Consider the following 115,343-nt stretch of genomic DNA (forward strand, 5'->3'; position numbering starts at 1 on the left):
CGAAGAAGTCCCCGGAGAGCTGGCCCCGAGCAGTGCCGGCCGCGGCGATCGTGAAGCCGGGAAGCTGCGGCAGCTCCCGGGGACGCATCGCCCGCTGAACCACCGCGGCGTGATCCAGTTCCTGGTCCTTGGCCAGTTCCGTCTGCACCCAGAACGCCAGGTCCTTGAGCAGCGCCGCCTGGCCGTCGGAGAACGGATGCGGCTGCGTGTCGACGATGCAGAGCGTCCCGACCGGCTCGCCTCCCGGGGCGTACAGCGGGTGCGCGGCGTAGAACCGCAGGTGCGGGTCGCCGACGACGAACGGGTTGGCAGCGAACTCCGGCAGGGCGGTGGCGTCTTCGATCACCACCGCGCGGTTCTCGCGCACGGTGTAGTCGCAGAACGAGTCGGCCCGCGGCGCCTCCGGCCCGTCGAGCCCGATCTGGGATTTGCGCCACTGTCGATCCCGATCCAGCAGCGAGACGCTCACCATCGGAACGCCGAACATCTCCTTCGCCAGCCGCGCTACCCGATCCACCCGCTCATCCGGTGGCGTGTCGAGGATCCCCATCGCGTCCAGCGCCGCCTGTCGTCGCCCCTCATCGATCATGGCGTCCGCCTCGGCAGGCGGGCACCCGTGCACGGGCGAAACCTCTCGTCAGTCACGGAGTCCTCCTCGATGGATCGCTTCGGAGCAGTCAGGAGGATCCTATGCGCTGATGTGCATGAGGCACACCCGCATAACGCGCGGCGCGTCATCCCGCGGCGAAGCCGCTGTCCGGCGCGACGGGAGCACAAGCCGCGCCGAACAGCGGTGCGTGATGCGGAGTCAGAGGTCCTCGACGCGACCCCGCCACGCGCCAGTGGCCTTCCCGCGCTCCTCCATGAACTCCTTGAAGCGCTCCAGGTCCTTCTCCGCCGCGAACTTGTCCAGCTTCAGCATCGCACCCGTGGACTCCACGAATCCCTCCGGCATCCACTCCATCGCCAGCGAGACCTTGGTGCCCTCGCCGGTGGCCATGAAGGTGACCTCACCGTTGTGCATCTTGTCGCCCTCGCTCTCCCACCGGATGAGGCGATCGGGTTCCTGCTGCGTGATCGTCGCGTAGAACGAGCGCTCCACGCCCCCGACCTCCACATCCCAGTGGGTGCGGACGTCGTCGATCTGCTCCACTCTCTTCACCGCGGACATGAATCGAGGAAAATCCTCGAACTGCGTCCACTGGTCGTACACCTCATTGATCGGCACGTCCACGACAGTCGACGCCGACACCTGAGTTGTCATGATGATTCCTCTCGTCGTTCTTCGGACTTCGACGATAGGCAGCGCTCACGGATCCGCGTCTGGGGGTTTCCGACACTCGAAGCAGAAGCTATCCTCGGTTGTCTGTCTCTCGATCCCGGTGATGTGGCAGCGCTCCACGATCGAACACCCGGCTATACAGTGCATCGGCCTCTTCCAGGAGCGGGTCCGCGATCCGTGCAAGCGGCACGACGTCGACCACGAGGGGTTCGCAGTCCGGGCCCCGACCCACCTCACGCCCCGTCAGCACCCACCCGAACGCGCCGTCCCGCTCCCCGAGATGTTGGTACTGCATGAGTTGGCGCGCGAGCCAGTGCGCCAACGGCCGCGACCACCACGCTTCCGGCGTGAGCGGATTGACCGAGAGACCGGGCAGCTCCAGTCCGCTCTCGCCATCGACACTCAGTTCATCCGCGTCATGCCGGGGTCCCGCGCTGTAGCGGACATAAACGCCCGGGTACGCGCGCACAAGAGCCTCGAGGTCATCGAGCGTGCGACAGAGAGTGAGCGCCTCCATGAGTGCACCCTGCCGCAGAGAGCGCGCCGCAGGAACCGGGTTGACAAAGACTGCCGCTCAACACGCAAACCACCGCGCGAACCTCAACCGTCTCGGCGAGCACATCCCGGGAATCAGTCGGCGTGCGCGCCCTCCTGCGCCCACGCCTCGTCACGCAGCGTGATCTCCTCCGTCATGTCGCGGAGGAAGCGGATAACCACCTCACGCTCGGCCGGAGTCAGTCGCGCGGCCGCGTAGAAGCGCTTGGACTGCTGCCGGCCGACGGTCTCCATGGCGGCACGGTGCGTTTCGGGCGTAATGGAGATGGTCAGTGCTCGTCGGTCGGTGGGATGGGGCGACCGCACGATGTGCCCACCTCGCTCGAGGCGATCCAGCAGCTTTGTGGTGGACGCGGACGAGATGCGCAGGTGGTGCGCGATTGCGCCCGGGGTGGCGAACGTGTTGGTGTTCGAGCACACGATCAGGTAGTGCAGCGCCCGCATGTCGGTCTCGTTCAGCTGCATGTAGCGGCGTGACACCTGGGACAGGTGCTGCTCCGCCTCCCGAAGAGAACCCAGCGCCTTCATCAGCTCGGTGATCTGCTGAATGTCCTCCGCGGACACGCCGGATCGATCGACCAGCGTCTGGCGCGGATCGCTCGACTCGATGTTGTAGATGCCGCCGTCATCGGGACGTTCGGCTGCAGCAGTCGATGGCCGTCCCGCCGAGGACGCCCCGAAATCATCCAGGCTCCCGCCCGGCTCTGTGACCATACGGTTATTTTACACAGAAGATGTTTCACACGAGCTTTATTTCTTACCTAGCTAGCAATATGCTTTGTTGAATGACAGCCGGGACGGAGATTCGATGGAACTTGTGACACTCCTCAGCGAGGACGGCACCGAGCTCGGCTCGGCCCGGAAGGAAGACGTGCACACGACCAGCACGCCGCTTCACCTCGCGTTCTCCTGCTATCTGCTCAACGATCATGGCGAACTCCTGCTGACTCGTCGCGCCCTGAGCAAGCGCACCTGGCCGGGCGTCTGGACCAACAGCTTCTGCGGTCACCCGGCCCCCGGCGAGGACATGGCTGATGCCATCCGGCGCCGCGCCGAACAAGAGCTGGGAACGCGGGTCACCGATCTACGGGTCGTTCTGCCGGACTATCGCTACCGCGCGGTCGACGCCAGCGGCATCGTCGAGAACGAGATCTGCCCGGTCTACGTGGCTCGCATCGATGCGAGCCTCCAACCCGAACCCGCCGAGGTCTCCGAGCATGCCTGGATCGACGTCGACGGCGCGACACGGGCGGTGCGTTCCGCCCCCTTCGCCTTCAGCCCCTGGCTCCAGGAGCAACTCCCCCTGCTCGTCCAAGCGAACGGATTCCCACCATGCCCGTCCTGACCGTCGACGAGGATCTTCGCGCCCGCATCGAGGCCCGACTCCGGGAGCAGTTCGCCGCGCGCACCGCCGCAGCCGAGCGCTACGGCGTGGAGTTCGCCGGGCTTTGGCGCACCGCCTCACTGCACGTGCTCGGCGGCAAGCTGCTGCGCCCCCGACTCCTCGTCGCCCTCTACGATTCCCTCACCGACACGTCGGCGGAGTCGGCCTCCACCGCGACCGTGCTCGACCTCGCGGCCGCGATCGAGACGCTGCACTACGCCTTCCTCCTGCACGACGACGTCATCGACGGCGACGTGCAGCGTCGCCACCGACCGAATCTCATCGCCTCATTGCGCGACGAGCACCCGCACCCGTTGTTGGCCCCGCGCGAGGCACTGCACTGGGGACAGACCGGTGCGATCCTGCTCGGCGACCTGTTGCTCTCGGGGGTTCACCAGAGCTTCGCGCGGGCGGATCTGCCGCACGCGCAACGGCTCCGGGCTCTCGATCTGCTGGAGCACACCATCACCGAAACCGTGGCCGGCGAGCAGGCGGACGTCGCGCTCACCGACCAGGTGGTGCCGGCCGATCTCGCCACCATCCTCGCGATGTCGGCCGACAAGACCGCCACCTACACGTTCGAACTCCCCCTGCGGCTGGCCGCGATCCTCGCCGGCTGCTCGCCGAGCATCGAAAGTCACCTGTCGGTGATCGCCCGCCACCTCGGGCTGGCCTTCCAGCTGCAGGACGATCTGCTGTCCGTGTTCGGCGACGCAGCGCGTCATGGCAAGGACCCCCACTCGGACCTTCGCGAGGGCAAGCGCACGGCCCTCATCGCCTATGCCCGCATGACGAGCGCCTGGCGTCGGATCGAGCCGCGCCTCGGGCGATCGGATCTCACGGAGAGCGACGCGCTTCTCATTCGCGCGCTGCTGGAGGAATGCGGGGCACGCACCTTCGTGTCCAACCTCGTGGACGAGCACATCCACGCGGCTCGCAGCCTGATCAACGGCGTCGACAGCGGTGGGCTCCTGCCTGGGGCGGCTCAGCGAGTCCTGTTGGCGATCCCGGAGCGGCTGGAAGGACGAGAGTCATGAGCGGCACCCGCGTCAGTCCCTCCGAGCGCGCCGCCCTGGAGCGGTTCACCGCCACTGCGGAGAGCGCCGCCTCCGGTGTGATCCGCAGCTACTCCACGTCCTTCGGACTGGCCTCGCGCCTGCTTGGTCGGCGGCACCGCCAGCATGTGCGCAACGTCTACGCGATGGTCCGCATCGCGGACGAGATCGTCGACGGCGTCGCCGCGGAAGCGGGGCTCACCCTCCTCGACCAGCAGGCGGCTCTCGCCGAGTACGCGGAGCAGACGCACCGCGCGATGCGCACCGGCTACAGCAGCAACATCGTGCTGCATGCGTTCGCCCGAACCGCGCGGGAGAGCGGCATCGGCACGGATCTCACGGAGCCGTTCTTCTCCTCGATGCGGGACGACCTGGGCTCGGCGGACACGTCGCCGGCGCAGCTGCGCACCCACGACGCCGATTCGCACGCCCGCTACGTCTACGGTTCAGCCGAAGTCGTGGGTCTGATGTGCCTGCGCATCTTCGTGCGGAACTCCCGTGTCTCCCAAGCCGATGACGCGACCCTTCTGCATGGAGCGAAGCAACTCGGCGCCGCCTTCCAGAACGTCAACTTCCTTCGCGATCTCGCCGACGACACCGACCGACTGCGCCGCGGTTACCTCTCCAGCGACGGACGCCTGACACCGGCACAGCGGGACGAATGGGTGCTCACCATCCGCCAGCAACTCGATGACGCCGACCAGAGCATCCCGCTCCTCCCCCGTGATTGCCGGGCGGCGGTGCGCAGCGCTCACGGGTTGTTCGCCGCCCTCACCGATCGCGTCGCTCGCACCCCGATCGAGGTGCTGTACCAGCAGCGAGTTCGCGTTCCCGACGCGCAGAAGGCCGCCATCGCGGCTCGTGCCCTCATCACCACCAGCCTGGAGCGATCATGAACCGTCACGAACACGATCTCCGTCGATGCGTCACGACGCCCCCTCAGGACGGAGCCGCGCGATGAGCCGCATCACGATCATCGGAGCCGGAGTCGCGGGACTCGCGACCGCGGGGCTGCTCGCGCGCGAGGGACACGACGTCACCGTCCTCGAGAAGAATGCGGTGCTCGGCGGCCGTGCCGGCTCCCTCGAGCGCGACGGATTCCGTTTCGACACCGGGCCCTCGTGGTACCTGATGCCGGGGGTCTTCGACCATTTCTTCGAGCTGATGGGCACGTCCACCGCGGAGCAGCTCGAGCTGGAGCAACTGCGTCCGGCCTACCGCGTGTTCCGTGAGCCCTCCTCGCCCGATGCCCGCGCGGAAGAGATCACCGTCCCCGCGGACAGTGCGGGCATCGCCGCGCTCTTCGACGGCCTCGAACCGGGATCCGCCGCACGTCTGGAGGAGTACCTGGCATCGGCCCGGCACGCCAACGACATGGCCGTGCGCCACTTTCTCTACAACCCGTTCACCTCGGTGCGCTCGCTGCTGAAGCCGGAGATCCTGCGGGCGCTCCCGCGGCTCGCGAGCCTCCTGCTGGGTCGGCTCGACAGTTTCGCGGCCCGCCGCTTCCGTGACCCTGCGCTGCGTCAGATCCTCGGCTACCCCGCGGTCTTCCTCGGGACCGATCCGCGGCAAGCCCCCGCGATGTATCACCTGATGAGCGCACTCGACCTCGATGAGGGAGTGCGATACCCGCAGGGCGGATTCGCCCACCTCGTGGACCGTATCGCCCAGCTCGCGGCATCGGCCGGGGCGGGGATCATCACCGGTGCGTCGGTGGAGCGGATCCTCACGGACGCGGGCGGGAGCACGAAGGCGCATCGAGCGCACGTCACCGGCGTGCGCTGGGTCGACGACGCCGGGATCACGCACGAGCACGACGCCGACATCGTCGTGTCGGCGGCAGACCTGCATCACACGGAGACGCGCCTCCTGCCCGAGGCACTGCGCACCTACCCGGAGACCTGGTGGCGCAAGCGCACGAGCGGCCCGGGAGCGGTCCTGGTCATGCTCGGCGTTCGTGGTCAGCTGCCGCAGCTGCCCCATCACTCGCTGTTCTTCACCGAGGACTGGGACGCCAATTTCGACGCCGTTTTCGGTCAGCGCGGATCGCTGCCGGATCCGGCCTCGCTCTACGTCTGCCGTCCGTCCGCGACCGACGCGAGCGTGGCACCGGAGGGTCATGAGAACCTCTTCGTGCTCGTGCCGGTGCCTGCCGACGTGCGACTCGGCCACGGCGGTCCCGACGGTGCCGGTGATGAGCGCATCGAGGCGATCGCCGACATGGCCATCGACGTCGTCGCCCGATGGGCCGATGCGCCCGATCTCCGCGAGCGCATCGTGGTGCGTGAGACGACCGGTCCTGCCGACTTCGCCGACGATTTCCACTCCTGGCGCGGCGGCATGCTGGGCCCCGCGCACATCCTCTCGCAGAGCGCGATGTTCCGCGCACAGAACGCGTCTCGCCGCGTCGACGGTCTGTACTACGCGGGCGGCACGGTGGCTCCGGGTGTCGGGGTGCCGATGTGTCTGATCAGCGCGGAGATCGTCCTGAAGCGCATCCGCGGAGATCACTCCGGCGGCCCGCTGCCCACCAACGCGCGCGCACATGTCGCGGAGGCTGTCCGATGATCGGCCGCACGGGAGCGGAGGGGTGATGGGGCTGATCTACCTGGCAGCTCTGCTCGTGTCGCTCGGCTGCATGCTGCTCCTGGACTGGCGGTTCCGGCTCTTCTTCTGGCACGCCCCGCTGTCGGCGGCGATCGTCACGGTGGTCGGCACACTGTTCTTCCTGTTGTGGGATGTCGCCGGGATCGCCTCGGGGATCTTCCTGCGCGGCGACAGTGGCTTCGCGTCGGGGATCGTGCTGGCTCCGGAGCTGCCGCTCGAAGAACCGGTCTTCCTGGTGTTCCTCGTGGTGTGCACGATGGTGGTCTACACCGCAGCGGCGCGGCTGGTCCGCCACTGGGCGGGGCGGCGCGCACCGGCGGAGCAGATCCGATGACGTACGCCGCACTGGCGGGGCTGTTTCTGCTCGCCGCCGTCCTGGTCGCCCTCGTGCTCCGCGTCGCGGCTCGCCGGACGATCGTGCCGCTGGCCGTCGTCGTGACGATCGCCGTACTGACCATCCTCACCGCGGTCTTCGACTCGGTGATGATCGCGGCCGGCTTCTTCCACTACGAGCCGAGCCAGCTTCTCGGTGTCGTGATCGGTCTGGCCCCTCTCGAGGACTTCGCCTACCCGCTCGCCGGGGCGATTCTGCTTCCCGCGCTGTGGGTGCTGCTGGTGTCGCGGCGAGGGCGGACCGAGCGCACCGCACCGGACACCTCAGGAGATATCCGATGACTCGCACTCCCACCGTGTTGAGCCAGATCCTGGTGGCGTCGCGCCCCATCAGCTGGATCAACACCGCCTTCCCGTTCGCGGCCGCCTATCTGCTCACCACGCGAGAGATCGACGTCACCCTTGTGGTCGGAACGCTCTACTTCCTGATCCCGTACAACGTGGCGATGTACGGCATCAATGATGTGTTCGACTACGCCTCCGACCTCGCGAACCCGCGCAAGGGCGGGATCGAAGGCGCGCTGCTGCAGCCGCGTTTCCATCGCCGGGTGCTGTGGGCGGCCGCGCTATCGAACGTGCCGTTCCTGGTCTTCCTGGTCGTCGTGGGGACACCGGTGTCGTGGCTGTGGCTCGCTGTCAGCGTCTTCGCGGTGATTGCCTACTCCGCCCCGGGTCTGCGGTTCAAGGAGAAGCCGTTCCTGGATTCGATCACGTCCAGCACCCACTTCGTGAGTCCCGCGATCGTCGGGTTCTCCCTCGCCGAGGCCGACATCACTGCCGGGATCATCCTCACGCTGGCGGCGTTCTTCCTCTGGGGTATGGCCGCGCACGCGTTCGGTGCCGTGCAGGATGTCGTTCCCGATCGGGCCGCCGGTATCGGCTCGGTCGCCACGGTGATCGGTGCACGCGCCACGGTGCGCTTCGCGATCGGTCTGTGGGTGATGGCGGGCGCGCTGATGACGTTCACGCCCTGGCCCGGCCCCCTTGCGGCGGTCCTCGCCGTCCCCTACATCGTTAACGCCGCCCCCTGGTGGAACGTCACGGATGAGACCTCGCCCGACACGAATCGCTCGTGGCGTCGATTCATCGCGCTCAACTACCTGGCGGGCTTCCTCGCCACCCTGCTCCTGATCGTCGTCTGGCTGCGCTGAGTCACACGTCTGCCGTCGATCCGCCCCGATCTCCCCAGAAAAGGTCACCATGTCAGAACCCACTTCCGCCCCGCACCGGACGCACGAGCGGCATCGCCGCTCGTGGCTGCGCGTCTTCCTCCCCGTCGTGCTCATCCTCGCGTGGCTCGTTGCCGCCGGCCTCGGCGGACCGCTGTTCGGCAAAGTCTCCGAAGTCTCCTCGAACGACCAGACCACGTATCTTCCGGCCTCCGCCGAAGCCACCGAAGTGCAGGCGCTCCTCGGTGACTTCAACGACAGCGAGGCGATCCCGGCCATCGCCGTGTTCGTCGGCGATGCCGAGCTCACAGACGATCAGAAGACGGCGATCGCCGACGCGGTGACCGCCGCTCCCGACACCGAGGGCGTCAGCGCCGAGGTGTCGCCGGCGCTATTGTCCGAGGACGGCCGCGCGATGCAGGCCTTCATCCCCATCTCCAGCGACGCCGACCTCGGCGACACGGTGGACGCGCTCGGCGAACAGCTGCGTGAGGCGGCTCCCGCAGGCGTGACCGTCTACATCACCGGACCCGCTGGATTCAGCGCCGACCTGGTTGCCGGCTTCGCGGGAATCGACGGCCTGCTCTTGGGCGTCGCGCTGCTGGCGGTGCTCGTGATCCTGGTTCTCGTTTACCGATCCCTGCTCCTGCCGGTGGTGGTGCTCTCCACGAGCCTGTTCGCCCTCTGCGTGGCGCTGCTCACCGTGTGGTGGCTCGCGAAGGCGGGGGTCCTCCTGCTCAGCGGGCAGACCCAGGGCATCCTGTTCATCCTGGTGATCGGTGCGGCGACCGACTACTCGCTGCTGTTCGTCTCGCGCTTCCGCGAGGAGCTGCGGGTCACGCACGACAAGGGCGCCGCGGTGATGACCGCATGGAAGGGCTCGTTCGAGCCGATCGTCGCCTCCGGCGGCACCGTGATCGCGGGTCTGCTGTGCCTCCTGCTCAGCGACCTGAAATCGAACAGCACGCTGGGCCCTGTGGCCTCCATCGGTATCGTGTTCGCGATGCTCGCGGCGCTCACCCTGCTGCCCTCGCTGCTGCTCCTGTTCGGACGGGCGGCGTTCTGGCCGCGACGTCCGAAGTTCGAGCCGGAGGTGGTCGCCGCAGAGGACGGCATGCCCGCGCGCGGCGTGTGGGCGAAGCTGGCTCAGGTCATCCGTCGTCGCCCGCGCCTGATCTGGGTCCTCACCACGGTGGTGCTGCTGGCCGGAACCGTCGGGGTCACCCAGCTGAACGCATCGGGGGTTCCGCAGTCCGACCTCGTGATCGGCACCTCGCAGGCTCGCGACGGCCAGGTGGCGCTGGGCGAGCACTTCCCCGGCGGCTCGGGAAGCCCCGCCTATGTCGTGGTGCCCGAGGGATCGCTGCAGCAGGCGGCGGACGTCCTCCTCGCCAGCGACGGTGTTGAGTCGGTGAGCGTGACCGCCAGCGACTCTCCCAGCGGCTCGGCCCCCGTCACCGCGGATGGCATCCAGGCCGTCGGCGCCCCCGGGACGCCCGCTCCGGAGCCCACCGTCGTGGACGGCGATGTGCTGCTGCAGGCCACCCTCACCGACGCGGCGGACTCCGATGCGGCCGCAGCCACCGTGCGCGACCTGCGGGTGCAGCTCGAGACGGTGGACGGACTCGATGCCCTCGTGGGTGGCGTCACCGCCACGGCGGTGGACACCAACGACGCCTCGATCCACGATCGCAACCTGATCATTCCGCTGATCCTTGTGGTGATCATGCTGATCCTCATGCTGCTGCTGCGTTCCGTGCTGGCGCCGGTGCTCCTCATCGTGACCACGGTGCTCTCCTTCGGCACTGCGCTGGGTGTGTCCGCCCTCGTGTTCAACGGGATCTTCCAGTTCCCCGGAGCCGACCCCGCCGTCCCGCTGTATGGCTTCGTCTTCCTCGTGGCGCTGGGCATCGACTACAACATCTTCCTGATGACGCGTGTGCGCGAGGAGTCGCTCAAGCACGGCACGCGGGACGGGGCGATGCGGGGATTGGCGATCACCGGAGGCGTGATCACGTCGGCCGGTCTCGTCCTGGCCGCGACGTTCGCGGCGCTGTCGGTGATCCCGATCCTGTTCCTGGTACAACTCGCGTTCATCGTCGCGTTCGGTGTGCTGCTGGACACGTTCGTGGTCCGATCGCTGCTGGTGCCCGCGCTCACGTACGACCTCGGTCGCGTCATCTGGTGGCCGTCGAAGCTCTCCCGTCGGAACGAGGAGACGCGGCGCTAGTAACCCCGCGGAGCGGGGATAGGAAAGGTGCGGCGTCAGCCGCCGGCGCAGGTGGCGTTGTCAGCCGTCTGACCGCGCACGTCAGGACCGAGGGTCACGGCGGGATCTGTCGCCGGTGTCGCATCCGTCTCGGGTGCCGTCGTCGTCTCGCCCCCGTCAGCCTCACCCTCACCCCCGTCTGCCGCGTCATCCCCCGGTTCTGGAACCACGGCATCGGAGACGCCCAGCCGCACCGGTTGATCGGCGCGAAGCGCGGCCCACAGGGTCTCCGCCTCGGGCGACGGCTGCACCCGATTGGTGTCTTCCGGATAGTCCTCGGCCGGCATCTGCAACAGCGTCATGTTGCCGAGATCCACTGTCGCGAGCGTGCTCGCGAGCCCGACCAGCGTGCTGGTGTCGCTGAGACCGGAGTCGACCTGGATCGAACGCGTTGCAGCATCGGCGAGGTTGAACAGCGCGACCGGGTTCGCGAGGGTCCCCGCGCTCTTCACCTTGCGAGCGAGCGCAGACAGATAGACCTGCTGGGTGTGGATTCGACCAAGGTCGGAACCGTCACCGATGCCGTAGCGGGTGCGGACGAACGCGAGGGCCTCCGCCCCCTGGATGGTGTGGGGACCGGCCTCGAGGAAGAGCTGGGAGTCGGGATCCGACACGGGCTCGGCCAGACACACGTCCACTCCGCCCACCGCGTTGGTGATGTCGATGAAACCGTCGAAGTTGACGACGACGAAGTGATCCACGTCGATCCCGGTCATCTCTCGCACGGTGTCGAGCGTGCAGAACGGGCCCACATCGAAGGCGCCGTTGATCTGCGCGACGTCCTGGGCATCGGAGGTGGAACCGTCCGGGTACGTGCACTCGGGCCGCGCCGTCATGGTGTCGCGAGGGATGCTTACCAGGGTGGCATCCGTGTGCGCGGCGTTCACATGCAGCAGCATGAGGGTGTCCGATCGCGACCCCTCGACGTCGTCATCGCCGTAGGTGCCGCTGGTGAGATCAGCGCGGGTGTCGGAGCCCATGATGAGCAGATTGACCGGCCCGTTCCAGTCCGGGATCTCGACGGCCGCACCGTCCGGACGCTCCACGATGTTCGCCGCGATGTTGTCGGAGACGCGGGCGAACAGCGTTGCGACATAGATGCCGCCGGCCGCGATCACCAGGACGGCGACCACCGCGAACGCTACTCCGATGCGCCGACGACGGTACTTCCGTCGCCGCGCCGCATCGGCACGTGCGGACGCGCGCGGGCCTTCCGCGTACTCGACCGTGTCGTCCGGTTGTGGGCTGCGTGTCGGGTGCTGCGGACGCCGCATGTTTCCTGCTTCCGTCGGGTCCATCGGGGAACCGTCAGTGTCCGATACGAACCTGCGGCCCGCTGGCCCGCCACGCTCGCTCCCACGAAACCCTCAGCCGATGCCCACGGCTGCGCTGACCGTGACGATGCAGCGTCGTGCTCAGCGCACGCGCAGCGCCGCGGGCTGAACGCGGATCTCCACGCGCGTGGCCTCGCCCACCGTGTCGCCATCGACCTCGAACATGCGGGGCTCGGCCAGATCGACGGTGAGCGTTGTCAGCCGCCCGCGGATGGTGCTGGCGCTCCCGGCGTCATCGGATGCCGCGTCGGGGGCGAACAGCCGCTTGATCCCGTGGTCCCACATCATGTTGCGCATGGTGTCGAGCCAGCCCGCGACGCCGTCCGCCTGCAGCACGAGCAGGTCGAGCGCACCGTCCGAGGGGTCTGCGTCAGGCAGCAGCGCGATCCCGCCCTGCAGCATGCCGCAGTTTCCCACCAACAGCGTGTGCGCCCGGTCCTCCACCGCGTCTTCGCCGTCCACGCTGAGCCGAATGTCGATCACGCCACTCGCGGAGAGGGCGCGGCCCAGTGATTCGACGTAGGCGAGCCACCCCGCACGGTCCTTCAAGTCGTCGTTGGTCTCGGTGATCATGTGAGCGTCGATGCCGAAGCCGGCCATCACCGCGAAGGCTCGGCTTTTCACCTCACCGGACAGGTGAACATCGGCCCAGCCGATGTCGATCGTCGTCGTCTGGTTCTCGAACGCGCGCGAGACGGCTGCGGAGATGTTGTTCAGCGGGACCCCGAGATTCCGCGCCAGCAGGTTGCCCGTTCCCAACGGCACGATCCCGAGATCAGCGGAGGCTCCGGTCTCGGCCAGGTACTCGGCCACGGCGCGGATGGTTCCATCGCCGCCCGCCGCAAGGATGAGTTCGGCTCCCGCGGCCAGCGCGCTCTCCGTCGCGCCGCGACCCGGGTCGTCCTCGGTGGTCTCGAACCAGGAGACCTCAACGTCCTCCGGCAGTGCCGCTTCGAGGGCCTCCCGCGTGGTCTTGGAGGGGTTCCACACGATCGCCGTGTTCTCGCTCATAGCCGTCCCCTTCCTCCGCAGGCGTGATGATCCGCCACCACCCCATCGTGCCGGAACTTCGCCGTGATGGCATCATGCACACGTCGAGGGGGAGCACGCTCTTCGCGTCTCACAGGCGCGCCCCAGCTTGCGACCGGTCTTCTTCCGGTTGACATCTGCACCCTGCATATGAGTGCATGGCGACATGACGGAGCGTGCGGGCTGGCGGCGGATTCGGCGCGGGCGCGGCTTCGAGTATCGGGACGAACACGGACGACGAATCAGCGACGACGTGGTCCTCAGTCGCATTCGCGCACTGGCGATCCCCCCGATGTGGCGCGACGTGTGGATCAGCCCCGATCCCGACTCAGACCTCCAGGTGACGGGTGTGGACGCGGCGGGTCGAACTCAGTACCGGCATCACGAGTCCTGGACTCAGCAGGCGTCGCAAGAGAAGTTCGACCGGGCACTCGACCTCGCCGATGCTCTCCCCGCACTCCGCCGCTCCGTCACGCGGGATCTGCGCGCGCCGGGTCTGGAACGCCCGACCGTGCTGGCCGCCGGAATCCGGATGCTCGACACCGGGTATCTGCGGATCGGGTCGGAGGCTTATGCCCGCGAGCACGGCAGCATCGGCCTCGCCACCCTCCGCTGCCGGCACGTTCAGGTGGCCGACGGCGTCGTCACTCTCGCGTTCCGGGGCAAGAGCGGGATCCCCTGGGAATCGCACATCTCCGACCCCGACCTGGCCACGGTTCTGGAGGAGCTCCTGACACGGGGACCGCGAGCGCGGCTGCTCGCCTGGCGTGCCGGTCGTGGCTATCGTCCCGTGCACGCTCCCGATATCAACGACGATCTCAAAGCTCGCACCGGTGGGGATTTCACGGCGAAGGACTTTCGGACCATTCACGGCACCGTGCTCGCCGCGGCGGCGTTGGCCCGCGCCGGAGTGCAGCCGGATGAGCGGGCCCGAAAGCACGCCGTCGTGGAAGCGGTGCGTGAAACGGCGGCCGCTCTCGGCAACACCCCCGCGGTCGCGCGGTCCAGCTACATCGATCCTCGCCTGCTGGAACTCTTCGATCAGGGACGCGTGGTGCAGCTCACCGGTCGCAGCGTGGAGTCGCAGTTGCGAGACATGTTGCACGATGTCGAGTGGGCTGAAAGCGCCTGAGCTCGCCTAGCGCGCCAGAGTCGCTCCGTCAATCCCGTCCCCAGTGGCGGGGCACCCACATACGGTCACCTGAACGCTGCACCGCAGCCGACAGGAGGACGAAATGGAAGATCAGACGAACCCCGTGTTCCCGGTTGGTGGAGAGGCCGGCGAGACCGACCCGCTGATGGCGGACGCACTGGACGGCGCAACCACGGACGGAAGCGAGGCCGACGACGAGGAATCGGCGGACGGCGGTTCCGGGGACCCCAATGACGACCGCGCGTTCCTGATGGATCAGGCTCCGGCCGGATCCGAACGGCAGGAGGCGGACCGCGCGGACGTTGCTGAGGCGCTCGGGCTCGGCGTCGATGACGGCGACGACCCGCTCGACGACGGCGCCTCACGATGAGCGGAGGGGTGTGCGAGATCTCGCCTCGCACACCCCGACCGGCTCAGAAGTGCGTGCCGCCGTCGATACGCACCTCGGTGCCCGTGATGAACTTTCCGTCGTCGCTTGCGAGCATCGCGACCACGCCGGCCACGGTCTCGGGTCCGGCGAATCCGGTCCCGAGCGCCGGCTGCAGCTTCATGAACAGCATCATGTCGGCGTCGTCCGGCAGGCCCGGCCCCTGGCTCTGCTTGCTCGCACCGGATCCGTCCGTCATGCCCGACGAGATCGAGCCCGGCTGCACGGCGGTGAAGCGGATGCCCTGCTTCGCGTACTCGGCGGCCAGAGCGTGCGTCATCGACTGCACGCCACCCTTGCTCGCGGCGTAAGCAGCCATGTACGGGTGGGCGAACATCGCCGACGTGGAACTGAAGTTGACCACGGCCGCGCCGTTTCCTTCCAGCAGCGCGGGGATCGATTCGCGGATCATCAGGAACGTGCCGACCAGGTTGATGCGCAGCACCTGCTCGAACGACTCCAGGGTGGTCTCGTGCGTGTGGGACGAGCGCAGGATGCCGGCCGCGTTGACGAGCGCGTCGAGGCCACCCAGCCATGCGACAGCATCTGCCACGGCGGCCTGTACCGACCCTTCGTCGGCGATGTTGACGACCACGGTGTGCAGGCGCTCGGCTGCGTCGCCGGCCTTCGCCACCGTGTCGGCGAGTCCCGCCTCGGACACATCGGCCGCGACGACGCGGCCTCCCTCGGACAGCATGCGCAGCACGGTGGCCTGTCCAATGCCGGACCCTCCGCCGGTGACCAGCGCACGACGACCTTCATAGCGGTTCATGTTCAACCTTTCGCTCGGTGAGAGACTGCACGACGTGTCAGCTTGGCAGATCGTGCCACATAGTCCAACCGTGACACTACACTCGTTGTTCCCTCGTAGGCTGAGAACATGGATTCCGCGCCCACGTTGACCGAGAGGCGTCGTCTGGCCACCCAGCTGGAGATCGCCGAGGCTGCTGCTCGCTTGTTCGGCGAGCGAGATGCGAAGACGGTCACCGTGGAGGAGATCGCAGCGGCCGCCGGCGTTTCCCCGCGCACCTACTACCGCTACTTCCCCACGAAAGAGGATGCCGTCGCGCCGCTGTTGAGCGTCGGGGCTGCGGCCTGGCGGGCCGCCATTGAAGACGCTGACGATCCGGACGTCCGAGACTCGATCGCGCGCACCATCGAGAAGGTTCTGACGCCCCTGGCGGATACGAAAGATCCCGCCGTCTCGCTCACTCGCGGACTGCTGCGTTCGACGCTGCAGGATTCCGCGCTGTGGGCGGTGTGGCAACGGGTGAACGCGGACTCCGAGCGGCTCCTCGCATCCGTGATCGCCACGCGGCTCGGCACGTCAGAATCCCCCGCCGGCCACGATCTCACCGCGGCTCGCTTGCTCGCCGCCGCTGCCACGGCCGCGATCCGCCTCAGCCTCGAATCCTGGTCCTCGGACGACGCGGCGGGAACACCACCGGCCCAGCTGGCCGTGACGGCCTTCACGGAACTGACCGCCGGCGTAACCGGACTGCACGGCAACCACTGACCCGCACAGCAGAAGAGCGCCCAGACGCGCGTCACGCCCGCGGAGACACCAGCCACACCCCCAGCCAACGGGCCGTCACCGCCTCCACGGAACTGACCGCCGGCGCAACCGGAGTGCACGGCAACCACCGACCCGCACAGCAGAAGAGCGCCCAGACGCGCGTCACGCCCGCGGAGACACCAGCCACACCCCCAGCCAACGAGCCGTCACCGCCTCCACGGAACCGACCGCCGGCATAACCGGACAGCAGCCACCGCCACCCCACAGGAGACGAGCCACTCGGACCCGAGGAACTCCCGCTGCGTCAGAGACTCATCCGGCAGTACATGTTCTCGCCGCGCTCTCGCGCGGTCCGGGCCAGCATGCGCCACTCGCGAAGCATCTCAAGCAGCTCGGCAGGATCCTCGCCGCCCCAGAACTCCCCAGGCAGCGAGACGATCCAGGCGGATTCATGATCTGGCTCGGTGATCAGTCGCGCCCAGGAGCGGTCGGTGATCGCCTCCTCATAGCTCTGCTCGGTGAGGAGAGCGAAAAGGGTGCCGCCCTGGACGGTCGCCTCCACCGCATCCAGCACGGGCGCGAATGACACGGGTCCTTCATCCACTGCCGCTGCCGCGGTCGCATCGTCGGGGGCGGCGAAGCAGGTGTTGATGGTGCCCATGCGGTGGTCCTTTCGAGAGCTGCGCCACCGCGCCTGCCGTGCGGTGGCTTGGGTCCTCGGCTATGCGAGGGGTGAGGAGATCCGCGCGGATCGGTAACCGTCCCCGCGGGTGGGTGACCATCGACGCCAGTGTTTCGCCGACAGTCGCACTGGTGCGTGTGCCTGGACATGACCCGCTGCCGATGCCAGTCGCTCATCACCCGGAAAGCTGAGCCAGAGCGAGATCGTGGAGGCTGCCGAACCGAACGTCGCGCGAACGCCGGAGGCGCCGAGGACTCTCCCGTAACCGTCCGCGGCGAAGCCGCCGGACGCAGCCGCGTCCACATCGACGTAGGCTTCTCCGGTCGCCGGATCCCGTAGACGCACCGCGGTGCTGCGCGACAGGGCGACGAGCGATCCGCCATGCCGAGTCACGTCTTCCGCGTCCGCGGTCGCCAGTTCCTCAAGGACGGTCACAACGTCGTCCGCACGGACGTTCCATTCGCGATAGCTGGGCTGGGTCCGACGAACGCCACCCAGGACGGCGGTCGCCCATTCCTGCCACCGTGCGGTGCGGTCTGCAGTTCCCCCTGCCCACAGCCGAAACACGAATGACGTGTCGCCCTCTGGCAGCGTGCACTGCGTGACGAACGCGTCCACACGCTCGTAGGCGGCGGCGGGTCGACGCATACGAAGCGCATGTGCCCCGCCGGATGCCGCGGGCAACCCGTCGTACGTGACGAAGTCCGGACGAGTCATGTTTCCGATCAATTCTCAATGGTGGCGAGTCGATTTCGGTCGCCGCTGGGATCGAACGATCCGTCACGGGCGGCGGCGCGGTCGATGAGCTCGGACATGCCGTTGTGCAGGGCCGGGCGAAGCACCGTGCGCGGATCTGGGAATGCCATCACGTCGGTGCTGTTGATGCGGATCTCGCCGGTGGCGAGGTGCTTGGTCACCGAGATGCGCGGTCGCACGAGGCGCGTGGGCTCGTCGACGACCGTGAGGTCGCCGCCGACCGTGACGAAGATGTCGTAGGTGTAGTCCCAACTGAGGGCTCGGAGTTCATGCTGCATTCCCTTCAGCTCCTCGACGAACGCGCCGGGGATTCTTGGACCACCGAACACCGTGCGAAACGACAGCGAGCCGGACGATGTGTCAGTCATGATCCTGGTTCTCAGGTGCGCCGCCAGCAACGAGCCGTCGGTGGGAACAAGACGGGTGGCGGTGGCCGTGCAGAACGTATTGGTCATCGGTGGCAGACTACCCGCCGGCGCCTTGAGAAGCCGGGAGTGGGCGTGGGGCGGAGTGCCGGCGCCCGCAGGGACGGGACGAACGCGACAGCAGTAGCGCGGCCCGCGTGGGTCATCGGCGGCAGACCACTTGCCACTGTCTCAGAACGGGCCGCCGAGCCGAGCTCCCAGTCTCGCGTCCGGCCGCGTCCGTAAGGTGGTCGCTATGACGCCGAGTCCTGCCGTGACGGTCCGCCCGATGGTCGCTTCGGACTGGGACTGGATCCAGCAGTGGTTCCAGGATCCGGTGCTGAACGACGAGCTCGGACCCGTGGATACCGACTGGCGAGACCATGTGTTGGCCGATCGTGGAGGCATCGAGCTCGTCGCGGTGCCCGCCGACGCGCCTGTTGCGCTGATCGGGTGCGTGTGGGATCCGGCCGGCGCGGAACACGGCGTCACCGACGTCGCAATCCATCCCGCTCGGCGGGGCGAGGGATGGGGTCGCAGCGCGCTGGCCGCGGCGCTGCGCTGGCCCGGACACCCCGCAGCACGGCAGTGGGTGGCCTACGTCGATCCCGACAATGCAGCGGCCTTCGGCTTCTTCTCGGCGCTCGGGTGGCGCTTCGAGGGCCGCGACGATCTCATGGAGCGATTCACGCTGCCCTCGCCGAACGGGACGGAACCCGCCTTCTGGGAGGGATTCGCTCTGCGCTAGAAGGGTGGTGAAGTGTCTGGCGGTATGCGCTGGGACCCACCCGTGTCCAGTGCTGGCGAGGGGTCGTCCAGCGTTGTCGGGGTGAAGATCACGCTGTTGCGTGGTGGGGTGTCGATGTACTCGTAGCCAAGGGGGCTGGTCCAGCGCAGGACCCCACCGCCGAGATTCTCCACCGTCCACGCCGAATTGTGCTTCAAAACATGATGACGACGACACAGGTGAGCGAGATTGTCGATACACGTCTCGCCGCCGTCTTCCCACGCCAGCGTGTGATCAAGGTCACACTGGTGCACGGGCCGGCGGCATCCGGGGAAGCGGCAGTGCTCGTCACGTGCGGCGAGGAAACGTCGCATCCCCGCGGACGGGGTGTACCGATCCACCGCCATGAGATCACCGGTGACCGCGTCGGTCATGAGGCGATCCCAGCCGGGCTGGTGCGCGGCAAGGATCCGAACACTCTCTGCATCCACCGGACCGACACCCACGATCATTGCGCCAGTATCGGTGACGCCGGCGAGAGTGGTCACCGGCACGGTCACCTGCACCCGCCCGCGGATCGCGGCGACCGCGTCCGACACCGCCGACGGTGCCGCACCGAGCAGCAGATCACACAGCACATCAACCGCGATCTGCGACAACGTCCGCGCATCCCCACCGCCTCGAGATCCACCGGCCGCGTAGGTCACACCACTCGCCCCGGTCACGTCCGGCGCGTCGATCATGCCGAGCGCGTAGGTCGCGTCGGGCTGACCAGTCATACGGGTCCCGCTGGTCGCCCCGGTCGCGCTGGTCGCCCAGCCCACGCCGGATGGATCGGACCCGCCGGACGGATCGGACCCGCCGGACGGATCGGACCCGCCGGACGGATCAGACCCGCCGGACGGATCAAACCCCCTGGTCGTACTAGTCGCGCTGTGCGCTCCCGCGGGATTCGCGTCGTCCGTGGTGGCGGTGTCGGGTTCGTGCTTGATGGTGCGGGCCATGCTCATGATGCGATCGACAGCACCATGTGCGAGCAGCGTCGGCAAGAACACCGACAGGTTCGACATCCCGTCACCCTCATCCGTCACCGTGATACAGCGTTGTTTGCGTGCCTCACGATGACGCTCATCCATCGACACCGGCATCACCTTCTCGGCGACCGTGTCGAGCATGCCCTTCAACCGCCACGGCGTCGTCGACTGCGCCAGCACGACAGCTTCCGCCTCATACACGCCCCGAGCCGTGTCATCCGTGATCCCGGCGCCTGCGCGCGTGATCACCCGTGCGTGCGCGGCCGTGATCGACCCACCATCCAACGCAGCATGCGTCACCGGGAAACACGTCACTAGCGTGTACGCATCATTGAACTGACGCTGCACCTGCTGATCACTCAAATTCAACGCGGCACCGAACTCCGCCGCCACCGAACGCACCGCCAACTCCACCGACGACGAAGAGGACGGCACCGAAGACCCCGGCACCGAAGACCCCGGCACCGACGTGCCCTCATCCATCGCCCACGCCAACACACGCGACCACAACGACGCCTGCACCCCCGCGAGCATCGCGGTCACCCGCTGCAACCGACGAGCCTGCCCCAACAACCCCGCCAACTCCGCTTCGCGCTCACCAACCTCGTCGGGCACGCCACACACCTCGGACCCGGCCAGCGCACCAGCCCCACCCTCTGCGCCCGGAGTGGAGGTGCCAGCGCCCGCCGCAAACCCCACTCGAGGTACCGACATCTTTGACACCATTCCCGACACATCAACAACCATGAGAGCACCCACGATGTCCTCCCCCGGTCGAGGCAATGCCGCTGAAATGGTCATGCTCCATTGTCTCATTATTCGAATCTATGTTCGACTGATTTGGGTGAGAAACAGATGAGATGTCCGTGAGATCGGGGACGTAGGGGCCGACACACGAACACCCGCGACGTCGATACGTGACGCTCCAGCGAGAAGGTGTCCTCGCTGTCATCCCTGGTGAGGCGTGATCGCGGCCGAGGTAGCCTCAGCTCTGGATTCCCCGACTCAGCGATGGGCGTTGGGCGCTCCTTCACGTTGTCGAGCAGTCGCGAGACATCTCGCTTCGTTGCCTTCTTCGTGACCCGTTCGGCAGCCATGCTGGGCGGCCGCATCCACTCAACGGCCGCCATCTGAGTTCGTCGCCGGCGGATGTCGCCCTCGGTGGACACCACCGGCGGGACCATACCCACGCCGCAACCATCGCGGCCTCCGCAGGGGAAGCACCCGCGGCATTCGCGCGCCAACCGGCAACGGCCGAGCCTCCCAACGTCGAGCCGGCTACGACCGTCCCCCGCTGGTCGCCCCCTCACCGGTCGTAGTCGACGGCCCCCAACGGGATCGGCGTCGGGTTCTGCCGCACCCACGCCACGACGAGTTCGCTGAGTCGCGTCACGCCGTCGCCGTCGTCGTTTCCACCCCGAAGTTCATGAGCCAGCCGACGCGCCTCGTGGATCTCGTCCTCGGACAGCGCCACACCTGACGCGAGACCGACGGGGATCGCCTGCAGCATCTGCCGGAAATCCGGCCCCCAGTTCGGGCTTCCATTGTCCAGGATCTCCCGCGAGAGCTTGCCGCTGATGCGCACGAGTTCTCCCTGCAGCGTCTGCGCTGGTCCGGACGATGGCACCAGGAGCTGCCACAGCGCCTCGTACTGTTCCTGCCAGCGCCCGTCGGGCACGATGATCGGTGAGACGCCGTCATGCATGTTTCGGCGCGGCACCGGCTCGACGTCGAAGAGCTCGTACAGCGTCGTCAGCCCGGCATCGACCTCCGGCAGGAAGTCGCGATTGAACCCCTCGCGGTGGAACTCGAAGCCCTCGCCGATTCGCGTGACCTGTGCCCGTTCCTCGTCGGTGACCGGCACCCCGGCGTCGAGGAGGAGTCGGGCGATTTCCGCCATCGCGCCGATCCCGATGTTCGCCGTACGCCGCAGGCCATGCAAGAGAGGCGTGGCGCCTCGCTCGTTCGTGCGATACGGGTCGGCTCCGTGGCTGAGCAGGACGCGCGTTGCAGCGAGTCGCTGATTGCCCACCGCCGCGTGCAGCGGTGTGTCGCCGTACCGGTCGGGACGATGCACATCCGCCCCCAGAGAGAGCAGCAGCGGAATCTGGGCGTCACGGCCGAGGGCGGCGCGCTCCCACAGCGGCGAGCGATCGTACGAGTCTGCGGCATCGACGTCGAGCCCGTGCTCCACGAGCCAGCGAACCAGGTCATCCGGACAGTCGACGAACCCGATCGCCGTTCCCTTCGCGTATCCGCCGCGGGCATCGATCAGCGTCTTATCGAACACGGCGATGAGCTCGGCGATGGTGGCCGACGAGAGCAGGTCGTCAAAGTCCTTCGGCAGGGTCTTGCGCTTCGCCATCATGCTCCTCACACCGGTCGAACAGGTAGGGGAAGGATACCGAGGGGGTCAGACATCCCGACGCCCGTCAACCGGCGCTCTTGGCACCGAACTTCCCGAGATACGGCAGTCCGTTGAAGAGACGAGCGGCATCGGGGACCACGAAGCTCGGATCGGCGTAGACGAATGCGGCGTTCGCTGTTGTGATGCCTCGTGCTTCGCATGCCGCCACCACCGCGTCAGTTGCAGCACCGGAATCGATCGTGCTTTCGTCGATCGCCGTTCGCACCGGAACGGGATCGTCGAACCAGATCACCTGGAGCAGATCCTCGTCATAGAGGAACTTCATCTCCGTGTCGATGCAGAAGCCGCAGCCGGTGACGTCCTGCTCCGCCGCCTCCACCTCCTCGACCTCGAGATCCCAGTAGCTCTCAGCGTGATCGAAGTAGCGCCAGAACTCGCCTTCGGTCTGCTCGGTTCGTCCGATCCAGAAGTGCAGCGACGAGAACGGCGCCTCCCAGGTGGGACCGAGCTCCTCGACCCAGTCGAACAGTGTGCCGGGCTTGAGGCCCTCGCGCCTCTCCAACTCCGGAAACCCGCCCGTCGGGGTGCGGGTCAGCGCCTCTCGAACGAGCGCGCGACGAAACTCCTCGCTGTACGACCGCTCAGCGTGCATCGGTGAAGATCTCCTCATACAGTGCGCGCAGTTCTTCCGGTGCGGAAGCGATGACACGCTTCCCCCGCTCCTGCTCCGCACGCGCTCCCCAGATGGCATACCGCGCTGCGCGGAAACCGGGGTCGTCTCGAGTGTCGCCGATCAGGTTGGCGCGCAGCGCCAAAATCGACGAGGGCGCCGTTCCCTCACGCGTCGCGCGGAGGTGAAGCAGCGTCTCCAGCGAAACGCGGTCGGCGATCAGTGCGGGGTAGATCTTGCGATGCCGCAGATGCTGGATGTTGCCGGCGACGGCGATCAGGTACGCCAGCGCCTCCGGCGTGAACCCCTGAGCGTCGATGTACGCCTCGATGAAAGGTCCGTGCATCGACTGGTGCTCGCCATCGACGAGGGCGAGATAATCCAGCACGAGGGGCGCGTGCTGGGCCCCAGCGAACGCCAGCGCGAACACGGCGAACGTCCCGGGCATCGCACAGTTCACATCGTCCAGGTTCTGATACCAGCTGTACTCCTGCATCGCCGCACGCGCGTACTGCTCGAGCAGTGGATGCAGCGCGGGGTACGCCACGGCACTTGCGAAAAGCTGGTGCACGCCCTTCTTCGGCAGCCCGGGAATCGGAAGGTACGCCTTCGTGGGGCCGCGAAACTCGATGGCGTAGGTGCTTGGGAAGTCGCTGGTGGCGAGGAGTCGGGTGAGGTAGTCCAGCGCCTGCGCGTACGCCCGCTCAGACTCCTCTCTCACGACGATCCGCACCACCGCGAGCGCGTCGTTCGCCTTGGCCGAGACGCCGTCGCCACGGAACTCGGCGAGCTCCTTCGGCAGCTCTCCTGTTCCGCTTTTTCGCAGCCGCGCGGGCAGGTCCGATCCCAGACTGGTCACCCAGTCGAAGATCCGGTTGGCTGAGACGTGGGCATAGCTCGGCCCGTACTTGAGCTCCCCGATCGCGATGTAGCACGCGAACACGAGAAACTCCGCCGGCACGAGGGTGGGATCCGCATCCGTGCGCAGCACCCAGTTCTGGTCCCACTCGCTGCTCTCATTGACGAAGTAGGGGTCACGCAGTCGGGATTCGGCCCACAGGCGCAGGGTGTAGCTGATCTCATCCCAGCCGAGCAGGCCGCGCATCCGCTCCGTGAAGTCCCGCGCCTCTGCCGCGTCGAACTCGCTGGCCACGCGCCGACGCAGCCCATAGTCCATCAGGGCTGAGCCGAGGATCTTCCGCCCGTCCGCCACGAACCCGCGTGGATACGTGGTGTCGACGTCGCGTGGGGTCAGCTCGCCCGCGTCCACCTGCGCGACGATGCGATCAAACAGCGCGCTCACCCCAGCATCGCGCTGGGCGTCTTCCAGGATCAACCAGTCACGAGCCATAGCGATCCTTCGCATTCGGGTCCGCGTCATCGGGCGACCACGGACGTGGCAACAGCGTAGCGGCGGCCTCCGACGCTGCTACGCCTGTGCTTCCCGCGCCCGCATCTCCAGCTGATCAAGGATGAGGTCGAGCCCCTCCTCGAACTGCGCGGAGAAGGAGTACTCCCCCGCTCCGGTCAGGTGCACGGCGAGTTCGGCGAGGTGCGGGTAGGCGGCAAGCGCCGGCAGCATCTCCGCCGCGAGGTCCACGGCGCCGTCCGTCGAGGTCGGATCGAACGGGAGATTGCGCTCCGTGAGCGCGAAGCCGTAGACGTAGGCGTCGAGCACGGAGAACGCCTGCGCCACGAGGTCGAGGGAGAAACCGCCGCTGAGCAGGCATCCGATCACCGCGTCGTGATGCCGGAGCACGGCGGGCCCCGGTCGGGAACGTGATTCGACGAGCGTCAACGCCCACGAATGCTCGACGAGCACTCTCCGGGCAGAGCGAGCTTGCACACGCATCCCCGTCCGCCACGACATCTCGGGCGTGGGCAGCTCGATCTGCGCGAAGACCCAGTCGACCAGCGCATCGAGCAGGGCCTCCTTGCTCGCGACGTGATGGTAGAGCGACATCGCTTCCACCCCGAGCTCGCGCCCCACGTTGCGCATGCTGATCGCGCCAACCCCGCCTAGATCAGCAACGCGTGCGGCTGCCTCGACGATGCGGTGTTCGCTGAGTGGCTCCCGCACGTTCATCGTTCCCCCTTGTCCAACTTACGCTCGTAAGGTTACTCTGATTCCGCAAACTTACAGGCGTAAGGGGAATCATGAACGGACAGATGCGGGCAGCGATCGTCGACCGATACGGACCACCGGAAACCGTGCGCGTCACGACCGCACCGATACCGACACCTCGGGCGGGCGAGGTGCTGGTGCGTGTCGAGGCAGCCGCCGTCACGTCCGGCGATGCGCGTCTGCGGGCCGGCCGATTCCCGCGCGGGTTCGCGTTCCCCGCGCGCTTGGCGATCGGCGTCCGCGGCCCGCGGCGGAAGGTTCCCGGTGTCGTCTTCGCGGGCGAAGTCGCATCCCGCGGTGACGGCGTCGATGATCTCGCGGTCGGTCAGCGCGTCGCGGGGCTGACCGGGGCTCGGTTGGGTGCGCACGCCGAGTATGTGGCGGTGCGCGCAACCGCTGCCGCGACGATCCCGGAACGGGTGACGACTTCGGACGCCGCGGCCGCTCTGTTCGGCGGCAGCACGGCGCTCAGCTTCCTCGTCCATCGCGCGCGGATCCGGGAAGGTCAGACACTGCTGGTGAACGGCGGATCAGGTTCGGTGGGAACCGCCGCGATTCAGCTCGCCGCGCGCGTCGGGGCCACCGTGACAGCGCTCAGCACGACGCCGAACCATGAACTGCTCAGGCGCCTCGGGGCCGCCGAGACCATCGACTACCGCGAGACGCCCGTCGAGGCACTGCCGCAGCGCTTCGACGTCGTACTCGATGCCGTCGGCAACCTGCGTCGCGCGGATGGCCTCCGACTCGCGGCCCCGACCGGCCCCGTGATCCTCGCGGTCGCCGGGCTGTGGGACACGGCGACCGCTCGCGGGCGCGTCATCGCCGGACCGATCCCCGAACGTCGCGAGGACTTCGCAACGATTCTCGACCTCGTTGCGCAGGGAGAGTTCGATCCCCTGACCGAGGTCGTCGGCGGCCTCGACGCGCTGCCCGAGGCTCACCGGCGCATCGACACCGGGCGCAAGGTCGGCAACCTTGTCGTCACGATGTAGCGAAGGGGTCGCCTCAGCCGGCGGCGATCCACGGACGCGTGAATCCCAGCACCCTGCTGCCGTCGGTATCGGCGAGCGAGGCTCCCACGAACGCCGTGGCACCCTCCGAACTCTGCCACCGGAAGCGATACTCGTCCGCGAGCGCCGCATCGGCGATCGCGGCTCCCGCGGATTCGGGTGTCTGCGCGTTCGCGAAAGCACCAGCGGTTCGGGCGATGTAGGCGTCGAGCAGGTCCGCGTAGGGTCCCGTCCCCTCGGGACGAACGGCGTTGGCGACGAAAGCACTCGCGACGGCGGCCGGCTCCATCACGCTCACCCGAACGCCGAACCGCTCGGCGACCACCGCGAGCGACTGCATGAAACCTTCGACGGCGAACTTCGCGCCGCAGTACGCGTCGGCGAACGGCTGACCCACCGCGCCGCCCACGCTGGTCACCGTGAGGATCCGGCCGCTCCCGCGCTCACGCATTCCGGGCAGCACCAGCTTGGTGAGGTTCACCGGTGCGAGGTAGTTGACGTCGAGCTGGTCCTGAATCTGTTCGATCGTCAGCTGCTCAGCCGTCCCGACGGACCCTGCCCCGCGTTATTCACGAGCACCTCGATGCCGCCGAACTCCGCCTCGATCTCGGCGACGAGGCGGGCCGCGGCCGCGTGGTCGATGACGTCGAGAGCCCGGACATCGACGTCCACTCCCGCGGCAGCTGCGGCATCTTTCAGCGGAGCAGCTCGACTCACATCACGCATCGTGGCGACGACGTGAAGCCCGCGACGAGCGAGTTGCACGGCGGCGTGCAGGCCCATGCCCGAGGAGGTTCCGGTGATCAGTGCGACATCAGTCATGCGTGAACACTATGCCCTGCGGGATCGAAACAGCCGACTACCGCTGAACCTCCGCCCGCTGCGCAATCCCGCGCCGCTCCCCCAGGCCGTAGTAGTGGCGGAAGCTGTAGATCAACGGCCGCCACCGGCTCGGATCGATGTGGGACGTATCAGCGACGGCGAGGGGATCATCGACGTGCACCGCTGTCGATCGCGCGTGGACGACCGCCAGTCCCCCGTGCTCGTCATGGATGTGGGTCGCGCGGGCCTCGATGTGCACGGGTAGCTCGGATACCCGTGCGGCGGCACCGGTGGTCGAGGCGATCGGCTGCCATCCGACCGCATCGAACTTGTCGCGAACATGCGTCACGTTGGCCGGCTTATCAGCGGGTACGGGTGAAGCTCCCGTCGTTCGTCCCAGCATCTCGATCTCCCGCCACTGCGAGTCATCGGGCAGGTTGATCACCAGATCCGGCCGCGCACGCAGGTTCGCCACGGTGTGCCCCGTCGCGCCGAGGCCGAGCACGAGGAGGTCATCGAGCGCCCAGTAGGACGAGATCGGTGCCAGATTCGTCGTTCCGTCCGCATTCACGGTGGAGACCACCGCGACAGGCGTGCCGAAGTAGAGCACCGTTGGCGTGATGGTTCGGTGGTGTCGCATGCCTTCATCGTCGCCCGCGATCTGTTCGGCGGCGACCGAACGATTCTCGCGCGACACTGGTTTCATGACGGATCGGTCCAACGGAGAGGCGCTGGCGAGAGTGGCCGCGGTCATCGCCGACCCGAGTCGCGCGACGATGCTGCTCGGGATGCTGGACGGGCGCGCGTGGACCGCGACCGAACTTGCAGTCGCCGCGGGCATCGCCCGATCGACGGCCACGGAGCACCTTCACCAGCTGGTCGCCGCTGGGCTGGTGGAGGAACGCCACCAGGGCCGGCACCGCTATCTGCGGCTGGCGGATGCGCAGACGGCCGCGCTGATCGAACAGCTCGCGTCCGCCACCCCGATGGCGGCACCGTCGTCTTCGCTGCGGGAGGTTGAGAAGGATCAGCGTCTTCGTGCGGCACGCACCTGCTACGACCACCTCGCCGGAAGCTTGGGCGTCAGCCTCTGCAAGACCTTCGTTGATCGCGGCTATGTCGATGTGACGGCCTCCCCCCGTCTGACAGAGCGCGGGGAGGCAGCGTGCGCGCGGCTGGGCATCGAGTCCGATTCGTGGGCCAAAACTCGACGTCCGCAGGTGCTGTTGTGCCTCGATTGGACGGAGCGCCGTGATCACCTCGCCGGCGTGCTTGGCGCTGTCCTCCTGCGGGCGTTTCGGGAGAACGGCTGGGTCAGCGGCGACGCATCGTCCCGTGCGATCCGCGTCACACCGGCCGGGCGGGACGCACTCGCGGAGCATTTCGATCTGGCTCAGCCCGGTGCCGTCGGTTCCTGAGCCTCCGCGCTCCTCAGTCCTCACCCTCGGCGGCGTCCTCCGCGATGTGAACGCGGGTCCCGTTTCGGTCGAAGAGGCTGAGGATCTCGGCAGCCTCCGGACCGATGCTGCCGAACCAGTGCGGCACCCGCGTGTCGAACTCCGCGACCTCGCCCGCCCCGAGCACGAGGTCCCGCCCGCCCACGATCAGACGCACCCTGCCCGTGAGCACATACATCCACTCCGAGCCGTCGTGGGTGCGCAGAGTCCCTGGTGCGGCCTCAACGGGCAGCACGACTTTCCAGGCTTGAACGCCGCCGGGATTGCGAGTGAGCGGAATGACAACGCGGCCGTTTCGTGTCCGCGGTCGTAGTTGCACGCGCGGGTCTCCGAACTCCGGCGCACCGACGAGCTCGTCCAGGCTGAGCCCATACGCCCGCGCCAGGGGAAACAGCAGCTCCAGGCTTGCTCGTCGCTGCCCACTCTCCAATCGTGAGATGGTGCTCGCCGACGTCCCCGCCATCTCGCCAACCTCAGCGAGTGTCAGCCCTCGCCGGGCACGGATCTGCTGCAGTCGCGGCCCGATGCCCTCCAGCGCTGCGGTCAATTCTTGATTCGCGTCCACGAGGGTGAGTACACCAGTCATTTGCGATTACTGCAAGCATGTTTGCGTTTCTATTTCCGGCCTTGGCATCGTGAGACACATGAAACAAGACCAGTGTGATGTCGTCATCGTCGGCGGCGGTGCCGCCGGACTCAGCGCGGCGCTCATTCTTGGACGATCGCGACGATCAGTCATCGTGCTCGACGCGGGTGCGCCGCGCAACGCTCCGGCAACCCACATGCACGGATTCCTCAGCCGCGACGGATTCTCGCCATCAGAGCTTCTGCTCGCAGGGCGAAAGGAAGCCGCCGCATACGGAGTCGAGTTCTCTGCGCACACCGCCACGCACGCGCGGAGGACCAGCGACGGCCGATTTGTCGTGACCACTGATGCGGGAGATGAGGTCGCAGCGCGCCGGATCATCCTCGCCACGGGCGTTGAGGACAACCTCCCCTCCATCCCCGGCGTCCGCGAGGCGTGGGGAAGAACCCTGCTGCACTGTCCCTACTGCCACGGTTACGAGGTCCGTGATCGCCGACTGGCGATCTTCGGGGGCCTGCCCGGAGCCGTCACCCAGGCCGTCCTCATCCGTCAATGGAGTGCCGATGTCACATATCTCACCAACGGAGTGCCGCTTACGGAGGACGACCGGCGCACGCTCGCGGCCCGGAGGATCGGGATTCGTGAAGGTACGATCACAGCTCTCCTGACCGCGGGCGACCAGCTCGACGGTGTTCAGCTTGACGGCACGCAATCCCTCGACGTCGATGCCGTCTTCATCCGGCCCGTTGCCCGGCCTCGTACGGAGCTCGCCGTCGAGCTGGGTGCCACGCTCGCTGCCGGCGGGTTCGCCCACATCGACTCCAGCGGTCGCACGTCGATTCCGGGGCTCTGGGTGACGGGCAACCTCGTCGATCCGCGCGCCCAGGTCATCACGGCGGCTGGACATGCGAACGCCGTCGCGATGGACGTGAATGCCGAGCTCACGGACGATGACCTTCGCGCAGCCCTCGATTCCTCTCACACCCCACACACCATGACAGGCCGCCCATGACCGTCAACACACCGTCCGCTCCACCACGGCCGCCCACCCAGCACCAGCTGGCCGTCATGATCTGGCTCGCCGTTGCCCCCACCCTGGTGCTCATCAACGTCTTCCTCGGTCCGCTCCTCGCGCCCGTGCACGTGATCCCTCGCACGCTCATCGTTGTCACGATCGCGGTCCCGATCGTGATCTACGGGCTGATGCCCGTTCTCCACAAGATTCGTCGCAGGATCCTTCAGGCGCAGCCGGCGATGCGCCGGCGAGCTGAGTGAGAACAGCCGAGCGGGGCGAGTGGTTCGTGATGTGTGGACCCTCGCCTCGCTCACCGCGACACGGCAGGCGTTCATCGGACAGCGCGACGGACGTCTGCACCTGATGAGTGATGGCCCCGGCCGGCCGTCCTAGATCCGCCGCCCGCTGTCCGCCCAGTACTGATCGCGCACCACGCGCTTCAGCACCTTCCCGGTGCCGCTGCGCGGAAGCTGCGTCACGAAGTCGATCCGCTTCGGCGTGCGCACGCTCCCCAACCGCTCTTTCGCCCATGCCATCAGCTCGTCCGCCGATACCCGCTGCCCCGGCGACAGCTCGACGACGGCGATGACCATCTCACCCCAGTCCTCGTGCGGAACGCCGATCACCGCGCAGTCGCTCACGGCGGGGTGGCTCCAGAGGACCTGCTCCACCTCGCTCGGGTACACGTTGTATCCGCCCGTGATGATCAGATCCTTCTTGCGATCCGTGACGGAAAGGTAGCCTTCGGCGTCGAGGAAGCCGATATCGCCTGTGTGCAGCCAGCCGTCCACGATGGTCTCCGCCGTCTTCTGCGGGTCGTTGTAGTACCCCCGCATGACGACGTCCCCACGCACGCAGATCTCGCCGGTGACGCCAATTCCCACGGGTTGGTCGTGATCATCACGAATCTCGACCGAGATCAGGGGGCTCGGTCGTCCGCAGCTGTTCAGGCGTTCGTCGGGGGCCAGCCGCCCGTTCTGGAACCGATCCTCCGGCATCGCGAACGAGATCGCGGCAAAGGCCTCCGTCTGTCCGTAGCCTCCCATGAGCACCGGCCCGAAGACCTCGATCGCCCGCTTGAGCTTCTCGACCGACATGGGAGCCGCGCCGTGGGCGAGGTAGCGCAGCGAGGAGAAGTCGCGGGTCTGGCCGTCCAGCCAGTCCAACATCCGTGGTGCGGTTTGTGGAAGCTCGGGATGCGCAGCGGTGCGTGGAGTTCCTACGCACGCACATCGAGGCGTCACGGCAGCGGGTGCTGGGCACACTCGCACGCTGGCCTTCCGTGAGCATGTCGGAGATCACCGTCCTGCGGTGATTCGCGCGCCGCCCCTCGAGCCCTGCGTCAGTCGAACGCCCTCCCCGAGCGCTGCACTTCGACCGCTCGCGCGAAGGGCGTGCCATCTTCCACCCATCGGGCAAGGGTCGCGGGATCGAAGGGGTTCTCCGGTTCATTCCACACTGGATCCCCAGTCGGCCTCGAGCCTGCGCGGGCCGGGTCCGTCGGACGCGAGCCGGTCCTCCGGGTTGAGGATGCGACAGGTGTTCAAGGACAAGCAGCCGCACCCGATACACCCCACGAGTTCCTCCTCGAGTCGCTCGAGTTCACGTCGACGCCGTGCCAGCCGTTCGTGCCACCGTTGCGAGATCTTGCGCCAATCACCCTTCCCTGGCATTCGGTTGTCTGGCAGCGCTGCGAAGACCTCCGCGAGCTCTGACAGCGGAATGCCGAAGCGTCGAGCAGCGCTGATCACCCCGATTCGCCGCAGCACATAGCGCGGGTAGCGACGCTGGTTCCCGGATGTACGGATGGATGAGATCAGGCCTTGATCTTCGTAGAAGCGCACGGCGCTGGTGGCAATGCCGGCGCGCCTTGCCACCTCCCCCACCGTGAGCAGGTCGGTTGGAGCGTAGGCCACAGCGCCTCCTTGACTTGAAGTTCACTTTAAGTTTTAAGGTACCACCATGATCTCTCCCCCACCGAACACCGGTCCGGTCACGCCCGCGTCGCCACTCCCTGACAGTCCTGCACCGCAGAGTCCGCCCGATGCCGGCTGGTCGGCTCTCCTCTCGGCGAAGTACCTGTCCGCGCTGATCGTGATGGCCAGCGGCGTCGGCCTCTACGCCATGAACCTCTACTTCACCGCGGCGCTCATGCCGACGGTGATCGGCGAGCTCGGCGGGCAGCAGTATTTCGCGTGGGCTGCCACGGGATACCTCATCACGGCGGTGACCGCGACGATGTGCGTCAGCCGGATGCTCGCCGTTCAGGGCCCGTCCCGTTCGTACATCACCGCTTACCTCCTGTTCGCAGCCGGAACCGCCCTCGGCGCGGCCAGCCCGTCGATGGAGGTCTTCATCGCGGGAAGGGCCGTACAGGGCTTCGGGGCGGGGCTGCTGACGGGGCTCGGCTACGCCGTCATCCGCGGAGTGCTCCCCCCACACCTCTGGACACGCGGCACCGGGCTCGTCTCTGGCATGTTCGGCGTCGGAACCCTGCTCGGGCCGGTGCTCGGCGGACTCTTCGCCGAGGCGCAGGCATGGCGCCCGGCATTCGGTGTGCTTGCCGGGTTGGCCGTCATCCTTGCCCTCGTGACCCTGCGGGCGCTGCCCAAGCGAAAGCCAGAGCCTGGACAGCACCATCGGGCACCGATTCCATCGATCCTCGCGCTCGCGCTGACGGCCGCAGCCCTCAGCCTCAGCTCCACCGTCACCGGAATCGCCGCACCCATCATGATCGGTGCCGGCCTGGTGCTGCTCGTCGCGTTTCTTGTTCTCGATGCGCGCGACGCGAACGGAGTGCTCCCGAGGCTCACCTATCAACGAGGCAACGGGCTGAAGTGGATATATCTGACCGTCGCCGCGCTCTGCGCCGGAGTGATGACCGAGAACTTCATCCCGCTCTTCGGACAACAGCTCGCGCACATGTCTCCCCTTCTGGCGGGACTTCTCGGTGCCGTCCTCTCGTTCGGCTGGGTCGCGTCGCAGTTGTTCAGCGCAAACGCCTCAGCTCGTGGCGCGCGCATCCTCGTCCCGTGTGGCGCGATTCTTCTGACGGCGGGGTTGGCGACATATGGGCTCCTCCTGGCCACCGACGCCTCCCTTCCGATCGTGGTGCTGTGGGCCGCCGCCCTTCTCGTTTCCGGGGTGGGAATCGGGCTCGCGTTCCCCCACCTTTCGGTGGCGGCGATGAGCAGCACCTCCGACGATGCAGAAGGCGCGAAGGCCGCTGCAGCGGTCAGCACCACCCAGCTGATCGCGTTCACTCTCACCTCCGCGCTCGCGGGTAACCTGCTCGCACTGGGTGGTACCAGCGAGGTGGCCTCCGCGCGCTGGCTCACGCTCGGTATCGCCGCCCTCACGCTCATCGGGGTGGTGACGGCGCTCATGGTTGCGGCGCGCAGACGCACCTGAAGCGCTGTACGGCACGATGCCGGCACCAAGCCCTGGAGGCACGGGTGCCGGCATCGCCGCAATGGCGAGCGCCGCGCGCGCCGAGCACCCACTCCCCTGCACGCGTCGCACCGGGCGGTCGTGCGGGCTGATACGATTTCCGCATGGGTTTGATTGAGGTAGACAGAGCCTAGCCACCGAACTGCCGGTGGCTTTCACTCGTGGGCGCTGGGCTCCCGCCAGTGAACGATCGTTTTCCACACATCCGCTTGCGTCCGTCCCGTTCGGGATGTTGACACTCGTGCGGCCCTCACCGGCACGTTCGCATCGCACCGACTTCGGTTCCGAGTGCACGAGCGCGAACGCGCGGTCCCGCCTTTCCATGCGCATCCGTCTTTTTCTCGGCACAGGGCACTGACTCTGCGTCGTCGAAGCCGTCTTGCGCAGCCACCGGCATGACCTCTCGCAGTATCGGCACAGTTCCGTCGTCGGTTGTTCTGCCAGCTCCGCTGGCGTCTGCAACCTGCTGACGAAAGGCACCGCCATGCAACACCGCACGTCCCGTTCCCGTACCCGTCATCGCCGCGCACACGGAAAGATCTCAGCACCGGCGCTGACCACCTGCTCGAATCCCACCTGCCGGAAACCTGTTCCTTCCCACCACGCCTGCCCGAATTGCGGCTTCTATCGCGGCCGTGAAGTCTTGCCCCCGTCTGGCGGCGAGAGATGAGCACCGCACTCACCACGAGAAGCCGATGGATGCGCATCCGGGATCACCTGTCGCATGCCGGCGAGCCGGCCTTCCGCTTCCACCAGCTCATCACGGCATGGCAGGCGTCAACGGCCGAGACGTTCGCCGAGGTCGACGCCCTTCCGAAGCGCCTGCGCGACCAACTCGCGGAGCAGTTCGGCCCGCGACTGCACCCGCTCACGGCGCTGGAAGTCCAACGCGATGAACACGTGGAGAAGGTGCTGTTCTCCTCGGACAGCGGCGCGCGCATCGAGACCGTCGTCTCGCACTACCGGGCCGGCTGGGACTCGATGTGCGTGTCGTCGCAGGCGGGGTGCGGGCTGGGATGCACGTTCTGCGCGACCGGAGCGGTCGGGCTGATCCGCAATCTCAGCGCGGACGAGATCGTCGCGCAGGTGATGCACCCGCGGTGGACCCGCGCCGGACTGGCGCGGCCCGCGAGCGTGGCCTTCATGGGCATGGGCGAGGCGCTCGCCAACCCGCACGTGTTCGATGCGCTGACTCTGCTGACCGACCGAGAGTACGCCGGCATGTCGGCGCGCCGCGTCACGGTGTCCACGGTCGGATTCGCGCCGAGCCTCGAACGCCTCGTGAACCAGCACCCACAGGTGACCATCACGCTTTCGGTGCATTCGCCGTTCTCCACTCAGCGCAGGCAGATCATCCCTCTCGAGGAGCGGTTCCCGCTCGCGCGGAATCTCGACATCCTGGACCGCCACACCGCGGTGAGCCGCCGGAAGGTGTACCTCGCGTACCTGCTCATCGCCGGTGTCAACGACGGCGACGATCACCTCGCGGCGCTAGCCGAGCTGGTCCGCGAACGCTCCCGCCCGGAGCTGTTCCACGTCAGCGTCATCCGATACAACGAAGCAGCTGGAGCCGCTCCCGAGTATCGGGCCCCGTCGTCGAACCGCGTGGACGAGTTCGTGCACGGATTGACCGCGCGCGGCATCCATGCGACAAGGCGGCGCCAACTCGGCTCCGGCATCGACGCGGCCTGCGGTCAACTGCACGCGAAGTACCTCGCGGGACGTGCCCCCGGTGCCGCACCAATCGCCACGCTGATTCCCGTCAGCCCTGCCAGCCGTTGAACGCAGAGCGAGGATAGGAACACGCTGCACGGTCATTCTGTGTGATCTGGCCGCAGCATGGCGAGGGTGCCCTCGTGCTCACCGGCATCGGGGGCACCCTCGCCACGACCACTCAGCCCTTGAGCCCGGAGTGCGCGAGCCCCTCCACGAACTGACGCTGCGCCACGATGAACACGATCAGCATCGGCACCACCGTCATGCTGGCGGCGGCGAGCTGCGTGTTCCACATCTGCCCGCCGTAGGCGTCGGTGAACCGCGTCAGCGACTGGGGCAGCGTGAACAGCTCGGGCGATGTGAGGTACACGGTCGGCTCGAGGTAGAGGTTCCAGGACGCCAGGAATGTCAGGATCGCGACCGCGGACAGCGCGGGCTTGGACAGCGGGATGCAGATGCGCCACCAGATCGCCGGACGACCGAGGCCATCGATGCGCGCGGCCTCCTCCAGCTCCACGGGCAAGGAGAGGAAGAACTGCCGCATGATGAAGGTCGCAAGCACGCACGGGGCCGCGAGCGCGGTCACCAGGATCAGCGGCCAGTGGGTGTTGATCATCCCCCACTGCTTGAACATCTGGAACAGCGGCACGATCGTCACCTCCCCCGGCACCAGCAGCCCGACCAGCACGACCAGGAACAGCAGGTTCGCGCCGCGGAAGCGGATGCGGGCGAACGCATAGCCGGCGAGGCTCGACACGACCATCACGATCACCGTCACGACCACCGCGATGTACACGCTGTTGAAGTACTGCCGCGCGAACGGCTGGAAGGTGAACGCCTCGACGTACGCGGCGATCGTCGGATTCTCCGCTAAGAGCGCGGGTGGCGACCGGAAGATCTCGGCGAGCGGCTTGAACGACGACGTGATCATCCAGATCGTCGGCACGGCGAACGGCACGGCGAGGACCAGCAGCGCGGCGATCAGGATCACCTGACGGATGCCGCGGTTCCTCGGCACGCGCCGGCTCTCAGTCTTCATAGAACACCCACTTCCGGCGCAGCTGCCACTGCAGCAGGGTCAGCAGCATCACGAAGGTCAGCAGCATGAGGGCCAGGGTCGAGCCGTAGCCGATGTCGTTGAACTCGAACGCCTGCTGGAACACGTAGTAGACGAGGACCGTGGTGGACAGCCCGGGCCCGCCGCCCGTGAGCACGGCGACGTTGGCGAACGCCTGCAGCGCGCCGACGATCGTGATGACGGCGGTGAGCATCAGCGTCGGCGAGATCAGCGGCAGCGTGATGCGGAAGAAGATCCGCCCAGACCCCGCACCGTCGATGCGCGCCGCCTCGTACAGCTCAGACGGCACACCCTGCAGCGCGGCGAGGAAGAGCACCATGTTCACGCCGACGCTGCGGATGACCTGCGTCACGATGACGGAGGCCATCGCGGTGTCGCCGGAGAGCAGCCAGTTGGGTCCGTCGATGCCGAAGACACCGAGCAGGGCGTTGATGCCGCCGTTGTCCTGCAGGAGGAATCCCCACACGAGCGTCCACGCGACCACCGACACCACGACCGGCGAGAAGAAAACCGTGCGGAAGAAGGTCACGCCACGGAAGCGCCGGTTCAGAAGCACGGCGAGGCCGAGGCCAAGCGCGAGGTTCAGCACGACGATCCCGAGCGAGAAGATCGCGGTCGCTCCGAGCACGGCCGGGAGCTGCGGGTCGCCGAGGAGGGCGGCGTAGTTGTCGCCTCCGACGAACGTGAGCTCACCGCGGAAGATGTTCCACTCGTTCAGGCTGTACCAGATCCCGAGGCCCACGGGCACGAGCACGAACAGGACCACGCCGATCAGCTGGGGCGCGATGAACAGGTAGCCCGTAAGCTCGTCCCGTCGCCGCATCGTCCAGAACGCGCGACGAGGGACCGGGGGCGCCGGAGCGCCCCCGACCTCGATCGCAGTGTCGACGGCAGTCACTTCGACAGCAGCGGGGTGATGGCGTCGCAGGCCGCGGCGAGCACGGACTTCACGTCGGCATCCGCCGTCCACATCGCATCCAGCGCGGTCTTGCCCGCGGCCTTGATCTCCGCCGGACCCGTGTGGTTCGGAAGGGTGACCGCGTCCGGAAGCTGGTCGACCACCACGGTCTGCAGCTGGTCGGCGGTGAGCTTGGGGTTGTTCTCGGCGAGCTTGTCACCCGTGAGGAGCGACTCGCGGGGCGGCGGGAAGTACTGGGCGAGCTTCTCGGCGTTCTCCGGGTTCGTGAGGAACGCGAGGAAGTCGGTCGCCTCCTGCACGTGCGAGCCGGACGCGAGCACGCCCACTCCGGCCTGCCCGATCACCGAATAGTGTCCCTTCGGGCCCTCCGGAAGCGGGATGACGTCGTACTCGAACGATCCATCGAGCAGCGCGGCCCGCGACACCTGGGCCACGGTGAACGCCGCGTCTCCGGCGAAGAAGTCGGCGGTGGTTCCCGGTCCGGGCATCGACTGATTCACGAAGGCCGCGTCATGCAGGAAGGTGAACGCGTCGACCATCTCGGGACTGTCGAGGGTGCAGGTCTTGCCGTCCTCGCTCCAGGCCGAGGCTCCCCAGCCGGTCCACACCGTGGCGAGCTGGCCCCAGTTGGCGTAGTCGAAGTCGCGGACCACGAAGCCTGCCTTGCCCGTGGTCTGGTGCACGGCGGCGCCGAGTTCGCCGATCTTCTCCCACGTCACGTCGCCGTCGAGCGCGACTCCTGCCTGGGTGAGGAGGTTCTTGTTGACGTAGAGCGCGAACGGGGAGTTGGAGAACGGATACGCATACAGTTCGCCGTCCGCGCTGAACTCGGCCGTGACGCTGTCGAGCAGATCGTCGTAGCCCCAGCCCTTCGTGGCCTGGAGCGGATCCGTGAGCGGGACCAGCGCGTCGGCAGCGATGAGGTCGCGAGACAGATCACCCATCCACGCCAGATCGGGCGCGTTGCCGCCGGCGATCTGAGTGGTGAGCGTGGTGTTGTAGTCGGCGAAGGGCAGGGATTCGTAGGTGATGGTCCCGATCTCCGGGTGGTCGGCCTTGTACGCGTCGGCGATCGCGGTGAACAGCGCGAGCTGGTCCTCGTTCGAGGTCCATACCGACATGCGCAGGTCTACGCTTCCCGGCGCGGCCGTGGTCGCCGCGGGCTCAGGGGCGGATGCTGCGGCGCACCCCGCCAGCGTCAGGCCCAGTGCGGCGACCGCGGCCGCCGCACCCAGCTTCTTTGCTGATGTCATGCTCTATCTCTTCTCTAGTAGCCGATGATCTCGGGCCAGTGGATCTCGATACCCGCCTCGGTGAGACGGGATTGGAATGCGGCGACGAGCTGCTCGTCGCCCGCAACGTCGCGGGGTTCGAGCCCGCGCTCGGCACAGAACGCCGCGAGCTCGCCGGCGGATTCGCCGATGTTCCACTCCACGGGATGCAGCCGGTAGGCGCCGTTCGTGATGTGGGTGGTGCCGATGTTCTTCGCGGCGGGGAGCAGGTTGCGCATCCGCACCGGGATCAGCGCGCCGAGGGGGATCTCGAACGGCGCGCATTCGACGTCGATGTAGTTGTCACCGCCGGTGGAGGGGTGGATGTCGATGCGGTACATGCCGACGCCCACCGTGTCCGCGAACGTGGCGGGTCCGCCGTGTCCGCGCAGGCGCACCGAGATGTCCTGCTCCACGATCGTCCGCCGCGCGACGATGCGGCGGGACTCGCGGATGTACGGCGCCTGGGCGAAGCCGTCCGCCGTCCCCGCGATGTCCGGTCGCAGCCGGAGTCCGGGGAACCCGGTGCCTCCGTCAGGGCGCGGAGCCTCGGTCTGCAGCCAGTACACATAGGACCGGGCGAGCTCCTTCGCTCCGGCGAGGTGCGTTTCTGCGTCGTCGCTGTCGATGATCGACCCGTCGAGGTAGTCGAGCATCGGCCAGTTCGCGATCACGACATCGCTGTCGAGGAAGCCCTCGCGGAAGTTCTCGCGGGCAAGGATGCGACGGAACTCCCACAGGTCGCGGTCCCCCGCGTCCGTGCGCTGATCTGCGGCTTCGTGTCCCTTGAGCGGCGGGTTCACGCGCATGGTGCGGGTCACGGGCTCAAGGGTGCGCGGATCCGGTGCCGTGAACGACAACAGCGGTGCGCCCCAGAACTCCGGCTGCATCGCGCGGAAGTGGTCGTACCCGGCAGGGCGGGCGATCGTGTGGTCGGCGCCCTCCTCGTGGTCAAAGGCGAAGCACCAGGTGATGGCCTGCACGTTCCGCGGGTCGGCGGTCTCGGCGGCGCTCGGCTCGCCGGTGTCGGCACGGGACTCTGCGCCGACCACGTACTCGGTGCCGGTGAGCGGCAGCAGGTCGCCGGTCTCGGTGGCGTCCAGGACGAAGGACGCTGTGATCTCCGTCAGCACCCCGCCGTGGTCGACCGTGACCGAGGTGACGACATCGCCATCGACGGAAGCTGCGACCGGAACGGCCGGCTGCAGCACGATGAGCCGTCCGCTCGCTCGGTGCGGCGCCAGCATGGCGTCGATCACAGCGACCGCGACGCGCGGCTCATGACACAGCCTGCTGACTCGGCCGAGACCGGGGTTGAGCTCGCGGGTCGCGCGGGCTCGATCCGTGAGGGGATAGTTCTCCCGGTAGTAGTCGCGGATGCCGTCGCGCAGTGAGCGGTACGACGCCGTGATCCCGAACTGCTCCACCCAGTACGACTCGTCGGGCGGGACGATCTGCGAGGTCAGCTGTCCGCCGAGCCACGCGTACTGCTCGGTGAGCACGACGCGAATCCCGCGACGCAGAGCGGCAAGCGCCGCGGCCACACCGCCGAGCCCTCCCCCGACGATGAGGACGTCGGTCTCCAGGCGCGTCACCGGCGCACCTCGCGGAGAGTTGCGCCTTCGACGATCTCGCCCGAGAGGAGAACCTGCTTCTGGAGGGCGGCATGCTCGTCCGGCTCGGCGAGCACGATGTCCTGCAACAGAGACAGCGCGCGCGACGCCACGGCCTCGCGGCGCAGGTCGAAGCCGCTGAGCGGTGCGCCGTCGATCGCGTGGCCCGCGACGTCGGCAAGCGCGACGTAGCTGAGGTCGGCATCCGGCGCGGCATCGCGGAGCGCGGCGGCAGCGCCCTCGGCGAGGAACGAGTCCTCCGCGATCACCGCGGTGACGTCGGCGTCGAGCACGCGGCGGGCGATGGCTTCGCGGTCGAGTCCGGTGACGTCGATCGAGGTCACGGCGATGCGCAGACCGGAGGCGGCCTGGGCGATCCCCGATCGACGGTCCGCGGCCGCGGGGGCGATCGTGCCGTGGTGCAGGTAGGCCGCGCGCTCGTGTCCGAGCTCGTCCAGGCGGCGGATGATCCGGCCGGTGAGGGAGAGGTAGTCGATTCCGACGTACGGCACGTCCGGTTCGTCCCGGCGACCGACGGCCACAAACGGGAAGTCCTCGGCGACCAGGCGGGCGAGCTCCGCGCTGTTCATCTGCTGTCCGAGCAGCAGGCATCCGTCGGCGAGCCGGAAGCGGGTGTTCTTGTGGAAGAGGCTGCGCGAGCCGTCGACCAGCGGCGACGCCGTGAAGAACAGCAGGTCGCAGCTCAGGCGCTCGGCGGCGCGCTCGATGCCGTTGAGCAGAGGTCCGTAGAAGTCCATGCTCTCGGCGGACAGTGCCGGCTCGTACGTGAAGATCCCGAGGATCTTGTTGTCGAGTCCGGCAAGGCGACGCGCGGCGGGGTCGGCGACGTACGTGGTCTGCTCGATCGCCCGCAGCACGCGCTGTCGGGTCGCCTCGGGTATGCGGACGTTGGAGTAGTCCTTGTCGTTCAGCACCATCGACACCGTCGCCTGGCTCACTCCGGCGATCTTCGCGATCTCTCGCTGCGTGACTCGCCCGTTCTTGTTCGTCGTCATCGGCCTCTCCTGATAGTTCGGATTATCAGAAATCCGAACACGACCATAACAGACCGGATCGAATGCTTGTCAAGCTCTTGCACCGGAATGGTGAGTCGAGGCATAGTGCTCTGATAATCCCTATCATCATGGAAGGACGATGATGTCCCCTGATCCTCTGCACCTCACCCTGTCCCGTCGTCACTTCCTCGGCGCCGCTCTCGTCGCGGGCGCCCTGGTGGTGCTTCCCCCGAGCGTTGTCACCGCTACTGCCGCCACCGGCGACGTGACGCTCACCGCCGACGGGATCCGCGTGGTCGCGTCCGTCGGCGGGCGCATCGCCGTGTACTCCGGCACGGGCGCCCTGCTGATGGCCGGCTCCCGGTTCCAGACGAAGGACACCGTCTACGGCATCCAGACCTCCACCGGAGGCACGCCGTCGCTTGTCACCTCGAACGGCGAATCCGCGATCCGCATGGACTACACGATGCCCGCAACTGCCGGCGGCGTCGTGGTGAGGGCGCTCATCACTGTCCAGACCGCGCAGGTGCATCTGGAGTGGACCGTTTCGGGATCGAGCACCCTGAACCCCGCCGGCTTCATGTTCAGCCGCGCGGTGAACGCCCCGGTCTCCCCCGACGAGTACATCCCGACGTCGGAGTGGCAGCGCGACGCGACGAACGGCATCCCGTACGAGGTCCCGACCGGGGTCGTGTATCGCTCGTCCTGGGCATCGGGGCACGGGCTCCTGCTGCTCGATTCCTCGCGCAAGGCATGGACGACGGCCACCTGGGTGCATGCTCCCGGCACCCAGGTCGATCCGACGACGGCGGTGACCCGGGCGAGCCTGGTGCTGACCGAAGCTCGCCCGGCTTCGGGCGCCGCCATCGGACGCGGAGACGGCATCGCGGTGGAGCTTTCCACCGCGCGCCCGTACAACGTGTGGGATGCGGCGGGAGATGCCACGGCATCGGTCACCGTCACGAACGCCGGCACCGCCACCGAGACCTACACGGTGAGCTGGTGGGCGCGCAGTGATCAGGGCGCGATGGTCGCCTCGGGGACGACGCCGCTCACGATCCCCGCGCTGTCGACAGCCGACACGACGATCACCGTCCCGCTGGATGCCCAGGGCATGATGCTGGTCGAGGCCACGGCGACGGCGGCTTCCGGAGACGCAGCGTTCGCCCGCACCACGATGGCGGCGCTCGCCCCGCACACGTACACGGCCGGGTCGGCGAGCATGTTTGGGATCGCGAACTACCCGTGGCTTCTGAACGCCGGCGAGCAGGCCACGCTCGATCTCTGGCAGAAGATCGGAATCCAGTGGGTCCGCATCGCGTACGACGGCGGACCGGGGCTGCCCCCGTCGGCCTACGACGCGCGGGGCATGAACCACAACCTGGAACTGCAGCCCGATGTCACAGCGTCCGATGCGGCCTTGGTGTCCTGGGCATCGTCGAGCTGCACCACGGCGACCGCCGCGGGCGCGTCCTGGTTCGAGATCGGCAACGAGCTCAATCGCCCCTTCAACACCGGCGACGCCGCTCCCGGCTACGTGGAGCGGATCCTCAAGCCGGTGCACGCCGCGCGTGCTGCTCAGGGCGGCACGTTCCAGCTCATGAACAACGGGCTCGCCGGCATGGATCGCCCGTGGATCGAGGCTTTCCACGCCGCTGGCGGCTGGGACCTGGTCGACGGTATCGCCTTCCATCCCGGTCGCGGCAACTTCGCGCCCGACTTCATCCCTTCTGGTGACGGCGGCGAGTGGAGCCCCGGCGCGACGGGGACGTACTGGAACTTCCTCGGCGGGCTGCGGCAGCTGAAGGAGCTCATGGCGGAGTACGGGGAGAAGGAAATCTGGCTGACGGAGGCGTACGCGTGCACGCGACCGAACGCCTGGTGGAACGACACGTATCGGCACGCCGCCGAGAACGTGCTGCTCACCCTCGCACTCGCGAAGGCGGAGGGTGTGAGGGCGGTGTGCTGGTACCAGTTCTTCGACTCGTACACGATCAGCCCGATGGGCGCCGACCCCGAAGACGTCGAGTACCACTTCGGTCTCGTGAACCGGGACCTCGGGCCCAAGCCGTCGCTGCTGGCGTATGCGACCGCCGCCCGCGCGCTCGACCAGGCCGTGTTCGACCGCTGGGTGCATCTGCCCGACGGCACGACTCACGGCCTGCTCTTCACCACGCCCGACGGCCCCCTCGCGATCCTGTGGAACCGCGCTGACGGCTACGTGCTGAACACGACCGGCACGAGGACGGACTGGCGCTTCCCCGCGCCGGAGCTCTGGGAGGACCCGTGGCCGACGAAGCCTTCGGTCTCGTTGCCGGCATCGGGCACCGTTACCGAGACCGACTCGTTCGGCCGTACAACGGAGCACGCCGTGAGTGGTGGACAGGTGCAGCTCACGCTCGACGGGGCGCTGCGGCTGTACCGCGGGCTTGTCTTGGACGGGGAGACGCTTGGGCCGGTGCAGACATCCGGGAGCTCGTCGGTGCAGGCGCAGCGTGTGGATGGGCGGGCGGTGCTTGTGGTGAGTGTGCAGGGGGACGCGGAGCGGGAGAGTGACGTCCGGGTCACCACGCCTTTCGGAGTGGAACGGATTGCACGGTTGGGTGCCGGGGAATCGCGGTCGCTGACATTTGCGGCGGAGGGGCTTGCGATCGCGGCGGGCGAGGTCTCGGTCCGGACGCACGCGCGTGGGTCGGGGAAGCCTCAGACCCGGACGATCGCGTATCCCGCTTTCGACGGGGGTCGTATCGGGTGAGCGCTGTTGGCGGCGGCTGTATCAGGACGTGATGCGTCGCCTCGGCAGCAGAGCTCCCGACGAGGGCGAAGAGGCAGGGCCGTGGCCCGGGCGCATGATGATCGTCATTGCAGAGCTTCCCGGTGCTCGGGCGAGGAAACACCGCTTTGCTCTGCTCGGGCGACCAGTGCCGTGATCACTCCGATCATGTCGAGGTCTCCCCGTCCGGCCGCAGCCGCTTCCTCGTACAGCTCTCGGCTGGCGGTGATCAACGGATGTGCTGATCCGGCCGTGTGCGCGGCGTCTTCGGCCAACCGTGCGTTCTTGAGCACGTCCGCGATCGCCGCCTGAGCCGACATGTCGTCGTCGGTCAGTTTCTGCACCTTTCCGCGGGAAACCACCGATGCCATCGGACCGGCCGCCAACACCTCCCGCAGCACGTCAAGATCGACGCCGCTGCGGGAGGCGAAGTGGAAGGTCTCCGCCAACCCTGTGACCATGGTGATGAGGAAAGTGTTCACTGCCAGCTTCATCGACAGTGCGGCGGGGATCTCTCCGCACCGGAAGACCTGCGCGCACATCGCTGCGACCACCGGCTCCGCCTCAGCGACCGCGCTCGCCTCTCCTGCGAGCATTCCCACCAGTTTCGCCTCGACGGCAGGGCCGCGAGACCCGGAGACAGGCGCCTCGACGTACTGCCCTCCGGCAGCGGCCACCTCTGCTGCGAGCGTGCGAGAGAACTCCGTCGTGAACGTCCCCATCTGAATCACCGTGTGATGTGCCACCAGCCGGGAGAAGCGCTCCGTGCCACGTGCCAGCACGGCGTTGACGCCTGCCTCATCGCGCAGCATGAGGACCACGGTCCTCGTGGCATCGAACACGCCCGCGACATCGGCTGCCGCTCGCGCGCCGGTCGCAACCAGTTCGTTCATGGGATCAGCAGAACGCGCCCAGACGACCACATCGAATCCGGCCCGGACGAGGTTAGTCGCCATCGGAACGCCCATGATCCCGAGGCCGATGAAGCCCACCGTTCTGGAGGTCATTTCTCTTCTCCCTTTCCGCATCGTGTGATCCCCGCTGGACCCAGCCGGTTACGCCGCACGGGCGTGAGCCGCGGAAGCGGTTGGGTCGTGGGCCGGTCGAACTCCCGGCCGGCGTTGCCAGTGCCGCTCGCCGAGCAGCAGGCGAACACCGCCTCTGCGCACGCGTGATTATTGTCGCTCCCAAGGCAGCTGGGCGATTGCCGCGACATACCAAGCACAGAGGGACTAGAACCCGTCGCCAGACGCGACAGAGCCCCGATGAAAGGAAGTTTCATCGGGGCTCTGTCGGGCTGACAGGATTTGAACCTGCGACCCCTTGGAAAATCCGTGGTCAGAACGGATTTTTTCGAGAGCCTTCGATCGTTTTGGGTTCCCTTGTATTGGGGAGGAATCGGGTGATTCGCTTTGGTCCGAGTTTAGCCGGTTGGTGGCAGACCACGGCGGGTGACTCTGATGGATTCTTGATGACCTACGAGACGGGAAGTGTGATACGGCCGCAGGCCTCTTGCCCGTGTCGCCAGATCCTGTCTGTGCGATAGACCCGCCCGCCTGCCCTGAGCACGCGATCACAAAGTCGGCACTTGTTCCAACGCCTCATCGAGCGCGTGAAGCGCGCGCAGCACGATCATCGATCCTGTGAAGACCCGGCTTCCGAAGATGGCATCGTCGTTCTGTGGTTCGACCGATCTCGATACAACCCAGGCCGCTGCCGACTCAATTCCGTTGTCGTCGCTGAACATGTGCGCGGCAACCTCGTTACGGATATCGATGAGGTCTTGCATGAAATCCCGATCATCGGAAACTTCTCGAACCGCCTCTTTGTAGGTCTTCTGGGCTGCGGTCAGCGACTCGAGATCGATGAAGTCAGAGAACAAGCCCATCTGCTGACGCGCCGTCCTTTGGAGCTCACCCAGCGCCTTGAACACCCCCGTGATGCTCTCTCGAAGCACCAGCGCGAGTAACTTCTCGTTCGTCACGCGGGCAACGGGCTCCGAGGCCATTGCCCGCATGAGAATCCGCATGTCGAGGTCGATCTGTCCGATGAGAAACTTCATTGCCGCGAATGACCGAACGACCGTCCCTTCGTCGCCGGTCTCAGCCAGACTCACGACGTCTCGAGCCCGGAGCTCGAGCGAGGTCAGCGACAACGGAATCGTGCGATTGAGAGCCGCGACCGAATCTGCATTGGTCGGTGGATGGCTTGGCTGATCACTCATGGCGCCGTGAAACCTATGCCGCTCGACGCCGAAGCTCCGGCGAATGCGGTGCGGGCATCCCACGAACTCCTCTGAAACGATCTTCGTCGCAACCTGGTGGCCGGGAAAGCGGGACAGGCTCCCGGCCCGTAGAAGCTCCATCCTCCCATGAAAGCGTGCTGAACTGGCGTCGGGCATAGTGAAGGGTGGTGTTCGCGTTCGGCTACGGGCCAGGATGGAGTATGCCTGATCCGGAGGAAGTTGCTCACCCGAAGCCAACATTGGCGACGATTCGTGAGCTGTACTCGCATGCGTTCACCTGTGCACAGCCGGAGTGCCCGGAATGGCTCTACCGGCAAGAATCGGGCGTTGCGCGGCCGGTGCTGAACAGTCGGGTCTCGCACATTCATGCGCGGCAGCCGGGCGGACCGCGCTGGAAGCCGGGGATGTCATCGGAAGATAACCGGTCGGTCGAGAACCTGCTCTTGATGTGCATCCCGCACTCGTACGAGATTGATGAGCACGAGGCACGGTTCTCGCCAGAGTTGCTTCAGGAGTGGCGACTTGGCCAGATTCAGGAGTATTTCGACCGCCGTCATGGTTGGCCGATCAACGAGGACGAGGCCGCTGAGGTGTTGGCGGTCTCATTTGACTCTCCGACGATCGCGGCGCCGGTGCTGATGTCGGTCGTCGCGGCTGCAGAGTTATACGCGCTCAGGGCCGTGAGCACCCGACCTGGGCCGGCAGCCGCTGCGGCGGCCTGGCGGAGAACGCGCGCCGACGCGAACGCGATGATGCTCGCGTACGACCACGAGGGTAATCGTGTGTTCGTCGAGCCGTCGAACATGGAGCGGCAGCAGCACGAGCGAGCTGTGATTGCCGCGCTGGATGAGGTGCGGGCGGTGTTGGAGCCGATGTACGAAGACGTCCTGGCGAAGATCGCGACCGCCCGTCACACGTCGGTGCGGTCGGCTCCGTGGTGCGACTGGGTGACACATACTGCCGACGAGCTCCTTGCTGCTGCCTCGACCTGGCCTTGGGAACCGCCGTACGAAGATACTGACCGGCTGGGCGACGCTGCTGCCCAAATGCGTGCCGCGGTCGGCGGGCTCGCCTCATCCCTTCGTGGAGAGAACCCGCCGCCGCCTCCGGCTGCGCCGGAACCGGTTGTCGGCGAGGCGGACGAAGCGCCTGCGGCTCTCGCTGAGGCGATGGCGGCCCACAACGCCCTTCTGGAGCGGGCCCGACCGTGGGCCCGAGTGAAGACAAAGGCATACGACCCCGACCTGCGCTCCGAGCTCGTTGTGGCAGCCGACGAGGTGACGCTGATACCGGAAGTGCTTTCCACCTACGCGTTCGCGTTGAGTGCAGTTGCCAGCCTTGCGGCATCGGTCCCGCGGAACGCCACCGATGAGGAGGTGGCGGCACTCATCGGGGAGGACCGTGCGCGTCGGCCGTTGGTAGTTGCAGCGGCGCTATTGGTGGGGCTCTGGCGAGAGATGAGCGCCGCCGAACGTGGCGACCTGGCCGACCTTGCCCGCGACAGTCTTCTCGAGGAGATCACCGCACAAGACTGGTCGGTCGAGCACGCATGGGTCGGGAACTACGTGCATGGGGCGAAGGTATTCACGCCGTGGTCGCATTGGATGTCAGCTGAGGTGGTGAAGGCTGCGCTTGCGAATGCGCTGGCCGCCGCCCCCGCGCGTCTGGATGATGTCGTGCTCACATGCGCCCCCTGGCTAGAACGTGAGAGCAGGGCCGATGGGTCGCGGCAAGCTGCACGTTCGTACCGTGAACTGCCGCCTTGGTTTCCGACCGAAGCCATCGTCCGTGCCGCTGCGGTCCAGTATCCACACGTGGTCGCCACGACCTCCGACTACGACGACGGCGTTCCCGAAGGAACCCCCGAGGTAGAGCATCACCTGAGCCACATCCTTCGCCTGGCAACCGGACCTACCGCGCAGGCTGGTGACGATAGTTAGGCACGCAGCCCGAGCGACCCGCGCGACCGAGATGAAGGCGCGTCTCCGATGCGTCTCAACGTCAGTTCCGCAATGAGTATGGACATGGCAAGGAGTCCAGTCCGGGCGCTCAGACGCATCGAGACGACAGCGAAAAAGGGTGATAGCGATGGACGGCTGTCTTGACAAGTGGACGGACCCGACACCGCGGGTCGGGCTTCGACGCGAGATCGACGCCATAATCTGGGACATCGACGAGCGTCGCTTCTTGATCCGGGTGAAGGACGGCCGGATGTTTGAAGCTGTCGCGCGTCAGACTTAGTGGCAGGGGTTGTTAGTTGCTGAGGCAACGCCCCTACTGGAAGGTCTAGGAACTATGAGTCGTCCCCCGGTGATCCCGGTGGAGAAGAAGATCCGCATTGTGTTGAGCGTGCTTCAGGGTGAGATCTCGATCGCGGAAGCTGCGCGTCGGGAGAAGGTGTCTGAGCCGGCGATCGGGAACTGGAAGCGCCAGTTCCTCGAGGGCGGGAAGGCGGGGATTGAGACGGGCAAGTCGAAGCCCACGTCCCGCGAGCAGCAGCTCGAGGACGAGGTCGCCGAGCTCACCCGAGCGCTGGGTGAGGCCGCCGTCGAGATCCGGGTGTGGAAGAAGTCAGCTGAGGGCCGGCTGGGCCCTTCGAGGACCTCGAGGTGATCCGCACCGAGGCGGGCATGCCGACCGCGAGGTTCGTGGACTTGATCGGCGTGCCCGAGCGGTCGTATCGGCGGTGGCAGGCCAAGGCCCGTGCCGACCGCCCGCCGAAGGGTCCGTGGCCGCAGCCGGCGCGCACCGCGGTCCGCGACGCGGTCGTCGCTCACGCGAAAGCGCACCCGGCCTGGGGACACCGGAAGGTCTGGGCGGTGACCCGTCACGACGGGTACCCGGTGTCGCAGGCGACCGTGTTGCGGCTACTGCGCGATGAGGGTCTGATCCTGGGCGCGAACTACCAGCGGGAGCGGCGCCGCCTCGCCGAGCGTCGAAAGGCTGCCTTCGCGAAGGAGCCGACGGGCCCGAATCAGGTCTGGCAGCTCGACTTCTCCGAGTACGAGACCACGACCGGCGGCACCTGGCGGATCGCGTCATGCCGGGACTACTGGGCGAAGTATGAGTTCGACGCGCACGTGTCCCCGACCGCGAACATGCACGACGCCGTCGCCGCCGTCGAGCTCGCCCTCGCCGAAGCAGAAGCGCTCCTCGGTCACCCGCTGATCGACGACTGTCAGATCGACGAGGCGACCGGCGAGATCCTCCCGGTCCTGACGATCGTGACCGACAACGGCGGCCCGTTCCGCTCGTTCACGTTCGAAGCGTTCATCGCGACGCGCCCCGAGCTGCGGCACGTCCGCACGCGGGTTCGAACGCCCGGGCAGAACGGATCACGCGAACGCGGGTTCGGGACGATGAAGTACGAGTGGCTGTTCCGAGAAGAGATCGACGACGGCCTCCAGCTCGTCGAGCACGTGAACGCCTACCGGCACGACTACAACCGCGTCCGACCGTACGAAGCGATCGCTTGGAACCGACCCGCTGACGTCAACGCCGGCATCGTCGACCCCACCATCCCCAACTTCGAAACCAAAGAAATCCTGCCAACTCCTTGACGCGGGACACGCTCACGCTCACACGATGCTGGCAATGCCCCACTCGCGACCACGTCCATGCCTGCGTCCCAGTGAGGCTCGGCTAGGGCGTAGCCGCAGAGCTTGGCCGCCGCGTTGCACCCTCGAACTCAGCGCAGGTAGTTCGCATGGTCCCAGTCGAGATCCGGCGCGAATTCGATGTAGACGAGCGTCGCAGTGAGCACCAGGTAACTCAACGCCTCAAGGCCAAGTTGGTGCCAGCCCCGATGCCATTCGTCCATCGCCGAGGCCCGCATCGCGCTGCGCCACAATCCCCCGCTACTGCTTAGATCCAAGCCACGGAAAAACACGAGGACACTCACGTCGTCGGCGATAGCTGCCCTGACGATGCCAGACACGGCTTGGGCCTCCTCTTCATCGAAGGCACGTCGTTCCTGGGCGGAGTCGAGCACGACGTAGACGTCACCGAACGCCTGTTCGGGCGCAGGCTCGTCGCGAACCTCGTCGGGACTGTACCGGTACCCATACTCTGCGAATGCAGGCGACTGCCACAGCAACGTCTGCGCGAGGGCACCGCGAATGACCGTCAGCTCACCGACGCGATCCCGCGAGGCCTCTCGAAAATCATGGACTCCAAGAATCCGAGTCACCATCTCGCCCCATACCTCGGCCGACGGACGCGCGAGCACAGATCTGAGCGGATCAATCCGGTGCCCGAGCGGGCGGCCTCGGAACGCGGGGCCGTCGATACGCATGCTCCGGTGGTCCACTAGCGCCGCCACTCGATCGGGATTCATCACCGCGATAGTCGGTACGTGCACCGTAACGTCGCCGGTGCGGTCGCGCATGGACGCGTAAAACGTCTGCTGCCACTTTTGCTCAACCAGCTCGCGGACGTCGATACCGATGAAGGTGTCGACCGATTCGACGTACACGACAAGGTAGACCGGTTCGGGCGCGGCGAACCAGAACTTAAGATGCTCGACACCCACGGAGACTGCGACATATTCGGCGCTATCGAACACGTCCGCCGACATCGTCGCTGCGTGGACACCTTTGAGCTGGAACCAGACACGACTGGCCAGCGCACGCCAATACGGCCGCTCGTCACCCTTCTTCGTAGTCTTCTCGTCACGCGCGAACAGATGAAGTCCCGTGTCAACACCGGCCCGGTCGCGGCGATATCCGACCATAACGCCACTCTGGCTCAGCAGCGCCTCGAACTTCGGCATGTACCGGTTCTCAAGCTCGTCGTGCTCTCCCATCCCCACCATGCCACTGAGTATGGCAGTGTCGTCCACATACTGCTCGCTGAACGGACAGTGCGTCCTAACTTCCGCGCAGGAGACGTGGACGATCCAATTTTCCTTCGCCGACGACGCCCGCTTGTGGAGACTAGACCGCGGCGACGGCGATATCGCTACATACCCAAACGCGAATTCTCGCATTCAGTACTACTGAGCTCCACCGTCACTGACCCGCCTGGCGTGCCGCCGCGCAGCCGTTTGCACACTCGTGTCCGTCGGCAATCCAGTAGTAGCCCCCGCTATCACCGGGCCACGCGACTCATGCGCGCTCGATCCCTAATCCGTATCGGCCACAACGAACCCGGCTACCCCGTACGCAACGGGCAGGCTTCGGGCTCTGCTCGCACAGTGTCCGTGGCCCGCGGGACACTTGGCCCATGACTAGCCCAACAGAACTTGAGCGACGCATCCGATTTGGGCTGGGTACGCTCACTGAGACCAACTCACACCATGACTTCGAGACGATCAGCTTAGGACTCGCTAGAAGGCGCATCGCGACCAACCTCATGCCAGCAACCGGGCCCGTTGCGGCCGGCGGTGACCAAGGACGTGACGCGGAAAGTTACTGGACCAACCTCACCAATGAGGAGGGGCTGACGTCGCTCTTCATCGTCGGCGCCACAGACGAGAACGTCGTCCTCGCGTGCACGACGCAGCAAGCTGACGTCACCACCAAGATCCGGTCCGACATCCAGTCGATTTGTGGCCGCGGTGAGATCGTCAACCGCGTCGTGTATTTCACCCTGGCACCGGTCGCCGTCGGGAAGCGCCACGAACTTCAGGAGCAAGCACGCGCTGATCACGACGTCGCGCTCGATATCTGGGACGCCGTCGCGATCTCTAAGGAGCTCGCAGAGCACGACCTATACCACCTCGCCGTCGACTATCTCCACCTGCCAGCGGAGCTTGCCCCCGAACGGCCAGCATCCGCCACGCCGCGACCCGAATGGTATGAGAACGACTTGACTCGATGGCTAGCCAGGACGCTCCCCGCATCCAGCCTGGGAGACCTCATCGATCTGCGTGACGGACTCCGATCTGCAAGCACAGACCCGGCGCTCATGCCAGATCTGCCCGAGTGGCTCGCTTTCGCAGAAACACTTCTTGAGCATGCCGACAGTGACGAAGTAGCTATCCGCGCGCAGTTCGAGATCGCGTGGGCCACGATGCGGGGCACCAAGACTCTGCGCCCGGCAGACAGACACGTACGAGCATTCTTCTCGCTTGTCCCCGAGACACTCGATGATCCCGGAATTCTTCGCGACGCGACAATGCTGCTGGATCTCGGCTACGGAGCCATGCTCCGGGGCATCACGGACATCTCACGCTCCGAGCTAGAGGCCTGGCACCAGACCCTTGTCAAGAGCATCGACGATCAGCTCGCTGCCGACCCCTACCCGAACATGCGGGCACTCCTGCTGTCGCAGGAGGCATACCTAGCGCTGCACCAGAAGTATCCAGCTGACCTGCGTCATGAGGATGGTGAGGTGATTCCGTTCTCCGGAACCAAGGCTGCGCTTCTTGACCGAATCCGATCGGCAGACATGTCCAGCGTCGAACTGATCGACATTGACAAAGGCATGACCGCGCTGCGCGCTCTCGTCGACATCCTCGAAGACACGCCGCTGTTTCCGGTCAGGGACACCGCGGAGATCTTCGGCCTTTACACAACAAAGCTGGCGAAGCACCCCCATTACGAGCACGTGCGTGACGGTCTCGACGCAGCTATCGAACGGGTAGAGGGCGAAGGAGCGCGTGGCGACCGGGCTCTTGATCGCGCCTTACAGTTCCACGGTGAGGGACAGCTCCTCGACGCGCTCCACGAAATTCACGCAGCAAAGATCAACTGGTGGCACGGCGACACAATCGAGGGCGGAATCAACATGCTGCTGCTCGCAGCGAAGATCTACTACCAACTGAACCTCCCGCACGCCGCCAAGCAACACGCGCTCGCCGCCGCTGTCGCAGCCCGTGGCGCGACCGACGCTTCGCTGAACCGGTACACGGCAGACGGGCTACTCATCGCGGCCACCTGCGACCACCACGCTGGCCAGTCTCTGACAGCCACACACACGTTCTATCTAGGTGTGCTCGCCCAACACGCTTACCTCGAAGACCCAATGAGCCTCAGCAGTCATCCAGCGCTGATGAACATGCTGCAAGACCAGTGTCATATCCTCCGCGCTGCCCATACGGTTCGCCCAACCCTCGTGCCGCTGCTCGAGTCAATCCTCGAGCCCTCCGGGCTGATGCCAGTGATCACAGGCATGCTCGACGCTGTCAGCGAACTCCCCACGTCTACGGAGAAGGAAATCGCTGAGATCACCGACAGATCCGGGATGGGCCGGCTCTTCAGCGATGTTGGTCCGGGGCGCAAGTATCACTGGAGCGCGCTCGGATTGACCTGGGCGGTTCGATGCCCGAACGCTCGTGAGGCGGTCCTAGTCACTGAACGTTTCATCGCCGCAGCTCAAGTTGTCCTCGCGGACTTCGCTCGGCACGATCCGCACTTCTTTCGCGGGACTCTGAACATCGAAATCGACGCCGACGCGATCAACGGTCAGGGCGGTGCCGGCACCATCGAACAAACATCAGATGGAGCATGGAAGCTGCACCTCACCCCCGCTGCTGATTGCGACCCCCAAGCAATACACCTCGAGACCGTCGGCGCCGTCATGCACTTCCTCGTCAGCCAATCCCTGCTCTCGCAACAAGACTTCTCATCCCTCATGGAGACCGTTTTCGCTAGCGGCCTTATGCACAAGTCCGCAATCGTCCGCCCCTATGACGAAATAGCCGACTTCCTCACCGCCGAACAGATCCAAGTCTTGTCCGAACGCCCCGAGCTTCCCATTGGCTGGAGCACCCCAGTCGAGCTCGTCAATCCCAGCCCCGAAACGCAATGGCCGAAGAATCTCGCGTCAACTTACGAGAAGAACAACGAAAAGATCCTTGAGAACATCGCCTACCGCTACAAGACACTCCCGGCGGTGATCGGGCCAACACTCGCATCCTTGCTCGCCGACGCGGAGTTCAACCGCACCGCAAGACGCCTCCAGTCGGAAGGGTGGCTCGACTGGCATTTACTGATCGCCATCGCAAACGTCGTCATCAACCACCGCGCGGCATCGCGAGGAATGACTCTGACTCGGCAGATGACGGACGCCCAACGAGAAGCGTTCATCGCCCTGGCATACGCGCCCGCACTCGCCACCGATCCATTGCTTTCACCGGAGATCTTCGATGAAGATACACTCCGACTCCACCTCGCGTCAGCCGCCGGAGCTGGCGTGGCAACCCTTGGCCTAACTATCCATGTGGGCCCAATACCTTCGGACGCACTCTTGGAGTTTCTCGGCGAGCGGTATCGCTACTGGGAGGACGACACCCCACACGATCCGCTCATCGCTGAGTCTGATCCGGATCTCACCTCAGCCAGCCACTGAGTCCGGCCAATCCGGGAATTCGACTCGTGCCGCAGTTAGCACATCAAGAAGCGTCACCACTGACATCAAGATCCCAGATGGCACCGTCCATCCGCGGAGCTTGCACGGAGCCGGCGACAGCGCAGCCCCAATCTAGCCCCCGTCAGCATTGCGTTCGATGGTCCGCGTCAAGTCGCGCAGCCACGCTGCCGCTTCGCTCAATCGCTCCGAAGGTGCGTCGGCCCCCCTCCCATGAATGACTCGATTCCGCAGTTCGCGCATCATGTTCAACTCTGTGTACTGCTCAGGCGTGATCAGTTCTCGCGCAACAAGCTGCCGAAACAGCACTGGCAGCGGTGGCAACCTCGCCTCGTCTGATTGCGCAAGATCCTTGAGCAAGGTCTCTAGCAGCACCCAAGCGGCCACGAACTCGCCCAGAGCCAGCGGCTGCGGGGCGTCAGCTTTCAAACTTGCGACCGTAGTGCGTCGACGATTCGACGGATGACGCGAAGTTGACATTGCTCTCAGATACGCGTTGTAGCGCGACTCGTTCCCGGACAGCATGAGATCTGCCAGCTGCGCGGCTACCGGTCGGCGCTCAAAGTCTCGCTCAAGCAAATCGAGATAAGGCTCGACCGAGGAGGCGGTTGCTGAGTGCTGTTCAGCGAGGTAATCGAAGAGCACGTCAACCTGTCCTAGAGTCGCGTCGGTAAGGTCCACGTCCCGAGCCGACAGCCGGGAGCGGAGGAACTCAGCCAGTTCGTAATGGTTCCGGAACGGTGTTTCAGCGACCGTTACCCGCGCGTCGCCGGCCTTCTGAAGCTGCTCAAGGGCGATCTCACCAGCAAGCACGAGTCCATTGAGCTGGTCAAGAAGCGCGTACTCCGATGATGACAGCTCGCCCTCCAGCGGCTTGTACACGAGGTCATGCTCGACCTCGGACCAGGCATGCATGAGCACTGAAGCCACCTGGACCTCGACGAGAGCTGACGCGTAGCGATCTTCTCCTGGGCCTAGACGCGAGTCGGGAATGAGGGCACGGAAATGTCGGGCACCGTAGCCGGAGAACCGCTGCCGGTGAACCGACGTACCGGACGAGGGTGGCTGCTCACCTGTGGCCGTGACGGTCTCAGGCGTGCCCACCCCCGAGCCGACTGACGCACCATCGGGCGGAAAGCGCTTGTCCTGCTGCACATCGAGTGTTGCTCTGATGACTCGTTCCGCCTCGTCCATCTGGCCGGGGAAGTAGAGCGCCACCCGAACGCCAGCAAGATCAGCAATGTCTCTTCGGATCTGAGCAACGGATGTGTACGGCTTCTTACGACTACGCGCGTGCAGCTTGTCGGCCAGACGGTCAACAGACTTGGCCCGACTCGTAACTATGGCGCGCAATCCCGAGCTCGCGAGCGCGGACTCCAACAGGCCACGAGCCATGCGCGCCGACGCATCCCAGAAGTCGAACTGCCGCTCATACTCGCTTACGAAGTCGTCGATAACGCCCACGCCTGCCCCTTTTCGTGCCGCCTCCTTTGGCGAAGTATACGGTCAGTGAAGCAAACGCCGCGTCGACCTTGATCACACGGATGCTGCACGCCGTTCTAGCGGATAGCCTAAGTCCCCAAGCACACACAGCCTGGCCACCAGGGCTAGATGTACCGTATGGTAGCTGTCACAATCCCAACTACGTTTTGGTCGAGAATTACGTGCCTGACCCCAAATTTCACGGCCTCCGCGCGGGTCCCGAGGCCCGTGACCTGCGTCCATTAGACCGCTGACCGATCGAAGCAGGTGAGCCGCGGCCTCGGACGCATCAGTGACCCGCGATAGGTTTCTCGGAGTCAGAAGTCGAGATCGTACCCGCGCACGACGGCAGCAATTTCGGCCTCCAGCAGCGGCCCCTCAGTGCGCGGCGGGACGGAAAGCAGCGGAACTCCTTCGGGCCTGATCTCGGCGAGCACCGCGGCGGAGAGAGCGAACACGACATGTGGGATGCGGGCTCTCCCGATGGCGTCCGTGCACATGGCGCACAGTTCGCAACTGGTGTACATCGTGATGCCTGCGCACTGCTCACGAGTGAGGTTCTGCGCGGCCCACCGTGCGAGCTTCAACTCGAGATGGGCGGTGATGTCATCATCCGTGTGCGTAGTGTCGTCTCTTCCGCGATGATGCCGGCGCTGTCGGCGAGCAACGACCCGTACGGCGGGTTGCCCGACTGCTGCGCGGTGAGGGCGAGCTCGATCGCACGGCGAAGCAGTGCTTCTTTCGCAAGACCGGTGGTCATAGGAACAGCGTCCCTTCAGCAGCGATAACGCCAGATCCCGACAGTTCGACAACATCCCCCGCGACGTGCAGGTCCAGCAGGCTCCGGCGGCCGATCGCCGTGCCCTGTTCGATGCGGATGTTCGTCTTCGATCCGACGTGCCCGCCGCGCACCAGCAACGCGGCGAGCGGTCCAGCCGCCGTTCCCGTGGCCGGGTCCTCCGCAATGCCGACGGTGGGGTTGAAGAACCGCGCATACGCATCCGGCGCATCGCTGTCCACATCGTGCATCAGCGCGTAGATGTAACACCCTTCGGTGCCGACCGATGCCAAGAATCGCTTCAGGACAGTGGGCTCGGGCACTGCCCGGTCCACGGTCACGACAGAGTCAACCGCCACCAAGAGATGCTCCGCTCCTGTGCTGACGACCTGCGTGGGAACATCACGGCGCACCGTACCCGACCCGAGGCCCAGTGCCCGTTCCAGATCTTCGCGTGCGTCCGTTGTAGCGAGAAAGCGCGGTGCAGACTGGCGCATCGTCACGCGAAGCCCGCCCTCTGTCGACCGTGCGATTCGGACAGAGAGGCGATGGCCTGGACGTACTGCGCGGGTTCGGCCTCGATGAACTCGCGCGTGAGCGCGCTGAAATCCCAGGTAGGCGCGGTCGCTTCGACGGGCACAGCGTCGCGCCTCACTTTCTTCTACTCTGCAATAGCCTTTCGAACTCGCTTGATCAAGCCTGCGCTCCGATCAGTCCCCGCACCTCGAAGAGCAGGATGTCATTAACGTTCGCCGACTCCATCGCCTCGAGTAGACCTAGGCGAAGCTCGATCGTGTTCGCAGCAGTATCCGCTCCAACGAACTCCCGATAGGATTCTGCGATGAGGTGTGCGAGCTCAAAAGACATACCATTGCGCAGAAGCGCAATCACGTAGCGATCTGCGGTGCCGTACTTCAGCTTGAGGTAGAAATTCTCCTCGACCAGGTCCATCGAGAACAGTATCTCCAGGTATTTCATGAGGTTATAGTCGAGAAAGTCGAGTTCGGCCTTGATCCGCACGATCGCGAGGTTAACGAGCGCGCCGCGCGATTTCATTGAACGGTTCACGTAGGAACTCGTGTGTTCTGTCGCGAAGCGCTTGACCTCACCCCACTTCGACCCTACCCAGATCAGATCGTCCTGCTGACGGCTCCAGTGCGTCAGATAGCGCCCAATCATGAGCTTCAGAGGATCGCCTTCTGCTCGCCAGCCGAGGAACATGGCATAGAAGTTGCGCGCTCCCTGCTGGTCTCGAAATCGTTCGAGGTCATCTGTGGGACGGCCAAGCTCGACACCCGTAAGGAAAATATCGACGATCAATGCAACCAGGTCGTCGGTCGTGGAGGCTGCACTGCCGGCGCGATCCGCCACCCGATCCTGCATCAGGAGCTCATAGCGGAACACATCGAAGTCATGGACGCCGTGCTGGAAACAGAGACGGCCGAGCTCGGTCTGCGCAGTCCGGGCCCCCTCAAGGCCGGACGCACCCGGCTCAATGTTCTCCAGCCGTTCGAGTGCTTCGATGCGCGGCTGATCGACCGGACCAGACTCAAGAAGTGGATTCTCCACCGGATCAGACGCCGACTTCGAAGGGTCAGCTCGGTCCTCGAGCCAGCTCAACGGGTTCCAGCGCTTCGGCGCGTAGGAACTCTTGAGGACGTATATCTTCGGAAGCAGTAGCTCGAGTTTTGGCGTGTCCCGCAAGAAGATTTGGCTGAACCGGGCCACGCGACCAACAAGATTCCTAAAGGACGATCGCGCTAGGTAGCCACGTCCCCGATCGGGTGACAACAAGACCATCGTGTCCGCAGGCGTGTTCACACCCTCCAGCAAGGTTGACGTCGTCACGAGGAAGCGATTCTCCGAAGACTGATCTTCCCGGAAGAGGTTCTCGACATACTGTCGCAGCACCTCGGGAATCTGTCCGTGGTGGAAGAGGACACCGCTCCGGATTACGTCGACGAGGAGGTAGTCCTCGTCTACGAGGTCGCTGATCGCCTCGATGGCCTTGGCAGCTGCAGGAGTGATCGTGTCGCTCGCGAAACTCACCTTGCTTGCGATACGGCGCGCCAAGTCCTGAGCATCGCGAGGCCTGTTCAGGTACACAATAGTGCGGGGACCGGCGAAGGCGATTACCGCGTCGGCATCATCCTCCGGAACCGTCTGCGACGACTCGAACGGACGAGCCAAGAACTGGTCGAAAACGAACAGGGGTTCTCCGGGTGCACCCACGAAGAATTGCTCGACTTTGACCTGTTCGTTTACCGTGCGAGCACGCACCAGCTCATCCGCACCATTGACGTGTCGGAGCGCTTCAGGGTTCTCGAGGAACGGCGTGTAATAGGCGACCTGCATGTCGCCCTTACGGGCACGCGCCATGAGAATCACCTGAGAAAGCTCAAGCGCACGAGGGTCGTCTGACAGAACATTCTGCGCCTCATCAATGAGCAGTTGATCGATCTTGAGTCCTCGATTATCGACAAAAAGCTTGTGCAGCCGCTCCTGCGTGAGGATGGCAACGAACGATGACTCGCCGTTGTACGCCTCGGGATGAGAAATAACGCGCGCCGAGACGTCGCGTTGGCGCATGAGATGGACCAGTTCGGATTTTGTCTGCGCGATTAGCGCTTTTGATGGCACCACTATGCAGACCGCACCAGGGAGGGAGGCAAGGGCGCGATCGGTCATCATCTCGGACTTGCCGTATGAGGTTGGCGCGATGATAGCGGCGTGCGAAGCGACCTTGTTAAACGCGCGAAGCGCCAATTGTTCGCGGGTACGAGTGATTCCGTCCGATGTGAAGTTCTTGCTGTGAGCGACGCCGAGCATACGGTGGAACGAGTTATCTTCGAGCACTTCGGGGTGTGCTGCGTGGATCGCGACGATGACGGGCATCAGTTCACGGTGATCCGCGATGTCCAGCAGCGGCTCGAAGTCCGCGGTGTCAAGCGAGTACTGCAGCGCGATGCGGTAGCCAAGTCGCTCGACGGTCGCGTCGCCTTGACGAAGGAAGATCACGGCATACGAAAGCAACTCCTGGTACTGGTCGTCCGAGATCGTCTGTCCGAGGCTCATGCTCGTGTAGAGCTCAAGAAAGCGCGACTCTTCGAGGTTCGCCTGATTTCGGAGTTTCCGATACGTAATGTCCACGGCCATCAGTCCGGCGCTCCGACCAAGGCACGCAGGACTTCGATTAGGTCCTCGAGGTCCGACTGCTGGATGAGCAGCAACCGAAGATCTGCAAAGCGACCGCGCCCCTTAACACTTTCGATCAGCGCCGTGCCAGTCTCTGAGTCGATCTCGTCGAGTAGGAAGTCTCGCACTACGACCCCGCACAGGAGCGCGCGCACCTTCGCGGTTCCGCCTCCGCGGACGGCCTTGAAATCCGCACGAAGGAGCTTCTTGACGCTCGATGCGTTGGCGCTCTGCAACGTCGCGTCTGCGTCGAGGAGCGCTGCATCCCAGCGCTTCTTGCGAACGTCAGACGTGAACATCTCGTGCAAGCTACGCTCGGCAACGCCGATGAGGTCGCGCACCTTGCTGTCTGCTGTCTGAGTGTCAGACACCTTCCCCGCCTTGACCTCGCCGTACCAGAGGCCCCCATCGTGGTCATCGTAGAAGGTGAGGTCGAATCCCTTCTTGATCGCGCGCTCCTCTTTGTTGAGGTAAAGCGCAGCAGACACAAGCTTTTCGTGAGCGTGAGGGACGAGAAGGTGCACTATCAACTCCCCGGCAATGCCGAGCTTAGTGTTCTCGCTCTTCGTGTCGTATAGCTCGAAGAACTCGTCGATTGTCAGGTCGAGCGAGTAGTAGTCGGGATCTTCAGCCGCCTTCACACGCCCATAGCAGTACTCGACAAGCCTCATTTTAAGCGTGTCTTCGATCTCCTGGGTCACTTCTTCGAGCACCAGGATGCTCGCGTCGTCGACGGCGATGACTCTCACTCCGTCCATGCGATTCCCTGAGTCGGAACGCTTCTCCCCAAGCGGTTCATGGCCGATGCAATCTCCTTGCAGATGATAATGTCGGGCTACTGATCCCACAGTATCGGTCCGCTACGCCTTTGCAGCCGAGGACGCCTCGCTTGATACCTCACGCCGCAGTCTGCCCCAGTAGGCGGGCTTGCTCAATCTGACGCGAATCACCGCCTTCGGAATTGTGGTCGCTTCGAGGTAAAGTCCAAGGTTGCGATCGACCTTGACAGGCGTCGGCTGGGCCCAGCATTCGTGTTGCGCTCTGGCGCTGAGACGAGCATCAGCGTCAGCTCCCCAACAATCGAATGCGGGCAGTTACGCACCATCTCCCGTTGCAGTTCCGCAATCGCATCGCCGTCCGCGACCGACACCGGCACCGGCGCCGGCGCCGGCGCCGGCGCCGAAGAAAGTAGCTCCCATCGGTCGTTAGCGAGCTTTCCGCGCCTGGAACATCGGGCGGAAGTGGTACATGATCCGTTACGACCGGCGCATAGGAGGCGCGCTGCTGCTCGATCGAGCGCTGCATACCTCCCAGCGCGGCTGCGACCACCCACGTCGAGCAGCGGTTCCATCTTCCAGGGGTAAGCGAATAGGTACGTAACTCCCCACCAGCGGGAGCGGTACAACGGCCGGAAATGCCTGTGAGAGGGCCGAGTGATGGGTTATCGATGACCGCACCACATCCACCTACAGAAAAAGTCCCGGAAACCCTTGAGTTTCCGGGACTTCTCGGTCGGGCTGACAGGATTTGAACCTGCGACCCCTTGACCCCCAGGTAGACGGTTCGACCCGAATCCTTGATTTTCCGGGCCTCTCTGCCCTTCCGAGGGCCTCATTTCACTTCATGGATTGCATGGTTTGCATGCATCAGGTCCCGGCCAGGTCCCGGCGCTTGATATCGAGTTGAGTCACCATCCGAGATACCCGGGTGCGCGAAAAGGGGACGACCTGTCGAGAAGGTACGAGACGGCGTGTGCCGCCCTGGTCAACATTTCATCGACACAACCAGCTTTCGCACGCGAAACCTTTCCGAGCGCCAGCGAAAGCGCGCAACCGCTGCCACCGGCTCCGAAGTCGTCATACGTTGGGCATCGTTTCGTCAGCAATGACGGGCGACTTGCGCAGGATATTCTCGAGTTCCTCGCGAATCTCTTCCGCTACGTCTGCCAGAGCAAGCATGGCATCGACGTCGATTGCTTCGAGTTCTCCGGTCGGAGTGAAGCTGAGGTATCTGGCATACGTCCCGGTGAGGTCGAGTGCGACGCCACGGGAGAAGCCGACTTCCTGCAGGTTGATGACGCGTGGATCACTCGATCCGTACTCGACGAGCTTTGCCACGTTGATACCGGCGCTGTCTGTGCCCATCGCTTGCACGGCGAGGTCGTAGTAGTTCTCGAGGTAGCTGATGATCTTGAAGCGGAGCCCGGTTTCGAGGTCCCGCATGGTCTTTTCGATGATGAGGTTGATGTGCTTTGGGTCGCGAGCATTGAAGCGCTCGACTACCAGCGAAGGGTCTCGTGACCAGTCGCGGTAGGTGATCGTGCCTTGCTCGGCGTGGTACGCGATCGTGCGACTAAGCACAAGAACGAGCGGGTCGCCCTTCACCCAGTACGACATCAACATCGCCCAGTACCTCAGGCGTGCACTGTACCCAGGCTCTGTGGCAGGCACGAGCCGGTCGTCGTTGCCGCCCGACTCCTCGACGATCCAGTTGTACGAGGTGCCGAGGCGGATCAGCACCTGCTCGAACAGCGTGTAATCGAGATCAACCGTGTCGCTGGATACCAATGCACCGGCTCGACCTTCGATGAGATCGTCCCACACCGCGTTCTGATACTTCGGTTGGATGCCAGGTGCGCGGCGCAGCACCTCCTCCGACCCCGTAAACGACGCGACGGCGCGGTCGAGCAGCTTGGCACCGTCTTTCACCTTTTCCAGGAACAGGGCGCGCAATGGTGTCTGCTGCCTGCCCAGAACGTGAAGCATCAGAATCGACGTGTACTGCTCGACAGTGCGCTTGGCATCGTTGGACGGGTTACTCGGGATGGGATCGCCGCGCAGCACATGTCCGATATCGGTGAAGTCCTTGCGCTTGTTGCCAGGATTGACAAGGAAGCTCTCCGCGATGATCGGCTCGCCACGCGGGATCAGCTCGCGTTGCGTTTCGCTCCACCCGTTCGACTCATGGCGTACGCAGATGACGTTGCCGGAGAAGTCGTATGTGAGTCGCCCGGCACGGCCGGCGAGGTTCTCGAAATCGATCTTTCCGAAGCCGGCCGGGCCGTGCTTGTCATTGAGCACGAAGATGTTCTTGGCCGGGAGATTGACGCCCTCTAGAAGGGTGGATGTGCAGACGACGTATTGCAGCTGCGACTTCGGATCGGAGAAACAGGCCTCGACCTTCTCGCGTACCTCTTGAGGCATCTTTCCGTGGTGGAACGCGACTCCGTGCTCGAGGGTCTTGACGAGGAAGTAGTCTTTGTGGATGTGCTCCTTCACGAACTTGATCAGTTCGGTGATGTTGGGGTCCGTGACCTTCGGCAGCGTCTTAGCCAGTTCCAGTGCGAACTCGGCAGACTTCGCCGAGCTGTTGATGTAAACGATTGACTTCCGCTGACCGCTCAGAGAGGTCACCAGGTCGATCGGGGTGCGGGCATCGGGTGCCGCCTGCAGCTTCCCTTCCCCGCCGCCGGCTGCGGATAGGAAGTACTGCGCGCGGTCGACCAAGTCCACGAAGTAACGCTGCTGGGCGACGGTGCGTTCGCGCACTGCGAGCGCACCGTTGGTCGCCTTCCCGAACAGTTCAAGAAACAACTCTGGGTTCTCAATGCTCGGGGATGCGAAGATCAGCTTGGTTGCGAATCGGCGGGTCGTCTCCACGATGGCGTGGTAGTAGATCGACGAGCGTGCGTCCTTCTTAGAGATGACCTTCTGGGCTTCGTCCACGATCAGGTAGTCGATATCGCGTACGGCGTTTGACAGGTAGCGGAGCAACCGTTCGGGGGTGAGGACGAAGACGGTGCGAGGGTAGGTACGGCGCAGGAATAGCGGGAGCGTCGGGAAGGTCGCGATGTTCACCTCCGGGACGTCCTTCAGCAACTCCCGAAGGTCAGCGGCGGTTTGCCCGATGAGCGCCTTGGTCGGGACGAGCACAACGATACAGTGCTGGTCCAGATCGGAACGGCAGACGATGTCGTAAATCGCGTCCTTCAGAATGAACGACTTGCCGAGAGAGGTTGGGCCGGAGAAGCTGAAGAAGTCCTCCCCGCGCATGCGCTCAGCGATTTGGAACTGGGTGTCCGTGAGCGTCGCGGTGCCGTGCTTGGTGGCCTGCATCACCTCCTTGGCGGCGCGCAGTATGCCCCGTGAAACCGGCAGTACGTAGGTCGAGTCCGTTGCGTTGGACAGCGTTCGAAGGCCAGGAAAGTTGCCAAGTTCGATCAGCACTGCTGTCGCGACCGCTGCGGCGCGGGTGCTCACCTGATCCGAGAGCCCGACGAGCTCCTCGTATTCCCGTAGCAATGCAATGCTGGTGTACGCGCTCTCGCGGTAGCTGGGCTGCGTCGAGTGCGACATGATGTCAGCGAATCGAAGCAGGCGAGTCACCTGCTCATCGGTGAGCTCAGAGGATGTGCCTCCAGTGAGGAAGGCTTCCGAGACGGCGGTCTCGATGGCGGCGAGGTCCTGTTGGTAGTCCTGCCGGGCGACAATCATGTCCGACAGCGCGTCGGCTGCGATTTGACCAGGCATCTACTTCTTTGCCTCGTGGTTTCCGAGCTGCGCTGCCAGGTCAAATCGGATCTTTTCAATGCCGTGAGCCTTGTCTCCATCGCCTCGCTTTGCGAACGGGACGGCATACATGTGGATCGGGTACACCCCGAGTCCGCGATCCGTGATCTCTTGCTTGATGAGGTCGTGTTGTGCGACGATCGCGTCGGTCGCCCGCTTGCGGAGCTCGTTCTCGATTGCGTCCAACTCCATGTCCTCCACCTTCAGGTCGCTCACGTCGACCTCGTAGCCCACGAAAATGCCGAAGGCGTTGTGCTTCTTGATCTCGTCGTCGCCACCTCCCGACGACGGGAGCAAGATTGCTGACAGCAGCGCCAGCTTCTCCTCGTCAAGCTCCTCCTTGAGCAGCTCGGACTGCACCAACCAGGTATCGAAGTCGAACCCGTCCTCGTGTACCTTGCCGACGGAGGTGAAGGCGGCTTTGATCCCGCGCTTCGCGCTCGACCCGACCGTACCGGCATCCCCGTACATTTTGGATTCCCCGAAGATCAGCTGATAGCTGTTTTCCCCAGTTCGCAGAAGATGCACGCCGTCCGACCCGTGAACGTAGTGTTCGCTGCTGGTCTTGACCTCCATCTTCGAGAGGATCTTCGGCGCGCCCAGGTGCCCCTCGAGTAGGGAGTACAGGATCACCTCTCCGCCCTCGCCCGCCTTGTCGTCGGGCGTGCGGAACTGCGACTGCACCTTCGTCGCCACCTCCATCATCCGCCCCGGATCCTCCAGCGCCTTCTGATAGTTCAGGCGCGAAAGCACATATGCGACGCTGTTGTTCTTCAATACCCGGTACAGCGCGGCGAGATCGAAGTCGCCGTTCTGTACCCGCAGCACATGTAGGTGCAGGTTGGTCTTCGTCTGCAGCGCGACCGTCACTGGCTCGTAGAAGACGGCGTTGAACTGCTCTCGGTTCGAGGCCAGCAACGACAGCGGCAGTATCGGTTCCGGTGTCCCCGTCATTGGCAACTCCCCACTTCAGCAAGAACCACGTCAGCTCCAACAATGGCGGATTCCCCAGCAGAAGGCACCGCGACGCGTCGACAACAACTCACATGCCCCGTGCGCCCCGACGAGGCGTAGCCGTGGGACATGGTTACGGCGGCACAGCCACGGTGAGTTGCAACATGCGCGACCCCTGCTAGCCCAGGCTTTCGTCTGCGAGGACGAACGGGATCACCTTCCGGTTGAGGAGCACAGCGATCTTGGCGCGTTGCGGCCGGGTGATCTCGTCCTTCTTGCGCTTGTTGAACATGTCGAGCATGAATTCGTACCCGCCATCGGCGTCCCACCGGTCGGGGGTGAAGGCACCTTGATCGTTGAGGTACTCGATCATCGCTCGGGAGAAGTAGTCGCTGGTGAGCGTGATGGGCGTGTTATTGAGGATGGCGGCGCGCAGGCGGAATAGGTCGCTGTAAAGGGTGACCTGGCGGTTGAGGTCGGTGCGGCCGAACTTCTGTACACAGGTGCTACCGATCGGGTACAACCTGGCGCCGTTGTGCTTGTTCGTGATGGTGAACAGCAGCACCAGCTCCTGCTGACCGCAGGCACATTCCCCGCTCCCGGTGGGGTCTTCTTCGAGTTCGGTGACGTCCCACTCCAAGACTGCTGCGGCCCACGCGTTCGCAACGGACGCAGCGATCACGGCACTTGTCAATCGATGGAAACTCTCGGTCGTCATGGTCCCCTCCGTTCTGCACTGTATAGGGCGGGAATCGGAAACGTCGATGCTCGGTTGATCGTGTCGTGCCGACCGGATCAGTTCGCCTCCGGCGAGTGAGGCACGCGCGAGGCCGCGATCGCGTACAGCTCCGCTGACAACCCAGAGCCGGATAAGAACTCGCTATCTCCGATGCCAGACTCCGTGAGCACCTCGCGCGCCCGGGGAAGCATCGATGGCATCTCTAGAGTCGAGATACGACCCGGCTCCGCACGGCGCCAGCCATTCTGCGACATGCGAACCATGGCGTTCCGATAGGACACATCGCCCATGACGCCGAGCGCTCGTGCTCTGAACAGAAGCGCGGCAAGGCTGACGCCCCAATGCTCTTTGAGATCAGCGAGTTGGTTCCACGCGCGACCCGCCGTTGAGCCCGGCAGGAACGGCGCGATCTGCTCCGCTGGCATCAGGAACTCCGATGCGAATCGGTTCGCTTGTTCTTCCGCAGTCTTCCCGCCGGGCTCGGCATCCTGATGCATGACGAGGTGGCCGAGCTCATGGGCGACATCGAAGCGCTGCCGGTAGTAGTCGTCCTTTACTGGGTTCAGGACGATGATCGGTCGCGCCCCAGTGTGGAGGGAGTACGCATCAATCGCGGCAACTCCGGGCTCGCTGAACACGACAACAACGCCCGCTCTCTCAGCGAGCCGAATGACGTGTTGCACCGGCCCGGGAGCGACGCCGAAGAAGTGGCGCGCCTGCTGAGCGGCTTCTTCGGGTGTCAATGATCGCTCGTCAGCATCGACTGGAAGATCGGGAAGGAGGGAGTCAGGGAACTCGACGGCGTTCTCAAGCATCCCGGCGATCTCAGCAACGAACCGACCATAGGCTTCCGCTTCATCCTGGGCGATCTGCGGTGTCGACCGTAGCGATCGGAAGTGCGGCCTATTCACTCGTGGAGGCGGACCACCACTGAAGAATTGAGGCTCGACGCGCAGCGCAAGCGCCAACTTCGCGACGGTTGCGCGATTCGGTTGCTTCGTCCCGCTCTCCCACGCGGTGACTGAGGCCGGCGACATCTCTATGGCAGCTGCGAGGTGCGACTTCTTCAAACCCGCGAGTTGGCGCGCCATCGTGAGGCGTTCGCCGTTGAAGAACGAGGCGGCGGCGGCGAGCGTCTGTGATGGTCGACGCCCGTCAACCATTCGCGGCGCCTGCCTCTTCAGCCTGACGACGCCCCTTGATGCGGACAGTGACGTCATCGACCTCGGTCGAAGCTGCATCGCCAGGAAGTAAGGGAGGAACAGCAAGTCCGCTGCCTCCAATCGGCGTACCGCCGAACAGGATGCGTTTCTTCCAATGCCAGCAGGAGTCTTCCTTGTGCTGGGGGTTCTTGCTCTGGCCGACGTACAGCTCGTACTGCTTGGTGACTGGGTTGAATGCGTGCGCCGCGATCAGGGTGATCCCTTCGAACTCATCGTCATCGGGGATGCCCTGGACCGACTCCAGATCGAAGTCTTCGTCGGTGAACAAGGCCTCTGCAGCGACATACTGCTGCGTGGCCACCTTGCGCTTCGCGTCGCTGCGCTGACCCCAGTGGATCTGGTCAACTTTGCCGAACGAATAGGACTGGAGCAGGATTCGGTAGCCCTCTGCCACCCAACCGGGAGACCGCTTGTAGTCCCGCCGCATGATCGCGTTATCTTCGACAAGAGGCATGGATTTGAAGGCGTCCGGGGAGATGCCGCGCTTCACGGCGTCCGCGCCGAGCCCATGGAGACCCTCACCGACCTTGAATCGACCGTTAGCGGTCGCACGGTCGAGGAGGTCGCGCAGATGAGTGAAGTTCAGGATGCCAATGACCATCTGATCGTGACCAGCGTCCTCGTCGTAGAGCTGATCTGTCGCAGCAAACGCCACCGGCGCCGCCCAGATCAGCAAGTCGAGTGTCTGGGAGGTGCGGAGGGCCTTGAGGGCTTCGTCTTCTGCGGTCACACTCAGAACCTAGCGCATACTCAGTACTTAGCGCACATATTTTTACTTTTGGCATGTCGTGGTTGCTTTGGTTTCACTCAGGGCGTGATCGCTGGTCGGTGCCATCGAGTTCTTCGAAGCCCGCGAGTGAGACCGCGCCGAACTGAGCCGCACGGAGCTCCTCCTCCGCAGATTTCGCTGATGTCGACACCTGATCCGCGTAGGGGTCGGGCACCAGACCATCAATGAGCCCCCCGGCGAGTACACGATCGAGCGCATCTGCCTGACTCGGCTCAAGGTCGACCAGGAGGCCGATCACATTCAGCAGGTCGATGAGATCCGCCGTGTACTCGGGGAGCCAGGTGTTTGGTTTGAAGCCATCGAGTTTCGATTCGCGTCGGTTCTGCATAGGCGGCTTCGCGCGATCCGACTTGCGGCTGGAGAACCATCTGTCGATGATCCGTGTGCCATCAATCTCGAAATCGCGGATGGCTGGCGTCACGTTTCCGATCCCGCCCTTACCCACGTACAGGATTTCTGAGGCGGCGTCATACGTGAGCTCGTTGGGAAAATCCTCCGCAGCCGACGGCATCGGCGCGGCCGCTAGTGTGTGTGGCGCACGATCCGCGGGCAGTCGCGGGGAACCTCCGCTTGAGGTCGCGTAATCACTCTTCGACCCGCGTGTTCCGTAGGTATGGAGGAATGACACCTGTCGCCCAAGCGTCGCCACCTCGTTGAACAAATCGACGTCGACCGTGAACGGCACGCGCACTCCGGGTCGTGACAACTGCGCCTTGAAACGGCTGACGTAGCCCGAATGACTGACAATCCCCACTGCGTAGAAGAACACGTCATCGGGGTCAATTGCCTTCCCAAATGCCGACTCGAGCGCAGAGAGCAACTTGGAACGAATGTTGCTCGTCTCAGCGTTCGGGAACCGAAGTGGGTAAACACGCCCGCCGCGGTTTCCGTAATGATCCATATCCGGCGGCGAGGCCGCTAGCGAAACCGCGGGGCCGCCGTGGGGAGCTTCAACGCGCGGCGCCGTCATGTAAACCTGCGAGCGGCCTGCAGCAGCCCACAGTGAAGGATTAGGCCGGTTGATCAGACGCTTGTCTGGAATTACCCACTGCCGATCAAGTGATCGAAAACTGTAACGGACTGGCGCCTCGAGCGAATCGGACTCGCTAATTGACTCCTGACGGTCTGCGTAGCCGGGCAGCCCGCCGACATTTCGCTTGTCGACCCGCCGGTCTGTCGGATGCTCGAGGAACAGTCCTCGCTGCACGTCAAGATTCTCGGCGGCCAGCAGGTGTTTGACTCGCGCGGTGAGCGTCTCAGCGTCTGGAGCCACCGGCCAAGTGCGGCCGATCATCACGCCAGATCCGTCATACGTGAACAAGTCACCCATCGCAGGATAGGTCGACCAGTCTGACGTGTCGAGCGCGACGTAGGGAGCGCGTGGGTGATCCGAGGCAGCCGTCCACCCGCCGTCGTCGAGCCGCACGTCGAGGAGCTCAGCAAACTTCTGCTTCCGTGATCCTGCTGCAAGCGAGCGCGTGAGTACTCGTGCGACGCCGGGCGCAGCATCTGGGCGACGGACCGCCATGACAATGCACACAGCGTGCTGAACCTGCTGGAAGATCCGCGTTGAAACTGCTGCCTGATGGCCTTCCGGAGAGCACTCGATCACATAGATATCGGTCGCTTGCTCCCGGAGCCTGGCGCGCATCTGCTGGAAACCGTCGCCATCGAGCCATCCGGCAGCAGTGATGAAGCTGATGATCCCCGGCTTCTCACGCGGCACGGAATCAAACACCTTCCAGGCCGCCCAACGCCAGAAGAAGACGTAGAGGTTCCGAAGGTTCTTGACGTGCGGCCCCACGCCCCATGACTTCGGCGGAGTGTAGTCGAGAAGCGGCGCCGCGCCACTAACCCCGCCGGTCTCGATCCACCCGCCGAGCCCTGCTGCCTTCTCCTTGTAGGGCGGATTCCCGAGGACGACCATGATCTGTTCGTCGCGCTTGATCTTGTCCGCTGCGCGCCGCGATGCTGCGATCGGCTCATAGAACTGCCCGAGCTGTCCGAAGAGCTCGCTCTCTTGATACGGATTCGACAAAGTGTCGGCGACGTAAGTGCGCAGGTCGCCCGTCGAAGCAGTGCTGCCCAACGATTCAAGCTCGGCGAGTAGCCGAAGCTGCGCAACGGCGAACGGCCCCAACTGAATCTCAAATCCGATGACCCGAGAGAGCAACGCAGTAACCGCCGGCCCTCGTCCCCCAGTGCCGTAGTCTGCGGCATAGCGTTCAGCGACGACGCGGAGCACCTCGAGGAGGTAAGTACCAGTCCCCATGGCAGGGTCAATCAAGCGGACAGCCGGTTCGGCCAAGCCACCCCCGAGCTCCACGAGGTCACGCAGCGCCTCGTCGGCCAGGTTGGTCATCGCGCGCACGACTTCTGGCGGGGTGTAGTACGAGCCGGTCTTTTTCCGAAGGTCCGGATCATACTCGGCGAGGAAGTGTTCGTAGAAGTACAACCACGCATCGGTATTGCCACGCTCAAGCAATTGCCACTTCACGGCCGAGAACACGCGCTTCATCGTGTCGATCGCGCCGATGAGGCTTGACGTCTTCTCAGCAGCATCGCCAAGAATCAGAAGCGCTCGACCGATCAACGAGTTGGAATCACCCAGCTTCTTGGCGACCTGATCGGTTGACTGTTCAAGCGAGATTCCCTTCGCCTGGGCTATGAGGAGGCCGAAGGTGACCGCTTGCGCGTAGCCGTCTGCAAACTGATTGTCGGTCGCATCCGGGAAGAGGAGATGACGCCAATCCTTCGCGGTCTTCTTGAGCGTGGCGTCACCACCGGTCAGCTCGAACTCGACATCCTCACGAAGAAACCGGCACAGCCTCGCAGAGGCAGACGCGAGCTCCGAGGCCGACTTCGGCGCGATCGGCGCCCACGAAAAGAACTTATACAGCAGCGACTCGAGCCCCACCGGAGCCGTAAGCGAGGCCCCGGCCGTCTCGACGTCGTCGTCGAGCGTCAGAACCGAGTCAATCCGCTCGCCGTTTTGCCACAGGCTCCATTGCTGCCCGTCCGTGTAGAGCACGTTGGGGAGCAATCTAAGTCGCTCGAACTGATCGACGTCGTGCTTCGCCTTGAACCGCCGAGGATCCGCTCCTTTGCCCAGCGCCTTCACCTCGACGAACCCGACAAGAAGACCAGCCAGGTCGACCGCGAAATCGGGCCTCGAAGCTACCTCCGGCATCTTCACTTCACCGACGACAGCGACACCTCCAAACCCGAGAGCCGCCGCGCTGGCAGTGAGGAAGGCTTCGATCGGCGGCCGGAGCTGCTCCTCAGGCTCGCCGGAAACCGCATGCACGGCAAGCTTCGCCTTGAGCCCAGCGCCTAACGCCGATACCGATTCCCGGAATGTCGACACAACTGTAAACGTACCGGCTGGTCCCGGCCGTGGCCCTCGAGGCCGCGCCCGGGCGTGTCCCCCGGACGGGTCGATGTCGGATCCCCTCGGTAGAATTGAGGCGACAACAAGTAGTGCTCGGCGAACAACACGCCGCGACGCCCCTCCGCTAGGGCAGCTCCCGCTAATGCAGGGCGACGTCCCGGTCATGTCATACCGGGCGTGGCTGCGATGGAGCTCGCACGAGACCAGCGCGATGACGAGCTCCACACCGAGTGCTGCATGGCGCGGTAGCGGCGGATCTGATGCGAATAGCCGACAGGATGATCTGGTAACTATGAAGCGAAGAATCGCGGTACTCCTCGGCGCGGGCGCGTCATTCGACGCGGGCATTCCGCTGACAGCCGACCTCACCGAGCAGGTTCTGGCATCGGTCAACCGGCCGTCAGGGGCCCGCGAGCCTTGGGTCAAGGCACTCAACTTCGCCCATGCAGCAATGTTCAGCTACGCAGCCAGGGACGGCAGCAACCCCATCGGAACGGTCAACATCGAGCGGCTGATCTCCGCGTTGCGTCTTCTTCGCGGACGGGAAGGCCATGAGGCGGCGCCATTTGTCAGTTCCTGGCGCGACCCGGTGCTTCCGGAGGGCAGGGTCTACGCGGACAAGTGGAACTCCGAGCGGTTTGTCCGGAACCTCTCACAGGCCTTGGGCCTTAACGGGAGCGACCGCGGCGGACTTGCGGCAGCTAGCAAAAAGTCCGCGATCGAGAACATCGGATACTTCGTCGCGGAGTTCGCCGACGGCGCCAAGAAACCCGTGCGCCGCAGCGACTATCACGATGCCGACCAGCAGGTACTGCGATTGCTCGGCACGCTGCTTCGGGTGCGAGAGCCCGTCGACTACCTATACCCGCTGGTTGACCTCGCGCTGACGCAGCAGGACGGCCTCGACGTAGTAACGCTGAACTATGACCTCGCCATCGAGCAGGCCGCCGGCGAGCGATCGGTGCCGATAGATCGAGGAGTGGGTGATTGGCCTCGTGAGCGGATCGGGTTCGACGCTTCGGCGCAGGCACTCCGCCTGCACAAGATCCACGGTTCTCTCGACTGGGAGCTGGAGACGCACAGCCCGTCGTTGACGCAGCTCAAGGTTTCTGACCGAGCAGTTGAGCAGCCCTGGATTGTGGTCGGTGACAGGGAGAAGCTCGCCACCGACGGCCCGACCCTCGAACTGCTTCACGCCGCAGAGGAAGCGATCGAGCGCGCGGACCACCTCGTGATCGTCGGCTACCGGTTCGCGGACGCGCACGTAAACCACGTCATCCGCAACTGGATGCTCCGGTCAGCGGACCGGACCATCGGCGTCATCGAGCCGTTCTGGTCGTATCCGCAATCCGGGTCCTTCTTCGCCCAGCTGATCAACGAGTACGGCGGATCATGGCGATACGACCTTACCGACCACGCTCAGCGGGTCTTCGGATACCAGGGCGGCGCAAAAGCCCAGCTCCCACACGCCCTTTCGGCGGAGCCGCCCGTGGCGGACACCATCGTGGTCACGAACGTAGGTGCGACGGTTTCTGACAACGGGGCGATCTTGGTCAGTATCAAGCACGGCGGCCGGCCGCTGTCCTACGTGGGGTTCCGCTCCAATGCCGGCCGCGTGACTCCCGAGTTCGAAGACGGGGACGGGTCCCGCGTTACGTCGTACGACGGCATCCCGTCAAGAGTGAACTCGTGGCCTGCCGGCGAAATGATCTCGCTCCGAATCTGGCCAACTCAACGACCCGAGACGCTCACGCTCGAGATCGAGGGCCACACGCTGACCTCCGAGCTTCAGACCAAGGTGGACGTCCCGATAATGACGTCTGCAACCGGAGAGAATTGAGGCGAATGGCGCTGGCTTTCGGCCCCTTCCTGGTTCGACGCGAGGATCGGCCCCTCGACAACGCGCTTGATGCGCCATTCGGTCGCGCGAAGACGAGTGCACCGAATTGCAGGACACCCGCCCCAACGCAGTGGCGTTCGCCTTCAATCCCCTCTCGCGAGACCTTGTTCTTCCGCTGGGTGCCCTCCACCGTCGCCACCCGATGACAGAGGTCGGGCACTCGTCACCCAACTCGCCCATTGGCCGTACGATCATCCGCACCTGATCTTGGCCTCGAAGCCAGAGAGGCCGCCGCTCGAGCGCCGACCGGGAGAAGAGTGCGCAGCACATCCTCCGCCTTACCGGTTCCCCCGGAACCCCCAACGGCATCCAACTCGCTTTGCGCTCGAGCGACGAAGCGGATGCCGCTGCCTACGTCAACCCTCGCGAGCTCGCCACTCCTTGGTGCGATAAACAGGACTCTGCACCCCGGCGCCGCCTCCTCCACATCAAGCTCGTGGCACCGACCGCCGCTGGGTCAACTCGCTCTCCCGAACGCCTGCTCGAGGAAGTCGGCTGTGGCGGGGTTGACGGTCTCGTTGCGGCGAATGTAGTGCTCACGAGTGATCGCCGGATCGCTGTGGCCGAGGAGCTCGGAAGCGAGCTGCAGTCCCCCGACATCGTTGATCGCGGTGGCGGCGGTGCGCCGGAACCGGTGCGGGGTGACGTCTTCGATGCCGGCTTGCTCCATGACGTCACGGAGCTGGCGGCGGACGTTGTTCGTCGTGTGCGGTGTCCCGATACGGGTGGCAAACAACAGCGTCCCGGGACCGACGAATCGAAGGCTTCGGAGCCGCGCACGCACCGCGCGCAGCGCGAATCCGGGCAGCGCGACGCGACGGACCGAGCGTGCGGTCTTGGGATGGTCCTGACGGTGCGTGGGCTCGCCTTTACGGCTGACGATCGTCCCGGCGATGCGGACCATCGGTACGGGTGCGTCGAGGTCGAGGTCGGCGACGCGGATCGCGAGGACTTCGCCGATGCGGGCGGAGGTGCCGAGCATGACTTCGACGATCTGCCCGAGTTGTCCGTCGGGACGAGGACCGGCGAGGATGGGCCGGTTCTCCCAGTCGCGGATCGCGGCGCGGATGGCTGTGATCTCGTCCCAGGTGAACACGTCGGGACTGCGGGTCGGTCTACGTAGGCGGGAGACGTGGTCCATGGGATTGCGGGGCAGGATCTCGTGGCGGACGGCGAGTCCGAGTGCGAGGCGGAGGACGACGCGGGCTTGGCGGGCACGGTTGTAGCTCTGCTTCGCGAGTTGCTTGAGGAAGTAGTCGCAGCGGGCCACGCCGATCTCCCGGAGCGTGACGTCTTGGAAGAAGGGCAGCACGAGCGTGCGCATGTTCCTCTCATACAGTTGCCGGGTCGTGCGGGAGAGGCGGTCTTCGAGTTCCATGTCCTCCAGCCAGTAGTCGACAAGGCCGGTGAACGCGCTGTCGGCGCTCATCCCGGTGAACCCGGGGTGGAACAGCGAGCGCTCGGCGAGCTTCTTCTTCAGCTCACGCTCCGCCGCTGGCCTCGTGGCGGCGGTGGATTGGACCTCTCGGCTCTTGCCGTCCCAGTCGCGGTAGCGGGTGCGCGCCGCGTACCGGCCGCTGGGCTGGCGTCGGATGGAGATGGTGCCGTACGTGCCGATCGGGGTGCGAGGTCTAGCCACGGAGCGTTCGCGCCCCCACTTCGGTGAGAACGCAGGTCAGGTTCGGTGGGGCTACGAGGCTGTGGTATCGGCTGCGCTGTTGAGAGGGCATCCCTCCAGTCTGCCGAGCATCGATGCTCGCGACTCATGCTCTCGGAGCTCCGCGCGCGCTACGCGGCCACTGCATCCGCGGAAGAGCGTTGGAGATGACGCTTCGCGCGGTGTTCGTGGACGCGTGCCCTTGCGAGAAGCAGCAGGCTGATTGGGCCGAAGAGAAGGAACTTCAGCGCGTTCCACAGGCACACGGCGAAGACGATGTAGAGCCCCTGAGACCAGCCTCCGTTGATGAGCGTGATGCTTGCCGCGGAGATGAGCAGGTAGACGAGACCGAGCACCATCGCGGGGACTCCCCACTTGAGGCCGCGTCGAGTGCGGAGCTTGTCGAGCAGGATGTTGGTGGGCATCCATCGGCGCAGGAAGGTGCGGGTGCGGACGCTGAGCGTCCAGAGGGGGCGGATGAGCATCAGGGGTCCTCGCTTTCAGGCCAACACTGTTGGTGCGGCGTGGTCCTGAGCTTTGAGGTCCCCGAGGGGTCTGCGTCGCCCGCCGGAACGGGGTCGGCCAACGATTGTCCTGCCGCTGCGCCCAGATTACGCTCGTCGGCCGTCGAGCGGAAGGGAGCGCAGGCCGTCAGCGGGCGTCTCGGGAGACACCCGGGTGGAGGGACTGCTCTGCAGCGTCGGGCTGTGCGTCTCGCGCGTTGCGGAGAGCCGCGAGTGCAGTGCGGGCGCGTTCGTAGTCCACACGTTGCGCGTCGGCATCCGGGACGGCGCCGAGTGGGTCTTGACCGGTGACCGCGTAACGGTCGCGATAGGCGGCGACGACCGTCAACTGCTGGAGAGCGTCATCCGGCAGCGGGTGGACGTTGGACGGAAGTGTGCGCGCCGCCCAGGAGCCGCTCTCCCCCGCGGCCCGGCGAGCGAGCGCGACCGCACGTTGCGTGATGAGCTGCTCGCGCTCGGCGAGTGCTCGTGCCATCTCGGGTTCCATGTCTCCGCTTGCTTTGGGGATGATGCCGGCGATGAGCTGGCGACGCCGAACCGCCGGAGTGAACCGGGTTGCGACTCTCTGCATCCGGTAGCGCAGAAGCGAGCCGAGATCGTCGATGTCCTCGAGGTTTCCGGCCGAGACGACTCGGGGCAGCAGGGAGTCGACGTCGTGCCCTTCGGCGTCGAGGCGCCGCAGTTCGGTACTGAGGATGCCGTACGCGTCGGTGGTGGCGAGTTCATCGATGGTGGTCTCGTCGAGTCCGCCTGCGCGGAGGAGTCCGAGCCATCGGTCGTGTTGCGCGGATTGTGCGATGGTCTCGTACTCGGCGGCGAGCTGTCGGATCGATGTCCATTCGTCCTGCTCCGCGGTGATTGTCTCGCGGGCGGACAGTTCAGCGCCGGCGTGTTGGAGGATCCCGTACAGGATGGAGCGGGCGTTGTTCTGCAGGTCGTCGCGGTGCTGGTGCTGTTCGAGGTGGTGCTGGTCGGTAACGACGTATGCCGTGTTTGCTTCGCGCCCTCGGGTCATGGCGACGTAGAGCGCCTCGCGGGTCATCTCGGGGCTGGCGACGACCGCGTGAGCGGTGTCGACGGTCGCGCCCTGTGCGCGGTGGGCGGTGATCGCGTAGCCGAGGTCGACGTGCTCGGCGACGTAGGTCGCGGGCAGGGTGATCGTGCTGCACCAGCGCGACGTCTCACGCCGGACGGTGAGCGAGCCGTCCTCGTGCGCCCCTGTGACGTGCCACCGGTCGTTGTTCTTCACCCATCCGCGGCCGAGGGCGAGGCGGCGGTCGTTCTGTCTGGTGATCACGACATCACCGGCGGAGGCGCGGGTGCCGTCGTGCAGGCGGACTCCCCCGTCGCTGACGAGTCCGGCGAGGATCCGTTCCGATCGTGCCCGTTCGTTGAGGTCGGTGACCGTTTCGATGGTCTCGGCGATCAGCACTGACACCTTCCCGGCAGTCTGATCCTGCATCCATGCCTGGTAGGCGGCGTCGAGCATCTGGTCATGGTCCCCGCCGGCGACGCGTTCGTGCTCCAAGTACGTGTCGATCACCGCGGTGTCACCCAGGCGCAGCTGCAGGGAGGCGTGCTTCTCCCAGTCGTTGCGGAATCTGCGTACGTCGACGAGCTCCGGTGCGTCATCTCGATCTCGGACGAGCATCCCGAACGCTCCACCCGCGTCCACGGCCTGCAGCTGAGCGTGATCGCCAACCAGCAGCACCTTCGCCCCAGCCTCGGCGGCGTGAGCGGTGATGCGGTCCAGCGCGAACGTGCCGGCCAACGACGCCTCGTCGATGATCAGCAGCTGCCCGGCGCGCAGATCCCATCGGCCCCGGTCGTGCTCGTACAACCACTTCGCCGTGTTCTCCGTCTGCACGTCGAGCTCTTCACCCAGAACCGCCGCTGCTGCCGCCGCCGGGGCAAGTCCCACCACCGACCCCTTGCCGTACCGCGCTTCCCAGGCCCGCCGCAACGCACGCATCGTGGTGGTCTTCCCCGCGCCCGCTGGCCCGACGAGCACATCCAGCACTCGTCCCGAGACGGCGATCTTCCCGATCGCATCCTGCTGGTCCGCGCCGAGTGCGCGCTGCCCAGGGCCGTGCGAGCGAGCAGCCCGGGCGATCAGGTCCAGATCGACAGTCGGCGCATCACGGCGGCCGGCCGCCTCCCGCAGCCGATCTTCGGCTGCGAGCACCGCCTCTGACGAGTACACGGTGGAGGCTTTGGGGCGGAAGACGCTCGAGCCATCGGGACGCTGGAACACAGGTGGACTGCTCGCCAGTTCCGGCGGTGTCAATCGCAGCGACCCGGCCTCCGCGGCATCGACGATCAGCCCCACAACCGCATCCCGGTCGGTGGCCGACGCGAACCGGTACGGCATCGTCTGACGCACGGCCTCGGCATGCAGGTTCCACCGGCGCCACGTCGACCGGCGATCCGAGACCTGCTCCACAACGGCCGATGCCAGCTGCTCTACGTTCTGCAGTGGGATGTCGTCCGCACGCAGCAGCGCTTCACCAGATCCGGTCGTGGCCAGTTCGCGAGCCCAAGTCACCGCGTCCCGTTCGAGCACGTCGGACGCGCGAGCACGCCACTTTTCGGTCAGCTCTCGCAGAGAGCGCAGCTCCTTGGGCGGGCGCGTCTCGAGCGTGGCCTGTTGACGGATCTGCCACAGCAGCGCGCGAGACGGTTGACGCCCGTGCTTGGCCACATACTCCTCGACGAGCCGCTCCTTGACCCGCTCGATCTCCTTCGTGCGCGAGGAGAACTCATCCATCAGCCCTTGCGGGACACCGGTGACCTCCCACCTGTCCATCCGGCCTGTGCCACGTCCGCGGACCTCCCACGTGATCGACAACAGGCGCGAGAGGTGATCCGAGAGGACCGCGTTGTAGTGCTCCGAGAGGCCGGTGACGGCAGCATGTAAAGCGCGCGAGTCCAAGGTGCGCCACTTTCCATCATGGACACCCTGTACTCGGTTCGCGACGACGACGTGGGTGTGCAGCTGCGGGTCGGAGGCGCGTGAGTCGTAGTGGTCGTACGCAACCGCAACCACACCGCGTACCTCCACCTGAGCGACCGCCCCGCGCGGGCCCCCCGTGCCGACCCTGGTCATCGCTACGTCGCGCTCGACCAGATCGAGCACGTCCTTCATCGCTTGATGATGAGCGGCGGCGATTAGCGCTTGTGTACCCGCGTCGGAGACCGCCCACAATGTTGAGACAGACTTCGGCGCTGAGAACGTCAAGTCAAACCCGGCAACTGGAGCACTGGTGGGCTTCGCTGCCTCTTCGGCCCTGACCGATGCGATCTGGTATTCACGCTCGGACTTATCGAGGCCCTTCGGAAGTCGTTCCACGCGACGCTCGATGCGTTGGCCCACGCCGGCGAAGTGGCGGTATGGGCGGCCAAGGAGTTCACCTGTGTCGGGGTGTCGCCCGTGCCCCATCAGCCGCCGAAGCTGGTCCTCGGAGACCTCGTCGCCCTCTGCGAGCGAAGCGAAGCCGGCCACGCCACTGCCTGCCCAGGTACCGGGCGGAGTACCCGCATTCGCGTAGTACCGAGTCGGCGCGGACGCTGCGTCCCGATGCCCGTCACCGGCCACGACGGAGTGCAGCAGATATCGGTATCCCTGGCCCGCACTCATAACTCGGATCGAGACCGTCACGCACGTCAGGTATGGCAACACAGCTGGCCCGTCTTCCAGGGCGAAGCCTCCAGAAGCGCTTCGAGCTGAGCCTCACAGCGGCGCCGCCGCATCGGCTGCGGCGGTGAGCTTCGCCTGCACCGTGTCCCAGGTGCCGGCGGTCGCCATCCGGTGATGCCGCGTCCATACCGTCTGCCAGGCCCGAACACCTCCGCCAGATCCCGCCACGCGGTCCCGCCCCGATACCGGTAGATGATCGCTTCGACCATCAACGTCGCGTCAGAGAACTCCCGCCCAGGCTGAGCACTCGACCGAGGCGACATGTCCTCGATCAACGACCGCTGAGCATTCGACAGCAACCGAGTCGCGACATCCATTCAGGCTCAGCCAGACACCTGAATCATTGTCAGCCACGCCCTAGATGAGGGGCCTCGCAGCAGCGACCGATCGCTGATAAGACAAGACTGATCTACACAATGGCGTCGCGGATCACTTGTGCGAGCTGTTGCTGAACGTGCAGCGGTGCGAATGCGGCATGCGCTGCGTTGATCTGGAACTGTGCGGCGTCGGCGATGTCGTAGTCGAAGGCCCGCGAAAGGCGATGAAGCTCGGAGGTCAGGCTTGTGTTGCTGACAGTACGATTGTCGACGTTGACGGTGACGAGAAAGCCCAGTTTGTAGAGCACCGCGAATGGGTGAGCTGCCATGCCTTCGCCCCACGGTTGAGTGGCGCCGGTCTGGACATTCGAGCTCGGAGAGACTTCGAGCCCGATGTGTCGGTCGCGCACCCACGCGGCCGTTTCGCCTAGGAGGAGCTTGGCGCCGTCCCGCGAGATGTCCTGCGCGAGCCTGACGCCGTGACCGATACGGATCGCGCGTCCGTCAATAAGCGCTGAGCGGATCGACTCGACCCCGGCAGCTTCACCGGCATGTACCGTGACGGGGAAGAGGTTCTCGGCTAGAAGGTCAAAAGCGGCACGGTGCCTGGAGGGCGGGAACCCCGCCTCCGGCCCGGCAATGTCGAAGCCTACGACGCCGCGATCGCGGTTGGTAAGGGCGAGCTGCGCAATCTCCATGGACTGGTCGAGGTTGCGCATTGCACACAGGATTTGGTGCGCCTGGATCGAGTGCCCGCGGAGACGTGCTTCCGCCACGCCTCGGTTGAGTCCCGCCTGGACTGCGTCCACCGCTTGCTGAAGAGTCATGCCGCCTTGGAGATGCTGATCGGGTGCCCAGCGGACTTCGCCATACACGACTCCGTCGGCCGCGAGGTCCTCTACGAACTCGGCTGCAACTCGTTCCAGAGCGTGTTCTGATTGAAGCACAGCTCCCGATAGTTGGAATGTCTCGAGGTAGTCAACGAGCGATCCCGAGTTTGCCTTTGCGGAGAACCAAGTCGCCAGCTTTGCCTCGTCCGGCGCGGGGCTCGGTACGCCAGCCTGGTCTGCCAACTCGAGGAGTGTGGTGAGGCGCACGCCGCCGTCAAGGTGATCGTGAAGCGAGATCTTCGGAAGTGATCGGAGCGCGGCGATATCGACGGCGGGTGTCATGGTGTCCTGTCAAAGGGTTGAGGCGGGTCAGTGTGCGTGTACGCCGCACGACTCGCGGACTACGAGCGTGTATGGGACGATTTCCTGCACTGGGATGTCGCTGGTGTTGGATGCCAAGATCTCGATCGCTCGGTCTGCGATCTCCTGGATAGGTTGCGCCACGGTGGTCAGGGGTGGTGTGGAGTAGCCGGAGTGCTCGGTGCCGTCGAAGCCGCTGACGGCGATGTCCCGCGGGACCGCAAGCCCTAGGCGATGGCAGGCGAACAGCACGCCGTACGCCTGCTCGTCGGTCGAGCAGTAGATGGCGCGCGGTCGCTCGGGCCTGGCGAGTCGATCGAGCATCAGCTGCGCCGCGTCCGCGCGCGCGAACTCGCTGTGTAAGTGCTCGATCACAACCGAGCCGGACTCGGCGGCTGCACGGGCCGCGCCCTGCCAGTGCTGTTGGGCACCGGCGGACTCTGAAGGTCCGTTGAGGACGGCAATCGTCTCGTAGTCGTGGTCGATCAAGTGTCGCACGGCGGCGTATGCGGCGGCCTCGTAGTCGATCGAGATAGTGGAGGCGCCGATCGTCTCGGGGACTGGGTGAAGGGCGACGACCGGGATTTCGGCGGCGTGCAGCGCGGATAGGTCTGGTGAGTCCTGGAGGGAGACAACGACGACCGAATCGACTCGGCGGTCGACGAACGCGGCGATGTGGGACTTCTCGCGGACTAGATCGAGCCCGGAGTCTCCGATGAGGAGCAAATTGCCGCGCGCGCCGGCCGCCTCCTCGAGGGCGCGAGCAAGTTCGCCGAAGAAGCGGTTCGCGATGTCGGGAACGACCAGGCCGATAGAGGAGGTGCGTCCGTGACTGAGCGCGCGCGCCAGAGCATTCGGTCGATAACCGAGCTCAGCTGCCGCTAGCAGCACGCGGTCGCGAGTCGCCGGGGAGACATTACGGGGCCCATTGTTGACGACATAGCTGACGACCGCGGTAGACGTCCCCGCGCGTTCCGCCACGTCTCGTGCTGTGACCAAGTCATCATCCCTTCTACACGCTTAGCTTCAGAAAAGCTACCAGATCCTGAGCGCGCGTCTCTCTCGCTTGATTCTGGGGAACGATCTCACTAGGGTTCATCTAAGCGGGTAGTCTAACCGCGTAGATACGACGTCAGAAGACATGAGTTGATGTCGGATTCAAAGGAGAAGTTGACTATGAAGCGACAAGTCGCCCTGATCGCTGGAGCGATCGTCGGTGTTCTCGCACTTGCTGGCTGCACCGGCGGTGGCAACGGCGCGGCCACCTCCGATCCGGGCACGGGGACCGTCCAGTTCGTCGGGCCCGAGGATCCGGCAGTGTTTGCGCCGGTGATCTCGTCGTTCGAGAAGAAGTACCCGGACATCGCTGTTCAGTACACGCAGGTCCCGTTCGACACGTATGCGACGACGATGCAGCAGCGTCTTTCAGCGAAGGACTCGACGATCGATGTGTTCGCCGTCGACCAGCCGAACCTCGCGCAGATCGCCGCGCAGGGTTTCCTCGAGGACCTCAGCGACCTGAAGGACAAGGCGAAGGCGGCCACGTCCGAGGCGCAGTACAACATCAACATCTACCAGGACAAGATGTACGCGCTGTCGATCTGGAACTCCACCCAGATGCTGTTCTACAACAAGGACATCCTCGACAAGGCCGGCGTCACCGTGCCCCCGGCAGACCCGGCCGACCGGTGGACCTGGGAGCGGGTCGAAGATGCGGGCAAGAAGGCGCAGGCCGCCGGCATGGAGTCCGGTCTCCTGCTCGAGCAAGTCGAGTCGTACTACCAGCTGCAGCCGCTCATCGAGTCGCTCGGCGGCGGATCGGGCATCTCCGGTGACGACATGCTCACCGCGGACGTGACCAACGACGGGTGGCAGAAGGCCATGCAGTGGTACGCGGACACGTTCGCGTCCGGCCTCTCGCCCCGCGGAGTCGGCGGCTTCCAGACGAGCGCAGTGTTCACCGACCAGAAGACGGCGTTCTTCGTCGGCGGGCCGTGGGACATCGGCAACTTCGCCACCAACGCGACGTTCAACTGGGGCATCGCGCCGCACCCGTACTTCGAGGGCGGCGACGCCGTGACCCCGACCGGCTCCTGGTCGTGGGGCATCAACTCGGCGTCGAAGAACAAGGACGCCGCACGCACGTTCCTCGAGTACGTGGCGCTGGACCCGGAGGGCAACCTCGCGTCCACCGAAACCCAGACGATCATCCCGGCGAACACGGAGGCTGCGCAGGAGTACCTCCCGAAGCTGGAAGAGATGGGTGGAGACCACAGCGCCGGCGCTGCGGACCTGATCAGCTACGAGATCGACAACACCGCCGTCGCCCGGCCGGTGTCCGTCGGCTACGTGCAGTTCGAGTCCGTGATCAACAGAGCCTTCGGCGACATCCGGAACGGATCCAACGTGAAGGACAGGCTCGCGCAGGCTCAGCAGCAGATCGAGGATGCCTGGAGCCAGCTGCGATGACCATCCACGCCCGTGGTGCGGGAGCGGCGGTCCGCCGCCCCCGCACCCGCGGCGGCCTCCGGTTCCTGACCGGGCCCGCCCCCGTTGCCCTCATCTTCCTTCTGCCCGCGCTGATCGCGCTCCTTGTGCTTCGGCTCGCTCCGGCGGGTGTGGCGTTGTACGACAGCCTGTTCCGGACGAGCCTGCTCAGCGGGACCACCTTCGTCGGCTTCGGCAATTACGCCGATCTGTTCGCGAACCCCGACTTCCAGAACTCCCTCGCCGTCACTCTGCTGTTCACGGTGCTCGTGAACCCACTTCAGGTTGCGGCCGCGTTCTTCCTCGCGGTGCTGTTCACGCGCCGCGCCGCTGGATCGCGCTTCTGGCGTTCGATGGTCATCGTGCCGATCGCCGTCCCGCCCGCTGTGTCAGCCGTCATCTGGAGCGTCATCTACCGCCCCGATGGGCTCGGCAACGCCTTCCTCGCGGTCTTCGGCATCCCGCCGCAGCCGTTCCTCACCTCGCCCGACCAGGCTCTGATGTCGATCATCGTGCTGCTGTCCTGGATCGGCGTCGGCTACTGGATGATGTTCCTCATCGCCGGCATCAACGACATTCCCGGCGAGTACTACGAAGCCGCCTCCCTTGACGGTGCGTCCGCATGGCGCCAGCTCTGGCAGATCACCTTTCCACTGGTGCGTCGCCCCCTGGCCTTCGTGCTCGTCGCCGACACCGTGTCGAACTTCCTGATCTTCGCGCCCATTCAGATCCTCTCCAAGGGTGGACCGAACGGGTCGACCAACCTGCTGATGTACGACATCTACACACGCGCCTACACGTTCGCCGACATCAACAAGGCGCAAGCAGAAGTAGTGATCCTCGTGCTGGTCACCGTCGCGATCGTCGCGATCCAGTTCCGGATGCTGCGGACGGAGAGCTGAGATGACCACCCTGAATCCCACGCGTCGACGCTTCTCGCGGCGCACCGTCCTCTACATCTGGACGACGCTCCTGGCGATCACCGTCGGCATCGCGTTTCTGACGCCACTGTGGTGGTCGTTCATCAACTCGCTGCGTCCCGGCGCCGAGACGTTCAGCTACCTCAACCCGTTGCAGTGGCAGACCTTCTTCACGACCACTCCGACTCTCGACAACTACATTGCACTGCTGGACACCGACCTCTGGCGGGCAATCGTCAACTCGTTGATCGTCAGTCTGGTCACGGTCGTCGTCGGTCTCGCCGTGTGCGCCAGCGCCGCCTTCGGGCTCTCCGCGTTCCGGTTCCGCGGTCAGGGGGCCCTGTTCTCGGTCATCATCCTGTCCTTCCTCATCCCGTTCGACGCGATCGCGATCCCGCTGGCCGACATGTTCCGCGACTGGAACCTGCAAAACACGTTCGTCGGACTCATCCTTCCCGGCATCGGGAACGGCATGGCGATCTTCCTGCTGCGCACCTTCTTCCTCGCCATCCCCGAGGAGATCGTGGAAGCCGGCCGACTCGACGGGCTCGGCTGGTGGGGGATCTTCACCAAGGTCTATCTGCCGCTGTCGCGCCCCGCTCTCATCGGCGCCGGACTCATGCTCTTCCTCTTCCAGTGGCAGGCCTACGTCTGGCCGCTGCTCATGGGAACCGACAAAGAACACATCCTCGGCCCCGTCGCCCTGTCCAACCTACAAGGACAGTTCCAGGTCGACTACGGCGTGCTGTTCGCGGCATCCATGATCCTCGTCCTCATCCCGCTCGCGATCATCCTCGGATTCCAGCGGTACTTCATCCAGTCCGTGGCCACATCCGGACTCAAATAACGGCTTCAAGGAGAACACCCATGACTTCCCTTCACCGCGTCATCCTCGACACCGACATCGGCAGCGACGTCGACGACCTGATGGCACTCGCACTGATCCTCGGTACCCCCACGGTCGACCTGGTGGGCATCACCACCGTGTACGGCGACACCGCGCTGCGCGCACGCCTCGCCCAGCGCGTCCTGACGCTGGCCGGCGCGGACGCGCCCGTGCACGCGGGCATCCAGAAGCCCCTCTCCGGACGTGACGTGTGGTGGGCCGGCCACGAAGGCGACCTCTACCCCGAGCTGGAGAAGGACACCTACGACTCGGACGACGCCGTGCGCTTCCTCGTCGACACCGTCACCGCCTCGCCCGGCGAGCTCGACGTGATCGCGATCGGACCGCTCACCAACATCGCCGCGGCCATCACCGCCGACCCTGCCTTCGCATCCTCGGTGCGCCACCTGTGGGTGATGGGCGGCGACTTCGCAGCCGGCGAAGCCGAACACAATTTCGTGTCCGATGTCGACGCAGCGACGATCGTGTTCGACGCGGGCATCCCAACGACGATCACAGGCCTCGAGATCACGCGACAGCTCCAGATCGCACGCGACGATCTCGACCGGATCGCCGCCGCCGGCGACCTGGGCGCAACGATCCGCGCCGAGATCGAGCAGTGGTGGGCGTTCTGGAACACCGAATGGAACGTTCCCCACGACCCGATCACCGTGCTCACCCTCACCGAACCCCACCTCTTCACCCTGTCCAGCCCCGGACACGTGAAGATCGGCAGCGGCGACACCCTCGGCGTTAGCACCCTCAACCTCGAACGCGGGGCGACACGAGTCGTGACCGGCATTGACATCGACGGCACGCGAACTCAGCTCGTCGACGGAATCATCGAAGGCAGCACCCGCACCGCCGTCGCCGGGAGCGCCGGATGACCACCGGACCCGCGCTCACGGTCCTCGGTTCCATCAATGTCGACTTCATCGCACACACCGTCCGCGCACCTCGACGCGGCGAGACCGTCGGAGGCGCCACCCTGACACGCGAAGCGGGCGGCAAGGGCGCCAATCAAGCCATCGCCGCAGCACGCCTCGGCGGTGACGTCCGACTCGTCGGCGCAGTCGGCGCCGACTCCGACGGGCAGCATATGATCGAAAGCCTCTCCCGCGCCGGGGTGGACGTCGCACAGATGCAGACCGCGGCCGCCCCCACCGGCACCGCGCTGATCGTGGTAGATGCCGAGGGCGAGAACTCGATCGTGGTGTGCCCGGGGGCGAACGAACACGTCGCCCCGGACGCCATCGCCATCGACCCGGAGTCCGCCGTCCTCGCGCAACTGGAGATCCCCGTCGATGTTGTCACCGCCGTAGCCAATCGAACCACGGGCTTCTTCGCGCTCAACGTCTCACCGGCACAACCCCTCCCGGCTGGCCTCGCCGAGCGCGTCGACCTCGCGATCGTCAACGAGACAGAGCTCGACGAACTCCCGGAACTCCGCAACGCGCGCATCCTCGCACTCACGCTCGGTGCACGCGGCGCAGTGCTCTACCGAAACGGTGTCGAGACCGCACGCGCCGCCGTCGCCGCCCCACGCGTCGTCAGCACTGTCGGGGCAGGAGACGCTTTCGCCGCAGCGCTCACCCTCGGACTCCTCCGCGGAGATGACGACGCCACCGCGCTGCACCGCGCCTGCGCCGTCGGCGCGGCCGCCGTCACCGACCCCGGATCCCAACCGCTGCTCGAATCGCTCGACACCTACGCCGCGCACCCCTAGCGACACCCGACCTCCCCGCGACTCACCCCAGCCCGCACGTCTCACGTGACCGGGGCGACGCGCCATGCCCAGATCGACTTCCAGGAGCGAGACCATGACGAACGACACCACCGCTGCGCGGGAGCATCCCCTCGCGCATGCACTGCACGCAGCCGATGAGATCCGGCAGATGACCGGCGTCACGACCATCGACGCGTCAGTGACGCTCGGAAGCGGGTGGAAGTCCGCCGATCAGCACCTCGGCGAGCTGGTCAGCGAGATCGACGCGGCCACAGTGACGGGGTTCCGCCGCGCCGCAGTTCTCGGACACTCCGGCGCCCTCCGCATCTACCGCACACCGCACGGGACGCACGTGCTGGTCATTGGCGCGCGCACCCACCTTTACGAAGGCCACGGCATCGACGCCGTCGTCCATGGCGTCCGCACTGCGGCGCAGTTGGGCGCGAAGACGATGTTCCTGACCAACGGCGCCGGCGCCGTCACCACCCGCCTCTCACCGGGGCAGCCTCTGCTCATCGCCGACCACCTTAACCTCACCGCCCGATCGCCGCTGGTCGGCGCAGACTTCGTCGATCTGACCGACCTGTACACCTCGCGCCTCCGCGACATCGCACGCAGCGTCGCCCCCGATTTGCAGGAAGGCGTGTATGCGCAGCTTCCCGGACCGCACTATGAGACACCCGCCGAGGTGCGGATGCTCGCGTCTCTCGGCGCGGACGTCGTCGGCATGTCGACGACGCTCGAAGCGATCGCCGCGCGTCACTCGGGCATGGATGTCTGCGCGCTGTCACTCGTCACCAACCTCGGCGCCGGGCTGCAAGGGACGATCCTGAATCACGAAGAGGTCCTCGAAGCCGGACGCGCCGCCGAAGCCACCCTCGGCCCCCTCCTCGCCCGCGTCGTCGCTGCTGCGACCAACCCAACCGAAGGGACCGACTGATGACGAACCTCAAATGGACGGCGATCGACCGGCGCTCGGTGGATACCGCGCGTGTGCTCGCGGCGGATGCCGTCGAGAAGGTGGGCAACGGCCACCCCGGCACGGCGATGAGCCTGGCTCCCGCGGCGTACCTGCTGTATCAGCGGGTGCTGCGCCACGACCCGGCCGATACGCACTGGCTCGGCCGCGACCGGTTCGTCCTGTCCGCGGGCCACTCGTCGCTGACGCAGTACGTGCAGCTGTATCTGGGGGGGGTTCGGGCTCGAGCTGAAGGACCTCGAGGAGCTCCGCACGTGGGGGTCGCTGACGCCGGGGCACCCCGAGTACGGACACACGAAGGGTGTGGAGATCACGACGGGCCCGCTGGGTCAGGGCCTCGCATCCGCGGTCGGGTTCGCGTACGCGGCCCGATACGAGCGCGGCCTGTTCGACCCGGACGCCGCTGCGGGCACATCCCCGTTCGACCACTTCGTCTACGTGATCGCCGGTGACGGCGACCTCCAGGAGGGTGTCACGTCGGAGGCATCCAGCCTCGCGGGCCACCAGGAACTCGGGAACCTGATCGCGATCTACGACTCCAACCAGATCTCGATCGAGGACGACACGAACGTCGCTTTCACGGAGGACGTCGCGCGCCGGTACGAGGGGTACGGCTGGCAGGTCCAGGTCGTGGACTGGAAGAAGACCGGCGAGTACGTCGAGGATGTCGCCGAGCTGTACGCCGCGATCGAGGCCGCGCAGGGCGAGACCGGCAAGCCGTCGCTGATCATCCTGAAGACGATCATCGGATACCCCTCGCCGGGCAAGCAGAACACCGGCAAGATCCACGGGTCCGCCCTCGGCGCGGACGAGCTCGCTGCGACGAAGAAGGTCCTCGGGTTCGACCCCGATCAGCACTTCGCCGTCGCCGACGACGTCATCGCCCACACCCGCGAGCTCGGCGATCGGGCCACCCAGGCACGCACGGCGTGGCAGGCGGACTTCGACGCGTGGGCCGCGGCGAACCCGGAGCGCAAGGCGCTGCTGGACCGCCTCGAGGCGGGGCAGCTGCCCAACGACCTCACGGCGCCGACGTTCGAGGCGGGCAAGGACGTCTCGACCCGCGCCGCATCGGGCCAGGTCATCAACGCGCTCGCTGCGCGGCTCCCGGAGCTCTGGGGGGGGTCGGCCGACCTCGCCGAGTCGAACCTGACGACTATCAAGGATGCCCAGAGCTTCATCCCGGCCGAATGGTCGACCCACGAGTGGTCGGGTGACCCCTACGGGCGGGTGCTGCACTTCGGCATCCGGGAGCATGCCATGGGCGCGATCGTCAACGGCATCAAGCTGCACGGGCCCACCCGGCCGTTCGGCGGCACGTTCCTGATCTTCTCCGACTACATGCGCCCCCCGGTGCGCCTGGCCGCGCTCATGGACATCCCGTCCGTGTTCGTGTGGACGCACGACTCCGTCGCGCTCGGCGAGGACGGCCCCACCCACCAGCCGATCGAGCAGCTCTCGACGCTGCGCCTCATCCCGAACTTCACGGTCGTGCGTCCCGCCGACGCGAACGAGACCTCCGCCGCGTGGCTCGAGATCGTGCGCCGCACCACGGGCAGCCCCACCGGCATCGCCCTGACTCGCCAGAACATCCCGGTGTTCCCGCGTGGCGAGCAGGGCTTCGCGACGACGGACGGCGTCGCGAAGGGCGCGTACGTCCTCATCGACGCCCCCGATGCCGAAGAAGGCGCCGACGGCACCCCCGACGTGATCCTCATCGCGACCGGTTCCGAAGTGCAGCTCGCCGTCCAGGCCCGCGAGACCCTCGCCGGCGACGGCATCCGAGCGCGCGTGGTGTCGGCGCCCTCGCTCGAGTGGTTCGCCGAGCAGACCACCGAGTACCGCGAGTCGGTCCTCCCGGCGGCCGTGAAGGCCCGCGTCTCCGTCGAGGCGGGCTCGACCCCGCTGTGGCGGAGCATCGTCGGCGACACGGGCCGCACCATCGGCATCGACCACTTCGGCGCGTCCGCCGACTATAAGACCCTGTTCGAGAAATTCGGCGTCACCGCCGATGCAGTCGTGGAAGCGGCCCGCGAGACCGTCAAGGAGAACAACGCATGAGCACCCCCACGCAGGACCTCGCCGCCGCCGGTGTCAGCATCTGGCTCGACGACCTGAGCCGCAAGCGCATCGACTCGGGCAACCTCGCCGACCTCATCGAGACGCGCAACGTGTCCGGTGTGACGACGAACCCGTCGATCTTCCAGGCCGCGATCGGCAACAAGGACGACGACTCGTACGACGCCTCGCTGGCCGCGCTCGCGGCGCGTGGCGTGTCGGCCGACGAGGCGATCTTCGAGATCACGACGACCGATGTCGCGGATGCCGCCGACATCTTCCGTCCCGTCTTCGACGCGACGGGCGGCGTCGACGGGCGCGTGTCGATCGAGGTCTCCCCCGACCTCGCCCACGACACCGCCGCGACGGTCGCCGAGGCGCAGCAGCTCTGGGCCAGGGTCGACCGTCCCAACGCGCTCATCAAGATCCCCGCGACGAAGGCGGGCCTGCCCGCCATCACCGCGACGCTCGCGGCCGGCATCTCGGTCAACGTGACCCTGATCTTCTCGCTCGAGCGCTACGGCGAGGTCATCGACGCGTACCTCGCCGGCCTCGAGCAGGCGAAGACGAACGGGCACGACCTCGGCGGCATCCACTCCGTCGCGTCGTTCTTCGTCTCCCGCGTCGACACCGAGGTCGACAAGCGCCTCGCTGCGATCGGCACCGACGCGGCGCTCGCGATGACGTCGCAGGCGGGCCTCGCCAACGCGCGCCTCGCATACGAGTTGTTCGAGCAGCGCTTCGCCGAGCCCCGCGCTCAGGAGCTCGTCGCGGCCGGCGGCAACGTGCAGCGCCCGCTCTGGGCCTCCACCGGCGTCAAGGACCCGGCGCTCCCCGACACGCTCTACGTCACCGAGCTCGCCGCTCGCCACACCGTGAACACGATGCCCGAGAAGACTCTCGAGGCCACGTTCGATCACGGCGAAGTCGCCGACGACACGATCACCGGCACGTACGACGCGGCGCACAAGCTCTTCGCCGACCTCGCCGCCGTCGGCATCGACCTCGCCGCCGCCACCCAGTTGCTCGAAGACGAAGGCGTTGACAAGTTCGTCACTTCTTGGCACGACCTCAGGCGTACTGTCGCCGAAGCCCTTCTCCGCACGAAGGATGCCTGATGCCCCTTATCGAAGCTGTCGGCTGGGCCGGCTCTGCGCTCCTTGTCATCTCCCTCCTTCAGGGCGGGATGATGCGACTCCGCATCCTGAATCTCATCGCCTCCGTCATCCTTATCGGCTACAACGCCCTAGTGGAAACCTGGCCCATGGCCGCAGTGAACGCCGCCGTCGCGATAATCGACATCTTCTACATCGTCAAGATCGCGAAGACGGATCGTCGCCGCCGCGCCGATCACGCTGAAGTATCGACGGGCTAACTGGGCCCCATCGAGCAGCTTTGGTTCCCTCAAGGTCGGGCACGCGGTCTCAAACGCTGGCCGGGCGGTGACAACTGCCGAGCCAGTCAGAGTTTGCGCTCCTCGAGCGTCTCACCAACACCACAGATCGGTCGCAACCGGCGGCTGCCACAACGGCGACTTTGGCCAGAGTCGCGCCCATGTTCGCAGCGTCATCCAGGCCTTAGCCGGCGGCGCCTACGTCGAATCCTCGCTCGTCGCGGCGCAGGACAAGGGCACCGACCAGCTCGTCGCGCACAACGACCACGACAACCAGATAGGGACCGCACACCCACCATGAGCGGCGCAAACTCCAAGCATTGGGGGTCTGCCTTGCTCACGAAAGGCACATCCATGAGTTGGGTAGTCACCGGCGGCGGCGTGTACATCGGTGCTCACATCGTAGAATCGCTCGCGGGCTTCAGGACTGCACACGATCGCGCTGGACAACCTGTCGATCGGCCACGCACACGTCTTTCCCGAGACGCTCCGCTTATCCAAGGGGACCTACTCGACACGGATCTCAACGAGAACACACTCCGGACGAACCACGCCTCCGGAGCCATCCACGTCGCCTGGTACAAGTACGCTAGCGAATCGGTCACTACGACTCCTGTCCGTGCCCCGCAGGCCACACGAGCCCTGAGATGAGGGCTGAACCAAGAACCAAGACCAGCGCTCCGAAGGCATGCCACTGCCCATTCGCCGGCGACCTGCCTATGAGATTCAAACTCGTCTTGAACTTCGATTCTCATCGGCGTAGTCCGCGCAGCTCCACGTCCATCTTCCTCGCGTCACGAACAGCGAACAGTGCCTATCGCGGGGCGTCCTGGGCATCACAGAAGCAGGGCCCTCGATATCGACGCATTGAGCTCGCGTCTCCGCATCGATCGCCTGACTGGCGGAATCGAAATCGGTCACGGTGATTGTCTCAGGCGGAGAATCCACTACCTCCGCAAGACCCGAGGATACGCGACGACCCCTGGTGGTGCACGAAACGATGACAAGCCGTTCAGGGATAATCGAGGCGTCGTCGTTCCTCCTGGTGTTCGTAGTCTCCGGGCAAGCGATCGTTCGTCTCGCCGACGGCACTGTGCTCGCGCGCGAGGGGGTCGTGTTCGCCTTGCCCCGAGGGACGCAAGCGACACATGAGACGCTGCGACCGATGCGTGCAGTTTCCTGGGCTATTGATGAGGAGTTCGCCGCATCTCACGCAAAGTGGATGCCACCGACGAATATCTTGAGCCCGGCAGTCGGATCGGCGACTTCATCACCGCCGCGTCCGGCAGCGGCGTATGTCGGCGACGAGGGCCTGCGTTCCATCCGCGAGCCCTTGCTCGAACTCGCTGCGCTCGAGCGACACAATTCCCTTACACACTACGACCGGCTCGCCCGCGCGTCGGAGGTCCTAGACCTCCTCGACCCGCGCCACCGCTCTCCCTCAGGGCCTCGGTTGGTTAGGTCCGGGGCGCACCTCAGGCCTGAGGTTTCCAAAGCGCAACGTCTGGTAGAGGATTCAATCGCCCACCCCTGGAGCATCCACGACCTCGCTGCATCAGTCGCTCTGTCGCCTTCACAGCTGTCTCGGCTGTTCCGGTCAGCATTCGGCGTACCCCCAGGGGCCTACCTGTGGCGCAGGCGCACCGAGGTGATGGCCGAACTGCTCATCACGTCGGATATCACTGTCGCGGAAGCCGCACAGAAGACCGGCTGGCGTAGCCGATCAGCTGCCAGTCGCGTTCCCGCTCCTCCCAGGAGACGGCGATAAGACGCGTCAGATGATCGGAGAGCACGGCGTTGTAGTGCTCCGATAGCCCTGTTACGGCGGCATGCAGCGCCCGGGAGTCGAGAGTGCGCCATTTGCCGTCGTACACGCCCTGCACTCGATTGGCGATGACGACGTGAGTGTGCAGCTGCGGGTCCGACGCTCGCGAGTCGTAGTGGTCGTAAGCCGCAGCGACGACCCCACGAACCTCGACCTGCGCGACCGCCCCGCGCGGACCCTCCGTCCCAACCCTAGTCATCGCCACATCACGCTCGACGATTTCCAGAACGTCCCTAATCGTTTGGTGGTGCGCGTCGGCGATGAGTGCTTGGGTGCCCTCGTCGCTGACCGCCCAGAGCGTGGAGACGGACTTGGACGCGGAGAACGTGAGATCGAAGCCGGCTACTGGCGAGCCCGTCGGCCTGCGGGCCTCTTCAGCGATGATCCTCGCTCTCTGCGAGCCACGCGCGACCTCATCAAGCTCCTTCGGCAACCGGTCGACTCGACGCTCGATCCGCTGGTCGACCGTCGCGAACTGTCGGTAGGCACGGCCGAGCAACTTTCCCGTGTCCGGATGTTGCCCGTATCCGATCAGCCGGCGCAACTGCTTCTCGAGCACGCGGTCGCCCTGGGTGATGGTGCGCAACCCCTTAAGGCCGACGCCCATCCATGTACCCGGCGGTGTCCCCGCCTTCGCGTAGTACCCGCTCAGCGCTGACGCTGCGTCGAGGTCCCCGTCTCCGGCGACAACCGAGCTGAGCAGATATCGATATCCCTGCCCTGCACGCATCACACGGATTAAGACTGTCACATGAAGGAGGTGGTGTTGCGGTTTTGATGGTTGGGGGCCAGATCGTCCGTCGCTCAGCTCGGCGCGTCGGTGGAGCTCGCGCGTCTTACTGCGCACCGACATCCCACCGCCGTCCGGCAGAAGGGAGTCGTCGATCGTGATGAGGGGAACGGCCGGTGGTCAGTCGGTACCCGACTCCACCGCACGGGTTCAGCAGCGTCGAGGTCTGACGAGGCCGCATTCTCCCGAGACGTCCTCCAGGTTCCTGCGGCGCGAACCGAGAAATCGCGTTCATCTCGGCGCAGGGCGGGGACGAGGCTGTGTGCCGCCGGCGAGAGGGCGGCAGCTCGCCGATCCCGCCTTCGTCCTCGGCCTGGGCCCGCGCTACCTGCTCGATGTCCTGGCGCCCGACCTCGCGATCCCGGTACTCCCGACTCGCACGATGTGGACGCGTATCTCGCCCGGGTTACCGAGCTGACCGCGTCCCTCGTTTCGCGCGCACCGAAGAGGGTAGAGGGAGATCGCCCACGCCTCCGGTCAACGCAGAACCTCGGCTACTCGGTCGACCCGGGGCTCATGCTCGAGTGAGATTGCGGAGTGGGCGGCGCTGTGTTCAACCGTCGCGAGCCGCGACGGGCGCTCATCGCATAGTCAGGCTGGGGCGCGTCCTCCTCCCTCACGCGCAGATCTGATGATACGCAGCGTCGCCAGCAGAAGAGCCGCTCGTCCGCCAAATGTGGCACCTGCAGCAACACCTCGTCGCGACCAAAGGCATTACGGGGGCCCGCTGAGGCCTGCTCACCCTTCGCAACCCTTGCGCAGCTCGCAGTGACGGCCCGGCCGCCAGGGTGATCGAACGGTGCCAGACGGAGCGTGAAGTTGAAATGAGCGAGAAATATGGACCCTCACTCGACGTCCTTGAACTCGCTTCGTCCGGTAGACGCTAGCGAAGCGCTGGGCGTGATGACGGCTAGAAGATCTCCTGCTTCGACTTGATGCGTGGTGTCGACGGCAAGGCGGCTGACGGTGCCGGTCACCGGGGTGGTGATGGTGGCCTCCATCTTCATGGCCTCGATGGTGGCGATGGCCTCGCCCGAAGCGACGGTGTCTCCGACAGCGATCTGGAGCGTCACGACGCCGGCGAACGGCGCGGGCACTTGGCCCGGCCGGCCGGTGTCTGCCTTCTCGGCTTGCTTGATGTCGACCTCCACGGAGCGGTCGCGCACGAACACCGGCCGCAGCTGACCGTTCAGGGTGGTCATCACGGTGCGCATACCGCACTCGTCGGGTTCTGAGATCGCCTCGAGCCCGAGGTAGAGCTTGACGCCCGGACTGATCTCGACGACGTGCTCCTCACCTTGCCGAAGGCCGTAGAGGTAGTCGACAGTGTCCAGGAGCGACAGGTCGCCAAACAAGTCTCGATTCTGCTCGAAGGCACGGGTCGGGGCGGGGAACAACAGCAGGTTCAGCGTGTGCCGGCGCGTCGCAGAGTCCGCATCGAGGCTGAGGTTGCGGCGGTCGCGGTCGGCGATGGGAGTGATGCCGACCTCGATGTCGCGGTTCTGAAGGACTTTGGTGCGAAATGGCTCGGGCCATCCGCCGGGCAACTCGCCTAGTTCGCCGGCCATGAACCCGATCACGGAGTCGGGAATGTCGTAATTCTCGGGCTTCTCACTGAAGTCGGCGGGGTCGGCTTTCACGGCCGCAAGGTGGAGGGCGAGATCGCCGACGACCTTCGAGGACGGGGTGACCTTCGGGATTCGGCCCAAGATAGTGTTCGCCGAAGCGTATAGGTCCTCAATTAGCTCGAAATCGTCGGCGAGGCCGAGGGCCAGGGCTTGCTGACGCAGATTTGACAGTTGTCCGCCTGGGATCTCATGGCGATAGACACGGCCGGTGGGGCTTGGAAGGCCGGACTCGAACGGAGCGTAGACCTTGCGGACGGCATCCCAGTATGGCTCGAGATCGCTTACTGACCGGAGGTCGAGACCTGTGTCGCGGTCGGTGTGCGCGAGAGCGGCGACCAGGGCGGACAAGGAGGGTTGGCTTGTGGTGCCAGACATAGGTGCCGACGCAACATCCACCGCATCCGCCCCCGCCGCGGACGCGGCCAGGAGGGTGGCGAGCTGACCACCGGCAGTGTCGTGGGTGTGCACGTGCACGGGAACATCGAACCGATCTCGGAACGCAGACACCAACCGCGCGGCCGCGGCGGGGCGCAACAGACCCGCCATATCCTTGATCGCGAGGATGTGGGCACCGGCCTCGACGATCTGCTCGCCGAGACGGAGATAGTAATCGAGGGTGTAGAGGTCTTCTGCAGGATCCAGAAGGTTACCGGTGTAGCAGACCGCGACCTCAGCGACGCTTTTGCCGGTAGCGAGGACCGCGTCGATCGCGGGACGCATTTGCGTCACGTCGTTCAGCGCGTCGAAGATGCGGAAGATGTCAATGCCCGTTCTCGCCGCTTCTGCGACAAATGCATCCGTCACCTCGGTCGGGTAAGGGGTATAGCCGACCGTATTCCGGCCGCGCAGCAACATCTGGATTGCCACGTTCGGCAATGCCTCTCGCAGGGCGGCGAGACGCTCCCACGGGTCCTCCCCCAGGAAGCGGAGCGCGACATCGTAAGTCGCTCCGCCCCACGCCTCCACGCTCAGCAATTGCGGCGTCATCCGCGCCACGTGCGGCGCGACCGCGACGAGGTCCTTCGTGCGCACGCGGGTCGCGAGCAAAGACTGGTGCGCGTCGCGCATCGTCGTCTCCGTCACCGCCAGCGCGGCCTGAGCACGGAGCGCATGCGCGAAGCCTTTCGGGCCTAGCTCGCGCAACCGCTGGCGGCTGCCCGCTGGGGCGGGCGCCTTAATGTCAATCTGCGGAAGCTTGTCGACCGGGCGCGCGGCCGTGATCGGTGTGCCGTTGGGTTGGTTTACGGTTACGTCCGCGAGCCAATTCAGGATCTTTGTGCCGCGGTCCTTCGACGCACGACCCCGGACCAGCCACGGCCGTTCCTCGATAAAGGATGTAGACAGATCACCCGCGGCGAATGCCGGGTCATCCAGGACACCCTGCAGGAACGGAATGTTCGTGGAGACACCGCGTATGCGAAATTCTGCTAATCCCCGCCGCGCCCGCCGCACCGCGGCTGGGAAGTCACGGCCGCGGCACGACATCTTCGCGAGCATGCTGTCGAAGTGCGGACTGATCCGCACCCCTACTTCTACTGTGCCGCCATCCAGGCGGATCCCCGCACCTCCCGGTGACCGATATGCCGTAATACGTCCCGTGTCTGGACGGAAGTTGTCGGTCGGGTCCTCCGTCGTGATTCGACATTGGAGCGCCGCCCCGTGCAAGCGGATCCGGTCTTGTGAGAGGCCGATATCGGCCAGCGTGCTCCCGGAGGCGATGAGCATCTGCGATTGGACCAAGTCGACATCCGTGACCTCCTCCGTCACCGTGTGTTCCACCTGGATTCGCGGGTTCATCTCAATGAACACGTGCTGGCCCGCACGCTCCCCCTCCGTCTCGACGAGGAACTCCACCGTCCCCGCATTGACGTACTCGATCGAGCGGGCGAACGCGATCGCGTCCCGGTGCAGCGCGTCTCTCAGCTCATCGGAGATGTTTGGCGCCGGAGCGATCTCCACGACCTTCTGATTGCGTCGCTGCACCGAGCAGTCCCGCTCGAATAGATGTAATGTCGTGCCCGCCGCATCCGCCAGGATCTGCACCTCGAGATGGCGAGGCCGCAGTACTGCCTGCTCGAGGAACATTGCGGAATTGCCGAAGGCGGCGTTGGCTTCGCGCATCGCCGCCTCCAGAGCGGGACGCAACTCTTGTTTGGTTTCGACGCGGCGCATTCCGCGTCCACCGCCGCCCGCGACCGCCTTTGCGAAAATTGGAAACCCGACTGCATCCGCGCCGGCGAGAAGCTCGTCAATGTCTCTTGATGCTGCCGTCGAACGCAGCACGGGAACGCCGGCGGCGATCGCATGTTCCTTGGCGGCGACCTTGTCTCCTGCCATCTTCAGGACGTGGGATGCAGGGCCGATGAACGTGATGCCATTTGCTGCGGCGGCGGCCGCAAGCTCTGGGTTTTCCGACAAGAATCCGTATCCCGGGTAGATCGCATCCGCGCCGGACAATAATGCCACGCGGACAATCTCCGCCACGTCCAGGTAGGCCCTTACTGGGTGCCCCTGCTCACCGATCTGATAGGCCTCATCCGCCTTCAGTCGATGCATCGAATTGCGATCCTCGTAGGGATAAACGGCCACCGTCGCCGCGCCCAGCTCATTTGCCGCCCGGAAGGCCCGTATCGCAATCTCACCGCGATTGGCCACGAGTACTTTGGAAAACACCGTGTCGTATCTTTCTAATTGAGTCGAGTGGAACCCTGTCGGAGTCCGTGCACCGGTACGTGATTCGGTGGTCGTAGCTGCGGTCCTCGTTGCTGCAGCGGGCCCCCTGAGCTTGGCTGATTCGACCGGGCTGGTGACCGGAGGACGGATAATGGTCTAGCGCGTTTGGTCGGGGGGCGCTAGGCGCTCTTCCGGGTCCAACGGGTCTTCTTTCATTGCCCTCATCTCACCCTTGAATAGCCGCGCGGACTGTCCCAGGCTTTTCGCTAGGGCCGGCAGCTTCGCCGCACCAAAGATGAGCAGGAGGATTGCGAGGATAATCAGCCCGTGCCATCCCGTTAGATTTCCAATCACTGCGATTCCTCGCCTCGATCGTCTTGACGCTGGTCAATACTCGAATATGCCGACCTCGACAACACGTTCGCTGAACGTGATGCGACCCCTCGCCCGATCTCGATTCCTTCCTGACGCGTTGCCTCGATAAGATCTGCGCGCCGCCGTCGGGCGCGGCGGTGAAGCAAGGCTGCGCAGTAGACCGTCACGATCGTCAGGGCTATGGACGCCAACTGAGGCCACGGCATCGCGAGAGCGGTGGAGCCGGATGTCAGCGTGAATCGTTCTCCTCCATTGACCACATCGGTTGCGACAGCCTTAGCTTCAACGTCATAGAGAAGGAGGGGCCAGACGTTCGGGATGGAGATCGCGCCCTTCTGAGTCTGCCCTATCCCCAAGTCCTCTATCTCCTGCGTGGGTAGCTGCAGCGCAACGAGGCCGAAGAGTGCCCGGGCGGTGACGTTGAGTGTGATGTGGAGCCTTGCGTTACCGGTGTTAGTGGCCTGATAGCTGACCGCCATCGCCCCCGTACTGAGCGGATTGAGGGAGCCGAAGTACTCGGCGCTTGAAGAGGTGGTTGCGGCCGGATCGAGTTCTCCCGCAACGCGGATCATCACGCGGAAGCCCACCCGCGATTCAATGCCAAGGCTCGCGTTTCCGGTGCTCCTGATGCTTGCAGCGATTCCGGCGAGGTGGTCGCCAGGCTCCGCAGTGGCGGGAACAGCTACGGTGTACGGAACTACGGCTTCCTCTCCTGCGGGCACCGTTATGCTCGCTTGAACGTCTACCCACAGGCCGGCATCTACAGAGGTCTGATCCGCGGTGAGCATGTTAAATCTGCCCGCCTTAGTGAAGTACCCGTCCGCCGCGCCAAGGCTGAAAACGACATCGCGTTCACTCAAGTTTCGAACGGATAGGTATTCATGAACGCTCTCCCCAGGATCAAGCTGGTGCTCGACCCGAGAGCGTCCGTCGGCGCCCTCGCTATCAGCGGGCTGCACGGTCCAAGTGACTGAGTCGGTGCCAGCTGCGTGGGCGGCGCCATCGGCCGGTAGGTAGGGTGCGACTTGAAGAGCAATCAGGGAAAGGAGAATGATGACGCCCGCTCGAGTGCCCATTTCGAATCGGATTCACTCGAACAGGGACAGGGTGATTACCGATGTGTATGTTCCGGGCGACAGATTTGCAGCGTCGACTCGGAGCTGCAATCCGGCCGTAGCGGTCCACGATCCCGGCTCGTAGGTGTCCAGCTGATCCCAGTTGACGTAGAGAAGCTCGCCGTCAGGTGATGATAGGCCGCTGCTGTCCGGGTCGTCGATTACCGCTGCTACGTCGAACCCGGCTTCGACTACGCTGCCGTAGTCCTCCGCGAGCGACGGCGTCCACCCGAGATGATCTGCTGAGATCACATTCGCGCCACTCACAAAATCCGCCGCTGTTCCGAGAACGTACCACGGCGTCTGCGGAACGTCGCTGCGTGTGTCCGTAACTGTCACCGCAGGGAGTGCACCTACAAATTCGCGAAGGGTCGGATCAGCGGTGTTCACTTCGGTTAGCGCGGTCTGATTGCTCTGGACAGTGAGGGCGAGAATACCGGACGGATATCGATCGGCGACAGAGACGGAGACCTCAACATCGTTGTCGTCAATGATCTCCTGCCCATGAGCCGGGGCGGCGCCGACGGCCGCGCACAAGAGGGCCGCGAGAGCAGCGACCGTCATGTGATGCTTGTGAGCTGGCATACAATATTTCCTTATCTACGTGTAGTTGACTTGTCTCGGCACATCCTTGGTCCGAGGCGTGCGGTCTTACGCTTCTCCACCCGTATGACCGCCGAAAGTGCATCAGGAGGTGGCAGAATACCCCTCGTAGTGAACGGTCTTTGTCGAATCGATAGAAGCTCCGACACCGCGCACCACGACTTCTCCTGCCGGAATAGAAGTCAGCTTCGAACTAGCCGATGCGCTTACGGTGCTTCGGGCGGCGACATTCGAGAATGACTTGCTGCCGTAGTCAGTTTTCACCGTCACGTTGAGGGGGACGTCGGATTCGTTGGTCACCGCGACGGATAGATTCACCTTCCCGGCCAGGGTACGAGGCGTGATCAAAACGGAGACTTCGGGTTGTGCGATCTGAAGGAACTGGGCGTCATCTACGAAGACGACACCGTTGGACTCGGAGATGACCTGGCATGTGACGCGCACCGCACCTTCGGGGACGATCTCTGCCAGTACTGCCGATCGCCAACGTCCTATCGCAGCGTCGAGGGCTACGCGAGCAGAGCGGTATTGGCGCACGAGTTTGCCGTTTGCATCGAGGAAGTTGCAGGCGACGAATCCGCAGTATCCGCTCGGTGGCCTTTCCGTCGAACTCCTGAACCAGATCGAGAATGTAAACGGCCCAGGAGACACATCGAACGATTGAGTGAATGCGCCGGCGTACCCATCCCTCAGTTGGAGCACCTTACTTCCCTCGTGGGCTGGGACACTCTGAGTAAGCTGCGAGCCGTCGTTCTGAGTCCACGGGGCGATAGTCGTCTCGAAGGACATGCTCTCACCGCGTGCAACGACGCCGTCCACGGCAGCCTGCAGCCAGTTTGCATAGGCGCGTTGATTGTCGGTGCCTGTTCCGAGAAGACGTCGCACCTCACGGCGGACGGGACCGTCTGCTGGCTCGTGGGTTTGGATGTACTCGCGAATCGCCCACATCGTGTGGAAGTCCCAACCGGACCATATGAGCGACCACGCCGCTGGCTCCGGGTTGTGGAACAGGAGCGGGTCGCTTGCCACCTCTCGGACGATGTCCATCCGTCGTGTCCCGAGGGCAACACGGCGGTCGACCTGCTGAAAGGATGACTGAAGAGCGCCCAGGGCCGCGGACTCGTTGACGATGGGTTCGACCGGCTTCGGGTAGCTAATCGCGCTGGCTTCGTAGTACTCGAAAGCGCGCTGCAAAAGATCGGCTCTCTGCTGGGCTTTTCCCGCAGGGGCTGTTGCTACGACGGAGTCGATCAACTGGCGGGCACGGACAATTGTCTGCGGGTCGAGAGCGATCAGATAGCCTGCGTCGTTGAGTTGCTGATAGATGCGGGTGTTGCCGAACCAGTCGGTCTGCGGCACATCTGTGAGCCAGAAGTGCTCCCAAAGCTCGTAGAACTCGGCAAGCGCAGCTCCCGCCTGTGGGCCGACCGCCCGCTCGCACCATTCTCGGACGAGTTCCCCGGGGTCTGCGTCGGGGTCCCAGAGTAGTTTCGAGTACACCCAGGGCTTTGGGCCCTCTCCCCAGTTGGGATAGAGCTCGGAGTATTGATGCTTCACCCCCGCGGATTTCGCGTACCTCAGCGCTTCGGCGGTAGTTGCGAGCTGCATGCGCGGTACGCAGTAGGGTGCACCGTAGACGTAGTCGTACCAGGCGAGTTCGACGCCTTTTGTGGCCCACTCCGCCGTCCAGTCTCGGTCCTCTTGCGCATCGGCTTCCTTTGCCCACACCCCCCGGTCGCGCGCGAGGTAGGGGACGATGTTGGGATGCAGATCGAATGTGGGCGGGTCCGCGACATTCGTGTAGGCAAGGAGTCCGATCTTCAGATCGGGACGTACACTCTCCAAGCGCTCCGCCACTGCATTGACGAAGCGGTAGTACGCTTCGGAGGCGTTGGGAAAACCGAAAGAATTAAGAGACGTTTCCATCTCATCCTCGCTGAACCCAGCGGAATCATTTACCCCCAGCGAGAATGACGTAGCGTCGGGGCTCAGCAGACCAAGGATCTGCTCGGCAGCTGCGTCAGCGATTCCTGGAGCGCCGAATCTTGGCTGCCACCCGACCTGCACGTTGTCTGCAGGAATGAATGGAACGCCACCCCTTAGCGGGAAGAACTCGGGATGGGTGTTGCGAAACTTTGCCGGAGGAATCACGTTGAAAAGGTTGTGATGGAATTCCACTCTCCTGGTGACGATTCCCATGCGCTCGCCCCAAGCGGCCCATTCTCGGGTGCGAGGAACTCCTTTCTGAAAGAGAGGGCTGACCTGGCGAGTGCCAGTCGCGGGTTCCTTGCGCAGAACTATCTCCGGGATGTGAACGTCGGCCATCGATGGAGTGTCGATGCCGATCTCGGTGGGCATAAGCCAGCGCACCGCGAGGAACTGCTCGAGGAAGTTTGTCACTCCGAGTTGGGTGCCGGGATCGCTAGGCCCGACGATTGAGATGACCCGGTCGAAGACGTGGATGACGAACCCCTCGGGATCGAGACCGTCTGCGAGCGGCGGTTGCCCATTTTCAACCGTTGCGGCGCTCCCTAGGCGAATCTGGGCGATCGAGGGGTCCGAGGTGACCAATGATGCGGATCGGATTGGCAGGACCGCCCCGGAGACGCGTTGGACGTACGAAACAAGGTCCTGCGCGGTGGCCTGGAGCGCTGCGCTCGTGTTGTCAGGAACGACGACGACGGCGCGCGCCTCCCCACCGATGACGATAGACACTGGCTGCCCACCTGCGGCCTGCGTCGCATTTGCTATCTCGGACTGAATGAGAAACGGAGCCACGGCCACACCAGCGGCTAGCCCTAGGAATGAACGACGGGAGAACCCGTGCATGCTACCTCCTGGTTAGATCCGGACCTTTGTCTTAGGTCCTAGGACGGTACCATCGATCTTGCCTGGACCGCTAGAGGCGATGTGTCTTGCGGAGGGCCACGCGATATCGTCACCCCGGCGTTGGGCCTCGGGGCACGACCAGCGCGCCCAGCCCACCTAAGGCCGCCACAATCGACGTTGGGGCTTCCACCGGGCAGGCACCCTAGTACCAGAGCCATTCTCGGACCGCATAGCGCATCGAATCGGTCCGGGCGCGTCAGCGAGGCTCCTCCAGCGGGCTATCCCGCTCGTCCATAATCGGAAGAACCTCGAACCAGGAGGACGACGAGGCGGGACTGGGCTCTAGCCGACTAGACGCGGCGACCGAGGCCGGCCGGCGTGTTGAAGTCGCTGTCGCGCTCGCCAGTCATCGCCGCGCCGTCGCCGAATCGAGTAGCTCCAGCACATGCCGGTATTCTTCACCTGTGGCTCGGCTCATGCCCAGCTCACAAGTGCGGTTGCACGAAACGTGTGCGCTCGCGCCGATCATCATCACTTCGGCCGCCTCCGCCCGCGTCGCCGATGCAGTGAGCTCTGCGTACAGCATGCCGCGGTCACCTGCGAACGCGCAGCAACCCCAGCCCTCGGGTATGTGCACGTTCTCGGCGACGGCCTCACTGATGCGTTTCAAGTCTGCGTCTAGTTCCAGCTGGCGCGATGAACACGTGGGGTGCAGCACGACTTGCTCAACTCGCTCCTCGATACTCACCCGCGGCAGGATTTCTCTAGCAGCAAAGGCTACCGCTTCCTCGATCCCGATTCGTGCTCCGCCGAGGAGTCTGGTGAAGCCCTCTGTGCAACTCGAGGCGTCACATACAACCGCACGGTGCGGCGCATCCGCACCGGGGTCGAGGAGCACGGGCTGACGCTCGTTGATGACTGCCGGCCCCGCTGTGATGCCTTTCGACGACCAGGGCCGTGCCACAGCAGACAGATTCGATGCCGCCCGGAACGATCATGCGCAGGCCTGCTCGTAGCCCATGGTGTTCCTGAGCGAGAATTGGCGTCGGATGGAAGCCACCGAAGCGGCGTTGCGTTGGACTAGTCGCTGCAGTCGCTCGATTCCTTCGACTAGCGCGGGCTCGAGTGCACGCAGCTGGCGATCAGCTTCAGGATCGGCTGTGTCAAGGGTGGTTCCCGAGGGGAGCACGATCACCATCGACTCGAGGGTCCGGTAAGCGTTCTGGTCGACGCCGCAGGCCATGCCGCTGGAGTTGTTAGTGATGACGCCACCGATGGTAAAGGCTGTCACGCTCGCTGGGCGACGGTGGCACCAGGCTGTACTCGGACGCGGCGTCCAGCGTCCAGCACCTCAATGCCGCGGGATCGCTGTCGTGTGTCGATGATGATGCCCGCGCCGGAGGATTGCCCCGAGAGGCTGGTACCTCCGGAGCGGATGGTGACGGGGGTTTCCGAGCGGCTGGCGGCACGTAATATGTCGACTACCTCCCGCGAGGAATCGGCCACGCCGGCTGCAGCCGGTGTGAGTAGGTAGTGCGAGGCATCACTCGCGTAGGCGGCCAGATCGATGGGCCGGGTGTGGATGCGAGAGACATCCCCGACAGCATCGACGATTAGTTGCGATACAGCGAGCGGATTGTTCACGTGTTCCTCCTTGATTCGCCGAAGCGCGTCGATGAGCGCTCAGCTGGTCCTTGAGTGCTCCATGCTGAGGAGCGCGATGCGAGCTGCGCGACGACAGCACAGATGTGGGCTGGGAGGGGCGGGTGCACGTGGGAAGGTACTTGCGCGGAGCCAGTGCCGCCGAGTTGACGGTCGTCCGATTACTGCACGCGTTCGCCGACGGCCCAGCCGAGCAGCAGTCACACGCATCTGGAGTTGCGGCTCGAGAATTTACCCCCGTTGAGTACCGGGTCACTGTCGACAGTCGTGCGGCTAGTCGGAAACGTCGGGAAGGCCAGCTAGTTGGCGCAGTACATCAATCGTCCGCGTGTTGGTCGAGACTATCCCAATCTCTGCAGCGAGATTGAGCGCAAGCGCCGCGTGCCCCGCCGCATTGGGGTGAATATCATCGCTCATCATCGATAGCGGTGCGCCCTCCATGGCGAGTCCCGTTAGGAAAGAGTACTGGTCAATCAGGAGCACGGATTCCTGGGCAGCGACGTCTCGGATCGCCTGCGCGAACAGCTCGATGAGAGTGTGTTCCGTCGCCGATGCTGCGTCGACTGGCGGCGGGGTCTGAAGAATCGGGGTCGCGCCAAGGTCTCGCACACGACTGACGAATTCTGCGATGGACTCTGGGAACTCGCCGAGCGCGATTGGCGAATCCCGACCTCGCCTCGCGCAGTCATTGGTTCCGATCATTAGCACGACGATGTCAGGGCCCCATCGTCCAACTCTGTGATCGAAGTCGTCGAGAATGTCAATGATGCGGTTGCCGGTGACAGCTGTGTTGACGATCGTGTCGCGCGTTCGAAGCAGGTCTCCACGTAGAATCTCGTGAATGTGTTCCGAGTAGCTTCGCACACCCACGGTATGTTTCAGCCCGTGGGTGATGGAGTCGCCTGTAAAGATCCAAGTCATCGGTGCGTTAGCGGTAAGGCGGTCACCGAGCCAGGTTCGAGGGTCGCCGCTCGACGTCATTGTCCTGGTACCGGGTTCTCGGTCGCACCAAGCGATTGGGCACGGCGTTGCGACCAATGGCGGACCGTTTGTCGTTGTTCGCCCAGGCCGTCGATTCCGAGCGCGATCTCGTCGCCGGCGTTAAGCCACACCGGAGGCGTGAGCCCCATACCAACGCCTGGCGGCGTTCCTGTGTTGATGAGATCACCGGGCTCCAGCACCAGGAACTGGCTGATGTAATGCACGAGGAAGAAAGGGTCGAAGATCATCGCCGCCGTGTTCCCCGTTTGACGTCTAACCCCGTTGACCTCAAGCCACATGTCGAGGCTACTCACGTCGCCAATTTCATCGACAGTTGCGAGGAACGGGCCGGTCGGATTGAACGATTCCGCCGATTTACCTTTCAACCACTGGCCGCCGCGTTCGAGCTGAAACTCGCGCTCACTCACATCGTTCACCAGGACCCACCCGGCGACGTGCTCTTTCGCTTCAGTGATTGAGGTAAGGTATTGGGCCCGCTTTCCAATGACAATTCCTAGTTCGACCTCCCAGTCAAGCTTCGAAGCCCCAGGGGGAATCAAGATGTCATCGCGAGGACCCACCATTGTATTCGGTGATTTCGTAAAAAGAATTGGCTCGCTGGGAACTTCCTGCGCTGTCTCCTCAGCATGGTCAGCGTAGTTCAAGCCGACGCAGATGATCTGGTGCGGGCGGGATATCGGTGAACCGATCCTTTCGCCGTCGAGGGGAAATGTGTTCCCCGCCTCAACTCGTTCCTGCACAGTGAGCGACAGATCGTTCAACATTCCCGACCCAAAGAAGCCTTCGTCGAAGTCGTCGACAATATCGGAGAGATCGACGTAGAGGCGATCTTCCACGAGGGCCGCTGGTCGTTCCTGTCCCGGGGTGCCGATACGAATGAGTTTCATCATTTCCTTCCATTTCGCCGGCTCGTCAAGGGCGTCCGTCCAGGCCGAGTGGATGCTAGGTCGACGGATTTGTTGCTGCGCTCCAGCGATGTCAGGAATTCTTCAACCTTGTTCAGGGCGTAGCGTTGCGCGTCCCCATCAGGATTGTAGAGAAATCCGTGCTCGGATCCCGGCACTACCTCCACCATCGTCTGTGTACCGTTGGCGCGTAAAATGTCTGCCCACGCGTATACGTAAGCGTGTGGAAACACTTTTTCTGTTTCGGCAAGCAGAATCAGGAACGGGCTCAGGGGAGCATCCGGAACCAAGTTGTGCGGCGAGATCGCTGAGAATGGTTCGGTCGTTTCTCCATAGGACGCGCCGCACATGTCTTCTATCGCCTCTTGAATGTTGGGATGAATGCCGTCCCAGTATTCAAGTGTTCCTGGACCGTTAACGGGAATGCAGGCGGCGGGTGGCACCCATCGGTGTGCCAGTTCCGGCGCCCATTTACCGGGTCCGGCTTCTGCGATGAGCGAGACCAGGTGGGCTCCGGCGGAACTGCCCATGAGCACCGGCGCGCCAAGATTGCGCTCAGCCAGCGCGTCTTGAAATCCGAGGTAGCCCGTGCTCACATCTGCGATCTTCTGTTCGATCGACGTTCCGCTGGCCGTTCGGTATCCGATCGTCGCGCACGGGTGTCCATGGTCTACGAACCAGCGAAGAAGCGGATGATACGCGGATCGATCACCAGCGTTCCAACCTCCGCCGTGCACGAGGGCGATTGGGTGACGGCTCACCACATCTGGAAACGCCAGGTCGAACGCTCGGGGCTCTGCTCCGGCGTCGTCGTAGTAAATCGTCTGCATAGGACTCCTGGTCGAGTTAGCGAGGCTGGTGCTTGGTCGCGGGTCGCAAGTCATGTAGGAGCGCACTCGTGCCCGCATCTACAGTTAGTTCGGTCCCGGTGATCATGCGGGCAGCGTCGGACGCGAGGAAGGCGACGGCGTTCCCGACGTCGACGGGGCGAATGGGCGAATGAATCACCTGGCGGACTTGCGCGAAGGCAGCGTGTCGTTCACGGACTTCAGGGTCACCCGACTCTGGATCGAGATCTTGCTCTCGGCGCAGCGCCCCGGGATGGACAACATTGCAGCGGATACGGTCGTCGCCCAGCTCGACAGCCAACGCTCGACTCAAGCTGACCAGGGCGGACTTTGAAGCAGAGTAGAGGCCGTAGCCTGTAGCAGTGCCGAGCGCATGCACGGTTCCGATGTTGACTATGCTGCCACCACCTTGCGCTGCCATGACCCGGCTGACTGCGCTCGCGCACCACATCGCACCTCGTACATTGACGTGCATCAGGCGGTCGAAGTCCAGCGAAGTAACCAATTGAATCGGCTTGTCGAGGCCGATGCCGGCGGAGTTGACGAGCGAGTCGATTCGGCCTAGCCGTGTCTCGATCTGCTTGATCGCCTCCTGGACGCTGGACAGGTCCGTGACGTCCAACGTGGACGGCGTTGCGGAGAATCCCATTTCTCGCAGTAGCGACGTTGCCCGACTTGCTGCTTCAGGATCGGCATCAGCGACGACGACGTGGTTTCCGTGTTCTGCCAACGCGAGGCAGATTCCCCAGCCCAGCTGCGGTCCGCCTCCGCCCGTTACGACAGATATCGGTTGAGTCATCCGATCGGTTCTCCCGCCGTTAGCGACCGCAGAATGCCGGCGACAAGACGCTCCTGGGCCTCGGAGCGAGCTCCGCTATGCCACGAAAGTATGCCCTCGCCTGCTTTCGCCCCAAGCCGTCCTTCAGCGACCGCATCATCGACCAATACCGGGGCTCCCCCGTTGATGGCGAGGTCGGGCAATACATAGTTCATGATGGCTTGAACCAGGTCGAGCCCGATGAAATCCGCGTTTTCGATCGGCCCCATCGATGACAAGCGCAGCCCAAACGTGTTTCGCGCAACCGTGTCAACGGACTGGGCATCGCAGACGCCGTCCTCCACGAGCTGCATAGCTTCTCGCCAAAGGGCAAACTGAAGGCGGTTCCCAATAAAGCCGGGCACATCCTTTCGTACGAGAATCGCGGTCTTCCCGACAGCTTCCAGCCACTCAATAACGGCAGCTGTGATCGCGGGCGCGGTCTCTGTGCCTGGTATGACCTCGACGATGGGGATGAGGTACGGCGGGTTCCACCAGTGTGTTCCGATCAGGCGCCGTGCGCCGGGATTGCCAGCGGCGATGTCATTAATGCGGAGAACGGATGTATTGCTCGCGACAACAGCCTGATCATTAAGACGATCGACATCGGCCAGGAGCCGCCGCTTGAGCTCTAGGGACTCGGGCGCGGCCTCGAAGATCAAGCCCGCCGCGGCCACCGCGGAGGCTAAGTCATCGTGCGCTTCTATTCGATCAATGATGTCGTCGCTTGCCGTGGGGAGCCTTACGCCGTGCGAAACCAACAGCTCGATGTTTTCTCGCACCCTCTGGTGCAACGAGGCGAGAGCGGCAGCGCTCGGGTCCCACACTCGGACGCGTGAGCCAGCTGTAGCGAAGACTTGAGCGATTCCGTGGCCCATGAGACCTGCGCCGAGAACTGTCACGTTGTCCGGCACCGCGACTTCGTTCGACGGGTTTGGCATGCCGTTCACCTTGTGGCTGTCTCTCGGAGGGCTTGAATGTCGATCGCGCACGCGCCGGGGGTGCTGACTTCGATGACCGATTTGGCAATGGACTCATAGGCGGAGCGCCATGCTATCGCTCCTTTCGCGATGATCACCTGCGCTCGTGTCGGATCCACTCCTGCGTGCGTGAACTGTTCTATGTGAAATGGGGGCGTTGGTCGCGTCGTTACCAGGATGGTGGCTGCGCCGTCTCCGATGTCGAGAGCCGCGGTTGGGCCCATGTTGAACGTTTGGCCTGTCATGTAGGTCCCCGCCGATCGGTATACGCCGTCAGTGATGGCGGTGATCCGGGCGTCGGTTTCGATGGGTCGACCGTGTAGCTTGTCGAACTTGCCGCCGATCGCGCACGAGATCACGGCGCCCTCGCCGCTGGCGTGGGCGCGCGCAGCAGTTTCCGGGTCGGCAATAATGCCAAGAACACCGCGAGCGTTCCGCGAGAGCAGTTCTGCTAGCAGCGCTGTTCCGTCGCCCGCCGAACCACCCCCGATGTTGTCCGCAAGATCGGCGAGGACCACAGGTTTAGCGGTTGTCGTCGCGAGTGCGGCGCTGACGGCGTCGGAAACGCTAGGCCGACGCACTTCGAAGTCGTCAGCGTGGAGATCAATGTCTGCTACGACGGCATCGGCGATACTTGATGCCTCGGCCGAGTTCCTCTGGTCGTGCACGATCAGTGCCGAGAGCCCAATCCGCTCGGGGAGCGTATAGGCGAAACCTGCGGCGATGCTGATCCTTCCGACGCTGCTCGCAGCGCCCGCGGCGCGAGAACGGATGCCGACCATCGGCGCATCGTTCGTGCCTTGCGCTGAAGGAAGGGTGAGTAACGGGCTTTTCCTCAGGGTGGTCTGAAGTTTGCGTCCGCGCACGCATTGGCTGATGAGGGTAGCGACCTCGACACCCCGCTCCCACATGTCGACATGGGGGTAGGTGTCATAGCACATGACCACTTGACACGCGTCGACGAAGGCAGATGTCGGGTTTGCGTGCAGATCAAGCACAGCTCCGATGGGTAGTTGGTCGCCAACGACGGTGCGGACAACTCGTACTACCTCCGCCTCCGCATCTGGCGCATTCTCCGCGGTCATCGCGCCGTGGAGGTTTAGGAGTACGGCGTCGAGAGGCGCTTCAGTGTGGGCTGCGGCGAGCTCGTCGCCGAGTTGCTCAAGTATTCGGCCAAAGTCTCTCGCCGGCGCTGGACCACCAGGCCAGGCGCCAGCAGAGAATACGGGAACTGCGTCCACGTCGGCCCAGCCGAGTCCGTCAAGGAATCCTCCGATGACCGTCTTGACGTCGTGATGCCTGTCACGGATCTCGCCCCCGGAGAGCAGCTCGTACTCGCGGAATCGATCGAGAGTGGCGCGGTGGGGTCCGAACACATTGGTCTCGTGCCAGACCCCGGCAACCGCGACGCGTGGTCGAGTCATCGTGCGCTAACCTCAGCAAGCACGTGCTCGAATGCCCGCGATGCAAACGCGATGTCAGTGTCGTCGTGCGCAGCCGAGACGTACCAGACGCCCCGCCCCGCCACCCAGAGACCTGCCCGCGCGAAGGCGGCGGTTAAGTCTGAGTAGCGAGCAAGATCCAGAGATGCGAGATCTTGATATGTGCTCACTTTCGAGTTGGCGCTCGGGTCCTTCGCGATCCCTACGTGGAATGCGGCATCGACGCCGTGGATGCGTAGGGAGATGTCATGCCTCACCGCGATATCCGTGAGCGATGCCTTGAGCTTCTCACTATGCGCCCGGATCCGCTCGTAAGGCGGATCTTCGCGGAGGACTCGTTGAGTGGCGATGACTGCCGCTGCCGCCATCGTTGACGCATTGAACGTGCCTGAGTGATTCACGGTCCCGGATGCGATAAGGCTCATGAGGTCGCGGCTGCCAGCCATCGCCGAAACTGGCCACCCTCCTGCGACAGCCTTTCCGTAGACCGCAAGGTCCGGAACAACGCCGTATACCTCGGCAGCGCCACCTCGGCTTAGTCGGAAACCCGTAATCACTTCGTCGAAGATCAATAGAGCGCCGGCTTTCGTGCACAGATTGCGAAGAAGATCTAAGAAGCCGGGTTCGGGGGGAATGACTCCGTTGTTGCACATCACCGGTTCGACGATGACCGCAGCGATGTCGTCACCGTGGTCCGTGAAAGCCTGCTCGACTGCCGTCTCATCGTTATAGGGAAGCACGATCCAGTCAGACAAGCTCTTCGCTGGCTGACCGGCGGAGGCCGGGCGAGGCCGGGCAGCCTGGAAGTCCATTAGGACGTTGTCTAGCCAGCCGTGGTATGAACCGCTGAATCGAACGATGCGATTACGTCCTGTCGCAGCGCGCGCCAAACGCAGAGCGCCCTGGTCGGCTTCTGTTCCAGAGACGCCGAAGCGCACCTGCTCAGCCCAACCCACCGCATCGAGGAATGCCTCGGCTGCCTCGATCTCTAGGGTGTGCTGGGCGCCGAACACCATTCCGCGCGATGTGGCTTCCGATACGGCTGCTGTCACCTCCGGATGACCGTGCCCCAAGAAGGCGGGTCCCTGTCCGAGCAGGTAGTCGACATACTCTTTCCCGTCGACATCAAAGAGTCGCGATCCCGCACCGCCCGTGAAGCAGACCTTCGGAGCGCTCAGTCGGACGTTGGAGGACACACCTCCGGGCAGAACGGCCTCCGCTCGTATGTTCCACGAATCGGTGATCATCGCGCCGCCTCGTCAAGGTCACTATCCCCTGGAATCCACAGGACGGCATCGATTTCGATTGCGAATCCAGGAAGCGGCACCGGGACCGTAGTTCGAGCCGGGTAGGGTTCTGACAGACGGGCCCCGCACGCTGCGTTCCACTCGGCGAAGTCGTCAAGGTTATCGAGGTACCCGCAGATGCGCACAGTGTGGTCGAGGCTTGTGCCGGCTTCAGCCGCGATCGCGGCGAGGTTGTCGAACGTGGCGTCGGCTTGCTCGGCGAATGTCTCCCCTCGTCTCTTTCCATCCGGTCCGAATGGGCCCTGTCCAGAGACAAATAGAAGATCACCAACACGGATTGCGGGAGAGTACGGACCCGCCGGGGGGCCGATCCGGTCCGATGTAACGCGCTGCGGGGCAGAGGACTTCGACATGTGATTGTCTCCTATGGTGTGATGTGCGTTTTAACGAGTGCCATTGCGGTCATAGTCATATCGCGGGGGGAACTTCTTGATCTCTTCGACGCGAAGACGCGTTCCGAGGCCGGGTGTCTCCGTAACATGCCAGTGCCCGTCACGCACCTGCGGTGGGTTCTCGGTGTAACGATCCCAAAAGACCATCTGCTCGGGTGTGATCATCGATTCCGAGATCAGGAAGTTGGGAAGCGTCGCTGCCAAATGCCAAGTTGCGGCGCTCGCGAGAGGGCCGAATGGGTTGTGAAACGCCATCGAGATACCTTGCGTTTCAGCGAGGGTCGCGATCTTCTTGGCCGCAGTGATCCCCCCGCACCAGGCCACATCGGGCTGTGCGACGCTCACAGCTCGCTGTTCAAGGAAGGGAGCAGCTCCGTAATGGTTAGCCCACCTTTCGCCAGAGGCGATGGGGGTCGTGGATCGGGCCGCGACTTCTCGCATCCAGTCCGCTCGCTCGTAAGGTACGGGCTCTTCGATGAAGGTCAGCCCAAACGGCTCGAGCGTCTCCGCGAGCTTCAGAGCATTCGCGACGTTAAGCCGCCCGTGGCAATCCAACATAAACTTGACGTCAGGTCCTGCCTCCGCGCGAGCTGCTTCGAAGTACTCAGCAATCAGTGGCCAGACCCAGTTGGGAAGCGCTTCGGTTTCGGTCAGACGCGCGGGAATCGCAGCGGGAACGTCATGGTGAACACTGGACACCTTGGTGTAGAAGGCAGGGAGCGTCGTTTTGATCGCAGAGAAGCCCTTGTCGAGTCTGTCTCGGATCTCCGCAGCAAAACTCTCCGGCGTCTCAGTGGCGCGCGCATGCGTGTATACGGGTACGGCATCCCGAAACTTGCCGCCGAGGAGGCGGTGGACGGGAACACCCAGCGCACGTCCGTTGAGGTCCCAGAGCGCATTGTCCAATGCTGAGATGCCGATGGTCAGCAACGTGCCTCCGAGAAACGAGTCTCGATAGAGGCGCTCCGAGTGCTGTTCGATACGGGTGGGATCTTTACCGACGAGATACTCCCCTAGCTCTTCGATTAGTGCAGCTACGGTGCGCGAGCGCCGTCGCATACCAACCTCCGACTCGCCTACCACGCCGTCGTCGGTCTCAATCCGGACATAGTGGGCGTTGTAGTAGCCGAATTCTGCGACCCACTGCTTTACAGCCGTGATCTTCACGAGCGATCCTCCATTACGTGTTGCGAGTCTGTTGAGATTGACGCGTGTGGCCCCGAGCGCTCGTCCTTCTGAGCGGGCCGCCCCTCGACGAATTGGCGCGCGAACGCTAGCGCGTTCGATGCGACTGCATCGATAATTCGTGCACCACGGTCGACGGATGCGCGAGTCGGATCGCCCAGTGACCCAGAAGCGGTCCACGCATCGAACCAGATCGGGAGGTCGACGTACGCGTTCGTCGGTTCTGTAAAGGCATCCCGCGGTGACTTCAGCTGCGCGGGGACGATTTTGTCATGACGAACCAGAGAGTCGTCTAGGACCATGGCAATGGACGTTTCGATTTCGCACGCGTGGTTTCGTCGCCAGCTCCCCCCGGCTTCGCGCGGTATTACATCCTTGCCAAGCTGCGCCCACATCAGTTGGGCCACGTGCATTTCGAGGTCGCGCAGTGCTTCTCGCGCGGCGAGCCGTACCGCGTCTATGTTCCCCCCGTGCCCGTTGATCACCATCACTCGCTGAATACCGTTGACGCGGACTGATTCAAAGATGTCAAGAAGCAGGGCACGCAGTGTCGAGGGACGCAGCGTCAACGTTCCCGAGAAGTCGAGGTGGTGCTCCGAGAGGCCGTAGCTCACCTCCGGGAGAAGAACGGCGTCGCGTCCGAGCGCCTCGGCAAGACGACACGCGAGGCGTGAGGCAATTGCGGTGTCGGTCCGAAGCTCAAGGTGCGGTCCGTGCTGTTCCGTGGCGCCGATGGGAAGAATGGCCACTCTTGCCGTTCGGAAAGCATCGCGCGCTTCGACGGTCGTCATCCGCGCAAGCTCATTCATCGTTGGGCCCTTCCGCGAGGCAAGTGGACTCCGCTATGAAACCTAGGGAGGTTGTGCCCATGATCTTCGGGATATCGCGCTGCTGGACGAACGACAACTGGTTCTCGACGTAGTGGAGGGCCTGCTCGAAGTAGTTTGAGGGGCGACCGGGATCGAGGTCGTTTCTGTTCCAGTCGCCGGACCACATGATCTTTCCGGCTCCGAAAGCTCCCAACGTCGCTCGCAAGAAGGCATGCGAATCGAGATGCGGATACTCGAGCCGGCTGAAGTCGTAGTATCCCGACCACATCAGGTATGTGCGGGGTCGGTCCGAAAGTGCGAGCAGGGCGTCCAAGTGGGTTGACGTGTGTTCCCCAAATCGGAAGAATGCTCCGTGCTCAAGCCGAACTGGCAGTTGGGGAAGTTCATTCAATAGATCCGTGAATGAGGAATCCAGTATGTCCTCCAGGGGCCCTCGGACGGACGCGACCAGACCTGCATCTGCGATCGATCGCCACAATCTGTAGGGATCACCGCCTTTCGATCGAGTGCGCGCCTCAAGTCGTATGCCGGCGAACGTGCCTTCCGAGGCGACTCGGTCGATATCTGCCTCGGCCTCCGGCTGAGAGACGTCTACGATGGCGATTCCGACATACCGGTCTGGTGCACGCCGCACACACGACGAGAGATACGTGTTGTCGAAGTTGCCCATGTACTGAACGAGGATTGCGCGGTCTACTGCGTGTGCTTGCGCGTCACCCTCGAACTGCTCCATGCTTCGATACTTGTCGAGGCCCACGTGTACATGGGCATCAACGATCGGCGACCGCGAGTCGTATCGAGAGAAGGTGGGGGTCACGTCGTCACCGATCCCCATGGCGCAGTCCCGACCGGGCACCGATGAGTTGTGTCCCAACGTCGCCGCCTCGAAGCGACTCGGCCTCTAGCGCCGCGTCACGGGCCATCTCCGCAAGCGGCAAAGTCAGTTGCTGGCGTTCGGCCTCGTCGAGCAACAGAGTGAGGTCTTTCCGCAGGTGGCTGATCTTGAAACCGGGCGTTGCGTCGTCGCGGCCTAGGCGGTCAAAGAGGAATTGAGCGAG

99 protein-coding genes and 3 pseudogenes (2 of these 102 cut by a window edge) are annotated in these 115,343 nt (G+C 64.8%); 35 read left to right on the forward strand and 67 right to left on the reverse strand.

The window, feature by feature from the left end:
• The 4 genes from ABTV68_RS13180 to ABTV68_RS13195 form a co-directional block, all read right to left on the reverse strand.
• Positions 1-589: the 5' portion of a PP2C family protein-serine/threonine phosphatase gene (locus ABTV68_RS13180; RefSeq protein ID WP_433674156.1), read on the reverse strand. Its footprint begins 563 nt before the window's first position; the window shows 589 of its 1,152 coding nt (coding positions 1-589); it begins with the start codon at positions 587-589; its stop codon lies off the left edge, out of view.
• Between the two features lie 219 nt (positions 590-808).
• Positions 809-1,264 (reverse strand): SRPBCC family protein, encoded by a 456-nt coding sequence (locus ABTV68_RS13185; protein ID WP_433674157.1) that lies wholly within the window; start codon positions 1,262-1,264, stop codon positions 809-811.
• Positions 1,265-1,352: 88 nt separating this feature from the next.
• On the reverse strand, positions 1,353-1,799 hold the full coding sequence (locus ABTV68_RS13190) for a DUF6098 family protein (protein WP_433674159.1): 447 nt from the start codon (positions 1,797-1,799) through the stop codon (positions 1,353-1,355).
• Between the two features lie 113 nt (positions 1,800-1,912).
• Complete coding sequence (locus ABTV68_RS13195; protein WP_433674160.1) at positions 1,913-2,551, reverse strand: MarR family winged helix-turn-helix transcriptional regulator; 639 nt, start codon at positions 2,549-2,551, stop codon at positions 1,913-1,915.
• A gap of 94 nt (positions 2,552-2,645) precedes the next feature.
• Here ABTV68_RS13195 and idi point away from each other — a divergent pair, with 94 nt between their 5' ends.
• From idi to ABTV68_RS13235, 8 genes are all read left to right on the forward strand, one after another.
• Positions 2,646-3,182: an isopentenyl-diphosphate Delta-isomerase gene (gene idi, locus ABTV68_RS13200; RefSeq protein ID WP_433674161.1), complete on the forward strand. Its 537-nt coding sequence runs from the start codon at positions 2,646-2,648 to the stop codon at positions 3,180-3,182.
• Entirely contained in the window at positions 3,170-4,258 is a 1,089-nt protein-coding gene (locus ABTV68_RS13205; RefSeq protein ID WP_433674163.1) for a polyprenyl synthetase family protein, read from the forward strand. Before idi ends, ABTV68_RS13205 begins: the two co-directional genes overlap by 13 nt.
• On the forward strand, positions 4,255-5,172 hold the full coding sequence (locus ABTV68_RS13210; RefSeq protein ID WP_433674164.1) for a phytoene/squalene synthase family protein: 918 nt from the start codon (positions 4,255-4,257) through the stop codon (positions 5,170-5,172). The genes ABTV68_RS13205 and ABTV68_RS13210 overlap by 4 nt, the downstream gene beginning before the upstream one ends.
• A 61-nt stretch (positions 5,173-5,233) precedes the next feature.
• Complete coding sequence (gene crtI / locus ABTV68_RS13215) at positions 5,234-6,847, forward strand: phytoene desaturase family protein (RefSeq protein ID WP_433674165.1); 1,614 nt, start codon at positions 5,234-5,236, stop codon at positions 6,845-6,847.
• Between the two features lie 25 nt (positions 6,848-6,872).
• The gene (locus tag ABTV68_RS13220; protein WP_433674166.1) at positions 6,873-7,220 is read left to right on the forward strand and encodes a lycopene cyclase domain-containing protein; all 348 of its coding nucleotides are present in this window, start codon (positions 6,873-6,875) and stop codon (positions 7,218-7,220) included.
• Positions 7,217-7,561 carry a lycopene cyclase domain-containing protein gene (locus ABTV68_RS13225; RefSeq protein WP_433674167.1) on the forward strand — a complete coding sequence of 115 codons (345 nt, stop codon included), beginning with the start codon at positions 7,217-7,219 and terminating at the stop codon, positions 7,559-7,561. The genes ABTV68_RS13220 and ABTV68_RS13225 overlap by 4 nt, the downstream gene beginning before the upstream one ends.
• The gene (locus tag ABTV68_RS13230; protein ID WP_433674169.1) at positions 7,558-8,430 is read left to right on the forward strand and encodes a prenyltransferase; all 873 of its coding nucleotides are present in this window, start codon (positions 7,558-7,560) and stop codon (positions 8,428-8,430) included. The genes ABTV68_RS13225 and ABTV68_RS13230 overlap by 4 nt, the downstream gene beginning before the upstream one ends.
• 49 nt (positions 8,431-8,479) lie before the next feature.
• Positions 8,480-10,678, forward strand: a complete 2,199-nt coding sequence (locus tag ABTV68_RS13235; RefSeq protein WP_433674170.1) for an MMPL family transporter — start codon at positions 8,480-8,482, stop codon at positions 10,676-10,678.
• A gap of 35 nt (positions 10,679-10,713) precedes the next feature.
• On the opposite strand, the gene ABTV68_RS13240 is transcribed toward ABTV68_RS13235, so the two are convergent.
• Together ABTV68_RS13240 and ABTV68_RS13245 are read right to left on the reverse strand one after the other, a co-directional pair.
• Positions 10,714-11,991, reverse strand: a complete 1,278-nt coding sequence (locus ABTV68_RS13240) for an LCP family protein (RefSeq protein ID WP_433674171.1) — start codon at positions 11,989-11,991, stop codon at positions 10,714-10,716.
• 141 nt (positions 11,992-12,132) lie between these two features.
• Positions 12,133-13,062, reverse strand: a complete 930-nt coding sequence (locus ABTV68_RS13245; RefSeq protein ID WP_433674172.1) for a diacylglycerol/lipid kinase family protein — start codon at positions 13,060-13,062, stop codon at positions 12,133-12,135.
• Between the two features lie 184 nt (positions 13,063-13,246).
• On the opposite strand from ABTV68_RS13245, the gene ABTV68_RS13250 reads away from it, so the two are divergent.
• Together ABTV68_RS13250 and ABTV68_RS13255 are read left to right on the forward strand one after the other, a co-directional pair.
• Entirely contained in the window at positions 13,247-14,212 is a 966-nt protein-coding gene (locus tag ABTV68_RS13250) for a DNA topoisomerase IB (protein ID WP_433674173.1), read from the forward strand.
• Between the two features lie 103 nt (positions 14,213-14,315).
• Positions 14,316-14,603: a hypothetical protein gene (locus ABTV68_RS13255; protein ID WP_433674174.1), complete on the forward strand. Its 288-nt coding sequence runs from the start codon at positions 14,316-14,318 to the stop codon at positions 14,601-14,603.
• 43 nt (positions 14,604-14,646) lie between these two features.
• On the opposite strand, the gene ABTV68_RS13260 is transcribed toward ABTV68_RS13255, so the two are convergent.
• Complete coding sequence (locus ABTV68_RS13260; protein ID WP_433674175.1) at positions 14,647-15,432, reverse strand: SDR family NAD(P)-dependent oxidoreductase; 786 nt, start codon at positions 15,430-15,432, stop codon at positions 14,647-14,649.
• Positions 15,433-15,540: 108 nt separating this feature from the next.
• Between ABTV68_RS13260 and ABTV68_RS13265 the strand changes: the two genes are divergently transcribed.
• Positions 15,541-16,176 (forward strand): TetR/AcrR family transcriptional regulator, encoded by a 636-nt coding sequence (locus ABTV68_RS13265; RefSeq protein ID WP_433674177.1) that lies wholly within the window; start codon positions 15,541-15,543, stop codon positions 16,174-16,176.
• 304 nt (positions 16,177-16,480) lie between these two features.
• On the opposite strand, the gene ABTV68_RS13270 is transcribed toward ABTV68_RS13265, so the two are convergent.
• From ABTV68_RS13270 to ABTV68_RS13280, 3 genes are read right to left on the reverse strand one after another with little or no spacing between them, the layout of a single operon-like run.
• Positions 16,481-16,837, reverse strand: coding sequence for a hypothetical protein (locus ABTV68_RS13270; protein ID WP_433674178.1), 357 nt, complete (start codon positions 16,835-16,837; stop codon positions 16,481-16,483).
• A gap of 60 nt (positions 16,838-16,897) precedes the next feature.
• Entirely contained in the window at positions 16,898-17,575 is a 678-nt protein-coding gene (locus ABTV68_RS13275; RefSeq protein WP_433674179.1) for a hypothetical protein, read from the reverse strand.
• 8 nt (positions 17,576-17,583) lie between these two features.
• Positions 17,584-17,982 carry a hypothetical protein gene (locus ABTV68_RS13280; protein ID WP_433674180.1) on the reverse strand — a complete coding sequence of 133 codons (399 nt, stop codon included), beginning with the start codon at positions 17,980-17,982 and terminating at the stop codon, positions 17,584-17,586.
• A 292-nt stretch (positions 17,983-18,274) separates the two neighbouring features.
• Between ABTV68_RS13280 and ABTV68_RS13285 the strand changes: the two genes are divergently transcribed.
• On the forward strand, positions 18,275-18,766 hold the full coding sequence (locus tag ABTV68_RS13285; RefSeq protein WP_433674181.1) for an N-acetyltransferase family protein: 492 nt from the start codon (positions 18,275-18,277) through the stop codon (positions 18,764-18,766).
• Here ABTV68_RS13285 and ABTV68_RS13290 read toward each other — a convergent pair.
• From ABTV68_RS13290 to ABTV68_RS13310, 5 genes are all read right to left on the reverse strand, one after another.
• Positions 18,763-20,394 carry a DUF222 domain-containing protein gene (locus ABTV68_RS13290; protein ID WP_433674182.1) on the reverse strand — a complete coding sequence of 544 codons (1,632 nt, stop codon included), beginning with the start codon at positions 20,392-20,394 and terminating at the stop codon, positions 18,763-18,765. The two genes, ABTV68_RS13285 and ABTV68_RS13290, sit on opposite strands and share 4 nt — an antisense overlap.
• Positions 20,395-21,085: 691 nt before the next feature.
• Positions 21,086-22,144: an ankyrin repeat domain-containing protein gene (locus tag ABTV68_RS13295; RefSeq protein WP_433674183.1), complete on the reverse strand. Its 1,059-nt coding sequence runs from the start codon at positions 22,142-22,144 to the stop codon at positions 21,086-21,088.
• Positions 22,145-22,211: 67 nt separating this feature from the next.
• The gene (locus tag ABTV68_RS13300; RefSeq protein WP_433674184.1) at positions 22,212-22,799 is read right to left on the reverse strand and encodes an immunity 22 family protein; all 588 of its coding nucleotides are present in this window, start codon (positions 22,797-22,799) and stop codon (positions 22,212-22,214) included.
• A complete protein-coding gene (locus tag ABTV68_RS13305) occupies positions 22,789-24,168 on the reverse strand; it encodes a DUF6138 family protein (protein WP_433674185.1) in 1,380 nt (459 codons plus the stop codon). The genes ABTV68_RS13300 and ABTV68_RS13305 overlap by 11 nt, the downstream gene beginning before the upstream one ends.
• 78 nt (positions 24,169-24,246) lie before the next feature.
• Positions 24,247-24,903, reverse strand: a complete 657-nt coding sequence (locus ABTV68_RS13310; protein WP_433674186.1) for a TetR/AcrR family transcriptional regulator — start codon at positions 24,901-24,903, stop codon at positions 24,247-24,249.
• A gap of 71 nt (positions 24,904-24,974) precedes the next feature.
• Between ABTV68_RS13310 and ABTV68_RS13315 the strand changes: the two genes are divergently transcribed.
• A complete protein-coding gene (locus tag ABTV68_RS13315) occupies positions 24,975-25,934 on the forward strand; it encodes an NAD(P)-dependent alcohol dehydrogenase (RefSeq protein WP_433674187.1) in 960 nt (319 codons plus the stop codon).
• A gap of 13 nt (positions 25,935-25,947) precedes the next feature.
• On the opposite strand, the gene ABTV68_RS13320 is transcribed toward ABTV68_RS13315, so the two are convergent.
• Genes ABTV68_RS13320 through ABTV68_RS13330 form a run of 3 tightly spaced genes read right to left on the reverse strand, consistent with a single transcriptional unit; the run spans position 25,948 to position 27,414 of the window.
• Positions 25,948-26,484, reverse strand: a complete 537-nt coding sequence (locus tag ABTV68_RS13320; protein ID WP_433677612.1) for an SDR family NAD(P)-dependent oxidoreductase — start codon at positions 26,482-26,484, stop codon at positions 25,948-25,950.
• Complete coding sequence (locus ABTV68_RS13325; protein ID WP_433674188.1) at positions 26,481-26,774, reverse strand: SDR family NAD(P)-dependent oxidoreductase; 294 nt, start codon at positions 26,772-26,774, stop codon at positions 26,481-26,483. Before ABTV68_RS13325 ends, ABTV68_RS13320 begins: the two co-directional genes overlap by 4 nt.
• Before the next feature lie 37 nt (positions 26,775-26,811).
• A complete protein-coding gene (locus ABTV68_RS13330; RefSeq protein ID WP_433674189.1) occupies positions 26,812-27,414 on the reverse strand; it encodes a flavin reductase family protein in 603 nt (200 codons plus the stop codon).
• Between the two features lie 64 nt (positions 27,415-27,478).
• On the opposite strand from ABTV68_RS13330, the gene ABTV68_RS13335 reads away from it, so the two are divergent.
• Complete coding sequence (locus ABTV68_RS13335; protein ID WP_433674190.1) at positions 27,479-28,192, forward strand: ArsR/SmtB family transcription factor; 714 nt, start codon at positions 27,479-27,481, stop codon at positions 28,190-28,192.
• A 13-nt stretch (positions 28,193-28,205) separates the two neighbouring features.
• Here the strand turns inward: ABTV68_RS13335 and ABTV68_RS13340 are convergent, their stop codons facing one another.
• The gene (locus ABTV68_RS13340) at positions 28,206-28,817 is read right to left on the reverse strand and encodes a helix-turn-helix domain-containing protein (protein ID WP_433674191.1); all 612 of its coding nucleotides are present in this window, start codon (positions 28,815-28,817) and stop codon (positions 28,206-28,208) included.
• Positions 28,818-28,875: 58 nt separating this feature from the next.
• Here ABTV68_RS13340 and ABTV68_RS13345 point away from each other — a divergent pair, with 58 nt between their 5' ends.
• The gene (locus tag ABTV68_RS13345) at positions 28,876-29,829 is read left to right on the forward strand and encodes an NAD(P)/FAD-dependent oxidoreductase (RefSeq protein ID WP_433674193.1); all 954 of its coding nucleotides are present in this window, start codon (positions 28,876-28,878) and stop codon (positions 29,827-29,829) included.
• Positions 29,826-30,092, forward strand: a complete 267-nt coding sequence (locus ABTV68_RS13350) for a hypothetical protein (protein ID WP_433674194.1) — start codon at positions 29,826-29,828, stop codon at positions 30,090-30,092. Before ABTV68_RS13345 ends, ABTV68_RS13350 begins: the two co-directional genes overlap by 4 nt.
• 129 nt (positions 30,093-30,221) lie before the next feature.
• On the opposite strand, the gene ABTV68_RS13355 is transcribed toward ABTV68_RS13350, so the two are convergent.
• Positions 30,222-31,001, reverse strand: coding sequence for a class I adenylate-forming enzyme family protein (locus ABTV68_RS13355; RefSeq protein ID WP_433674195.1), 780 nt, complete (start codon positions 30,999-31,001; stop codon positions 30,222-30,224).
• A gap of 279 nt (positions 31,002-31,280) precedes the next feature.
• Entirely contained in the window at positions 31,281-31,748 is a 468-nt protein-coding gene (soxR, locus tag ABTV68_RS13360) for a redox-sensitive transcriptional activator SoxR (protein WP_433674196.1), read from the reverse strand.
• A 46-nt stretch (positions 31,749-31,794) separates the two neighbouring features.
• On the opposite strand from soxR, the gene ABTV68_RS13365 reads away from it, so the two are divergent.
• The 3 genes from ABTV68_RS13365 to ABTV68_RS13375 all read left to right on the forward strand — a co-directional run bounded on the left by ABTV68_RS13365 (position 31,795) and on the right by ABTV68_RS13375 (position 35,064).
• Positions 31,795-33,243: an MFS transporter gene (locus tag ABTV68_RS13365; RefSeq protein ID WP_433674197.1), complete on the forward strand. Its 1,449-nt coding sequence runs from the start codon at positions 31,795-31,797 to the stop codon at positions 33,241-33,243.
• Between the two features lie 523 nt (positions 33,244-33,766).
• Positions 33,767-33,952: a 50S ribosomal protein L32 gene (rpmF, locus tag ABTV68_RS13370; protein ID WP_433674198.1), complete on the forward strand. Its 186-nt coding sequence runs from the start codon at positions 33,767-33,769 to the stop codon at positions 33,950-33,952.
• 29 nt (positions 33,953-33,981) lie between these two features.
• Entirely contained in the window at positions 33,982-35,064 is a 1,083-nt protein-coding gene (locus tag ABTV68_RS13375) for a radical SAM protein (protein ID WP_433674199.1), read from the forward strand.
• 112 nt (positions 35,065-35,176) lie between these two features.
• Here ABTV68_RS13375 and ABTV68_RS13380 read toward each other — a convergent pair whose 3' ends face one another.
• Genes ABTV68_RS13380 through ABTV68_RS13400 form a run of 5 tightly spaced genes read right to left on the reverse strand, consistent with a single transcriptional unit; the run spans position 35,177 to position 40,895 of the window.
• Complete coding sequence (locus tag ABTV68_RS13380) at positions 35,177-36,037, reverse strand: carbohydrate ABC transporter permease (protein WP_433674201.1); 861 nt, start codon at positions 36,035-36,037, stop codon at positions 35,177-35,179.
• Positions 36,027-36,974 carry a carbohydrate ABC transporter permease gene (locus ABTV68_RS13385; protein WP_433674202.1) on the reverse strand — a complete coding sequence of 316 codons (948 nt, stop codon included), beginning with the start codon at positions 36,972-36,974 and terminating at the stop codon, positions 36,027-36,029. Before ABTV68_RS13385 ends, ABTV68_RS13380 begins: the two co-directional genes overlap by 11 nt.
• Complete coding sequence (locus ABTV68_RS13390) at positions 36,971-38,248, reverse strand: ABC transporter substrate-binding protein (protein ID WP_433674203.1); 1,278 nt, start codon at positions 38,246-38,248, stop codon at positions 36,971-36,973. Before ABTV68_RS13390 ends, ABTV68_RS13385 begins: the two co-directional genes overlap by 4 nt.
• A gap of 14 nt (positions 38,249-38,262) precedes the next feature.
• Positions 38,263-39,861, reverse strand: a complete 1,599-nt coding sequence (locus ABTV68_RS13395) for an FAD-dependent oxidoreductase (RefSeq protein ID WP_433674204.1) — start codon at positions 39,859-39,861, stop codon at positions 38,263-38,265.
• On the reverse strand, positions 39,858-40,895 hold the full coding sequence (locus ABTV68_RS13400; protein ID WP_433674205.1) for a LacI family DNA-binding transcriptional regulator: 1,038 nt from the start codon (positions 40,893-40,895) through the stop codon (positions 39,858-39,860). The genes ABTV68_RS13395 and ABTV68_RS13400 overlap by 4 nt, the downstream gene beginning before the upstream one ends.
• A 139-nt stretch (positions 40,896-41,034) precedes the next feature.
• Here ABTV68_RS13400 and ABTV68_RS13405 point away from each other — a divergent pair, with 139 nt between their 5' ends.
• Positions 41,035-43,650 carry a hypothetical protein gene (locus tag ABTV68_RS13405; protein WP_433674206.1) on the forward strand — a complete coding sequence of 872 codons (2,616 nt, stop codon included), beginning with the start codon at positions 41,035-41,037 and terminating at the stop codon, positions 43,648-43,650.
• A 104-nt stretch (positions 43,651-43,754) separates the two neighbouring features.
• On the opposite strand, the gene ABTV68_RS13410 is transcribed toward ABTV68_RS13405, so the two are convergent.
• Both ABTV68_RS13410 and ABTV68_RS13415 read right to left on the reverse strand, forming a co-directional pair.
• Positions 43,755-44,675, reverse strand: coding sequence for an NAD(P)-dependent oxidoreductase (locus ABTV68_RS13410; protein ID WP_433674207.1), 921 nt, complete (start codon positions 44,673-44,675; stop codon positions 43,755-43,757).
• Between the two features lie 566 nt (positions 44,676-45,241).
• Positions 45,242-46,069, reverse strand: coding sequence for a hypothetical protein (locus tag ABTV68_RS13415; protein WP_433674208.1), 828 nt, complete (start codon positions 46,067-46,069; stop codon positions 45,242-45,244).
• A gap of 44 nt (positions 46,070-46,113) precedes the next feature.
• On the opposite strand from ABTV68_RS13415, the gene ABTV68_RS13420 reads away from it, so the two are divergent.
• The 3 genes from ABTV68_RS13420 (at position 46,114) to ABTV68_RS13430 (ending at position 49,473) form a co-directional block, all read left to right on the forward strand.
• Positions 46,114-47,853 (forward strand): hypothetical protein, encoded by a 1,740-nt coding sequence (locus ABTV68_RS13420; protein WP_433674209.1) that lies wholly within the window; start codon positions 46,114-46,116, stop codon positions 47,851-47,853.
• Between the two features lie 355 nt (positions 47,854-48,208).
• The gene (locus tag ABTV68_RS13425; protein ID WP_433674210.1) at positions 48,209-48,526 is read left to right on the forward strand and encodes a transposase; all 318 of its coding nucleotides are present in this window, start codon (positions 48,209-48,211) and stop codon (positions 48,524-48,526) included.
• Positions 48,523-49,473 carry a transposase gene (locus ABTV68_RS13430; RefSeq protein WP_433674211.1) on the forward strand — a complete coding sequence of 317 codons (951 nt, stop codon included), beginning with the start codon at positions 48,523-48,525 and terminating at the stop codon, positions 49,471-49,473. The genes ABTV68_RS13425 and ABTV68_RS13430 overlap by 4 nt, the downstream gene beginning before the upstream one ends.
• Positions 49,474-49,601: 128 nt before the next feature.
• Here the strand turns inward: ABTV68_RS13430 and ABTV68_RS13435 are convergent, their stop codons facing one another.
• A complete protein-coding gene (locus ABTV68_RS13435; protein WP_433674212.1) occupies positions 49,602-50,753 on the reverse strand; it encodes a DUF4365 domain-containing protein in 1,152 nt (383 codons plus the stop codon).
• 383 nt (positions 50,754-51,136) lie between these two features.
• Between ABTV68_RS13435 and ABTV68_RS13440 the strand changes: the two genes are divergently transcribed.
• A complete protein-coding gene (locus ABTV68_RS13440) occupies positions 51,137-54,205 on the forward strand; it encodes a hypothetical protein (RefSeq protein WP_433674213.1) in 3,069 nt (1,022 codons plus the stop codon).
• Between the two features lie 132 nt (positions 54,206-54,337).
• On the opposite strand, the gene ABTV68_RS13445 is transcribed toward ABTV68_RS13440, so the two are convergent.
• The 12 genes from ABTV68_RS13445 to ABTV68_RS13500 all read right to left on the reverse strand — a co-directional run bounded on the left by ABTV68_RS13445 (position 54,338) and on the right by ABTV68_RS13500 (position 71,319).
• The gene (locus ABTV68_RS13445) at positions 54,338-55,687 is read right to left on the reverse strand and encodes a hypothetical protein (protein WP_433674215.1); all 1,350 of its coding nucleotides are present in this window, start codon (positions 55,685-55,687) and stop codon (positions 54,338-54,340) included.
• A gap of 335 nt (positions 55,688-56,022) precedes the next feature.
• Entirely contained in the window at positions 56,023-56,520 is a 498-nt protein-coding gene (locus ABTV68_RS13450) for a deaminase (RefSeq protein WP_433674216.1), read from the reverse strand.
• Positions 56,462-56,980 (reverse strand): PhzF family phenazine biosynthesis protein, encoded by a 519-nt coding sequence (locus ABTV68_RS13455; protein WP_433677613.1) that lies wholly within the window; start codon positions 56,978-56,980, stop codon positions 56,462-56,464. The genes ABTV68_RS13450 and ABTV68_RS13455 overlap by 59 nt, the downstream gene beginning before the upstream one ends.
• A 2-nt stretch (positions 56,981-56,982) precedes the next feature.
• Positions 56,983-57,123, reverse strand: a complete 141-nt coding sequence (locus ABTV68_RS13460) for a hypothetical protein (protein ID WP_433674217.1) — start codon at positions 57,121-57,123, stop codon at positions 56,983-56,985.
• A gap of 53 nt (positions 57,124-57,176) precedes the next feature.
• Complete coding sequence (locus ABTV68_RS13465) at positions 57,177-59,639, reverse strand: DEAD/DEAH box helicase (protein WP_433674218.1); 2,463 nt, start codon at positions 59,637-59,639, stop codon at positions 57,177-57,179.
• Positions 59,639-60,427, reverse strand: a complete 789-nt coding sequence (locus tag ABTV68_RS13470) for a Hachiman antiphage defense system protein HamA (protein ID WP_433674219.1) — start codon at positions 60,425-60,427, stop codon at positions 59,639-59,641. Before ABTV68_RS13470 ends, ABTV68_RS13465 begins: the two co-directional genes overlap by 1 nt.
• Positions 60,428-61,534: 1,107 nt before the next feature.
• On the reverse strand, positions 61,535-64,207 hold the full coding sequence (locus tag ABTV68_RS13475; RefSeq protein ID WP_433674220.1) for a DEAD/DEAH box helicase: 2,673 nt from the start codon (positions 64,205-64,207) through the stop codon (positions 61,535-61,537).
• Entirely contained in the window at positions 64,208-65,200 is a 993-nt protein-coding gene (locus ABTV68_RS13480) for a HamA C-terminal domain-containing protein (protein WP_433674221.1), read from the reverse strand.
• Positions 65,201-65,378: 178 nt separating this feature from the next.
• Positions 65,379-65,918, reverse strand: a complete 540-nt coding sequence (locus ABTV68_RS13485; protein ID WP_433674222.1) for a hypothetical protein — start codon at positions 65,916-65,918, stop codon at positions 65,379-65,381.
• A gap of 77 nt (positions 65,919-65,995) precedes the next feature.
• Positions 65,996-67,102 carry an XRE family transcriptional regulator gene (locus tag ABTV68_RS13490; RefSeq protein WP_433674223.1) on the reverse strand — a complete coding sequence of 369 codons (1,107 nt, stop codon included), beginning with the start codon at positions 67,100-67,102 and terminating at the stop codon, positions 65,996-65,998.
• The gene (locus ABTV68_RS13495; RefSeq protein WP_433674224.1) at positions 67,095-67,892 is read right to left on the reverse strand and encodes a hypothetical protein; all 798 of its coding nucleotides are present in this window, start codon (positions 67,890-67,892) and stop codon (positions 67,095-67,097) included. Before ABTV68_RS13495 ends, ABTV68_RS13490 begins: the two co-directional genes overlap by 8 nt.
• Positions 67,893-67,965: 73 nt before the next feature.
• Positions 67,966-71,319 carry a type ISP restriction/modification enzyme gene (locus ABTV68_RS13500; protein WP_433674225.1) on the reverse strand — a complete coding sequence of 1,118 codons (3,354 nt, stop codon included), beginning with the start codon at positions 71,317-71,319 and terminating at the stop codon, positions 67,966-67,968.
• Between the two features lie 316 nt (positions 71,320-71,635).
• Here ABTV68_RS13500 and ABTV68_RS13505 point away from each other — a divergent pair, with 316 nt between their 5' ends.
• Positions 71,636-73,183 carry an SIR2 family protein gene (locus ABTV68_RS13505; RefSeq protein WP_433674226.1) on the forward strand — a complete coding sequence of 516 codons (1,548 nt, stop codon included), beginning with the start codon at positions 71,636-71,638 and terminating at the stop codon, positions 73,181-73,183.
• Between the two features lie 517 nt (positions 73,184-73,700).
• Here ABTV68_RS13505 and ABTV68_RS13510 read toward each other — a convergent pair.
• The 6 genes and pseudogenes from ABTV68_RS13510 to ABTV68_RS13535 form a co-directional block, all read right to left on the reverse strand.
• Entirely contained in the window at positions 73,701-74,882 is a 1,182-nt protein-coding gene (locus ABTV68_RS13510; protein ID WP_433674228.1) for a tyrosine-type recombinase/integrase, read from the reverse strand.
• 149 nt (positions 74,883-75,031) lie between these two features.
• Positions 75,032-75,385: a hypothetical protein gene (locus ABTV68_RS13515; protein ID WP_433674229.1), complete on the reverse strand. Its 354-nt coding sequence runs from the start codon at positions 75,383-75,385 to the stop codon at positions 75,032-75,034.
• Between the two features lie 166 nt (positions 75,386-75,551).
• A complete protein-coding gene (gene mobF, locus ABTV68_RS13520) occupies positions 75,552-79,061 on the reverse strand; it encodes a MobF family relaxase (RefSeq protein ID WP_433674231.1) in 3,510 nt (1,169 codons plus the stop codon).
• A 108-nt stretch (positions 79,062-79,169) separates the two neighbouring features.
• Positions 79,170-79,438, reverse strand: a pseudogene (locus tag ABTV68_RS13525) (transposase); the annotation flags it as partial.
• A gap of 92 nt (positions 79,439-79,530) precedes the next feature.
• Complete coding sequence (locus ABTV68_RS13530; RefSeq protein ID WP_433674232.1) at positions 79,531-80,610, reverse strand: adenosine deaminase; 1,080 nt, start codon at positions 80,608-80,610, stop codon at positions 79,531-79,533.
• A gap of 27 nt (positions 80,611-80,637) precedes the next feature.
• Positions 80,638-81,627 (reverse strand): LacI family DNA-binding transcriptional regulator, encoded by a 990-nt coding sequence (locus ABTV68_RS13535; protein WP_433674233.1) that lies wholly within the window; start codon positions 81,625-81,627, stop codon positions 80,638-80,640.
• A gap of 177 nt (positions 81,628-81,804) precedes the next feature.
• Here ABTV68_RS13535 and ABTV68_RS13540 point away from each other — a divergent pair, with 177 nt between their 5' ends.
• From ABTV68_RS13540 to ABTV68_RS13585, 10 genes and pseudogenes are all read left to right on the forward strand, one after another.
• Positions 81,805-83,097, forward strand: coding sequence for an ABC transporter substrate-binding protein (locus ABTV68_RS13540; RefSeq protein ID WP_433674234.1), 1,293 nt, complete (start codon positions 81,805-81,807; stop codon positions 83,095-83,097).
• Positions 83,094-84,017 (forward strand): carbohydrate ABC transporter permease, encoded by a 924-nt coding sequence (locus ABTV68_RS13545; RefSeq protein ID WP_433674235.1) that lies wholly within the window; start codon positions 83,094-83,096, stop codon positions 84,015-84,017. Before ABTV68_RS13540 ends, ABTV68_RS13545 begins: the two co-directional genes overlap by 4 nt.
• A 1-nt stretch (position 84,018) precedes the next feature.
• A complete protein-coding gene (locus ABTV68_RS13550) occupies positions 84,019-84,882 on the forward strand; it encodes a carbohydrate ABC transporter permease (protein WP_433674236.1) in 864 nt (287 codons plus the stop codon).
• Between the two features lie 20 nt (positions 84,883-84,902).
• The gene (locus ABTV68_RS13555) at positions 84,903-85,808 is read left to right on the forward strand and encodes a nucleoside hydrolase (RefSeq protein WP_433674237.1); all 906 of its coding nucleotides are present in this window, start codon (positions 84,903-84,905) and stop codon (positions 85,806-85,808) included.
• A complete protein-coding gene (locus ABTV68_RS13560) occupies positions 85,805-86,647 on the forward strand; it encodes a ribokinase (RefSeq protein ID WP_433674239.1) in 843 nt (280 codons plus the stop codon). The genes ABTV68_RS13555 and ABTV68_RS13560 overlap by 4 nt, the downstream gene beginning before the upstream one ends.
• Positions 86,648-86,741: 94 nt before the next feature.
• Positions 86,742-87,587, forward strand: a complete 846-nt coding sequence (locus ABTV68_RS13565) for a purine-nucleoside phosphorylase (protein WP_433674240.1) — start codon at positions 86,742-86,744, stop codon at positions 87,585-87,587.
• A pseudogene (gene tkt / locus ABTV68_RS13570) lies at positions 87,587-89,687 on the forward strand (transketolase). Before ABTV68_RS13565 ends, tkt begins: the two are co-directional and overlap by 1 nt.
• Positions 89,684-90,802 carry a transaldolase gene (gene tal, locus ABTV68_RS13575; RefSeq protein WP_433674241.1) on the forward strand — a complete coding sequence of 373 codons (1,119 nt, stop codon included), beginning with the start codon at positions 89,684-89,686 and terminating at the stop codon, positions 90,800-90,802. Before tkt ends, tal begins: the two are co-directional and overlap by 4 nt.
• Positions 90,802-91,059, forward strand: coding sequence for a hypothetical protein (locus ABTV68_RS13580; RefSeq protein ID WP_433674242.1), 258 nt, complete (start codon positions 90,802-90,804; stop codon positions 91,057-91,059). The genes tal and ABTV68_RS13580 overlap by 1 nt, the downstream gene beginning before the upstream one ends.
• A gap of 1,240 nt (positions 91,060-92,299) precedes the next feature.
• The gene (locus ABTV68_RS13585) at positions 92,300-92,845 is read left to right on the forward strand and encodes a helix-turn-helix domain-containing protein (protein WP_433677614.1); all 546 of its coding nucleotides are present in this window, start codon (positions 92,300-92,302) and stop codon (positions 92,843-92,845) included.
• Here ABTV68_RS13585 and mobF (ABTV68_RS13590) read toward each other — a convergent pair.
• The 20 genes and pseudogenes from mobF (ABTV68_RS13590) to ABTV68_RS13685 form a co-directional block, all read right to left on the reverse strand.
• Positions 92,757-93,632: a MobF family relaxase gene (gene mobF / locus ABTV68_RS13590; RefSeq protein WP_433674243.1), complete on the reverse strand. Its 876-nt coding sequence runs from the start codon at positions 93,630-93,632 to the stop codon at positions 92,757-92,759. The two genes, ABTV68_RS13585 and mobF (ABTV68_RS13590), sit on opposite strands and share 89 nt — an antisense overlap.
• 905 nt (positions 93,633-94,537) lie before the next feature.
• Complete coding sequence (locus tag ABTV68_RS13595) at positions 94,538-97,993, reverse strand: pyruvate carboxylase (RefSeq protein WP_433674244.1); 3,456 nt, start codon at positions 97,991-97,993, stop codon at positions 94,538-94,540.
• A gap of 156 nt (positions 97,994-98,149) precedes the next feature.
• Entirely contained in the window at positions 98,150-98,347 is a 198-nt protein-coding gene (locus ABTV68_RS13600) for a twin-arginine translocase TatA/TatE family subunit (protein WP_433674245.1), read from the reverse strand.
• Positions 98,344-99,327, reverse strand: coding sequence for a COG1470 family protein (locus tag ABTV68_RS13605; protein WP_433674246.1), 984 nt, complete (start codon positions 99,325-99,327; stop codon positions 98,344-98,346). Before ABTV68_RS13605 ends, ABTV68_RS13600 begins: the two co-directional genes overlap by 4 nt.
• Before the next feature lie 129 nt (positions 99,328-99,456).
• The gene (locus ABTV68_RS13610; protein WP_433674247.1) at positions 99,457-100,047 is read right to left on the reverse strand and encodes a hypothetical protein; all 591 of its coding nucleotides are present in this window, start codon (positions 100,045-100,047) and stop codon (positions 99,457-99,459) included.
• 123 nt (positions 100,048-100,170) lie between these two features.
• Positions 100,171-102,915 (reverse strand): DUF4838 domain-containing protein, encoded by a 2,745-nt coding sequence (locus ABTV68_RS13615; RefSeq protein WP_433674248.1) that lies wholly within the window; start codon positions 102,913-102,915, stop codon positions 100,171-100,173.
• A gap of 406 nt (positions 102,916-103,321) precedes the next feature.
• Positions 103,322-103,663, reverse strand: a complete 342-nt coding sequence (locus ABTV68_RS13620) for a heterodisulfide reductase-related iron-sulfur binding cluster (protein ID WP_433674250.1) — start codon at positions 103,661-103,663, stop codon at positions 103,322-103,324.
• A gap of 246 nt (positions 103,664-103,909) precedes the next feature.
• Positions 103,910-104,559, reverse strand: a pseudogene (locus ABTV68_RS13625) (FAD-binding oxidoreductase).
• Positions 104,560-104,850: 291 nt separating this feature from the next.
• The gene (locus ABTV68_RS13630; protein WP_433674251.1) at positions 104,851-105,498 is read right to left on the reverse strand and encodes an SGNH/GDSL hydrolase family protein; all 648 of its coding nucleotides are present in this window, start codon (positions 105,496-105,498) and stop codon (positions 104,851-104,853) included.
• 56 nt (positions 105,499-105,554) lie between these two features.
• Positions 105,555-106,469 (reverse strand): fumarylacetoacetate hydrolase family protein, encoded by a 915-nt coding sequence (locus ABTV68_RS13635; RefSeq protein WP_433674252.1) that lies wholly within the window; start codon positions 106,467-106,469, stop codon positions 105,555-105,557.
• Entirely contained in the window at positions 106,466-107,314 is an 849-nt protein-coding gene (locus ABTV68_RS13640; RefSeq protein ID WP_433674253.1) for an alpha/beta hydrolase, read from the reverse strand. The genes ABTV68_RS13635 and ABTV68_RS13640 overlap by 4 nt, the downstream gene beginning before the upstream one ends.
• A 16-nt stretch (positions 107,315-107,330) precedes the next feature.
• Complete coding sequence (locus tag ABTV68_RS13645; RefSeq protein ID WP_433674254.1) at positions 107,331-108,131, reverse strand: SDR family NAD(P)-dependent oxidoreductase; 801 nt, start codon at positions 108,129-108,131, stop codon at positions 107,331-107,333.
• The gene (locus ABTV68_RS13650) at positions 108,128-109,090 is read right to left on the reverse strand and encodes a 3-hydroxyacyl-CoA dehydrogenase family protein (RefSeq protein ID WP_433674255.1); all 963 of its coding nucleotides are present in this window, start codon (positions 109,088-109,090) and stop codon (positions 108,128-108,130) included. Before ABTV68_RS13650 ends, ABTV68_RS13645 begins: the two co-directional genes overlap by 4 nt.
• A gap of 5 nt (positions 109,091-109,095) precedes the next feature.
• The gene (locus ABTV68_RS13655) at positions 109,096-110,553 is read right to left on the reverse strand and encodes a M81 family metallopeptidase (protein WP_433674256.1); all 1,458 of its coding nucleotides are present in this window, start codon (positions 110,551-110,553) and stop codon (positions 109,096-109,098) included.
• Positions 110,550-111,818, reverse strand: a complete 1,269-nt coding sequence (locus tag ABTV68_RS13660) for an aspartate aminotransferase family protein (RefSeq protein WP_433674257.1) — start codon at positions 111,816-111,818, stop codon at positions 110,550-110,552. The genes ABTV68_RS13655 and ABTV68_RS13660 overlap by 4 nt, the downstream gene beginning before the upstream one ends.
• A complete protein-coding gene (locus ABTV68_RS13665) occupies positions 111,815-112,231 on the reverse strand; it encodes a RidA family protein (RefSeq protein ID WP_433674258.1) in 417 nt (138 codons plus the stop codon). The genes ABTV68_RS13660 and ABTV68_RS13665 overlap by 4 nt, the downstream gene beginning before the upstream one ends.
• 30 nt (positions 112,232-112,261) lie before the next feature.
• Positions 112,262-113,437 (reverse strand): mandelate racemase/muconate lactonizing enzyme family protein, encoded by a 1,176-nt coding sequence (locus tag ABTV68_RS13670; RefSeq protein WP_433674259.1) that lies wholly within the window; start codon positions 113,435-113,437, stop codon positions 112,262-112,264.
• Complete coding sequence (locus tag ABTV68_RS13675) at positions 113,434-114,246, reverse strand: creatininase family protein (RefSeq protein ID WP_433674260.1); 813 nt, start codon at positions 114,244-114,246, stop codon at positions 113,434-113,436. The genes ABTV68_RS13670 and ABTV68_RS13675 overlap by 4 nt, the downstream gene beginning before the upstream one ends.
• 10 nt (positions 114,247-114,256) lie before the next feature.
• Entirely contained in the window at positions 114,257-115,102 is an 846-nt protein-coding gene (locus tag ABTV68_RS13680; protein WP_433674261.1) for an amidohydrolase family protein, read from the reverse strand.
• Between the two features lie 4 nt (positions 115,103-115,106).
• Positions 115,107-115,343 carry the final stretch of an NAD(P)-dependent oxidoreductase gene (locus ABTV68_RS13685; RefSeq protein WP_433674262.1) on the reverse strand. It continues 633 nt past the right edge of the window, so only the last 237 of its 870 coding nucleotides appear in the window; its start codon lies beyond the right edge, outside the window; the stop codon is at positions 115,107-115,109.

It is taken from the genome of Microbacterium gorillae (assembly GCF_050990725.1).
Taxonomy (GTDB): Bacteria; Actinomycetota; Actinomycetes; order Actinomycetales; family Microbacteriaceae; genus Microbacterium; species Microbacterium gorillae_A.

What these genes read in the sequence shown, in the direction of transcription:
- ABTV68_RS13185 (WP_433674157.1), bottom strand. Translation starts at nt 1,264, where the DNA reads ATGACAACTCAGGTGTCGGCGTCGACTGTCGTGGACGTGCCGATCAAT.
- ABTV68_RS13190 (WP_433674159.1), bottom strand. Translation starts at nt 1,799, where the DNA reads ATGGAGGCGCTCACTCTCTGTCGCACGCTCGATGACCTCGAGGCTCTT.
- ABTV68_RS13195 (WP_433674160.1), bottom strand. Translation starts at nt 2,551, where the DNA reads ATGGTCACAGAGCCGGGCGGGAGCCTGGATGATTTCGGGGCGTCCTCG.
- idi (WP_433674161.1), top strand. Translation starts at nt 2,646, where the DNA reads ATGGAACTTGTGACACTCCTCAGCGAGGACGGCACCGAGCTCGGCTCG.
- ABTV68_RS13205 (WP_433674163.1), top strand. Translation starts at nt 3,170, where the DNA reads ATGCCCGTCCTGACCGTCGACGAGGATCTTCGCGCCCGCATCGAGGCC.
- ABTV68_RS13210 (WP_433674164.1), top strand. Translation starts at nt 4,255, where the DNA reads ATGAGCGGCACCCGCGTCAGTCCCTCCGAGCGCGCCGCCCTGGAGCGG.
- crtI (WP_433674165.1), top strand. Translation starts at nt 5,234, where the DNA reads ATGAGCCGCATCACGATCATCGGAGCCGGAGTCGCGGGACTCGCGACC.
- ABTV68_RS13220 (WP_433674166.1), top strand. Translation starts at nt 6,873, where the DNA reads ATGGGGCTGATCTACCTGGCAGCTCTGCTCGTGTCGCTCGGCTGCATG.
- ABTV68_RS13225 (WP_433674167.1), top strand. Translation starts at nt 7,217, where the DNA reads ATGACGTACGCCGCACTGGCGGGGCTGTTTCTGCTCGCCGCCGTCCTG.
- ABTV68_RS13230 (WP_433674169.1), top strand. Translation starts at nt 7,558, where the DNA reads ATGACTCGCACTCCCACCGTGTTGAGCCAGATCCTGGTGGCGTCGCGC.
- ABTV68_RS13235 (WP_433674170.1), top strand. Translation starts at nt 8,480, where the DNA reads ATGTCAGAACCCACTTCCGCCCCGCACCGGACGCACGAGCGGCATCGC.
- ABTV68_RS13240 (WP_433674171.1), bottom strand. Translation starts at nt 11,991, where the DNA reads ATGCGGCGTCCGCAGCACCCGACACGCAGCCCACAACCGGACGACACG.
- ABTV68_RS13245 (WP_433674172.1), bottom strand. Translation starts at nt 13,062, where the DNA reads ATGAGCGAGAACACGGCGATCGTGTGGAACCCCTCCAAGACCACGCGG.
- ABTV68_RS13250 (WP_433674173.1), top strand. Translation starts at nt 13,247, where the DNA reads ATGACGGAGCGTGCGGGCTGGCGGCGGATTCGGCGCGGGCGCGGCTTC.
- ABTV68_RS13255 (WP_433674174.1), top strand. Translation starts at nt 14,316, where the DNA reads ATGGAAGATCAGACGAACCCCGTGTTCCCGGTTGGTGGAGAGGCCGGC.
- ABTV68_RS13260 (WP_433674175.1), bottom strand. Translation starts at nt 15,432, where the DNA reads ATGAACCGCTATGAAGGTCGTCGTGCGCTGGTCACCGGCGGAGGGTCC.
- ABTV68_RS13265 (WP_433674177.1), top strand. Translation starts at nt 15,541, where the DNA reads ATGGATTCCGCGCCCACGTTGACCGAGAGGCGTCGTCTGGCCACCCAG.
- ABTV68_RS13270 (WP_433674178.1), bottom strand. Translation starts at nt 16,837, where the DNA reads ATGGGCACCATCAACACCTGCTTCGCCGCCCCCGACGATGCGACCGCG.
- ABTV68_RS13275 (WP_433674179.1), bottom strand. Translation starts at nt 17,575, where the DNA reads ATGACTCGTCCGGACTTCGTCACGTACGACGGGTTGCCCGCGGCATCC.
- ABTV68_RS13280 (WP_433674180.1), bottom strand. Translation starts at nt 17,982, where the DNA reads ATGACTGACACATCGTCCGGCTCGCTGTCGTTTCGCACGGTGTTCGGT.
- ABTV68_RS13285 (WP_433674181.1), top strand. Translation starts at nt 18,275, where the DNA reads ATGACGCCGAGTCCTGCCGTGACGGTCCGCCCGATGGTCGCTTCGGAC.
- ABTV68_RS13295 (WP_433674183.1), bottom strand. Translation starts at nt 22,144, where the DNA reads ATGGCGAAGCGCAAGACCCTGCCGAAGGACTTTGACGACCTGCTCTCG.
- ABTV68_RS13300 (WP_433674184.1), bottom strand. Translation starts at nt 22,799, where the DNA reads ATGCACGCTGAGCGGTCGTACAGCGAGGAGTTTCGTCGCGCGCTCGTT.
- ABTV68_RS13305 (WP_433674185.1), bottom strand. Translation starts at nt 24,168, where the DNA reads ATGGCTCGTGACTGGTTGATCCTGGAAGACGCCCAGCGCGATGCTGGG.
- ABTV68_RS13310 (WP_433674186.1), bottom strand. Translation starts at nt 24,903, where the DNA reads ATGAACGTGCGGGAGCCACTCAGCGAACACCGCATCGTCGAGGCAGCC.
- ABTV68_RS13315 (WP_433674187.1), top strand. Translation starts at nt 24,975, where the DNA reads ATGAACGGACAGATGCGGGCAGCGATCGTCGACCGATACGGACCACCG.
- ABTV68_RS13325 (WP_433674188.1), bottom strand. Translation starts at nt 26,774, where the DNA reads ATGACTGATGTCGCACTGATCACCGGAACCTCCTCGGGCATGGGCCTG.
- ABTV68_RS13330 (WP_433674189.1), bottom strand. Translation starts at nt 27,414, where the DNA reads ATGCGACACCACCGAACCATCACGCCAACGGTGCTCTACTTCGGCACG.
- ABTV68_RS13335 (WP_433674190.1), top strand. Translation starts at nt 27,479, where the DNA reads ATGACGGATCGGTCCAACGGAGAGGCGCTGGCGAGAGTGGCCGCGGTC.
- ABTV68_RS13340 (WP_433674191.1), bottom strand. Translation starts at nt 28,817, where the DNA reads ATGACTGGTGTACTCACCCTCGTGGACGCGAATCAAGAATTGACCGCA.
- ABTV68_RS13345 (WP_433674193.1), top strand. Translation starts at nt 28,876, where the DNA reads ATGAAACAAGACCAGTGTGATGTCGTCATCGTCGGCGGCGGTGCCGCC.
- ABTV68_RS13350 (WP_433674194.1), top strand. Translation starts at nt 29,826, where the DNA reads ATGACCGTCAACACACCGTCCGCTCCACCACGGCCGCCCACCCAGCAC.
- ABTV68_RS13355 (WP_433674195.1), bottom strand. Translation starts at nt 31,001, where the DNA reads ATGTTGGACTGGCTGGACGGCCAGACCCGCGACTTCTCCTCGCTGCGC.
- ABTV68_RS13365 (WP_433674197.1), top strand. Translation starts at nt 31,795, where the DNA reads ATGATCTCTCCCCCACCGAACACCGGTCCGGTCACGCCCGCGTCGCCA.
- rpmF (WP_433674198.1), top strand. Translation starts at nt 33,767, where the DNA reads ATGCAACACCGCACGTCCCGTTCCCGTACCCGTCATCGCCGCGCACAC.
- ABTV68_RS13375 (WP_433674199.1), top strand. Translation starts at nt 33,982, where the DNA reads ATGCGCATCCGGGATCACCTGTCGCATGCCGGCGAGCCGGCCTTCCGC.
- ABTV68_RS13380 (WP_433674201.1), bottom strand. Translation starts at nt 36,037, where the DNA reads ATGAAGACTGAGAGCCGGCGCGTGCCGAGGAACCGCGGCATCCGTCAG.
- ABTV68_RS13390 (WP_433674203.1), bottom strand. Translation starts at nt 38,248, where the DNA reads ATGACATCAGCAAAGAAGCTGGGTGCGGCGGCCGCGGTCGCCGCACTG.
- ABTV68_RS13400 (WP_433674205.1), bottom strand. Translation starts at nt 40,895, where the DNA reads ATGACGACGAACAAGAACGGGCGAGTCACGCAGCGAGAGATCGCGAAG.
- ABTV68_RS13405 (WP_433674206.1), top strand. Translation starts at nt 41,035, where the DNA reads ATGATGTCCCCTGATCCTCTGCACCTCACCCTGTCCCGTCGTCACTTC.
- ABTV68_RS13410 (WP_433674207.1), bottom strand. Translation starts at nt 44,675, where the DNA reads ATGACCTCCAGAACGGTGGGCTTCATCGGCCTCGGGATCATGGGCGTT.
- ABTV68_RS13415 (WP_433674208.1), bottom strand. Translation starts at nt 46,069, where the DNA reads ATGCCCGACGCCAGTTCAGCACGCTTTCATGGGAGGATGGAGCTTCTA.
- ABTV68_RS13420 (WP_433674209.1), top strand. Translation starts at nt 46,114, where the DNA reads ATGCCTGATCCGGAGGAAGTTGCTCACCCGAAGCCAACATTGGCGACG.
- ABTV68_RS13425 (WP_433674210.1), top strand. Translation starts at nt 48,209, where the DNA reads ATGAGTCGTCCCCCGGTGATCCCGGTGGAGAAGAAGATCCGCATTGTG.
- ABTV68_RS13440 (WP_433674213.1), top strand. Translation starts at nt 51,137, where the DNA reads ATGACTAGCCCAACAGAACTTGAGCGACGCATCCGATTTGGGCTGGGT.
- ABTV68_RS13450 (WP_433674216.1), bottom strand. Translation starts at nt 56,520, where the DNA reads ATGTTGTCGAACTGTCGGGATCTGGCGTTATCGCTGCTGAAGGGACGC.
- ABTV68_RS13455 (WP_433677613.1), bottom strand. Translation starts at nt 56,980, where the DNA reads ATGCGCCAGTCTGCACCGCGCTTTCTCGCTACAACGGACGCACGCGAA.
- ABTV68_RS13465 (WP_433674218.1), bottom strand. Translation starts at nt 59,639, where the DNA reads ATGGCCGTGGACATTACGTATCGGAAACTCCGAAATCAGGCGAACCTC.
- ABTV68_RS13475 (WP_433674220.1), bottom strand. Translation starts at nt 64,207, where the DNA reads ATGCCTGGTCAAATCGCAGCCGACGCGCTGTCGGACATGATTGTCGCC.
- ABTV68_RS13480 (WP_433674221.1), bottom strand. Translation starts at nt 65,200, where the DNA reads ATGACGGGGACACCGGAACCGATACTGCCGCTGTCGTTGCTGGCCTCG.
- ABTV68_RS13485 (WP_433674222.1), bottom strand. Translation starts at nt 65,918, where the DNA reads ATGACGACCGAGAGTTTCCATCGATTGACAAGTGCCGTGATCGCTGCG.
- ABTV68_RS13490 (WP_433674223.1), bottom strand. Translation starts at nt 67,102, where the DNA reads ATGGTTGACGGGCGTCGACCATCACAGACGCTCGCCGCCGCCGCCTCG.
- ABTV68_RS13505 (WP_433674226.1), top strand. Translation starts at nt 71,636, where the DNA reads ATGAAGCGAAGAATCGCGGTACTCCTCGGCGCGGGCGCGTCATTCGAC.
- ABTV68_RS13515 (WP_433674229.1), bottom strand. Translation starts at nt 75,385, where the DNA reads ATGCTCATCCGCCCCCTCTGGACGCTCAGCGTCCGCACCCGCACCTTC.
- mobF (WP_433674231.1), bottom strand. Translation starts at nt 79,061, where the DNA reads ATGAGTGCGGGCCAGGGATACCGATATCTGCTGCACTCCGTCGTGGCC.
- ABTV68_RS13530 (WP_433674232.1), bottom strand. Translation starts at nt 80,610, where the DNA reads ATGACACCCGCCGTCGATATCGCCGCGCTCCGATCACTTCCGAAGATC.
- ABTV68_RS13540 (WP_433674234.1), top strand. Translation starts at nt 81,805, where the DNA reads ATGAAGCGACAAGTCGCCCTGATCGCTGGAGCGATCGTCGGTGTTCTC.
- ABTV68_RS13545 (WP_433674235.1), top strand. Translation starts at nt 83,094, where the DNA reads ATGACCATCCACGCCCGTGGTGCGGGAGCGGCGGTCCGCCGCCCCCGC.
- ABTV68_RS13550 (WP_433674236.1), top strand. Translation starts at nt 84,019, where the DNA reads ATGACCACCCTGAATCCCACGCGTCGACGCTTCTCGCGGCGCACCGTC.
- ABTV68_RS13555 (WP_433674237.1), top strand. Translation starts at nt 84,903, where the DNA reads ATGACTTCCCTTCACCGCGTCATCCTCGACACCGACATCGGCAGCGAC.
- ABTV68_RS13560 (WP_433674239.1), top strand. Translation starts at nt 85,805, where the DNA reads ATGACCACCGGACCCGCGCTCACGGTCCTCGGTTCCATCAATGTCGAC.
- ABTV68_RS13565 (WP_433674240.1), top strand. Translation starts at nt 86,742, where the DNA reads ATGACGAACGACACCACCGCTGCGCGGGAGCATCCCCTCGCGCATGCA.
- tal (WP_433674241.1), top strand. Translation starts at nt 89,684, where the DNA reads ATGAGCACCCCCACGCAGGACCTCGCCGCCGCCGGTGTCAGCATCTGG.
- ABTV68_RS13580 (WP_433674242.1), top strand. Translation starts at nt 90,802, where the DNA reads ATGCCCCTTATCGAAGCTGTCGGCTGGGCCGGCTCTGCGCTCCTTGTC.
- ABTV68_RS13585 (WP_433677614.1), top strand. Translation starts at nt 92,300, where the DNA reads ATGCCACCGACGAATATCTTGAGCCCGGCAGTCGGATCGGCGACTTCA.
- mobF (WP_433674243.1), bottom strand. Translation starts at nt 93,632, where the DNA reads ATGCGTGCAGGGCAGGGATATCGATATCTGCTCAGCTCGGTTGTCGCC.
- ABTV68_RS13610 (WP_433674247.1), bottom strand. Translation starts at nt 100,047, where the DNA reads ATGACGGTCGCTGCTCTCGCGGCCCTCTTGTGCGCGGCCGTCGGCGCC.
- ABTV68_RS13615 (WP_433674248.1), bottom strand. Translation starts at nt 102,915, where the DNA reads ATGCACGGGTTCTCCCGTCGTTCATTCCTAGGGCTAGCCGCTGGTGTG.
- ABTV68_RS13630 (WP_433674251.1), bottom strand. Translation starts at nt 105,498, where the DNA reads ATGACTTGGATCTTTACAGGCGACTCCATCACCCACGGGCTGAAACAT.
- ABTV68_RS13635 (WP_433674252.1), bottom strand. Translation starts at nt 106,469, where the DNA reads ATGATGAAACTCATTCGTATCGGCACCCCGGGACAGGAACGACCAGCG.
- ABTV68_RS13640 (WP_433674253.1), bottom strand. Translation starts at nt 107,314, where the DNA reads ATGCAGACGATTTACTACGACGACGCCGGAGCAGAGCCCCGAGCGTTC.
- ABTV68_RS13645 (WP_433674254.1), bottom strand. Translation starts at nt 108,131, where the DNA reads ATGACTCAACCGATATCTGTCGTAACGGGCGGAGGCGGACCGCAGCTG.
- ABTV68_RS13650 (WP_433674255.1), bottom strand. Translation starts at nt 109,090, where the DNA reads ATGCCAAACCCGTCGAACGAAGTCGCGGTGCCGGACAACGTGACAGTT.
- ABTV68_RS13655 (WP_433674256.1), bottom strand. Translation starts at nt 110,553, where the DNA reads ATGACTCGACCACGCGTCGCGGTTGCCGGGGTCTGGCACGAGACCAAT.
- ABTV68_RS13660 (WP_433674257.1), bottom strand. Translation starts at nt 111,818, where the DNA reads ATGATCACCGATTCGTGGAACATACGAGCGGAGGCCGTTCTGCCCGGA.
- ABTV68_RS13665 (WP_433674258.1), bottom strand. Translation starts at nt 112,231, where the DNA reads ATGTCGAAGTCCTCTGCCCCGCAGCGCGTTACATCGGACCGGATCGGC.
- ABTV68_RS13675 (WP_433674260.1), bottom strand. Translation starts at nt 114,246, where the DNA reads ATGACGACCGTCGAAGCGCGCGATGCTTTCCGAACGGCAAGAGTGGCC.